This window comes from Pseudomonas sp. Marseille-Q8238 (genome assembly GCF_965111915.1).
This window is the reverse complement of sequence record NZ_CBCOPI010000001.1, coordinates 2048427-2161767: the sequence shown is the minus strand read 5'-3', so window position 1 is coordinate 2161767 and position 113341 is coordinate 2048427. Positions and strand designations below refer to the sequence as shown.

Annotated in this window: 116 protein-coding genes, 2 pseudogenes and 1 riboswitch (2 of these 119 only partly in view); of the genes and pseudogenes, 81 read left to right on the top strand and 37 right to left on the bottom strand. The window is 60.9% G+C overall.

Going from position 1 to position 113341, the window contains the following annotated elements; translation table 11 throughout:
- The 19 genes and pseudogenes from tssC to ACWPW0_RS09960 all read left to right on the top strand — a co-directional run.
- Positions 1 to 199: the final stretch of a type VI secretion system contractile sheath large subunit gene (tssC, locus tag ACWPW0_RS10050; RefSeq protein WP_447592141.1), read on the top strand. It extends 1277 nt beyond the left edge of the window; only the last 199 of its 1476 coding nucleotides appear in the window; the start codon falls outside the window, past its left edge; it ends in the stop codon at positions 197 to 199.
- Between the two features lie 6 nt (positions 200 to 205).
- On the top strand, positions 206 to 610 hold the full coding sequence (tssE, locus tag ACWPW0_RS10045; RefSeq protein ID WP_454255243.1) for a type VI secretion system baseplate subunit TssE: 405 nt from the start codon (positions 206 to 208) through the stop codon (positions 608 to 610).
- 13 nt (positions 611 to 623) lie between these two features.
- Positions 624 to 893: pseudogene (locus ACWPW0_RS10040) on the top strand (PAAR domain-containing protein); the annotation flags it as partial.
- A gap of 64 nt (positions 894 to 957) precedes the next feature.
- Positions 958 to 2748 (top strand): type VI secretion system baseplate subunit TssF, encoded by a 1791-nt coding sequence (gene tssF / locus ACWPW0_RS10035; protein ID WP_454255242.1) that lies wholly within the window; start codon positions 958 to 960, stop codon positions 2746 to 2748.
- Positions 2712 to 3719 (top strand): type VI secretion system baseplate subunit TssG, encoded by a 1008-nt coding sequence (gene tssG / locus ACWPW0_RS10030; protein ID WP_454255241.1) that lies wholly within the window; start codon positions 2712 to 2714, stop codon positions 3717 to 3719. Before tssF ends, tssG begins: the two co-directional genes overlap by 37 nt.
- A gap of 13 nt (positions 3720 to 3732) precedes the next feature.
- Positions 3733 to 6318: a type VI secretion system ATPase TssH gene (tssH, locus tag ACWPW0_RS10025; protein WP_454255240.1), complete on the top strand. Its 2586-nt coding sequence runs from the start codon at positions 3733 to 3735 to the stop codon at positions 6316 to 6318.
- A 10-nt stretch (positions 6319 to 6328) separates the two neighbouring features.
- A complete protein-coding gene (locus ACWPW0_RS10020; protein WP_454255239.1) occupies positions 6329 to 7837 on the top strand; it encodes a sigma-54 interaction domain-containing protein in 1509 nt (502 codons plus the stop codon).
- Between the two features lie 62 nt (positions 7838 to 7899).
- Positions 7900 to 8034 carry a type VI secretion protein gene (locus ACWPW0_RS10015; RefSeq protein ID WP_454255238.1) on the top strand — a complete coding sequence of 45 codons (135 nt, stop codon included), beginning with the start codon at positions 7900 to 7902 and terminating at the stop codon, positions 8032 to 8034.
- A 19-nt stretch (positions 8035 to 8053) separates the two neighbouring features.
- A complete protein-coding gene (gene tagH / locus ACWPW0_RS10010; RefSeq protein WP_454255237.1) occupies positions 8054 to 9250 on the top strand; it encodes a type VI secretion system-associated FHA domain protein TagH in 1197 nt (398 codons plus the stop codon).
- 5 nt (positions 9251 to 9255) lie between these two features.
- Positions 9256 to 9735, top strand: coding sequence for a type VI secretion system lipoprotein TssJ (tssJ, locus tag ACWPW0_RS10005; protein ID WP_454255236.1), 480 nt, complete (start codon positions 9256 to 9258; stop codon positions 9733 to 9735).
- Entirely contained in the window at positions 9732 to 11063 is a 1332-nt protein-coding gene (gene tssK, locus ACWPW0_RS10000) for a type VI secretion system baseplate subunit TssK (protein ID WP_447592159.1), read from the top strand. Before tssJ ends, tssK begins: the two co-directional genes overlap by 4 nt.
- A 2-nt stretch (positions 11064 to 11065) precedes the next feature.
- Positions 11066 to 11947, top strand: a complete 882-nt coding sequence (gene icmH / locus ACWPW0_RS09995; protein ID WP_454255235.1) for a type IVB secretion system protein IcmH/DotU — start codon at positions 11066 to 11068, stop codon at positions 11945 to 11947.
- Positions 11944 to 15483 carry a type VI secretion system membrane subunit TssM gene (tssM, locus tag ACWPW0_RS09990; RefSeq protein ID WP_454255234.1) on the top strand — a complete coding sequence of 1180 codons (3540 nt, stop codon included), beginning with the start codon at positions 11944 to 11946 and terminating at the stop codon, positions 15481 to 15483. The genes icmH and tssM overlap by 4 nt, the downstream gene beginning before the upstream one ends.
- The gene (locus tag ACWPW0_RS09985; RefSeq protein ID WP_454255233.1) at positions 15483 to 16211 is read left to right on the top strand and encodes a PP2C family protein-serine/threonine phosphatase; all 729 of its coding nucleotides are present in this window, start codon (positions 15483 to 15485) and stop codon (positions 16209 to 16211) included. Before tssM ends, ACWPW0_RS09985 begins: the two co-directional genes overlap by 1 nt.
- Positions 16212 to 16223: 12 nt before the next feature.
- Positions 16224 to 17237 carry a serine/threonine-protein kinase gene (locus tag ACWPW0_RS09980; protein WP_454255232.1) on the top strand — a complete coding sequence of 338 codons (1014 nt, stop codon included), beginning with the start codon at positions 16224 to 16226 and terminating at the stop codon, positions 17235 to 17237.
- A 21-nt stretch (positions 17238 to 17258) separates the two neighbouring features.
- Complete coding sequence (gene tssI / locus ACWPW0_RS09975; RefSeq protein WP_454255231.1) at positions 17259 to 19685, top strand: type VI secretion system tip protein TssI/VgrG; 2427 nt, start codon at positions 17259 to 17261, stop codon at positions 19683 to 19685.
- Positions 19686 to 19698: 13 nt separating this feature from the next.
- Positions 19699 to 21876 carry a hypothetical protein gene (locus tag ACWPW0_RS09970; RefSeq protein ID WP_454255230.1) on the top strand — a complete coding sequence of 726 codons (2178 nt, stop codon included), beginning with the start codon at positions 19699 to 19701 and terminating at the stop codon, positions 21874 to 21876.
- A 55-nt stretch (positions 21877 to 21931) separates the two neighbouring features.
- Positions 21932 to 22762: a tetratricopeptide repeat protein gene (locus tag ACWPW0_RS09965; protein ID WP_454255229.1), complete on the top strand. Its 831-nt coding sequence runs from the start codon at positions 21932 to 21934 to the stop codon at positions 22760 to 22762.
- 165 nt (positions 22763 to 22927) lie between these two features.
- Positions 22928 to 24089: pseudogene (locus ACWPW0_RS09960) on the top strand (IS3 family transposase).
- 162 nt (positions 24090 to 24251) lie between these two features.
- Here ACWPW0_RS09960 and ACWPW0_RS09955 read toward each other — a convergent pair.
- Genes ACWPW0_RS09955 through ACWPW0_RS09945 form a run of 3 tightly spaced genes read right to left on the bottom strand, consistent with a single transcriptional unit; the run spans position 24252 to position 26625 of the window.
- Positions 24252 to 24920, bottom strand: coding sequence for a response regulator transcription factor (locus tag ACWPW0_RS09955; RefSeq protein ID WP_454255228.1), 669 nt, complete (start codon positions 24918 to 24920; stop codon positions 24252 to 24254).
- Positions 24917 to 26179: a histidine kinase gene (locus ACWPW0_RS09950; RefSeq protein WP_454255227.1), complete on the bottom strand. Its 1263-nt coding sequence runs from the start codon at positions 26177 to 26179 to the stop codon at positions 24917 to 24919. The genes ACWPW0_RS09955 and ACWPW0_RS09950 overlap by 4 nt, the downstream gene beginning before the upstream one ends.
- An 8-nt stretch (positions 26180 to 26187) precedes the next feature.
- On the bottom strand, positions 26188 to 26625 hold the full coding sequence (locus ACWPW0_RS09945) for a copper-binding protein (protein WP_447591117.1): 438 nt from the start codon (positions 26623 to 26625) through the stop codon (positions 26188 to 26190).
- 165 nt (positions 26626 to 26790) lie between these two features.
- Here ACWPW0_RS09945 and ACWPW0_RS09940 point away from each other — a divergent pair, with 165 nt between their 5' ends.
- From ACWPW0_RS09940 to ACWPW0_RS09915, 6 genes are all read left to right on the top strand, one after another.
- On the top strand, positions 26791 to 27984 hold the full coding sequence (locus ACWPW0_RS09940) for an ABC transporter substrate-binding protein (RefSeq protein WP_454255226.1): 1194 nt from the start codon (positions 26791 to 26793) through the stop codon (positions 27982 to 27984).
- An 83-nt stretch (positions 27985 to 28067) separates the two neighbouring features.
- Positions 28068 to 29027 carry a YVTN family beta-propeller repeat protein gene (locus ACWPW0_RS09935; RefSeq protein WP_447591113.1) on the top strand — a complete coding sequence of 320 codons (960 nt, stop codon included), beginning with the start codon at positions 28068 to 28070 and terminating at the stop codon, positions 29025 to 29027.
- Entirely contained in the window at positions 29024 to 29758 is a 735-nt protein-coding gene (locus ACWPW0_RS09930; protein ID WP_454255225.1) for an ABC transporter ATP-binding protein, read from the top strand. The genes ACWPW0_RS09935 and ACWPW0_RS09930 overlap by 4 nt, the downstream gene beginning before the upstream one ends.
- 88 nt (positions 29759 to 29846) lie before the next feature.
- The gene (locus tag ACWPW0_RS09925) at positions 29847 to 30644 is read left to right on the top strand and encodes an ABC transporter permease (RefSeq protein WP_454256721.1); all 798 of its coding nucleotides are present in this window, start codon (positions 29847 to 29849) and stop codon (positions 30642 to 30644) included.
- Positions 30645 to 31051: 407 nt separating this feature from the next.
- A complete protein-coding gene (locus ACWPW0_RS09920; protein ID WP_454255224.1) occupies positions 31052 to 31498 on the top strand; it encodes a hypothetical protein in 447 nt (148 codons plus the stop codon).
- A gap of 158 nt (positions 31499 to 31656) precedes the next feature.
- Positions 31657 to 34155: a TonB-dependent receptor family protein gene (locus ACWPW0_RS09915; protein ID WP_454255223.1), complete on the top strand. Its 2499-nt coding sequence runs from the start codon at positions 31657 to 31659 to the stop codon at positions 34153 to 34155.
- Between the two features lie 158 nt (positions 34156 to 34313).
- On the opposite strand, the gene ACWPW0_RS09910 is transcribed toward ACWPW0_RS09915, so the two are convergent.
- From ACWPW0_RS09910 to ACWPW0_RS09895, 4 genes are all read right to left on the bottom strand, one after another.
- On the bottom strand, positions 34314 to 34673 hold the full coding sequence (locus ACWPW0_RS09910) for a hypothetical protein (RefSeq protein ID WP_447591105.1): 360 nt from the start codon (positions 34671 to 34673) through the stop codon (positions 34314 to 34316).
- A 67-nt stretch (positions 34674 to 34740) separates the two neighbouring features.
- Positions 34741 to 35127, bottom strand: a complete 387-nt coding sequence (locus tag ACWPW0_RS09905; RefSeq protein ID WP_454255222.1) for a roadblock/LC7 domain-containing protein — start codon at positions 35125 to 35127, stop codon at positions 34741 to 34743.
- Positions 35128 to 35158: 31 nt separating this feature from the next.
- Positions 35159 to 35686, bottom strand: a complete 528-nt coding sequence (locus ACWPW0_RS09900; RefSeq protein ID WP_447591101.1) for a GTP-binding protein — start codon at positions 35684 to 35686, stop codon at positions 35159 to 35161.
- On the bottom strand, positions 35683 to 36357 hold the full coding sequence (locus ACWPW0_RS09895) for a hypothetical protein (protein ID WP_454255221.1): 675 nt from the start codon (positions 36355 to 36357) through the stop codon (positions 35683 to 35685). Before ACWPW0_RS09895 ends, ACWPW0_RS09900 begins: the two co-directional genes overlap by 4 nt.
- A gap of 172 nt (positions 36358 to 36529) precedes the next feature.
- Positions 36530 to 36618, bottom strand: a riboswitch (cyclic di-GMP riboswitch).
- Positions 36619 to 36904: 286 nt separating this feature from the next.
- Here ACWPW0_RS09895 and osmE point away from each other — a divergent pair.
- Positions 36905 to 37240, top strand: a complete 336-nt coding sequence (gene osmE / locus ACWPW0_RS09890; protein WP_447591097.1) for an osmotically-inducible lipoprotein OsmE — start codon at positions 36905 to 36907, stop codon at positions 37238 to 37240.
- Between the two features lie 130 nt (positions 37241 to 37370).
- Here osmE and ACWPW0_RS09885 read toward each other — a convergent pair whose 3' ends face one another.
- Positions 37371 to 37673, bottom strand: a complete 303-nt coding sequence (locus ACWPW0_RS09885; protein WP_447591095.1) for a DUF1883 domain-containing protein — start codon at positions 37671 to 37673, stop codon at positions 37371 to 37373.
- 181 nt (positions 37674 to 37854) lie between these two features.
- On the bottom strand, positions 37855 to 38298 hold the full coding sequence (locus ACWPW0_RS09880; protein WP_447591094.1) for a hemerythrin domain-containing protein: 444 nt from the start codon (positions 38296 to 38298) through the stop codon (positions 37855 to 37857).
- Between the two features lie 149 nt (positions 38299 to 38447).
- On the opposite strand from ACWPW0_RS09880, the gene ACWPW0_RS09875 reads away from it, so the two are divergent.
- Positions 38448 to 39485 (top strand): RNA methyltransferase, encoded by a 1038-nt coding sequence (locus tag ACWPW0_RS09875; RefSeq protein WP_454255220.1) that lies wholly within the window; start codon positions 38448 to 38450, stop codon positions 39483 to 39485.
- A 29-nt stretch (positions 39486 to 39514) separates the two neighbouring features.
- On the opposite strand, the gene ACWPW0_RS09870 is transcribed toward ACWPW0_RS09875, so the two are convergent.
- From ACWPW0_RS09870 to ACWPW0_RS09845, 6 genes are all read right to left on the bottom strand, one after another.
- Positions 39515 to 40441, bottom strand: coding sequence for a ZIP family metal transporter (locus tag ACWPW0_RS09870; RefSeq protein WP_454255219.1), 927 nt, complete (start codon positions 40439 to 40441; stop codon positions 39515 to 39517).
- A gap of 310 nt (positions 40442 to 40751) precedes the next feature.
- On the bottom strand, positions 40752 to 41825 hold the full coding sequence (locus ACWPW0_RS09865) for a polyamine ABC transporter substrate-binding protein (RefSeq protein ID WP_447591088.1): 1074 nt from the start codon (positions 41823 to 41825) through the stop codon (positions 40752 to 40754).
- Positions 41826 to 41881: 56 nt separating this feature from the next.
- Positions 41882 to 42223 carry a cupin domain-containing protein gene (locus ACWPW0_RS09860; protein ID WP_447591086.1) on the bottom strand — a complete coding sequence of 114 codons (342 nt, stop codon included), beginning with the start codon at positions 42221 to 42223 and terminating at the stop codon, positions 41882 to 41884.
- Between the two features lie 33 nt (positions 42224 to 42256).
- The gene (locus ACWPW0_RS09855) at positions 42257 to 43663 is read right to left on the bottom strand and encodes an NAD(P)/FAD-dependent oxidoreductase (RefSeq protein WP_447591085.1); all 1407 of its coding nucleotides are present in this window, start codon (positions 43661 to 43663) and stop codon (positions 42257 to 42259) included.
- 44 nt (positions 43664 to 43707) lie between these two features.
- Positions 43708 to 44529 carry a helix-turn-helix domain-containing protein gene (locus ACWPW0_RS09850; RefSeq protein ID WP_447591083.1) on the bottom strand — a complete coding sequence of 274 codons (822 nt, stop codon included), beginning with the start codon at positions 44527 to 44529 and terminating at the stop codon, positions 43708 to 43710.
- A 63-nt stretch (positions 44530 to 44592) separates the two neighbouring features.
- Positions 44593 to 45378, bottom strand: coding sequence for a helix-turn-helix domain-containing protein (locus tag ACWPW0_RS09845; protein WP_454255218.1), 786 nt, complete (start codon positions 45376 to 45378; stop codon positions 44593 to 44595).
- 251 nt (positions 45379 to 45629) lie between these two features.
- Here ACWPW0_RS09845 and ACWPW0_RS09840 point away from each other — a divergent pair, with 251 nt between their 5' ends.
- From ACWPW0_RS09840 to ACWPW0_RS09830, 3 genes are all read left to right on the top strand, one after another.
- A complete protein-coding gene (locus tag ACWPW0_RS09840; RefSeq protein WP_447591080.1) occupies positions 45630 to 46568 on the top strand; it encodes an esterase/lipase family protein in 939 nt (312 codons plus the stop codon).
- Between the two features lie 58 nt (positions 46569 to 46626).
- On the top strand, positions 46627 to 47658 hold the full coding sequence (locus ACWPW0_RS09835; protein ID WP_454255217.1) for a lipase secretion chaperone: 1032 nt from the start codon (positions 46627 to 46629) through the stop codon (positions 47656 to 47658).
- A gap of 69 nt (positions 47659 to 47727) precedes the next feature.
- Positions 47728 to 47946: a DUF2970 domain-containing protein gene (locus tag ACWPW0_RS09830; RefSeq protein ID WP_454255216.1), complete on the top strand. Its 219-nt coding sequence runs from the start codon at positions 47728 to 47730 to the stop codon at positions 47944 to 47946.
- Positions 47947 to 47948: 2 nt separating this feature from the next.
- On the opposite strand, the gene ACWPW0_RS09825 is transcribed toward ACWPW0_RS09830, so the two are convergent.
- Complete coding sequence (locus ACWPW0_RS09825) at positions 47949 to 49010, bottom strand: ABC transporter substrate-binding protein (RefSeq protein WP_454255215.1); 1062 nt, start codon at positions 49008 to 49010, stop codon at positions 47949 to 47951.
- A gap of 478 nt (positions 49011 to 49488) precedes the next feature.
- Between ACWPW0_RS09825 and ACWPW0_RS09820 the strand changes: the two genes are divergently transcribed.
- Together ACWPW0_RS09820 and ACWPW0_RS09815 are read left to right on the top strand one after the other, a co-directional pair.
- Complete coding sequence (locus tag ACWPW0_RS09820; protein WP_447591073.1) at positions 49489 to 51147, top strand: nitrite/sulfite reductase; 1659 nt, start codon at positions 49489 to 49491, stop codon at positions 51145 to 51147.
- Positions 51131 to 51628, top strand: a complete 498-nt coding sequence (locus tag ACWPW0_RS09815; RefSeq protein WP_447591071.1) for a DUF934 domain-containing protein — start codon at positions 51131 to 51133, stop codon at positions 51626 to 51628. Before ACWPW0_RS09820 ends, ACWPW0_RS09815 begins: the two co-directional genes overlap by 17 nt.
- A 58-nt stretch (positions 51629 to 51686) precedes the next feature.
- Here the strand turns inward: ACWPW0_RS09815 and ACWPW0_RS09810 are convergent, their stop codons facing one another.
- Positions 51687 to 52268 carry a TetR/AcrR family transcriptional regulator gene (locus ACWPW0_RS09810; protein ID WP_454255214.1) on the bottom strand — a complete coding sequence of 194 codons (582 nt, stop codon included), beginning with the start codon at positions 52266 to 52268 and terminating at the stop codon, positions 51687 to 51689.
- 110 nt (positions 52269 to 52378) lie between these two features.
- Here ACWPW0_RS09810 and ACWPW0_RS09805 point away from each other — a divergent pair, with 110 nt between their 5' ends.
- Positions 52379 to 52816, top strand: a complete 438-nt coding sequence (locus ACWPW0_RS09805; protein WP_447591052.1) for a hotdog fold domain-containing protein — start codon at positions 52379 to 52381, stop codon at positions 52814 to 52816.
- Positions 52817 to 52869: 53 nt separating this feature from the next.
- Here the strand turns inward: ACWPW0_RS09805 and ACWPW0_RS09800 are convergent, their stop codons facing one another.
- Positions 52870 to 53859 carry a YhdH/YhfP family quinone oxidoreductase gene (locus ACWPW0_RS09800; RefSeq protein ID WP_447591051.1) on the bottom strand — a complete coding sequence of 330 codons (990 nt, stop codon included), beginning with the start codon at positions 53857 to 53859 and terminating at the stop codon, positions 52870 to 52872.
- Positions 53860 to 53870: 11 nt separating this feature from the next.
- Positions 53871 to 54893 carry a protease SohB gene (gene sohB, locus ACWPW0_RS09795; RefSeq protein WP_454255213.1) on the bottom strand — a complete coding sequence of 341 codons (1023 nt, stop codon included), beginning with the start codon at positions 54891 to 54893 and terminating at the stop codon, positions 53871 to 53873.
- A gap of 212 nt (positions 54894 to 55105) precedes the next feature.
- On the opposite strand from sohB, the gene ACWPW0_RS09790 reads away from it, so the two are divergent.
- From ACWPW0_RS09790 to ACWPW0_RS09775, 4 genes are all read left to right on the top strand, one after another.
- Positions 55106 to 55816, top strand: coding sequence for a histidine phosphatase family protein (locus tag ACWPW0_RS09790; RefSeq protein ID WP_454255212.1), 711 nt, complete (start codon positions 55106 to 55108; stop codon positions 55814 to 55816).
- Between the two features lie 60 nt (positions 55817 to 55876).
- Positions 55877 to 56191: an SCP2 sterol-binding domain-containing protein gene (locus ACWPW0_RS09785; protein WP_447591048.1), complete on the top strand. Its 315-nt coding sequence runs from the start codon at positions 55877 to 55879 to the stop codon at positions 56189 to 56191.
- Between the two features lie 212 nt (positions 56192 to 56403).
- The gene (locus ACWPW0_RS09780) at positions 56404 to 57471 is read left to right on the top strand and encodes a phosphotransferase family protein (protein WP_447591047.1); all 1068 of its coding nucleotides are present in this window, start codon (positions 56404 to 56406) and stop codon (positions 57469 to 57471) included.
- 24 nt (positions 57472 to 57495) lie between these two features.
- Complete coding sequence (locus tag ACWPW0_RS09775) at positions 57496 to 58263, top strand: SDR family oxidoreductase (RefSeq protein ID WP_447591046.1); 768 nt, start codon at positions 57496 to 57498, stop codon at positions 58261 to 58263.
- Between the two features lie 58 nt (positions 58264 to 58321).
- On the opposite strand, the gene ACWPW0_RS09770 is transcribed toward ACWPW0_RS09775, so the two are convergent.
- Positions 58322 to 58972, bottom strand: coding sequence for a hypothetical protein (locus tag ACWPW0_RS09770; RefSeq protein WP_447591045.1), 651 nt, complete (start codon positions 58970 to 58972; stop codon positions 58322 to 58324).
- 101 nt (positions 58973 to 59073) lie between these two features.
- Between ACWPW0_RS09770 and ACWPW0_RS09765 the strand changes: the two genes are divergently transcribed.
- Positions 59074 to 59859 (top strand): TSUP family transporter, encoded by a 786-nt coding sequence (locus ACWPW0_RS09765; protein ID WP_454255211.1) that lies wholly within the window; start codon positions 59074 to 59076, stop codon positions 59857 to 59859.
- Here the strand turns inward: ACWPW0_RS09765 and nudC are convergent.
- From nudC to ACWPW0_RS09730, 7 genes are all read right to left on the bottom strand, one after another.
- Positions 59827 to 60660 (bottom strand): NAD(+) diphosphatase, encoded by an 834-nt coding sequence (nudC, locus tag ACWPW0_RS09760; protein ID WP_454255210.1) that lies wholly within the window; start codon positions 60658 to 60660, stop codon positions 59827 to 59829. The two genes, ACWPW0_RS09765 and nudC, sit on opposite strands and share 33 nt — an antisense overlap.
- Entirely contained in the window at positions 60660 to 62333 is a 1674-nt protein-coding gene (locus ACWPW0_RS09755; RefSeq protein ID WP_454255209.1) for a ferrous iron transporter B, read from the bottom strand. The genes nudC and ACWPW0_RS09755 overlap by 1 nt, the downstream gene beginning before the upstream one ends.
- 33 nt (positions 62334 to 62366) lie before the next feature.
- Positions 62367 to 63179: a crotonase/enoyl-CoA hydratase family protein gene (locus ACWPW0_RS09750; protein ID WP_454255208.1), complete on the bottom strand. Its 813-nt coding sequence runs from the start codon at positions 63177 to 63179 to the stop codon at positions 62367 to 62369.
- 232 nt (positions 63180 to 63411) lie between these two features.
- A complete protein-coding gene (locus tag ACWPW0_RS09745; RefSeq protein WP_447591040.1) occupies positions 63412 to 65658 on the bottom strand; it encodes an Orn/Lys/Arg family decarboxylase in 2247 nt (748 codons plus the stop codon).
- A 123-nt stretch (positions 65659 to 65781) separates the two neighbouring features.
- Positions 65782 to 66516 carry a DNA polymerase III subunit epsilon gene (gene dnaQ, locus ACWPW0_RS09740; protein WP_447591039.1) on the bottom strand — a complete coding sequence of 245 codons (735 nt, stop codon included), beginning with the start codon at positions 66514 to 66516 and terminating at the stop codon, positions 65782 to 65784.
- Positions 66509 to 66964: a ribonuclease HI gene (rnhA, locus tag ACWPW0_RS09735; RefSeq protein ID WP_447591038.1), complete on the bottom strand. Its 456-nt coding sequence runs from the start codon at positions 66962 to 66964 to the stop codon at positions 66509 to 66511. Before rnhA ends, dnaQ begins: the two co-directional genes overlap by 8 nt.
- 15 nt (positions 66965 to 66979) lie before the next feature.
- Complete coding sequence (locus tag ACWPW0_RS09730; RefSeq protein ID WP_447591037.1) at positions 66980 to 67750, bottom strand: class I SAM-dependent methyltransferase; 771 nt, start codon at positions 67748 to 67750, stop codon at positions 66980 to 66982.
- A gap of 77 nt (positions 67751 to 67827) precedes the next feature.
- Here ACWPW0_RS09730 and gloB point away from each other — a divergent pair, with 77 nt between their 5' ends.
- The 7 genes from gloB (at position 67828) to ACWPW0_RS09695 (ending at position 77950) form a co-directional block, all read left to right on the top strand.
- Complete coding sequence (gloB, locus tag ACWPW0_RS09725; protein WP_447591036.1) at positions 67828 to 68616, top strand: hydroxyacylglutathione hydrolase; 789 nt, start codon at positions 67828 to 67830, stop codon at positions 68614 to 68616.
- A 91-nt stretch (positions 68617 to 68707) separates the two neighbouring features.
- Positions 68708 to 70300 carry a LysM peptidoglycan-binding domain-containing protein gene (locus ACWPW0_RS09720; RefSeq protein WP_447591035.1) on the top strand — a complete coding sequence of 531 codons (1593 nt, stop codon included), beginning with the start codon at positions 68708 to 68710 and terminating at the stop codon, positions 70298 to 70300.
- Positions 70301 to 70555: 255 nt separating this feature from the next.
- Entirely contained in the window at positions 70556 to 72385 is a 1830-nt protein-coding gene (locus tag ACWPW0_RS09715) for an extracellular solute-binding protein (protein WP_454255207.1), read from the top strand.
- Entirely contained in the window at positions 72382 to 74217 is a 1836-nt protein-coding gene (locus ACWPW0_RS09710) for an extracellular solute-binding protein (protein ID WP_454255206.1), read from the top strand. The genes ACWPW0_RS09715 and ACWPW0_RS09710 overlap by 4 nt, the downstream gene beginning before the upstream one ends.
- Positions 74218 to 75303 (top strand): microcin C ABC transporter permease YejB, encoded by a 1086-nt coding sequence (locus ACWPW0_RS09705; RefSeq protein WP_454255205.1) that lies wholly within the window; start codon positions 74218 to 74220, stop codon positions 75301 to 75303.
- A gap of 3 nt (positions 75304 to 75306) precedes the next feature.
- On the top strand, positions 75307 to 76326 hold the full coding sequence (locus ACWPW0_RS09700; RefSeq protein WP_447591031.1) for an ABC transporter permease: 1020 nt from the start codon (positions 75307 to 75309) through the stop codon (positions 76324 to 76326).
- A 1-nt stretch (position 76327) separates the two neighbouring features.
- Complete coding sequence (locus tag ACWPW0_RS09695) at positions 76328 to 77950, top strand: ABC transporter ATP-binding protein (protein ID WP_454255204.1); 1623 nt, start codon at positions 76328 to 76330, stop codon at positions 77948 to 77950.
- A 76-nt stretch (positions 77951 to 78026) separates the two neighbouring features.
- Here ACWPW0_RS09695 and ACWPW0_RS09690 read toward each other — a convergent pair whose 3' ends face one another.
- From ACWPW0_RS09690 to ACWPW0_RS09655, 8 genes are all read right to left on the bottom strand, one after another.
- Positions 78027 to 79901, bottom strand: coding sequence for a SurA N-terminal domain-containing protein (locus ACWPW0_RS09690; RefSeq protein ID WP_454255203.1), 1875 nt, complete (start codon positions 79899 to 79901; stop codon positions 78027 to 78029).
- Between the two features lie 183 nt (positions 79902 to 80084).
- Positions 80085 to 80357 carry an HU family DNA-binding protein gene (locus tag ACWPW0_RS09685; protein WP_192330637.1) on the bottom strand — a complete coding sequence of 91 codons (273 nt, stop codon included), beginning with the start codon at positions 80355 to 80357 and terminating at the stop codon, positions 80085 to 80087.
- A gap of 134 nt (positions 80358 to 80491) precedes the next feature.
- The gene (gene lon, locus ACWPW0_RS09680) at positions 80492 to 82888 is read right to left on the bottom strand and encodes an endopeptidase La (protein WP_447591028.1); all 2397 of its coding nucleotides are present in this window, start codon (positions 82886 to 82888) and stop codon (positions 80492 to 80494) included.
- Between the two features lie 132 nt (positions 82889 to 83020).
- A complete protein-coding gene (clpX, locus tag ACWPW0_RS09675) occupies positions 83021 to 84301 on the bottom strand; it encodes an ATP-dependent Clp protease ATP-binding subunit ClpX (RefSeq protein ID WP_447591027.1) in 1281 nt (426 codons plus the stop codon).
- 108 nt (positions 84302 to 84409) lie between these two features.
- Positions 84410 to 85051 carry an ATP-dependent Clp endopeptidase proteolytic subunit ClpP gene (gene clpP, locus ACWPW0_RS09670; protein WP_454255202.1) on the bottom strand — a complete coding sequence of 214 codons (642 nt, stop codon included), beginning with the start codon at positions 85049 to 85051 and terminating at the stop codon, positions 84410 to 84412.
- Between the two features lie 92 nt (positions 85052 to 85143).
- Positions 85144 to 86454: a trigger factor gene (tig, locus tag ACWPW0_RS09665; protein WP_454255201.1), complete on the bottom strand. Its 1311-nt coding sequence runs from the start codon at positions 86452 to 86454 to the stop codon at positions 85144 to 85146.
- 1045 nt (positions 86455 to 87499) lie between these two features.
- Positions 87500 to 88558, bottom strand: coding sequence for a phage portal protein (locus ACWPW0_RS09660; RefSeq protein ID WP_454255200.1), 1059 nt, complete (start codon positions 88556 to 88558; stop codon positions 87500 to 87502).
- Complete coding sequence (locus tag ACWPW0_RS09655; RefSeq protein ID WP_454255199.1) at positions 88559 to 90319, bottom strand: terminase ATPase subunit family protein; 1761 nt, start codon at positions 90317 to 90319, stop codon at positions 88559 to 88561. It lies immediately after the preceding gene.
- A gap of 143 nt (positions 90320 to 90462) precedes the next feature.
- Here ACWPW0_RS09655 and ACWPW0_RS09650 point away from each other — a divergent pair, with 143 nt between their 5' ends.
- From ACWPW0_RS09650 to ACWPW0_RS09500, 31 genes are all read left to right on the top strand, one after another.
- Entirely contained in the window at positions 90463 to 91314 is an 852-nt protein-coding gene (locus ACWPW0_RS09650) for a GPO family capsid scaffolding protein (RefSeq protein WP_454255198.1), read from the top strand.
- A gap of 28 nt (positions 91315 to 91342) precedes the next feature.
- The gene (locus ACWPW0_RS09645; protein WP_454255197.1) at positions 91343 to 92350 is read left to right on the top strand and encodes a phage major capsid protein, P2 family; all 1008 of its coding nucleotides are present in this window, start codon (positions 91343 to 91345) and stop codon (positions 92348 to 92350) included.
- Between the two features lie 4 nt (positions 92351 to 92354).
- Positions 92355 to 93068 (top strand): phage terminase small subunit, encoded by a 714-nt coding sequence (gpM, locus tag ACWPW0_RS09640; RefSeq protein ID WP_454255196.1) that lies wholly within the window; start codon positions 92355 to 92357, stop codon positions 93066 to 93068.
- A gap of 102 nt (positions 93069 to 93170) precedes the next feature.
- A complete protein-coding gene (locus ACWPW0_RS09635) occupies positions 93171 to 93458 on the top strand; it encodes a hypothetical protein (protein WP_454255195.1) in 288 nt (95 codons plus the stop codon).
- Complete coding sequence (locus ACWPW0_RS09630; RefSeq protein ID WP_454255194.1) at positions 93455 to 93919, top strand: head completion/stabilization protein; 465 nt, start codon at positions 93455 to 93457, stop codon at positions 93917 to 93919. Before ACWPW0_RS09635 ends, ACWPW0_RS09630 begins: the two co-directional genes overlap by 4 nt.
- Entirely contained in the window at positions 93919 to 94128 is a 210-nt protein-coding gene (locus ACWPW0_RS09625) for a tail protein X (RefSeq protein WP_454255193.1), read from the top strand. Before ACWPW0_RS09630 ends, ACWPW0_RS09625 begins: the two co-directional genes overlap by 1 nt.
- Positions 94119 to 94601 carry a hypothetical protein gene (locus tag ACWPW0_RS09620; protein WP_454255192.1) on the top strand — a complete coding sequence of 161 codons (483 nt, stop codon included), beginning with the start codon at positions 94119 to 94121 and terminating at the stop codon, positions 94599 to 94601. The genes ACWPW0_RS09625 and ACWPW0_RS09620 overlap by 10 nt, the downstream gene beginning before the upstream one ends.
- Positions 94594 to 94908 (top strand): phage holin, lambda family, encoded by a 315-nt coding sequence (locus ACWPW0_RS09615; protein ID WP_454255191.1) that lies wholly within the window; start codon positions 94594 to 94596, stop codon positions 94906 to 94908. Before ACWPW0_RS09620 ends, ACWPW0_RS09615 begins: the two co-directional genes overlap by 8 nt.
- Entirely contained in the window at positions 94905 to 95747 is an 843-nt protein-coding gene (locus ACWPW0_RS09610) for an N-acetylmuramidase domain-containing protein (protein WP_454255190.1), read from the top strand. The genes ACWPW0_RS09615 and ACWPW0_RS09610 overlap by 4 nt, the downstream gene beginning before the upstream one ends.
- Positions 95744 to 96220 carry a hypothetical protein gene (locus ACWPW0_RS09605; protein ID WP_454255189.1) on the top strand — a complete coding sequence of 159 codons (477 nt, stop codon included), beginning with the start codon at positions 95744 to 95746 and terminating at the stop codon, positions 96218 to 96220. Before ACWPW0_RS09610 ends, ACWPW0_RS09605 begins: the two co-directional genes overlap by 4 nt.
- Positions 96217 to 96660 carry a DUF2570 domain-containing protein gene (locus ACWPW0_RS09600; RefSeq protein ID WP_454255188.1) on the top strand — a complete coding sequence of 148 codons (444 nt, stop codon included), beginning with the start codon at positions 96217 to 96219 and terminating at the stop codon, positions 96658 to 96660. The genes ACWPW0_RS09605 and ACWPW0_RS09600 overlap by 4 nt, the downstream gene beginning before the upstream one ends.
- Entirely contained in the window at positions 96566 to 96772 is a 207-nt protein-coding gene (gene lysC / locus ACWPW0_RS09595; RefSeq protein ID WP_454255187.1) for an Rz1-like lysis system protein LysC, read from the top strand. Before ACWPW0_RS09600 ends, lysC begins: the two co-directional genes overlap by 95 nt.
- Entirely contained in the window at positions 96769 to 97233 is a 465-nt protein-coding gene (locus ACWPW0_RS09590) for a phage tail protein (protein WP_454255186.1), read from the top strand. Before lysC ends, ACWPW0_RS09590 begins: the two co-directional genes overlap by 4 nt.
- The gene (locus ACWPW0_RS09585; RefSeq protein ID WP_454255185.1) at positions 97226 to 97684 is read left to right on the top strand and encodes a phage virion morphogenesis protein; all 459 of its coding nucleotides are present in this window, start codon (positions 97226 to 97228) and stop codon (positions 97682 to 97684) included. The genes ACWPW0_RS09590 and ACWPW0_RS09585 overlap by 8 nt, the downstream gene beginning before the upstream one ends.
- A gap of 60 nt (positions 97685 to 97744) precedes the next feature.
- Complete coding sequence (locus tag ACWPW0_RS09580) at positions 97745 to 98221, top strand: phage baseplate assembly protein V (RefSeq protein WP_454255184.1); 477 nt, start codon at positions 97745 to 97747, stop codon at positions 98219 to 98221.
- Positions 98221 to 98514, top strand: a complete 294-nt coding sequence (locus ACWPW0_RS09575) for a PAAR domain-containing protein (protein WP_454255183.1) — start codon at positions 98221 to 98223, stop codon at positions 98512 to 98514. The genes ACWPW0_RS09580 and ACWPW0_RS09575 overlap by 1 nt, the downstream gene beginning before the upstream one ends.
- Positions 98515 to 98856, top strand: a complete 342-nt coding sequence (locus tag ACWPW0_RS09570) for a GPW/gp25 family protein (RefSeq protein ID WP_454255182.1) — start codon at positions 98515 to 98517, stop codon at positions 98854 to 98856.
- Positions 98853 to 99755, top strand: coding sequence for a baseplate J/gp47 family protein (locus tag ACWPW0_RS09565; RefSeq protein ID WP_454255181.1), 903 nt, complete (start codon positions 98853 to 98855; stop codon positions 99753 to 99755). Before ACWPW0_RS09570 ends, ACWPW0_RS09565 begins: the two co-directional genes overlap by 4 nt.
- A complete protein-coding gene (locus ACWPW0_RS09560; protein ID WP_454255180.1) occupies positions 99752 to 100369 on the top strand; it encodes a phage tail protein I in 618 nt (205 codons plus the stop codon). Before ACWPW0_RS09565 ends, ACWPW0_RS09560 begins: the two co-directional genes overlap by 4 nt.
- A complete protein-coding gene (locus ACWPW0_RS09555) occupies positions 100366 to 101424 on the top strand; it encodes a phage tail protein (protein WP_454255179.1) in 1059 nt (352 codons plus the stop codon). The genes ACWPW0_RS09560 and ACWPW0_RS09555 overlap by 4 nt, the downstream gene beginning before the upstream one ends.
- A complete protein-coding gene (locus ACWPW0_RS09550; protein WP_454255178.1) occupies positions 101424 to 101954 on the top strand; it encodes a hypothetical protein in 531 nt (176 codons plus the stop codon). The genes ACWPW0_RS09555 and ACWPW0_RS09550 overlap by 1 nt, the downstream gene beginning before the upstream one ends.
- A 153-nt stretch (positions 101955 to 102107) precedes the next feature.
- A complete protein-coding gene (locus ACWPW0_RS09545) occupies positions 102108 to 103298 on the top strand; it encodes a phage tail sheath protein (protein WP_454255177.1) in 1191 nt (396 codons plus the stop codon).
- 45 nt (positions 103299 to 103343) lie between these two features.
- Entirely contained in the window at positions 103344 to 103859 is a 516-nt protein-coding gene (locus ACWPW0_RS09540; RefSeq protein WP_454255176.1) for a phage major tail tube protein, read from the top strand.
- A gap of 75 nt (positions 103860 to 103934) precedes the next feature.
- Entirely contained in the window at positions 103935 to 104330 is a 396-nt protein-coding gene (locus ACWPW0_RS09535; protein ID WP_454255175.1) for a phage tail assembly protein, read from the top strand.
- Positions 104331 to 104338: 8 nt separating this feature from the next.
- Positions 104339 to 104458 carry a GpE family phage tail protein gene (locus tag ACWPW0_RS09530; protein WP_454255174.1) on the top strand — a complete coding sequence of 40 codons (120 nt, stop codon included), beginning with the start codon at positions 104339 to 104341 and terminating at the stop codon, positions 104456 to 104458.
- Complete coding sequence (locus ACWPW0_RS09525) at positions 104448 to 107060, top strand: phage tail tape measure protein (RefSeq protein WP_454255173.1); 2613 nt, start codon at positions 104448 to 104450, stop codon at positions 107058 to 107060. Before ACWPW0_RS09530 ends, ACWPW0_RS09525 begins: the two co-directional genes overlap by 11 nt.
- Positions 107061 to 107066: 6 nt before the next feature.
- Positions 107067 to 107507: a phage tail protein gene (locus ACWPW0_RS09520; protein ID WP_454255172.1), complete on the top strand. Its 441-nt coding sequence runs from the start codon at positions 107067 to 107069 to the stop codon at positions 107505 to 107507.
- A complete protein-coding gene (locus tag ACWPW0_RS09515; protein ID WP_454255171.1) occupies positions 107504 to 108823 on the top strand; it encodes a phage late control D family protein in 1320 nt (439 codons plus the stop codon). Before ACWPW0_RS09520 ends, ACWPW0_RS09515 begins: the two co-directional genes overlap by 4 nt.
- Before the next feature lie 251 nt (positions 108824 to 109074).
- Complete coding sequence (locus ACWPW0_RS09510; RefSeq protein WP_454255170.1) at positions 109075 to 109287, top strand: hypothetical protein; 213 nt, start codon at positions 109075 to 109077, stop codon at positions 109285 to 109287.
- Positions 109288 to 109336: 49 nt separating this feature from the next.
- Positions 109337 to 109732 carry a hypothetical protein gene (locus ACWPW0_RS09505; RefSeq protein WP_454255169.1) on the top strand — a complete coding sequence of 132 codons (396 nt, stop codon included), beginning with the start codon at positions 109337 to 109339 and terminating at the stop codon, positions 109730 to 109732.
- Complete coding sequence (locus ACWPW0_RS09500) at positions 109725 to 110507, top strand: hypothetical protein (RefSeq protein WP_454255168.1); 783 nt, start codon at positions 109725 to 109727, stop codon at positions 110505 to 110507. The genes ACWPW0_RS09505 and ACWPW0_RS09500 overlap by 8 nt, the downstream gene beginning before the upstream one ends.
- A gap of 285 nt (positions 110508 to 110792) precedes the next feature.
- Here ACWPW0_RS09500 and ACWPW0_RS09495 read toward each other — a convergent pair whose 3' ends face one another.
- Positions 110793 to 111278, bottom strand: a complete 486-nt coding sequence (locus ACWPW0_RS09495) for a hypothetical protein (protein WP_454255167.1) — start codon at positions 111276 to 111278, stop codon at positions 110793 to 110795.
- Between the two features lie 35 nt (positions 111279 to 111313).
- Positions 111314 to 111667, bottom strand: a complete 354-nt coding sequence (locus tag ACWPW0_RS09490; RefSeq protein WP_454255166.1) for a helix-turn-helix domain-containing protein — start codon at positions 111665 to 111667, stop codon at positions 111314 to 111316.
- 72 nt (positions 111668 to 111739) lie between these two features.
- Between ACWPW0_RS09490 and ACWPW0_RS09485 the strand changes: the two genes are divergently transcribed.
- The 5 genes in view from ACWPW0_RS09485 to ACWPW0_RS09465 are tightly spaced (at most 58 nt apart) and all read left to right on the top strand, a layout consistent with a single transcriptional unit that may run on beyond the window.
- Complete coding sequence (locus tag ACWPW0_RS09485; protein WP_454255165.1) at positions 111740 to 111952, top strand: DNA-binding protein; 213 nt, start codon at positions 111740 to 111742, stop codon at positions 111950 to 111952.
- Between the two features lie 29 nt (positions 111953 to 111981).
- Positions 111982 to 112452 carry a YmfL family putative regulatory protein gene (locus ACWPW0_RS09480; protein WP_454255164.1) on the top strand — a complete coding sequence of 157 codons (471 nt, stop codon included), beginning with the start codon at positions 111982 to 111984 and terminating at the stop codon, positions 112450 to 112452.
- The gene (locus ACWPW0_RS09475; protein ID WP_454255163.1) at positions 112449 to 112757 is read left to right on the top strand and encodes an ogr/Delta-like zinc finger family protein; all 309 of its coding nucleotides are present in this window, start codon (positions 112449 to 112451) and stop codon (positions 112755 to 112757) included. Before ACWPW0_RS09480 ends, ACWPW0_RS09475 begins: the two co-directional genes overlap by 4 nt.
- Entirely contained in the window at positions 112754 to 113095 is a 342-nt protein-coding gene (locus ACWPW0_RS09470) for a hypothetical protein (RefSeq protein ID WP_454255162.1), read from the top strand. The genes ACWPW0_RS09475 and ACWPW0_RS09470 overlap by 4 nt, the downstream gene beginning before the upstream one ends.
- A 58-nt stretch (positions 113096 to 113153) precedes the next feature.
- Positions 113154 to 113341, top strand: partial view of a hypothetical protein gene (locus ACWPW0_RS09465; RefSeq protein ID WP_454255161.1) — the 5' portion only. The gene runs 46 nt beyond the window's last position; only the first 188 of its 234 coding nucleotides appear in the window; its start codon is at positions 113154 to 113156; the stop codon falls past the right edge of the window.

The following is a 113341-nucleotide window of genomic DNA, read 5'->3' as shown; positions in this document are numbered from 1 at the left end:
CCGCCAGTTCGTCGCCGACCAGGAAAACCCCAGCTCCGAAGTCCGCAGCCGTCGCCCGCTGCGCGCCGCCCAGGTCATCGTCAGTGATGTCGAGGGCGAGCCAGGCTGGTACCGCGTCAGCCTCAACGTGCGTCCGCACTTCAAGTACATGGGCGCCGACTTCACCCTGTCGCTGGTCGGCAAGCTGGACAAGGAGTAACAACCCGTGAGCTACGGCAGCCTGTTCGAACGCCTCGGTGGTGACGCCAGCCAGCGCACTGGTTGGAGTTTTGAAGCCGCCGCCATGGCGTCGGTGGCTGCCCATCTGGCAAAAATGCTCAGCACCCGGGCGGGCAGCGTGCAAACGCTGCCCGACTACGGGTTGCCCGATTTGAACGATATGCGCCTGTCGCTGCACGACTCGTTGCAGCAGGCGCGTGTCGCCATCGAACGCTTTATCGAAGCGTACGAGCCTCGCTTGAGTCAGGTGAAAGTGATCTCCCTGCCCCGCGAACATAATACGCTCAGCCTGTCCTTCGCCATTGAAGGGCTGCTGGAGGTCGAGGGGTTCAAGCGCCAAGTGAGTTTCTCCGCAAGCCTGGATGGCAGCGGACAAGTGAACGTTCATTGAGGAGTGACAACGGATGTCCGGTAAACCCGCAGCCCGCCTCGGCGACCCCACCGCCTGCCCATTGCCCGGCCACGGCACCAACCCGCTCGCCGCCGGCTCGCCAGACGTACTGTTCGATGGCTTGCCCGCCGCACGCCAGGGTGATGCCTCCGGCTGCGGTGGCGCCATGGCCGGAGCGGTCATCCCCACGGTACTGATCAACGGCAAACCAGCGGCAGTGGTCGGCAGTGTGGGCAGTCATGGCAATACCGTGGTGTCTGGCTCGGGAACGGTTCTGATTGGTGGCTGACCAGACTTTCTGACAGCACTTGTGCCCTTTGCATTACGCCCATGGATGAGCGAACCACATGTCTTTCAATCACTACTACCAGAGCGAACTGACCGCCCTGCGCCACCTCGGCAAGCGCTTTGCCGAGCGTAGCCCGGCGCTGGCACCGTTCCTCGGGCAGGCCGGGCGTGACCCGGACGTCGAGCGGTTGCTGGAAGGGTTCGCCTTTCTCACCGGCCGACTGCGGCAGAAGCTAGATGACGAGCTGCCGGAGCTGACCCACTCGCTGATGCACCTGCTGTGGCCGAATTACATGCGCCCGCTACCGGCCTTCAGCATGCTGCAGTTCGACCCGCTGCAACGGCCTGGCCCTGCCTTGCGAGTGCCACGTAACACACCGGTGGAATCCAAGCCAATCCAGGGCGTTACCTGCCGCTTCCGTACAGCCTTCGCCACCGATGTACTACCGTTGGCACTCGATGGCCTGGACTACTCGGTGAAGGGTGATGGTGCCCTGCTGAGCCTGCGCCTGACCATGAGCGCCAATGGCCATCTCGGGGAGATTGACCTCAAGCAGTTACGCCTGCACCTGTCTGGCGAGCGCTATATCAGTCAACTGCTGTACCTGAGCCTGCTGCGTCATCTGGGCAGCATTCAGCTGGTGCTTCTGGACGACAGCGGCAAACCGCTACGTGACACGCAGGGCAACCTGTTGCCAGCATTGCAACTGCCCAGTAGCAAGGTGCAGCCGGTAGGCTTTGCCGAAGACGAAGCGCTGATCCCCTATCCGCTCAATACCTTTCGCGGCTATCGCTACCTGCAGGAGTACTTCGCCTTTCAGGACAAGTTCCTGTTCGTGGATATCCTCGGCCTGGATGCTCTGCACCGTATCCCGCAAGAACAACTCAGCCTGGCGCGTGGCCTGGAACTGCGCTTCGATATCCACAAGGCCGGGGTGCAACGTATCCGCCCGACTCTGGATAACGTGCGTTTGTATTGCACCCCGGTAGTCAATCTGTTCGAGCACGACGCCGTGCCCATTCGCCTGGACGGTAAACAGGATCACTATCTGCTGCTGCCCGCCGAATTCGATTCGCAGCACTGCGGCGTGTTCTCGGTGAATCGTGTCACCGGCTGGAAACCGGGTGGCCAAGGCTACGAAGAATACGTGCCGTTCGAATCCTTCGAGCATGACCCCAGCTTCGACGTGCCCCGCGCACGCCCGCATTACAGCGTACGCCAGCGTCCCTCGCTGATCGGAGATGGGCTGGAGACTTACCTGAGCTTCGGCCTGCGCAATCTTGACCAGCACGAGACCCTGTCTATCGAGCTGACCTGCACCAACCAGAATCTGCCACGACAACTCGGACTCGGCGATATCTGCATGCCCAGCGAAGACACCCCGGAGTTTCTCAGTTTCCGCAATATCAGTGCAGTCACGCCCAGCTATGCCCCACCGCTGCATCGCGATTTCCTGTGGAAGCTGATCAGCAACATGTCGCTGAACTACCTGTCGCTGGCCAACGTCGATGCGCTCAAGGTGATTCTGGAAACTTACGACTTGCCACGTCACTACGACCAGCATGCCGAGAAAGTCAGCCGCCGACTGCTCGATGGCCTGAAGAACATCGGCCACCAGCATGTCGACCGCCTGCACCGCGGCCTGCCGGTTCGTGGTGTGCGCACCGAGCTGACCATCAACCCGGAAGGTTATGTCGGCGAAGGCGACCTGTTTGTGTTCGCCTCGGTGCTCAATGAATTTTTCGCCCTGTATGCCAGCTTGAACTCGTATCACGAGCTGCGCGTACTCAGTACACAAGGAGAGGTGTACCAATGGACGCCACGTATGGGGCAACAGCCCCTGCTCTGAATCGGCTCAGCCGAGGCATCCGCGAGTACAGCCTGTTCCAGGGTGTACAGCTGGTGTTGGAACGTCTGCAGGCCGCCCATCCCGAGCTGGATGAGGAGGCGCTGTATCAGCGTCTGGAGCTGCAGGCCAACCCGAGCCTGGGTTTTCCCGGTAGTGATATCGACCGCGTGCAGTTCTTCGAGGAGCACGGGGAAACCCGCGCCAGCATGCGTATCAACCTGGTCAGTCTGTTCGGCGCCGGCTCGCCCCTGCCGGCCTTCTATGGGGAGCAAGCCCTGGGTGACAGTGAGGATGGCAACCCGACACGGGACTTCCTCGACCTGTTCAACAACCGCCTGCAACGCCTCCTGTTACCCACCTGGCAGAAGTATCGCTATCACGCACGGTTCTCCAGCGGGGCCAGTGACCCGTTTTCCGAGCAGTTGTTCGCCCTGATCGGCTTGGGCGGCAAGGCGATCCGTCAGGCCAAGGAGCTGAACTGGAAACGACTCCTTCCCTACCTCGGCCTGCTCAGCCTGCGAGCGCATTCGGCGGCACTGATCGAGTCGGTCCTGCGCTACTACTTCAAGCACGCTGATCTGCATATCGAGCAATGCATGGAGCGCCAGGTCGAGATTCTGGGCGAGCAGCGTAACCGCCTGGGCCTGGCGAACAGCCAGTTGGGCGAGAGCCTGGTTCTCGGTGAACGGGTGCGCGACCGCGGCGGCAAGTTCCGCATTCATGTACTGCAACTGGACTGGGCACGGTTTCATGAATTCCTGCCAATCGGCAGCGGTTACCAGCCGTTGTGTGCTCTGGTGCGATTCACCCTACGCGACCCACTGGATTACGACATCCGCCTGGAACTGCGCCAGGACGAGATTCGCCAACTGCGCCTGGGCGCTGAAAACCCCTGCCTGCTGGGATGGACGACCTGGCTCGGGCAGAACCATGCCGATGGCATTGTCACGCTGGGCAGCAAGACTCATTAAGGACTGATGAACGATGATCAATGTCGATCTGCAACAACTGGTACAGGCCCTCGACGCCACGACCAAGCAGGACCTGGAAAGCGCCGCCGAACGCTGCGTCGTGCGGGGTGGCAGCAAGATTCTGGTCGAGGATCTTTTGCTCGGCCTGCTGGAGCGCCGTGATGGGCTGCTGGCCCGCGCCCTGCAGGATGCCGAGGTGGACGCCGGCGAGCTAGCCCAAGCGTTACAGCCACGAGGGGAACACAGCGAATCGCGCAACCCGGTATTCGCCACCGAGCTGGTGCAGTGGCTGCAGGATGCCTTGCTGGTGGCCAACCTTGAGCTCGGCCAGAACCAGGTCGACCAGGCTGCACTGATCCTCGCCTTGCTGCGCAACCCGCTGCGCTACGCCGGCAGCCACTACCAACCACTGCTGGCCCGGCTGAACGCTGAGCGCTTGCGCGACTTCGCCATGGCTCGGCAACCCCAGGCGGCACCAGGCCAACCTGCCTCTGGTGGTGAGTCCAACCTCACGCGCTTCACCCATAACTTCACGCAACAGGCCCGCGACGGCAAACTCGACCCCGTACTGTGCCGCGATGCAGCGATCCGCCAGATGATCGACATCCTCGCCCGTCGGCGCAAAAGCAATCCGATCGTGGTAGGCGAAGCCGGTGTCGGCAAGACCGCTATCGTCGAAGGCCTGGCCCTGCGCATCGCCAGCGGTGAAGTGCCAGATGCCCTCAAGGGTGTAGAACTGCTCTGCCTCGATCTCGGACTGCTGCAGGCCGGCGCCAGTATCAAAGGTGAGTTCGAACGCCGCCTGCAGGGCGTGATCGATGAAGTCAAAGGCTCGCCAAAGCCCATCATCCTGTTCATCGACGAGGCGCACACGCTGATCGGTGCAGGTGGCCAGGCCGGCAGCGGCGATGCGGCCAATCTGCTCAAGCCAGCATTGGCCCGGGGCGAATTGCGCACCATCGCCGCAACCACCTGGAGCGAATACAAGAAGTACTTCGAGAAAGATCCCGCCCTGACTCGGCGTTTCCAGCCGGTGCAACTGCATGAACCGACTGTCGAAGAAGCCGTCACCATCTTACGCGGCCTCGCCCCGGTCTACGAAAAGAGCCATGGCATCTATCTGCGCGACGATGCGGTGGTCGCGGCCGCCGAACTCTCCGCCCGCTACCTGGCGGGCCGCCAACTGCCGGACAAGGCCGTGGATGTATTGGACACCGCTTGCGCCCGTGTCCGTATCAGCCTGGCTGCAGCGCCACAGGCACTGGAAGCCGTACGTGGTGAGATCGCCGAAGGTGAACGTCAGCACGCGGCCATGGAGCGCGATCGCGAAGCCGGTCTGGCCATCGACGAAAGCGCGCTGGAGCAACTGACCACCCGCCTCAGCCAGGCTCGCGCTGAATTGGAGCAGATCGAAACCCGCTGGCAGAAACAACGCCTGCTGGCCGAACGCCTGCTCGACCTGCGCAAACAATGCGCCACCGCACGACAAGCTGCTGACGCGCTCCCGGCAGATCTGCAACAACTGGAAAACGAGCTACGCAGCGTCCAAGCCGAACTGCTCGACTGCCAGGCTCAGGAACGCCTGGTCAGCTTTGAAGTTTGCCCGCGCCTGGTCGCCGAGGTCATCAGTCACTGGACTGGCGTGCCGCTGAGCCAACTGGCCCGCGAACACAACAGCAAGGTCCTGACCTTCGCCAACGACCTGCGCCAGCGCGTACGCGGCCAGGAGCAAGCGATCATCGCGCTGGACCGTGCCATGCGGGCTACCGCGGCTGGCCTTAACCGTAGCGATGCACCGGTCGGCGTATTCCTGCTGGTCGGCCCCAGCGGTGTCGGCAAGACCGAAACCGCCCTGGCCCTGGCCGACCTGCTGTACGGCGGCGAACGTTTTCTCACCACCATCAACATGTCTGAATTCCAGGAGAAGCACAGCGTCTCCCGCCTGATTGGTGCGCCGCCCGGCTATGTCGGCTATGGCGAGGGCGGCATGCTCACCGAGGCAGTCCGGCAAAAGCCCTATTCGGTCGTGCTGCTGGATGAAGTGGAAAAGGCCGACCCCGAGGTGATGAACGTCTTCTATCAGATCTTCGACAAAGGCGTGGCCAACGACGGTGAAGGCCGTGAGATCAACTTCCGCAACACCCTGATCCTGATGACCAGCAACCTCGCCAGCGAACGCATCGCTCATCTCTGCCTGGATGGTCAGCGCCCGGCTGCGGAGGATCTGGAGCAGGCCATTCGCCCAACCCTGGCCCAGCACTTCAAGCCGGCGCTCCTGGGGCGCATGCGAGTCGTACCCTACTACCCCATCGCCGGGAACATTCTCAGCGAACTGGTTGGCCTCAAGCTTGCGCGCTTCGGTGAACGCCTACAGCGCCGGCAGTTGCAATTCAGCCACTGCTCCGCACTGCTGAACGCGTTGGTGGAGCGCTGCACCCACAGTGACAGTGGTGCCCGCCTGATCGACCATCTGATCGACCAGCATCTGCAACCCCTGGTGGTTGATCGTCTGCTCGACGCCATGGCCAGTGGCGAACACCTGCAACGCGTACACGCCACGTTGAACGGCGAAGGGACGGTGTGCTGTGAGTTCGCTTAACGTGTCGCCCATGTTCAGCCAGGTACCGCAGCCCTTGCGCTATGCCGAAGCGCTCCTGCAACACTTCGCCACACTGGCACGCGCCGCCAATGGCAAAGTCTTGCTGGGCGGGTTGGTGAACAGCGCGGCAAACCTGTCAGGTTGCGAGCTGAGCCAACTGTACCTGCTGGACAGCACTCATACTCGTCTGACCCTCTCCGCCGAATGGCAAGGCGGCCTGCTGCAACCGCGAACGGAGTCCAGCTTGCCAAGTGACTATGACGGCGAGCAACTGTTGCAGTACTGCCTGTGCCAGAACCAGACGCTCAGCATCTGCGAGCTGGATACGACCCTGCATCAGACCAGCTTCCTGCCCGAGACTCGGCAAGCATGGCGCAGCCTGTTGTGCCAGCCCTTGCTCGACGAGCAGAAAAGCGTCAACGGCCTGTTACTGATCGCCAGCCATAAACCACGCGACCTCCAGGGTTTCGCCGGTTCACTGGGGCAACTGGGCAGCTTCGTCATCGCCCAGTTGCACCTCCTGCAACGCCTGCATTCCCCCCAAGCGGAGCAATCCCTCAACACAATCACACCCTGTGCCAGTGGCTATGGCCTGATTGGCGAAAGCCCGCCCATGCATGCCGTTTACCGGCTCATCGGCAAAGTGCTGCACAACCCGGTCAGCGTGCTGCTGGCAGGCGAAACAGGCACTGGCAAGGAACTGGTCGCGCGCGCCATTCACGACTGCGGTTTGCGCCGCAGCAAACCCTTCATCGTGCAGAACTGCGCCTCGCTACCGGAAAGCCTGCTGGAGAGTGAGCTGTTCGGTTACCGCAAAGGGGCCTTCAGCGGCGCCGACCGCGACCACCGAGGGCTGTTCGATGCGGCCCATGAAGGCACCCTGTTCCTCGATGAAATTGGCGATATGCCCCTGAGCCTGCAAGCCAAACTGCTGCGCGTACTGCAGGAAGGCGAAGTGCGGCCACTGGGCTCCACCGCAACGCACAAGGTCGATGTCCGCATCGTCGCAGCCACCCATCACAATCTGCGCAGCCTGGTAGAAGAAGGTCGTTTCCGCGAAGACCTGTTCTATCGCCTGGCCCAGTTCCCCATCGAACTACCCGCCCTGCGTGAGCGTGGTGAAGACATCCTCACCCTGGCCCGCTATTTCGCCGACAAAGCCAGTGTCTTCCTGCAGCGCAATCTGTGCCGCTGGGCCGATAGCACATTGGATCACCTGGCGTGCTACTCCTTCCCCGGCAACGTCCGCGAGCTCAAGGGCCTGGTCGAGCGTGCCGTCCTGCTCTGCGAAGGGGGCGAACTGCTGCCCGAACACTTCGACCTGCGTCACGGCCTCTCCCGCGACGACAACAGCATGAACCTGCGCGAACGCATGGAACGAGTCGAACGCAGCCTGCTGCTCGACTGCTTGCGCAAGAATCGTGGCAACCAGACCAGCGCTGCCAATGAGCTGGGCCTTCCCCGCCGCACCCTGCTGTATCGCATGCAGCGGCTGAGTATCAGCCCGGCTGACGTATGAATGAGCCCCCTGCACCTATGTCGTATGTACGCGTCAATACACCTTTCATGGAGGAAACCAGAATGCGCCAGCACTACAGCGCTATCGCCCTGCTCATCGCGCTCATTGCCCTTACCGGCTGTACCGGCAACTACAAGTTCAATGACGACCAATACCGCCCGCTGGGCGATCCACATGCGGTAAAGCGCGGCAACTGAGCACAAGGAGTTCACTACCATGGAATTGGTATTCGATATGGTCAGCGCTCAGCAGTTCGTCCCTGGGCTGCTGACCACAAAATCCTTCAAGCAGGCCGGCGGTGTGATTGGTCGCGCCGAAGAGTGTGACTGGGTCATTCCCGATCGCAAGCGCGTGTTGTCCGGCCGTCACGCCGAAGTGAGCTACCGCGACGGCTCGTTCTATCTCACCGACACCAGCAGCAATGGCATTCAGCTGAAAGACAGCGGCGCCAGCCTGCGCAAGGGCGAACCGCAACGCATCGAACACGGCAGCGTGTATTGCTTCGGTGAGTTCGAGGTACGTGCCCGACTGGTCCGCGACCCTGATCTGTTTGCCGACGATATCGGCCGTTCACTGCCGGCCGGTAGCATCATTCCGGACGATGCGTTTCTCGATCTCGACCCGCTGACAGCCATCGATCAGCAGGAGCGTGTGTATGCCGAAGTCGATGAGCTGGCGGCGATCCTGCGGCCTAGCAACGTGCAGACGCAACAGCGCGACTACGCCCAGATCGATGAAGAAAACCTGATGGTGCCACAGCTGGTCGCCCCGCCCATCCAGCCGCAACCCAAACCCGTGCCTGAACCGGTGCGCCTGCCACCCACCTTCTGGGAGCAGTTCGGTGACGCCCTTGGGGTGAAGCTCAACGACCTCGATGATGACGCCCGTGAAGCCATCGCGCTGCAGGCTGCCCGGCTGCTCAAGCACAGTGTCGGCTGCCTGCAGCAAGCCCTGCGCACCCGCAGTGAATTGAAGAATGAACTACGCCTAGCGTTGACCACGGTGCAGAGCGCCGGCAACAACCCGCTCAAGCACACCGCCGACAGCAATGACGCGATGACAGCCTTGCTGCGTGGCGGCAAAGCCGGTCAGTTGAGCGCCGAACAAGCCATCAACCGAGGCTTTCGCGATGTACAGGCACATCAGGTGGCGCTTCTCGCGGCCAGCAGGGCCGCCGTCAAAGGCATGTTCGAACAGCTTTCTCCGGAGCAACTGACCCTGCGATTCGAACGCGAAGGACGCCGCCCATTGATCGCTACAGCCGGCAGCCGCTGGCGTGCCTATCGGCGCCTGCATAGCGCCCTGGAGCGCAACGACGACTGGAACGAGCGCCTGTTCGCCCGTGATTTTGCCCATACCTACGAAGAACAGGTTCGCCTGATCGCCACGCTCACCACCGATACTCAAGGATGATTGTCATGTCTCGCCACGCCTCACTGGCCCTGCTGGCTGCGCTGTTGACGCTCGCCGGATGCTCCTCGCTGTCGCCCTACTCGACGATGACCAAGCTCGACCTGACCCTGAACGGCAGCGAACAGCTAAACCCCGACCTGCATGGCCGGCCCTCACCCATCGTGCTGCGCCTGATCGAGCTGAAGCACCCGGTAGCCTTCGAAAGCGCGGATTTCTTCTCCCTGTACCAGCGCCCCAAGGAAGCCCTGTCCCCAGACATGGTCACCTACGAAGAGCTGGAGTTGCGCCCCGGCGAACAACGTGAACTGAAACTCTCAGTTCAACCCGGCAGCCGTTACGTCGGTGTACTGGCCGCCTACCGCGACCTGCCGGAAAGCAACTGGCGCGTGGTGATTCCAATCCAGGAACAGGCCCGCAACACCAGCGTACTCACGCTTGGTGCCCTGGGCATCAGAAGCCTCGAGGAAACAGGGGGCAAGCCATGACCATGCACAAAGTGGTCTGGCAGGAAGGCATGCTGCTGCGCCCGCAGCATTTCCAGCAGAACGACCGTTATTACGACTACCAACTGAAGACCCGTACGCAAAAACTCGAAAGCTACGCCTGGGGTTTTTTCGAGTTGGAAATCGACCGCCAGTTTCTCAACATGGGCAAGCTGGTGGTGAGCCGGGCCAGTGGCATCCTGCCGGACGGCACTCTGTTCGACATCGGCGCAGAGCGCGAGCCATTGGCCCTGGATGTGCCACCGAATACCGGTAACACACCGGTCTATCTGGCCCTGCCACTGGTCACCGGCAACCATATCGAAAGCCGCCGGCCCGAACAGCAGGACGTACTGGCCCGCTACACCGTGCAGGACGAAGACGTTACCGATTCCAATGCCGGTGACAGCAGCAACAGCCAGGTGTGTTGCGGTCGCCCGGACTTTCGCCTGCTGCTCGGTGAGCAACAGAGCGACCAGGCCTACGTCAAACTGCAGTTGTGCGATGTGCTCGACACCACGCCCGACGGCGTGATCAGCCTCGCCCCGGAGTTCATCCCCACCTACGTCAACTTCCAGGCATCTGGCTACCTGCTGTCGTGTCTCAAGGAGGTCATCAGCATGCTCGCCCACCGTGGCGACATCCTGGCCGAACGCATCCGCTCAACTGGCAAGGTTGGCGGCGCCGAAGTGGGTGACTTCATGATGCTGCAGTTGATCAACCGCTTCGAGCCGATACTGCGCCACTACCTGGGTATCGAACAGGTCCATCCGGAACAGATCTACCGCGAGTTGCTGGGTCTGCTGGGCGAACTGGCGACCTTCTCCAGCGAGATCAAGCGTCCACGCCTGGAGGGACGCTACCTGCACAGCGACCAGGGCATGAGCTTCCGCAAACTGATGGATGCCATCCGCCAGGTGCTGTCGATGGTGCTGGAGCAACACGCCATCGAACTGCTGCTGCAACAGCGTCAGTACGGCATCCAGGTCGCACCGCTGCACGATCACAAACTGCTCACTACCTCCGCCTTCGTGCTTGCTGCAAGCGCCCAATGCGATTCCGAGGAACTGCGTAATCGTTTGCCGGCACACCTCAAGGTCGGCCCGGTGGAAGGCATTCGCCAATTGGTCAACCTGCACCTGCCGGGGATCAAGATCAAACCGCTGCCGGTTGCACCACGGCAGATCCCCTTCCACTCCGGCAAGACCTACTTCTCCCTGGAGTTGGGCAGCGAAGAACTCGCGCAACTGGAGCGCTCCGGCGGCTTCGCCTTCCATGTCTCCGGTGAGTTCTCCGGGCTTGAACTGAAATTCTGGGCGATCAGGAACTGATGATGACTACCAAGGAAATGGAATACAGTCAGGACGACAAGACCGTCATCCTCAACCGCAACGGTGATACCAGCGCACACAGTCCGCTGACCGACTTCGCCGCGCCGCCGCGGTTCGAGCAACTGGAAGAGCGGATGATCTATGCCGCGCGACTGCGCCCGGCGGAAACCTTCAACATCAGCCTCAACCCACTGGTTGCCGCCGCCGCCTCGCTGCTCTCGGAAGTGGTGCGCCTGAAACACAGTTTCGACAGCGAAAACATGCAGGCGCTGAACCAGCGCCTGTGCAGCGCCATCAAGCTGTTCGAACATCGTTCCCTGCATGAAGGAGCCGAAAGCAGCCAGGTCATGGCCGCACGCTACGTGCTCTGCACGGTGCTCGATGAGGCCGTCGTGACCACGCCCTGGGGCAATGAAAGTGAATGGTCGCAGATGAGCCTGCTATCGAGCTTTCACAACGAAACCTTCGGCGGCGAGAAGTTCTTCCAGTTGCTCGAGCGTCTGTCACGTAACCCGGTCAAGCACCTGCCGATGCTGGAGCTGATGTACCTGTGTCTGTCGCTCGGCTTCGAGGGCAAGTACCGCGTGCTGCCGCGCGGCATGCTCGAACTGGAGGCCGTGCGCGACAGTTTGTACCGGCAGATCCGCCAGTTGCGCGGCGATGTCCCTCGGGAAGTTTCACCCCACTGGCAGGGCCTCAAGGACACCCGCCGGCGCCTGATGCGCATCGTGCCGTGGTGGTTCGTGGCGCTGTTCACCCTGGCTTGCCTGGTGGTGATGTACAGCGGTTTTGCCTGGGTACTGGGCGAGCAGCGTGACACCGTTTTGCAGCCGTACGAGCAACTCGCCCCGTCTGCGGGTATGAACAGGGATGATCTGAAATGAAGAGTTTTTTCGGCAAACTGGCCGCATTCTTTCGCAAGACCTGGGTATGGAGCCTGTGTCTTGTCCTGCTTCTGGCAGTCCTTATCTGGTTCGTCGGTCCGCTCCTGGCGGTCAGCGATTATAAATTCTGGGAGTCCGCTGCCAGCCGCCTGCTGAGTATCAGCCTGCTGTTCCTCATCTGGGGCCTGGCCATGGTCTTTGCCAGCTGGAAGGCCAACGCTCGCAAGAAGGCCGAAGAAGATGACGCCGCCGCCCAGGAACGCCTGCGCCGCGAGGGCCTGATCAACGAAGAGCAGGTCGAGCTGCGCAATCGTTTCAAGCAAGCCCTGCACACCTTGAAGCGCTCCAGCCTGTACCGTGGCCGCAGCGAAAAATGGCGCAGCGAGCTGCCCTGGTACCTGCTGCTCGGTCCGCAAGGCAGCGGCAAGACCAGCCTGCTGGATTTCTCCGGTCTGGACTTCCCGCTCAACCGTAACGATCAGCAGCGCCTGACCAAGGATGTCTCCGGAACTCGCTATGCCGACTGGTACTTCGCCGACCATGCGGTGTTGATCGACACCGCAGGGCGTTACCTGACCCAACCCGATCCCGCCATCGACAGCCGTGCCTGGGACACCCTGCTCGGCCTGCTGCGCAAGCGCCGCGCACGTCCGTTGAACGGCGTACTGGTGAACATCCCGGTCGAACAGCTGCAAGGCGGTAGCGAGAGTGAACTGGAAAGCCTGGCACGCCAGACCCGCCAGCGCCTGCTGGATATTCACCAGCGCCTCGGAGCCGATGTACCGGTCTACCTGGTGCTGAGCAAGGCCGACAAGGTACTGGGCTTCGATGAGTTCTTCGACCAGCTTTCCCGTGAAGAAAGTGACCAGGTGCTAGGCGCCAGCTTCCGCAAAGAGCAGAACGCGACCGACGTGCAGGTAATCCGTCAGGAATTCGAGGAGCTGCTGCGACGCCTCAACAGCCAGGTGATTCTGCGCATGCACCAGGAGCGCGATACCCAGCGCCGCGGTCGCATCCTCGACTTCCCGCACCAACTCGGCCAGCTCGGCGAGCGCCTGTGCCTGTTCGCCGAACTGGCCTTCAGCGGCAACCGCTACCAGCGCGCCAGCCAGTTGCGCGGGTTCTACCTGACCAGCGCGCCGACGCTGAACGACCAACTCGACCCGATCACCAGTGGCATCGGCCGTAACCTGGGCCTCGCCAGCAGCGCTCTGCCAACATTCCGCAGTGGCCGCTCGCGCTTCATCAACCACCTGCTCAGCCGGGTCATCTTCCCCGAGTCGGAACTGGCCGGCCTGGATCAGAAAGAAGTCCGTCGTATCGATTGGGGCCAACGCGCCCTGTATGCCACCGGCCTGGCCTGTCTGGCCCTGTTCGGCCTGCTGTGGGCCACGAGTTTCTCCGGCAACCATTCGAGGTTGGAGAACCTGCGCGAGATCGCCCAGAAACTGAGCCGTGAACAATCCACCCTCAGCGTTCAGGACGATGCCCTGCGCGCACTCAAGACTCTGGATTACAGCTATGCCAGCACTCGGGTTTTCCCGGCAGTGGGCGACGTTTCCTACCTGCAACGTGGCGGGCTGTATCAAGGTGAGAAGGTCAACCCGACCCTGCACCGCGCCTACCGTGCCGAACTGGAAAGCCTGTTGCTGCCCCGTGTTGGCCGTCAGTTGGAAGCCCAGGTACGCGCCAATCTTAATGACCGCGAACGTCTGCTGGGCAGCCTGCGTGCCTACCTGATGCTCAACCTCGAAGCCCGCCGCGACAAGGCCTTCCTGCAGGACTGGTTGGCTGCGGACTGGTCACTGCGCTATGCCGGCAACAGCGTTGGCCAGCGGGGCCTCAATGAACACTTCGAACGCTTGCTGTCGGAGCCCTTCGCGCCCTACTCGCTCAATGCTTCGCTCGTGGCTCAGGCGCGTCAGGTTCTACGCAGCGAATCCCTGGCCAACGTCGTCTATCGCATGCTCCGCGATCAGGCGCGTAGCCTGCCCGACTATCGCCTGAGCCAGAAACTGGGGCCACAAGCGGGTCTGTTCAGCGGCGGCGACCACACCATTCCGGGGTTCTACACCCAGGTCGGCTACCAGAAGCTGTTCGTCGCCCAGGGCGCCGACCTGGTACGTGAGATCCTGCGTGACAACTGGGTACTGGGTGAAGGCGATACCCTCAGCACAGGCGACTTGAGCCGTCTGCTGGTAGAGATGGAGCAACTGTACTTCCGCGACTACGCCAACTACTGGGGCGAGGCGCTGGCGCAATTGAACCTGTCGCCCATCGGCAGCGCCAACCAGGGTGCCCAGCAACTGGCAGGCCTGACTGCTGCCAACTCGCCGCTGCTGCAGCTACTGGTCGAAGTGCGTGATAACACCCGCTTCAAAGGTCTGGCTGATGCCGCCGATAACGTTGGCGGTGCCGCTGAAGCCCTGGAAGGCAGCAAGGGCAAGCTGGGCAAGGCCGCCAAACTGGCCAGCGCCGCAGCCGAACAGGCTCAAGCGCTGCTGGTCAAGAACCTGCCGGATACTGCCCGCAAAACCCTCGAGCGACGCTTCGAACCTCTCCATCGCCTGCTCGATGAAAACGGCGGAGCTGGCGCGGAACTGGCCATCACCCTGCAAGCCCTAGACGCCCTGCAACTGCAGCTGACCAGCCTGGCCCATGCCAGCGCGCCGGAACAGGCGGCCTTCGAACTGGCCAAGGCGCGCATGGGTGGCCAACGGGATGCCATCAACCAGGTCCGTAGCAACGCCGCCCGCCTGCCGCAACCGATTGGCAACTGGCTTGGCCTGCTCGCTGAAGATACCTGGGTGCTGGTATTGGGCGATGCCCATCACTACCTCAACCAGCGCTACAAGAGCGAACTGTATGCGGCCTATAACGGCTCCCTGAAGCAGCGCTATCCATTCAGCGCCCACAGCGAAAGCGACGTGGCGATTGCCGATTTCCGTGAGTTCTTCAAGGCCCAAGGCATCGCCGAGCGCTTCTTCGACGGCTACCTCCGGCCCTTCGTCAGCGACAACTCCGGTCAGTACCAACTGCGTCGCGTTGATGGTCGCGGCCTGCCGCTATCCCGTGAGTTCCTTCAACAGATGAGTCACGCGCAGGTCATTCGCCGCAGCTTCTTCGCCGAAAACCCCAGCGAACCGAAAGTGCTGTTCAAACTGGAACCCTACTCGCTCGACTCCAGCCTGGGCCGAGCCGACTTCCGCTTCGGCAACCAGCAGATGGAATACCGTCATGGCCCCATCGTGCAGACCGCCTTCAGTTGGCCGGCTGAAGCCAACGAGGGCCGCACCAGCCTGGTCGTGGAAGAGCTGGGTGGACGCAAAGTCGGCATCGAGAAAAACACCGGTCCCTGGTCGCTGTTCCGATTGCTCGACCTGATGAACGTGGACTACCACAGTGGCCGCGACGTACTCATGCTCAAGGCGGATCTGGGCGGCCTACGCGCCAACTACTTGCTGCACAGCCAACGCTCGCCGAACCCGTTCGACATCGGCCAACTGCGCAGCTTCAAACTGCCGGCGACGCTCTGATGACAGCGCTCGCCTGTAGCTGGCGCAGCGCCGCGCGCACTGAGGCCGGCAAGGTCCGTGCGCGCAACGAAGACGCCTTGCTGGCGCTGCCTGAGCAGGGCCTGTGGGTAGTCGCCGATGGCATGGGTGGGCACCAGAACGGTGCCCTGGCCAGCCGCCTTATCATCGAGCAGTTGGCCGAACCCAGCGAGGGGGATTTGTCACAACGCCTGGACGATCTGCGCAAGCGTTTGCATGGCATCAACCATCATCTGGGCCAGGCGCTCACCGTGGTCGCCGGCCAGCCAGAGCCGATCATCGGCAGCACCGTGGTTGCCCTGCTGATCGAGGACAATCGCGCCGCCTGCGTCTGGGCAGGCGACAGCCGTTGCTACCTGTGGCGCAGCAGTCGTCTGTACCAACTCAGCCGTGATCACTCACTGTTTCAGCAACTGATCGACGAGCAGCAGCTAAGCCCGGCAGAAGCAGCCCGTCATCCAGCCGCTCATGCGCTGACCCGCGCCATTGGCGCGAGCGACGAACTGAAGCTGGAAATTCTCGAGCTGGATGTGCTCCCTGGTGATGCGTTTCTACTGTGTAGCGATGGCCTTTATCAGGCGTTGTCTGCCGATGAGCTGAGCGCCGCCCTGAACCTGCCCTCCCCGCTACTGGCCCTTAATCGCCTGTTCCAACAGGCCTTGGATGGCCCCGCTCGGGACAATATCAGCGCGGTGGTGATACGCCGATAAGGAGACTCAAGGATGAGTAACCCTCTTGATGACGCCGCTGTCGCCAGCCTGGACGAAGCGTCTCAACTGACCTACTTCGCCCTGGCCGCTACTGCTACCCAGACGGTGAAGAACGTCGTGCACACTGTGCCCGGCGAGTTGCCGGAGGTGCTCGGCGGACGCTACCGCATCGAGCGCCTGTTGGGCGTGGGCGGCATGGGCGCGGTGTATCGCGCCCGCGATCTGCTGCGCGAACAATTCGGAGACCCCGAGCCCTATGTCGCGGTGAAAACCCTCAGCGATGACTTCGCCGAATACCCGGATGCCAACTCGCTGCTGTACAGCGAGTTCGCCCTCACCGCGCGACTCAACCACCCCCACGTGGTGCGCCTGTTCGGGTTCGAGGTCGATCTGCCCAGCCAACGCGCCTTCCTCACCCTGGAACTGCTCAAGGGCCTCACGCTCGACCAACTGCTCGGCGAACGGCCTGATGGCCTGCCCTGGCCAGAGTTGCAGGACATCGCCACTGCCCTGCTCGACGCCCTGAATTACTCACACAACCTGGGCGTACTGCATGGCGACCTGAAACCCAGCAACGTGATGCTCGCCGCCGATGGCCTGCGCCTGTTCGACTACGGCCTCGGACAGCCCGTGGAAGGCGTGCTGCCAGGCCTGCCACGGCTGTGCCGTAACCGCTTCGCCGCCTGGACGCCGCGCTACGCCGCACTGGAGCTACTCGACGGCGCCCCACTCACGGCCAGCGCCGATATTTATGCCATCGCCTGCGTGCTGTATGAACTGGCCAGCGGCCGCCACCCCTTCCGTCGCCTCAGCGCCAAGCAAGCCAAAAGCATGGAGTTGGACAAGCAGTTGAAATGCCCGCCGCGACTCCCCCTGAACTGCTGGCTGGCCCTGCGTACTGCATTGGCCTTCGATGAGGCGCAGCGCAATATCGGCTGTGCCGAATTGCTGCAAGCCTTTCGCCGCCCGCCGCGCTCACGACTGCAACGCTGGCTGGGCAGAACCCACGAGGCCCTCAACGGATGACTTCGATACAAGGATACGATCATGTTCAACCCGGCCAATGAAAACCACTTCAGCCTGACCCTCGACGGGCTTGAGCATGACTTGCAGGTGCTCGAGTTCAGCGGGCGCGAGGCGGTCAGCCAGACCTACCGTTTCGATGTCGAATTGGTCAGCGAGAACCCCGAACTCGACCTTGCCGACCTGCTGCATCGCCGTGCCTTCCTGGCTTTCACCCCAGACGGCCTGGGCATCCATGGCCTGGTACACCGCGCCGAGCAAGGCGAGTCCGGCAAACGCCTGACCCGCTACCGCCTGACCATCGTGCCGCAATTGGCGTACCTCGCCCATCGCAGCAACCAGCGCATATTCCAGCATCTGACGGTGCCACAGATCGTCGGCCAGATACTGCAGGAGCACGGCATCGCCCTTGGTGACTACCAGTTTCTGCTCGGCCCGACGGTATATCCGACACGTGATTACTGTGTGCAGTACGACGAAAGCGATCTACATTTCGTCCAGCGTCTATGCGAGGAGGAAGGTATCCACTACCACTTCCAGCATGGCGCTGATGGCCATGTATTGACGTTCGGCGACGACCAGAGCGCCTTCGCCAAACTGGGCCGCCCCACCGCTTATGTCCAGGACAGCGGCATGACCGCTGACGATCCGGTGATCCGGCGCTTCGCGTTACGCCTGGCAACACGCACAGAACGCATCACCCGACGCGACTACGATTTCGAGCAGCCGCGCCTTTTATTGGAGGCTGCCTATCAGGGTTCCCAGGTACAGGACAGCACGACGCCACCAAGCCTGGAGGACTACGACTACCCAGGCAGCTACACCGACCGCAAACGTGGCAAGCACCTGGCCAAGCGTGCCCTGGAACGCCACCGTACCGACTACCAGCAGGCCGAAGGCCATAGCGATGAACCACGGCTAGCGACCGGCCACCTGCTGGAAATGTCCGAGCACCCACGCCAGGAATGGAACGACCTGTGGTTGCTCACCGAAGTGATTCACGAGGGCAAGCAGCCGCAGGTGCTTGAAGAATCGATAACCACGACTTCAGCGCTGAGCAAAGGTCTTTCCTCTTTGCTGCACGCTACCACTGGCAAGACTTCGACAGAGAGTAGCGACTTCCACCAGGGCTACCGCAATCGCTTTCTCGCCACGCCCTGGGAAACGCCCTTTCGGCCACCGCTAGAACACCTCAAGCCGAGAGTGCTGGGCAGCCAGACGGCAGTGGTCACCGGCCCGGCCGGCGAAGAAATTCACTGTGACAAATATGGTCGTATCAAGGTGCAGTTCTACTGGGATCGTGAAGGCCAGGCCGACGACAAAACCAGTTGCTGGCTACGCGTCAGCTCCAGTTGGGCCGGCGACCGTTACGGTGGTATCGCCATTCCTCGGATCGGTATGGAAGTGCTGGTCACCTTCCTCGAAGGGGACCCCGACCAACCCCTGGTCACCGGTTGCCTTTTCCATGCTGAACATGTGGTGCCCTACGACCTCCCAGCGAACAAGACCCGCAGTGTGTTCAAAACCCTGAGCAGCCCTGGCGGTGGTGGCTACAACGAACTGCGCATTGAAGATCGAAAAGGTGCCGAGCAGATCTACCTCCACGCCCAACGCGACTGGGACGAGAACATCGAGCACGACCAGAAGATCCGCGTCGGCAACGAACGTCACGAGACGGTTGAAGCCAACAGCTACACAGAGTTCAAAACCGAAGAACACCTGACGATCAAAGCCGAGCGCAAGGTCGAGGCCAAACTCGACGACCACGTCAGCGTCGGCCAGAACCAGCACATCAAGCTCGGTAACGCGCAACTGACCCAGGCCGGCCGCGAGATCCACCTCAAGGCCGGGCAGAAGATGGTCATCGAGGCCGGCATCGAACTGACCCTCAAGGCTGGCGGCAGCTTTATCAAGCTAGACCCAGGCGGCATTACCCTGGTCGGACCGCTGGCCAGAATCAACGCCGGGGGGGCACCCGGCAAGGGCTCGGGGAATCTCAGCATGTTGCCGGTGATTCCATTACCTGCGGCTATGGACAAAGCCGGCAAGGTGTTGAAACAAGCTGTATCTCAGCCCACTCCCGAAGTGATACCAACGTTACGGGTGCAGATCAGCCCAGTTCCCGGCATGCCAGGGTATGAACACGAACCTTATATTCTCTTTGCCGATGGCACCCAGATGGCACAAGGCTTGACCGGGCCAAAAGGCATTGTTGAGTTCGAACATCGTCCTGGCACTCTGCGCTATGCCATTGAGGTACTCAACGGACACCGTTTCGAGATCGATGCCCACGAATCATTCGAGCAGATAAGAGAAACTGATATCGAAACCCTCGCCCGGCAAGGACATCGGGATTATCAGGCCCAAATCGATCAAATCGAGCCCCTAGCGACAGCCGATGACTATCGGCGCCTCGCGCTAGCTCTGACCCCGAAGAAAACACGCCAGTAGGAGAAGGAAGCTCATGGCTAACCCTGAATACAGTGCCCAGACCCTCAGTTTACGGACTAAAACAGCCAAGCTCGCCAACCTAACCATGGATTGGTTCGCCAGCAAAGGCATCTATCCACCTCGTGCTGATGTAGAAGTCATCCCTCTGATCAATGGCGAGCGAGCCTTCGGCGCCATTTATGATGCGCTCGAAGCTGCACAAAAGAGCATTGAAATAATCAGTTGGGGATTCGATCCAGCGATGCGTTTCAAACCTGACGGCGACCGAATCGGCGAACTGCTCGATCTTTGCGGGCGTCGCGGAGTCAAAGTTCGGGTATTGATCTGGAAGAACTTGGTCGCCAACCTTAAGGAAAACACTGTAATCGGTGACGGAGCGATAGGTTCAGGAGGTACCGCCGCCGGCTCAGGAGTAAGACGAGGGCAGGCCGCCTCCGACAATGACCGTGAGCAATTACAGTTCCGCCTGCAAGTACACCGTAACGAGCTAGCCAAACTGCGAGCTGGTGAACTGCCCTACTACAACGATAGCCAGTTCCGCTATCGCCAGCGTGAAAAAGAACTGGAAACCACCATTCAGGAGTTGGAAGCCGAGCTGGCAGCACTCGATGGTTACAACATCATTCGTGGCTCTGGAGCCCCAAAGCAATCCCCAAATGAACAGGTCTTCACCCGCGACTGGTTTCGTAAAGTGCATAAAGGCTGGATGCAGAATGTCGAATTCCGCACCCGTGACTTTAACGACAACCTATTGCTGGCCCCTAGCTTGGACAGCGGCAAGGTAATATGGTCTGAGCGTCTGGACATTCTGAGCCGACTGATTGACAGCGAAGCTCCAGACGTAACCTGGAAGCAGATGCTGTTGCTAAGCCTGTTTCCCAGCCATCACCAGAAAATGATACTGATCGACTATCAGGACTCGCGCCTGGCTACCGGCTTCGTCATGGGCCACAACATGCATCGAAACTACTGGGATACTAATGCCCACCTATTCGATGACAAAGCAGCCAAACGCAGCCCCGGGTTCGGCCCATGGCAAGATCTATCCATGCAAGTCAATGGCTCGGTGCTGCACGACCTGAACCATAACTTCTGTCGGGCTTGGGATCGTGAAAGCCACTGGATCAAACGTTGGTTCACCGGCAGCCTGCTTAGCGAGCGCGAAGCTATCAAACCGCACGTCTTTGCTACGCCAGGACGCAGCCTCGTCCAGATCTGCCGCACCCAGCCACAGGAAGGTGCCGAAACTTCAATTCTGGAAATCTACCGTAAAGCCATCGGTAACGCCCGTAACTACCTGTATTTCGAAAATCAATACTTTCGCTATGCAGCCTTCGGTGAGCAATTGGCCACCTTAGCCGCCGCCTACAAGCAAAAGAAACGGCCTGACGACCTGTACCTGTTCGTGGTGACCAACACTCCAGATAGTGCCGATTTCTCCAGCTCCACGTACGAGATGATGCAGTCACTAGGCCAGGAGCAACTCATGCCCCAGACCCAGCGCGACCTGGCGCAAAAACTGATACGCAAGCGCAATCGCTTAGCCATGTTAGAGACCGATCATAGTGGGCGTAATGTGCAGCAAACACGGATACAGATGGCCTCTTTGCGGAGAGAAATCACTGAACTCGAAAACCAGGGGATCACACCCGACGTAGAGCAACGGGTGGGAGGCCTGAGCGAAGAAAAAGTCCGTGTATTGGCTCGTGACCAAGCTAATAAAAGCGATGATCAGAAGCCCTACGAACTGCGTGAGCTACCCGGCCTCAAGGTCGCCATTGCCACGCTGACCACCTGCTCCCCTGAGCCTGGCCGAGCACTCCAGCCTGGAGAAGCCACGCTCTACCGAAAAATCTACGTGCACTCAAAGCTGCTGGTAGTGGATGACGTGTTCAGCCTGCTTAGTTCCGCCAACATCAATCCCCGCAGCATGCATGTCGACTCAGAACTCGGACTGGCCAGCCCGGATCCAATACTTGCGAAGCATTGGCGCAAGGAGTTGTGGGAGTTGCATACAAGACAACCTTCTTTAGTGGCACCCAATGGTCGAGCGGACGCCCAGCTAAATTTCAAGAGATGGAATGATGTTATGGATAGGAACTGGGAGCACCAACGCTCAGACCAACCTCTAATAGCTCACCTGACCCGCTTTTGGGATGTGGAGACACCCTATGCTACTGCCCTCGATTAAGTTCACGCTGCTTGTCACCTTAATCTCTCTCTCTCTGTTGATCGGAGCTCCTGCCATGGCCGACTATCCGACTTTCATCTGTGCATACGAAAAAGACCACAACCCGCCGCTGGATGTCCAAGCTGAGCGATGGTTCCAGCAAGCGCGCCACCTGGAGCGCGCCATGGGACCTTGGCCAGAGGTGGAGCGACTGTACCAACAGGCCGTTACTAAGGATCACTGGAAGGCCATGCATAATTTGGCCAATCTTTACCGCACAGGGTTTCCCGGTGAGCCAGGTATCGAAAAAAACAAGCAGAAGATGCTCGACCTATATGAACGTATGGTCGAGTTAAAAGTACCATTAGGCTATTACAACTGGGCGGTAACGGCAGAGCGTGGTAATGGCGTACTCCAATCCGACAGGATGGCCAGCTCCCATATGTTCCAGGCAGCTCAACTCGGCAGCTCGTTAGCACAAGTGGCTATCGGCAGCTTCTTTGCCTTCGGCTTGCCAATGAAACAGCAGGATAATGAAATGGCGGAGCAGTACTACCGATGTGCAGGAGAGCAAGAAAATACGTATGCCCTTAGAAAGGTGGGCTCTTTCTATAGCGTTGCTAAAAATAACCATCCACGTGCGCTGTATTACTATCAACGGGCTGGGGCATTAGGAAGTAGCGATGCCTTTAACATATTGGCAATGGCATTTGACCCTGACGGTAATGGTTTTGGCTTTGGTTATACACCAGACAAAAACTTGAGCGATTTTTATTTAGAACTTTATTACAAAGCCGAAGCCGACCCTGACTGGCGCTACCCCAACCTGATCGAAGAACACCCTTTACCCAAGCACCCGAGCCAAGGTTACGACGCCGAACATCCAGAAAGACCATTTCGGTTATGAAAGCACTTGGGTATTTGATCGGCAGTTTCTGGTACTGGCATTGCTGGTCAGCGGAGCCAGTACTACAACGTGAAGGAAGCACCAGCTGAAGCTCTGATGTAGTGGTCTACTGACCCCGGACACCCATTTAGGGCGAGAATACTCGCCATAAAGTAGAGGTGTCTGATGACCAAGCAACGTCGTACGTTTACGCCCGAGTTCAAGCACGAGGCAGCCTGCCTGGTGCTCGACCAGGGCTACAGCCATATCGAAGCAGCCCGTTCGCTTGGGCTGGTTGAGTCGGCCCTGCGCCGATGGGTAGCCAGCTCCAAGAAGAGCGAAACGGTATTACCCCGGCCAGCAAAGCGCTGACGCCCGAGCAGCAAAAAATTCAGGAACTGGAAGCCCGGAGCAATCGCCTGGAACGGGAAAAGTCGATTCTAAAAAAGGCCACCGCGCTCTTGATGGCCGAGGAGCACGAGCGTTCGCGTTGATTGATCAACTCCGCGCCGAAGAGCCGGTGGATCTGTTGTGCTCGGTATTTGAAGTCCCCCGTTCCTGCTACTACGCACACTGCCGTAAGCGCCGATCTCCGGACGTTAAGCGGCTACTTCTGCGCAGCCGAGTGAACGAGTTATTTACCCAAAGCCGCAGCGCGGCGGGTAGCCGGAGCATCATGCTCATGATGCGTGAAGACGGGATCGAGATTGGGCGATTCAAAGTGCGCAAGCTGATGAGCGAGATGAAATTGATCAGCAAGCAGCCCGGTTCGCATGCTTACAAAAAGGCGACGGTGGAGCGACCGGATATCCCGAACGTGCTGGGTCGGGAGTTCACCGTATCGGCACCGAATGAGGTCTGGTGCGGTGACATCACGTACGTGTGGGCCCAAGGTCGTTGGCACTATGTGGCGGTGGTGATCGATCTGTTTGCTCGCCGCGTTGTGGGCTGGGCATTTTCGTCAAAGCCTGATGCCGACTTGGTGATCAAAGCGTTGGACGTGGCCTACGAACAACGTGGCCGCCCTCAAAATGTGCTGTTCCACAGTGATCAGGGCAGCCAATACGGCAGCAGAAGTTTCCGTCAGCGACTGTGGCTTTACCGGTTCAAACAGAGCATGAGCCGACGCGGAAACTGCCCCGACAATGCGCCAATGGAACGGCTATTTCGCAGCTTGAAAACGGAATGGCTGCCGAGCGTGGGTTACATGAGCGCTTCGCTGGCACAGCAGGATATCGGCCGATTTCTGATGCAGCGGTACAACTGGCAAAGGCCACATCAATTCAACGGCGGGCTACCGCCCGCCGTGGCCGAGGAAAAACTTAACGCAGTGTCCGGGATCAGTTGACCACTACAGAAGACGAAGCTGCCTTGGTTTTTACGTAGCAACGTCCAAATCGAGCGAATTTTGCTACTTCGAGCAGCAGCTTTGGGGGATACTGACTTTTCCAACAGGGGAGGCTGAAAGCAGCCCCACATCAACACCCACATTTAATCGAAGAAAAACTCCTCACGCACTCATCCGCTCCCGCCCACCCTGCTCGCCAATCCTTAACACCCCCGTATCAATCGCCAAGTGCACCAGCTCGGCCTGCGAGCTGACCTGCAACTTGTGCTTGAGCAGGGTCTGGTGGTTGGAGACGGTCTTGGCGCTGATGCAGAGTTTTTCGGCGATCTGCTTCAAGGGCAGGCCGCGGGCGAGCATGACGAAGATTTCGAATTCGCGTTGGGTCATGTCGCGCAAGCGTGGGTCGCCCTCGTCGCTTTTGTGCGGGTGGCAGGCCAATTGGGTGGCCAGTTGCTGTTCGATATAGATGTGCCCACTGAGGATGCGGCGTACCGCTTCCACCAGCACGTCGGGCGATGAATTTTTGGTCAGGTAGCCCGATGCACCGGCCTCCAGGGCCTGGCGTACCAGGGGCAGTTCGTCGTGCATGCTGAAGAACAGCACGCGCAATTGCGGCAGGCGCTGACGCAGCCGGCGGGTGGTTTCCAGGCCGCTGATGCCGGGCAGGCCGATGTCCATCACCACCAGGCTGGGGATGTTCTCCTGCACGCGCTGCAGGGCCTCTTCTCCGCTGCTGGCCTCACACACGTCCAGCTCTGGCAACAGCGCGCGCAACAGGCCGGCGTAGCCCTGACGGACCACGGCGTGATCGTCTACCAGAAGGATCTTCATGCGTGTATCTCCTGTAGCGGAATATCCAGATAGAGCGCCCATCCCGCACCGGGGCGATTGAGGATGCGCAGTTGCCCGCCCAGACAGCGGGCGCGCTCGCGCATGGATTGCAGGCCGATGCCGGTGTGCCTGGCCATCTCGCCGCAACCGTCGTCGCGCACGAGGATGCGCATGCGCCGGCCGTAGGCGCTGAGGCGAATGCGCACTTCCTGCGCCTTGGCGTGGCGGGCGACATTGGTCAGCGCTTCTTGCAACAGGCGGTAGAGCTGGGCCTTTTCGGCTAGGGGTAGTTGCGGCAGGTCGCGGCCCAATAGCACGCGGCATTGCACACCCTGGCTCTGCTGCCATTGTTCACCCAGTTGCTGCACGGCCTGGGGCAGTTCGAGGTGTTCGAGCATCACCGGATAAAGGTCGCGCACCAGGTGACGGAAGCCCGCTTGCAGGTGTTCGCAGTTGGCTTCCAGGCGCTTTACGGTTTCCTGCAGTTCCGGCGCATCGCCGGGCAGTACACGCAGCAGGCAGATCTGCGCACGCATGCCGGTGAGGTATTGGCCGAGGTCGTCGTGCAGGGTCTGAGCCAGGCGCGTGCGCTCGCGCTCCTGCAGGTCCATCAGGGCGCGGGTCAGCTCGCTGTTCTGCGCCTCGGCCTGTTCCAGCGCGCGGGTCATGTGGTTGAACTGTTCGGCAAGCTGGCGTGACTCGGGCAGACCATGGGCTGGCAGGCGAATCGACAGGCGCCCTTCAGAGACCTGATCGAATGCCCCGATCAGCTCCGCCAGAACGCGCAGACCACGGCGTACGGCCCAGCGGATCACCAGTAGCGAGAGCAGCAGCGACAGGCTGAACAGGCCGAGCAGTTGCCACAGCGACTCGCGTACCTCGTCGATCTCGTCGCGCGGGTCTACAGCGAGGAACAGGCGGCGGCCATCTTCCAGGCGCAGTTCGCGGCCATCATGCCCGGCCTGGGGATAGAGACGCCGCGCCAGCCAACCGGATAGCCCGTTCAGTTCCAGCGAGGCCTGCTGCCCCGGCTCCAGCCATTCGACATAGACGTGCCGCAGGTTGCTGGTAAGTCGGTGCTCCAGAGTCACGGGGTTGTTGTCGGCCTCATCGAGCAGGTAGTCGATGACCGTTTGCGCCGCCTCCAGCTCGCGGCGTACATCTTCCTCGGCCTGGTGCAGCAGCAATGCCGTGCACAGCAGCCCCACCACGCCGAAGAACAGGCTGACCAGCAGGTTGATACGCCACAGGGCCGACATGCCGGGCATCACTTGACGATAAACCAGCCTTCCATGCCCTTACCTTCCAGACCCTTGGCATAGAAGCGGAACTTGCCAGGCTTGATCGGCACGAAGAAGATCTCGGCCTGGCCGGCTTCCTCGAACTCCAGCTCGGTCAGGGTCACGGCCTTGATCTCGACGCCGCCGGCCTCGACCTTGCGCAGGTAGATGCTGGTGGCAAACTCGGGGGCCTGGAAGGCATATTCCTTCTGCCCGTTGGAAATCACCTTGAGCTGGTAGGCCTTGCCGGTCTCCAGTTGGTATTCCTTGTGGGTCATGCTGTAGTCGCTTTCTTCGGAGCCCATTACCAGGTCCGGCAGCTTCTCGGTGCGACGGGTCAGGTCACCGGCGGCAAATACCTTGTCGAAACCGATCAGACTGGTGATCAGCAGGACGTTGAGCATCAAGGCCTTGAATGCGCGCATGCGGCATCTCCCATTCTTTTTATTAGTTAGAGAGCCCCATGCTAGTGGCCTCGGCCGGCCAGCCATCTACTACCTTGGTACAGGCTCACTGGTACTTTCTGCATATTCCCCGCAGCCCGGGGGCTTCCTATGCTGGCGCACACCCCACCCAGGATGCCTCGTGCCATGCAGTTCCCTGCGGCTTCTCTCCGGCGTTATCTGCTTGCCCTGGCCTGCGGCCTGGTAGCGGCCACCCTGCAGGCTGCCGAAGGCGAGCTGCAGATTCGCATCGGTTACCTCGACTTCCAGCCCGAGCGTGGGCCGATCCTCTCCAACGTCATTCCCGAACCGGAAGACGCCGGCCTGCGCGGCGCGGAGCTGGCCATTGTCGACAGCAACAGCACCGGACGCTTTCTCAAGCAGCAGTTCGAGCTGGTGGTCGGGCGCAGCCACAGCCACGAGGCCTTGCTCGCCGCCGCCGCCAAGCAGCATGAGCAAGGCATTCGCCTGTTCGTCGTCAATGCGCCGGCCGACAGCCTGCGCGCACTGAGCCAGGCCCTGCCGGACAGCCTGCTGTTCAATGCCGGCAGCCCCGACGACAACCTGCGCACGGCCAACTGCCCCGGCAATGTGCTGCACACCCTGCCCAGCCGCGCCATGCTCGCCGACGGCCTGGCGCAGTTTCTCGCCGTGCGCCGCTGGAGCCGCTGGCTGCTGATCGTCGGCCAGACCGAGGACGACAAGGCTTACGCTGACGCCCTGCGTCGCTCGGCCAAGCGCTTCGGCATGAAGATCGTCGCGGAAAAGCCCTGGAGCTTCGACAACGACCAACGCCGCAGCGCCAGCGCCGACATGCCACTGTTCACCCAGACCGCCGAATACGACGTGGTGCTGGTGGCCGACGAGCGCGGCGACTTCGGCGAATACATCCCCTACAACACCTGGTACCCGCGCCCGGTGGCCGGCACCCAGGGCCTGACCCCAGTCGGCTGGCACAAGACCGTGGAAACCTTCGGCGCCGCCCAGTTGCAGAAGCGCTTCGAAGCCCATGCCGGGCGCTGGATGAACAGCGTCGACTTCGCCGCCTGGATGGGCGTGCGCAGCGTCGCCGCCGCCGTTACTCGCCTGCGCAACGATGATCCCGCACAGATCCGCCAACTGGCCTTGAGCGATCAGTTGCCGCTGGATGGCTTCAAGGGCCGCAAGCTCAACTTCCGTCCATGGAACGGTGAACTGCGCCAACCCATCGAGCTGGTGCACCCACGGGCACTGGTCAGCACCTCGCCGCAGGAAGGCTTCCTGCACCCCAGCAATGAAATGGACAGCCTGGGCTTCGACGCACCGGAAGTGCGCTGCAACCTGGCAGGCAGCGCGCCATGAACGGCTTCGCCCGCCTGCTGAACGAGCACCGAGGCGCGCAGCCGGCAACGGCCGCGCACGCCCACCGACAACAAGGAATTCCCATGCGCCGCACCCTGCTCTGTTCCGCCCTGCTGCTCGCCAGCGCCCAAGCCCTGGCGGCCACGGCCTACGTCTCCAACGAGAAAGATGACAGCATCAGCGTCATCGACCTGGACAGCATGAGCGTCACCGAGACCCTGGAGGTCGGCAAGCGCCCACGCGGCCTGCTGCTGTCCCACGACAACACGCTGATGTACATCTGTGCCAGCGACTCCGACACCGTGCAGGTGATGGACCTGGCCACGCGCAAGATCATCAAGGAGCTGCCGTCCGGCGCCGACCCCGAGCAGTTCGCCCTGCACCCCAACGACAAGTGGCTGTATATCTCCAACGAGGACGATGCCCTGGTCACCGTGGTCGACACCGAGACCAGCCAGGTGCTGGCGCAGATCGACGTCGGCGTGGAGCCCGAGGGCATGGCCGTCAGCCCGGATGGCAAGTGGGCGGTCAATACCAGTGAAACCACCAACATGCTGCACTGGATCGACACCAGCACCCACACCCTGGTGGACAACACCCTGGTCGACCAGCGCCCGCGCCACGTGGAGTTCAGCGAGGACGGCAAGCAACTCTGGGCCTCGGCGGAAATCGGCGGCACGGTGAGCATCATCGATGTCGACAGCCGCACGATCACCAAGGTGCTGAACTTCAAGATCAAGGGCGTTCACCCGGACAAGGTGCAGCCAGTCGGCGTGCGCCTGAGCCACGATGGCAAGTACGCCTTCGTCGCCCTCGGCCCGGCCAACCATGTGGCGGTGGTCGACGCCAAGACCTTCGAGGTGCTCGACTATCTGCTGGTGGGCAAGCGTGTGTGGCACATGGCGTTCACCCCCGACCAGAAGCACTTGCTGACCACCAATGGCATCAGCGGTGACGTCTCGGTGATCGACGTGGACAAGCTGAAGGTGACCAAATCGATCAAGGTCGGCCGCTATCCGTGGGGCGTGGTGGTCACACCGTGAACAGCCTGGAAGTCGAAGGCCTGGGCTTCGCCTACGGTACGCGCCAGGCTCTGCAGGATGTCAGCTTCGCCTGCGCGCCCGGCCACTTCAGTGCCCTGCTCGGCCCCAACGGCGCGGGCAAATCGACGCTGATCGCCCTGCTCACCCGCCTCTACGGCCTGCAACAGGGCCAGGTGCGCATCGGCGGACACGACCTGCGCCGCGCACCACGGCCTGCCCTGGCCCAGCTCGGCGTGGTGTTTCAGCAAAGCACGCTGGACCTGGACCTCTCCGTACGGCAAAACCTGAACTACCACGCGGCCCTGCATGGCATGCCGCGTTCGCTGGCCAATCTGCGCATCGACGCCGAACTGGAGCGCCAGCAACTGGGCGAGCGCCAGCACGAGAAGGTGCGCCTGCTCAATGGCGGTCACCGGCGCCGGGTGGAGATCGCCCGTGCGCTGCTGCACAAACCGCGCCTGCTGCTGCTCGACGAAGCCAGCGTGGGCCTTGACCCGGCCTCGCGCCAGGCGCTCAACCAACATGTGCGCCAGCTGTGCCGCGATGAACTACTGGCGGTGCTGTGGACCACCCACCTGCTGGACGAAGTGCAGGACGGCGATGCATTGCTGATCCTCAACCGTGGCCGGCTGGTGGCCCAAGGGCGTGCCGATGAGGTCAGTGCCAGCCATGGGCTGAACAGCCTGGCGGAAACCTTCGAGCGCCTGACCCATGGCGAGGCGGCGAAATGAGCCGGTGTGAAAGGGTTCTGGTGTGCGCCGCGCACCCTATGGCGTGCACGGCACAACCCCTGTTCTGGATTGCGGAGCGTCGAGCATGATCACCGCCTACTGGTCCTGCCTGCGTGGCATCGTGGTGCGCGAATGGCTGCGCTTCGTGCAGCAGCGTTCGCGCTTTCTCAGCGCATTGGTGCGGCCGCTGCTGTGGCTGCTGGTGTTCGCCGCAGGCTTTCGCGCGGCGCTGGGTATCTCGATCATCGAGCCATACGACACCTACGTGACCTACGAGACCTACATCGTGCCGGGCCTGGCCTGCATGATCTTGCTGTTCAACGGCATGCAGGGCTCGCTGTCGATGGTTTACGACCGCGAGATGGGCAGCATGCGCGTGCTGCTCACCAGCCCCCTGCCCCGCGCCTTCCTGCTGGCCGGCAAGCTGCTGGCGACCTCGCTGGTTTCGCTGCTGCAGGTCTACGCCTTTCTCGCCATCGCCTGGCTCTACGGCGTACAACCGCCGCCGCTGGGCCTGCTCGCGGCGATGCCTGCACTGCTGCTGGCCGCACTGCTGCTCAGCGCCCTGGGTCTGTTGCTGTCCAACGGCATCCGTCAGTTGGAGAACTTCGCCGGGGTGATGAATTTCGTGATCTTCCCGCTGTTCTTCCTGTCCTCGGCGCTCTACCCGTTGTGGAAGATGCAGGAGGCCAGCGAATGGCTGTACTGGCTGTGTGCGGCCAACCCGTTCAGCCATGCCGTGGAACTGGTGCGCTACGCCCTGTACGAGCGCTTCAACCTGCTGGCCTTCGCCGTCTGCCTTGGCGTGACGTTGTTGTGCTCGGTGCTCGCGGTGCTCACTTTCAACCCGCAGCACGCGGCCATACGGCGCAGCGCTGGCAGTTAGGGCCTGCTCTCGTTGGCCCTTAACTCATTGGTCCTGTTGAAAATATATATACATCCCGGCCCTCGAATGAGCCTCTTTGAGGAAATTGCGGACCTTCGACCCTGCGTTTAATGACGCGTCGATGGGTGGGCTAAAGCGCAGCGCCGCCCGCCAATCTCCACACGACGTTCAGACTCTGTAGGGTGGGCTTTAGCCCACCAGTAGCGGCGCCCGCAATGGCCTCGACCCGGCCATGCATGCCGAAAGGCAGCGCCCCCAATACCTCCAGCCAGTACCAGCCAGTACTTTGGTAGGTCTCCCAAGGGAGAATTTCCCGGCCTCACGCCTACGGCTCTAATAGGCGGCAGCCCGTCACTCGCCTTATCGGCAGCGACAGTCACTCCAATAAAATCGACCCGGAGCCGTAAATGCGGAAGTCGATCACACGTGCCCTGCTCGCATTCTGCCTGCTGTCCGCTCTCGGCTTTGCCGAGCTGCATGTGCTCGCTCTCGGAGAGGCGCACCGTGACAACCTGCAGCGCCTGCTCGCACATCAAGCTGCCCTCGCCCCAGAGGAAGCCGATCGCCCGCTGCACTGGCTTGATGACTGTTTCGCGCCCCAACCGCCTTCTTACGCCCTCACGCAAAACAACCTGTGGCTGGTCAACAAAGACCATGGCCATCTCGTGCCCCGCTGGAAATCTCAGACCGGGATCGAGCTGCCGAACCTGGGGGTCACCACTTCGGCACTCCCAGACCAGCCTCTTCCGTCTGCCAGCCTACTGTCGCCAAGAGCCCTGAGGCAGTCCCGTAGCCTGGCCACTTCGCGGTACTGGTACCGCAACGGCATAGACGCCTGGCGGCAAGCCGGCTGACTCGCCTCACGCGCGTGCATCCCACGCGCCATCACGCCTCCTTCGCACCTCCGCCCCGCTCTCGCCAAGCGCCCTATGACGCTTACGCAGTAACCGGCTGAGCTGCCTGCACCGAATACAGACACGACACACAAACATAACAATCAGGAAGTAGTCCCATGCCTACACCCAAGCACTTCAGACTGAGCGCGCTTGCCCTGCTCGTCGCCAATGTCTGCGCCCTGTCGCTCACCGCCCAGGCAGATACCGGCAAGACCCTGACCATCGACCAGACCGAGGTGATCGGCACCCTGCCGCTGCCTTCGCTGGGCGTACCGCGCGACAGTATCGCCGCCCCGGTACAGTCGTTCACCGCCGATGACCTGAGCCGCACCCAGTCGCTGGGCCTGGCCGACTACCTCAACCGCCAGGTGGCCGGTATCTACATCAACGAGATCCAGAACAACCCGCTGCAGCCGGACATCAACTACCGCGGCTTCACCGCCTCGCCACTGCTGGGCACCCCGCAGGGCCTGTCGCTGTACGTTGACGGCGTGCGCATGAACCAGCCCTTCGGTGACGTGGTCAGCTGGGACCTGATCCCCACCAATGCCATCGCCTCCACCCAACTGATGCCAGGCACCAACCCGGTGTTCGGCCTCAACACCCTGGGCGGCGCGCTGTCGGTACAGACCAAGAACGGCCGCGACAACCCGGGCGGTGCCGTGCAGACCACCCTCGGCTCCTACGGCCGCAAGATCGGTGAGGCCGAATACGGCGGCAGCCAGGGCCAGTGGGACTGGTTCGTCGCCGGCACCTATTTCGAAGAAGACGGCTGGCGCGACCATTCCGACTCCGACGCGCAGAACCTGTTCGGCAAGCTCGGCTGGCGCGGTGAGTCCACCGACCTGAAGCTGACCTACAGCTTCGCCGACACCGACCTCAACGGTAACGGAATGGTGCCCAAGAGCTTCCTGCGCCGGGATTACGACAGCGTCTACACCCACCCGGACAACACGCAGAACACCTCGAACTTCGTCAACCTGCAGTGGGACCACGACTTCAGCGACAACGTGACCTTCTCGGGCAACACCTACTACCGCCACATCAAGACCGACACCTTCAACGGCGACATCAACGATGAGTCGATGCCTGAAGGTATCGGCAATCCGGGGCAGAACATCCTGCTCACAGGAGGCCCCTACACCACCGCCGCCAACCTGGCAGCCTGTATTGCCCAGTTCAGCCCAGGCGGCGAGCCGGGTGAAAAATGTACCGGGATGATCAACCGCACCAATACCGTCCAGAGCAACGCCGGTGTGTTCAGCCAGGTCTCCGTGCGCAACGAGCTGTTCGGCAAGGACAACACCTTCGCCGTGGGCGGTGGCTTCGACTACAGCCAAGTGCGCTTCCGTCAATCCGCCGAATACGGCGCGCTGACCGCAGACCGCGGCATCGTCGGCACCGGTGTATTCGCCGAAGCGGGCAATGCCTTCAACCTCGATGGCGACCTGGACGACCGCGCCGTAAAGCTCAAGGGCAACACCCGCACCTGGAGCCTGTACGGCAGCGACACGCTGACCCTGAGCGAAGGCCTGAACCTGACCCTGGCAGGGCGCTACAACCATGTGTCGGTGCGCAATACCGACCAACTGACCCACTACGAGCTCAACGGCAACGCCCTGAGCAACGTCATCGATGAGAACGCCTCGCTCAGCGGCAACCACAGTTTCAGCCGCTTCAACCCGGCCATTGGCCTGACCTTCAGCCCGACCCAGAGCCTGACCACCTACGTGGGCTACAGCGAAGGCAGCCGCGCGCCAACTACCATCGAACTGGGCTGCGCCAACCCGGAATCGCCCTGCCGGCTGCCTAACTCCATGGCTGGTGATCCGCCCCTCGATCAGGTGGTTACCAAGACTTGGGAAGCCGGCCTGCGTGGCGTGATCGGCACTAACGTGCAGTGGAATGCCGGGGTATTCAGCTCGCGCAATATCGACGACATCATGTTCGTCTCCTCCAGCACCAGCGGCAGCGGTTACTTCGACAACTTCGGCGAAACCCGCCGTCGCGGTATCGAAACCGGGATTGCCGGGGTCTGGGGTGACTGGGCACTGGGCGCCAACTACACCTTCATCGACGCCACCTACCAGTCCGACAAAACCTTCCTGGGTGAGGCCAACAGCAGCGCGGATAACGGCAACATCAGCGTGAAATCCGGTGATCGTATCCCGATGATTCCACGCAATATCCTCAAGCTGTCGGCCAACTACTCGGTCACCGAGCAATTCAACATCGGTGCCGACGCCATCAGCGTGTCCGGCTCCTACGCCCGTGGCAACGAGAACAACGACCACCAGAGTGGCGGTCTGTACTACGGCAGCGGCAAGATCGGTGGCTACACCGTGTTCAACCTGAACACCGCCTACCAGATCACCCCGGACTGGCGCGTGTTCGCTCGGGTCAACAACCTGTTCGACCGCGAATACGCCACTGCCGGCATGCTTGGTGCCAACCCGTTCGATGCCAGCGGCGTGATGCGTACCGACGGCGCAGCCGGCAACGGCACGGTCAACGGCCGTCGCAGCAATGCCGTAGGTGAAACCTTCGTCGCCCCAGGCGCACCGCGCACCGCATGGATCGGCGTACGCTACGAGTTCGGCGGTCCCAACCGCTAAGTTCGCAGTTTCTTGTCGGAAATACGGGGCCATTCAGGCCCCGTTTTTCTGTGTCAACAACGGCGATTCGCTACAGCGAACCCTACACAAGCCAGGTAGCACCAACTGAAAATACGGCCATGAAAAAGGGCCCGTAAGGGCCCTTTTTCACAGGCGAGTTACAGGCTCAGGCCTGCCTCGACTTCCTGCAGCTTGCGTCGGGCCAGAGCCAGGTTGGAGCGGCCCTTGTCGAGTACGTAATACAGGAAGGTACCTTCGGCTTTTACCATCGGGCGAATGATGTGGTACTGCTTGCCCAGGGTGATGAGGATGTCCTCGATCACATCGTTGAGCTGCAGCGATTTCATGGTTTTGAGCTTGGCCCGCACCACTTCCGTATTGCCTGCAGCAGCAAGTTCAAGGTCTACCCCCGCCCCTGCGTGCCCGAGAATCATCCCGCTGTTGGCATCCACCAGTGCCGATACCAAAGCCCCGTCGAGACTCAACAGTTCATCCAGAGATTGTTGGATTGAAGCCATGATCAGTACTCCTGCGTGCATGAATAAAAGGCGCTCGCGACCGCACATGTCGGCAAGCGCTTGTCGATCAATTCGCTAGTGCCAGGTCAGCCGCCGCACGTTTGGCGTGGTAAAGCACCTGGCCAAGAATCTCGCTCGTTGGCGCAACCAGATTCATGATCATCGGGAAGCCCGCGTGGGAAACTTCGATGATCACGATGTAGCCTTCGTCCGCCTCGATCGTGACGCTCTGACAGCGCCCGATTCCGCTCTCGATACCCGCCATGGCGCCGAGCGCGGAGATCGAGCAGGACATCGCGGCCAGCTTGGCCACTTCGGCCTCGTCACGGGCACGCGCGGCCACCTCGAAGCCGTCGCTGGAAGCCAGTACGGCGGCACTCAGGCCGGGCAAACGCCGCATCAACTCATCAAGCAGGTACTCACTGCGCCGTTGCAGTGCTTCCGGGATTGTCATCAGCAAAACTTCCTTTCCAATCGTTCTGTGTTCACGCCTGGGTTTCCAGTTGAACCATCAGCAAGTCGAGCAGCATCACGACCTGCTGACGCTCTCGCACATCGGTAGCGATCACCGGGCACATCACCCCGTGCTCGTGCAGACACTGCGAGTAGGCTTCCAGGTCGGGTTGTGCATGGCTGTCCATCCGCCCCACGCCGACCACGCAGGCGGTATCGCGGATCAGATGGGCGAAGTTCTCCAGGTAAATCGCCAGGTCAGCCAGCGGCTGAGGGCGTGAGTTATCGATCAGGATGACCAGCCCCAACGCACCTTTGGCGAGGATCTGCCACATGAAGGAAAAGCGCTGCTGACCCGGCGTCCCGTAGAGGCGCAGGCGATCACCGTCAGGCAATGCGAGTTCGCCGTAATCGAAGCCCACGGTGGTGGTTTCCTTGGACAGGCTTTCGTCCGTATTGAGGACGTCCGTGGTGACGGGCGGAACATCGCTGATCGCCGCGATGGCCGTGGTCTTGCCGGCCCCCATGGTGCCGGTGAAGAGGATCTTGTATTCCTTCAATGCGGTACCTCCGAGCGCGGCGTGGCGATGCCCAGGTGTGCCCGGATACGTGCGAACAATCCCTTGGGCGCCTCATTGACGGGTGCAACCGGCGTCACAACCGCAACGGATTCACCATTGGCCACGCCAGCATCGATGAGGGCCTGGGCAAAGGCACGGCAGGCATCCAGTGGCAGGTGCCCAAGCTCTGAAAGCTGGGCAATCGTCAGTGGGCGGGAGCTGAGCAACGCCGCCAGGCGCATGAGCCTGGGGTCATGCTGCAGCAGCGCGCTCGGCGGCCAGCGCAGCAGTTGCACACGCAGGGTGGCCGGCAGCTCTTGTGCAGTAGCCGCAGCATGGGAGACCAGGATGAAAGCCTGTTCGAGGCGCTCGAATACTTCACTGGCGCGCAGGGGCAGGCTCAGGGAAAGCGTTCTCGGATTGGCTGGCACCACGTTGGAGCCAATCGTCAGTACCACCTTGGCGCCATGCTCGCCGCGTGCCGCTATCTGTCCGTCATTGGCGCAGCCTTGCACCAGCAAGTCGGTATCACCGGCCTCCACGTGACGCCACAGGCCATGGGTACGCCCATCGAGCAAGCCGACAATCGACTTGAACACGAGCGCGTCGCGTGCAGCCAATTGATGAAAACTGTAGGTATAAAAATCGCGCTGAGCGCTGGCCGAGGTCATAGCGCACCCCATACCCAAATGGATATCGAGGCCGATGTGGCTGGCATTGGAATTGAACCTGTCATGGCTCCTGCCCTTAGTCCGAAATGCATCACACGAACTGGGGTAGCCATGACTGGAGAGCACAAGATTTTGCGCTCGCGCAGACGGAAACGACTCGGATCGAATCGTTTGGGGCGACCCCGCCATCATGGCCCGCAGAGGGCTTTAGATCGGTGGTTTTGCGTCCCTGACTTTCGTACAGGTTTGCTCTTCTCACCCTTGAAGCTATACGCCACCTCCCAAGCTCGCAAGTCGAGACCCGGAAGCAGGCCGCATAACGTGACAGGCGTCACAACATCACCTCAAAAGGCACATTCATTACGTGGTCTATCTATCTGAAAAGCCTGAGTTAGAGCCTTTCAATAGCGATCCGCGATAAGACTGGCGCTGACATGAAGCATGGCGACACCCACATCGGCGCCCATCAATAAACATCGAACTCCCGCGATGATCGGTCGTTCCAAATGAAACAGGGCCGCTTCGGCTCACTCATGGGAGTAGCTCCATGTACAAGCAAACCTTGGCAGTTCTCTGCGTCACGGCGTCCATCGCCGGCTGTGCGATCACCCCGGAGAATCCGGTGGACTTCGTTACCTATCGCAACGAGCCTCTGGTCAAAGACGTCAAAGACGACATGACCCGTGAGCAGGTGCTGAACATTGGCGGGCCACCCTCTTCTACCGTCGACCGGCCGAACAAGGCCGGCCGTTGCAACAACTACGTGCTCAACCGAGACGGCAAGGAGCAGACCTATTACGTGAGCTTCAACAGCGCGGATCGCGTCGACAGCAAGGGCTTCATGACCTGCGCCCAGCACCAGACCAACCAGAAAACGCTGTAGCGCCTGAGCGGGCACAAAAACTCCGGGACGTCGTGCCACAGCGGTTCGGAGAGTGAGCGCCATGGCACAAGCCATAAAAAAACCGCTGCATCAGGCAGCGGTTTTTTATACCTAGCACATCCATATGGAGTCAGCTCAGGCGAGAGCCCGAACGGCGGATGATCTTGATCGAATGGGTCAGCGCGGGCTTGCGGGTGACACTGATCGCCCGGCGCGTGACGGTGTCGATGGTGATGTTCCAGAAACCGGTACTGGGCACCGTGATCTTGGCCGGAAACGTGTCGAAAGCGCCGCCATGATAGGTGTGCCGGCCGCCGTTCTTGAAGCTACGAAAGTTCGCATCGTTCATCAGACGGATATTGCAGGTCTGCGAACACTGGATGACGACAATGTCGTCTTCGTTGAGGTGTTCACGCTGGTGTATGTATTTCATCTACAGCTCCACACGGCTTCTCAGCCAAATCAGGGCGACAGTATGAGTACAACGCCAGCCCTCCGCCAGCATCCCATACGGGAAGCCTGACGTTCGGAGCGCGATATCGAGTGGCAGGCAACCGCACACGCTGCAGCTTCTGATGTGTACGGCGCCTATTCATCTCACCACGTTGACCCGCTCAGGCCCCTGCAAAGGCCGCCTCGTAGTCGCTGAAATACGCCTTCGCCAACTGGGTTTTCTGTTTCTCGCTGAGCAACTTGCCGGCCATCTGGAAGAACTTCTTCTCTTCCTCCTTGAGGTGATGGAAGACCTTCTCCTGCAGTTTTTTCGCAAGCGGCAGCCAGGCTGGGCTGGAACGCTCCAGCTCATCGAGCTCCTCAATCATCTCGTCCATTTCATGGTGTTCGGCAATTGCGTGCCGGGACAGGTCCACGCCGCCGTCCTGCTCCATCAGCGGAATGTAGAAATGCCGCTCCTCGGCCCGTTCATGGGCCTGCAGCTCCGCTTTGAGCAGCGAATAGGCCTCATCGCGCTCCGGGCTGTCGCCAGAAGTCTTGATCAGGGCGCGTGCATAACTGCGCTGTTTTTCATGGCTCTCACGCAAGGCTTCGAAGATGTTCATCGGGGGCTCACCATCAGGCTGATTATTATCGAGAGGGGAACGCTTCCGTGCCCCTGGAGAGAAGACCTCCGGCCCATCACCACGGTTCAGACAAAACACAGGGGCTCCGGGTGCTAATCCCGATGGCGCAGTGATAGGATTCGCGCCCCATGCGTATTCACGACATTCATCAACACCTCGCCACCCTGGGCGCCAAACCTCTGCATATCGGGCGGGTCAGTCGTGCCTGGCTGCAAGGCCTGCCCTTAGACACCGGCACACGCCATCAACAGGCCGAGAACTTCCTGCCACTCAGCGTGCGCAATGGCTTGCCCGAGCTGAGCCAGCGCCTGGACGGCCTGGCACGGCTGCGCTCCGAACACCCGGCAGCGGATGGCTCGGCCCGGCTGCTGGTCGAGCTGGGTGATGGGCAGATGGTGGAAAGCGTGCTGCTGCCACGCGGCGGACTCTGTGTCTCGAGCCAGGTCGGCTGCGCGGTGGGTTGCGTGTTCTGCATGACCGGCAAGAGTGGCCTGCTACGCCAACTCGGCAGCGCCGAAATCGTCGCCCAGGTCGCCCTCGCCCGCCGCTTCAGACCCGTGAAGAAAGTCGTGTTCATGGGCATGGGCGAACCGGCACACAACCTCGACAACGTGCTCGAGGCCATCGACATACTGGGCAGTGAAGGCGGTATCGGCCACAAGAACCTGGTGTTCTCCACCGTTGGCGACCCTCGCGTGTTCGAGCGCCTGCCGCAACAACGGATCAAGCCGGCGCTGGCTCTGTCACTGCACACTACCGATGCCGAACTGCGCCAGCAATTGCTGCCCCGCGCACCGCGCATTGATCCCGAAGAGCTGGTCGCCCTCGGCGAAGACTACGCCCGGCGCTTCGACTACCCGATTCAGTATCAGTGGACCCTGCTGGCCGGGATCAACGACAGCCAGGAAGAAATGGACGGCATCCTGCGCCTGCTCACCGGCAAATATGCCGTGCTCAACCTGATCCCCTACAACAGCCTGGAAGACGACGAATTCCAGCGTCCACAGGGTGAGCGCATCGTCCAGATCGTGCGCTACCTGCACAGCCGCGGCATTCTCACCAAAGTACGCAACTCAGCCGGTCAGGACATTGACGGCGGCTGCGGCCAGTTGCGTGCCCGGGCCGTGGAACTGGTCAATACCAAGCGACTGCACCTCGCGCGCTGAACAGTACGGCAAGCCCTGCTGCCACTCGCTCAGGCCAACGCCGTATCGAGAAACATCATGACTGCGAAACCGCCCATCAACCCTAGGGTGGCGGCAGTCTGGTGGCCGTTGCGGTGGGTTTCCGGAATGATCTCGTGGGACACCACGAACAACATGGCGCCAGCCGCCAGACCGAGGCTGATCGGGTACGCCATCGCGTAACCGCTGGACATACCCAGGCCGACCAAGGCGCCCAGTGGCTCCATCAAGCCTGTCGCCACGGCAACCAGCGTCGCCTTGAGCGCCGACAACCCGGTCGTGCGCAGCGCCATGGCCACAGCCAGCCCCTCGGGAATGTCCTGAATCGAAATGGCGCTGGCCAATGGAATCCCGACGCTCAGGTCACCACCGGCAAAGCCGACACCTATCGCCATGCCTTCCGGCAGGTTATGCAGGGTAATGGCGAAGACGAACAGCCAGACGCGGTTGATTCGCTCGCTGTCCGGACCACAAGGGCCGGTACTCTCGTGTTCATGCGGGGTGAAACGATCCAGGCCGAGCATCAGCACCGCTCCCAGAGCAAGCCCCAGAACCACGGTAGCGGCGGCGACGATGGCATTGCCGCTGATCTCTCGAGCGGCCTCCAGTGCCGGCAGAATCAAGGAGAAGGAACTGGCGGCCAGCATCATGCCGGCGGCAAAGCCAAGCATGATGTCCTGGGTGCGCGGCCTGATCGTGGTCAACCCGAGCGCCAGCAACGCCCCGAATGCCGTGGCCGCAAAACCTGCCCCACCGCCATACAGGGCGTAGCGCAAGCGATCCGCGTTAACGCCATCGAAGGCATTCATCCCGCTGCTCAGCACCAGCCAGGAAACCGCCAGCAGCGATACCGCCAGGCCAAGCGTTACCCAGGGATTGGCCTGAGCCTGGGCCAGCCAGGCAGCGCGAAAGCTATGGGACGGAGCGGTAACGGACATGAGGGGCCTCGCATCGACTGCAATGGGGTGACTATCCCCTCCTCACCCTGCGCGAGACAAGCGGGTAGAGCCCAAGCAATTTCAATCGACCCGATAGTTCCGCACCCGCAACGATGTCGATGAGCATCGGTCGGAGCCAATCCCTGCCCTGACCGAATCGCATTGCCATGGCTCAGAATCTGTTTGCGACCCTGTGAGTCAGAGCCAGACAAGGCAAAACTAGCCGCGGAGTTTACGTGTTGTGCATGAGCAGTCCGAGGCTGGTTTTATGCGGTATGGCTGGCAGCCAGCAGATCGCAAGCAGGTTTTCTCAGATACCGCTCTTGACCTTGCTCCATATCCGCGTGCGCAGGCGGTCGATTTTCGCCGGCATGGCCTCCAGCGCGTACAAGCTGCTCATTACCGACTCCTCCGGGTACACCGTGTTATCGCCCTTCAAGGCCGGATCGACCAGCCCATCAGCCTGGGCGTTGCCATTGGCGTAATGCACATAGTTGCTGATATCAGCCATGACCTTGGGCTCAAGCAGGTAGTTCATGAAGGCATAGCCGGCTTTTTCGTCACGGGCATCGACAGGCATCGACACCATGTCGAACCACATCGGCGCACCCTCTTTGGGAATGACATAGGCGATGTTCACACCATTGTTGGCTTCCTTGGCCCGATTGGCGGCCTGCATGATGTCGCCGGAAAAGCCCACGGCCACGCAGATATCGCCATTGGCCAGATCGCCAACGTACTTGGAGGAATGGAAATAGCGCACGTTACTGCGCATCTGCAGCAGCAAGGCCTCGGCCTTCTTGTAGTCCTCGGGGTTCTGGCTGTGGTGCGGCAGGCCTAACTGATGCAGGGCAATCGGCAGCATTTCCGGGCCATTGTCGAGGATCGCCACGCCGCACTGGCTCAGCTTGGCCATGTTCTCGGGCTTGAAGATCACATCCCATGAATCCACCGGGACATCGCCAAGTACAGCCTTGACCTTCGCCACGTTGTAGCCGATGCCAGTGGTGCCCCACAGATACGGGAAGCCATGCTGGTTGCCTGGATCATTGGTCTCCAGGGCTTTGAGGAGTGTCGGATTGAGGTTCTTCCAGTTTGGCAACTGGCTCTTGTCGAGTTGCTTCAGCGCGCCACCCTGAATCTGCCGGGCCATGAAGTGGTTGGAGGGGAACACCACGTCGTAACCGGAGCGCCCCGCCATCAACTTGGCATCGAGGGTCTCATTGCTGTCGTACACGTCATACTGGGTCTTGATGCCGCTGCTCTTCTCGAACGCCTTGAGCGTGTCGGGAGCGATGTAATCGGTCCAGTTGTATATCCGCACGCTATCAGCGGCGTGTCCGACCGAGGCGACGAGCATCAGCGGGATGAGTTTCTTCAACATGGTTACACCTCTACGTTTTTTGTCAGAGTTATCGAAGTGGCAGTTCAGCAATCAGCTCAGAAAATCAGTACGTACGTCTTGCGTACGGTTTCTTGTATGTCCCAGACACCGGTGGTGTTGGCGGCGAACATCAGCGCGTCGCCAGCCTGGATAACGATGGGCTCACCGCCATCCGGGGTGAACGTGCAGCGACCCTGAATGAAATGGCAGAACTCCTGATGCACGATCTGCCGCCGCCAGCGACCTGGGGAACACTCCCAGACTCCTGCCTCGACCGCGTCATCGCGCTCCACGCTGGTTGTCGAGGTAATCGCCGCTGGCTGGCTGAGTGGCACACCAACCGGGTTGGACTCATCCAGCACCAGGCTGGCGGTATTCTTGAAATGGGTAATGGTCATTACGGCTGCTATCCTCTTCGGTGCCTATCTTCTTCAGTGCATGAAACCTTCCATGAACCCCGCCACGCCTTGAGCCAGACGCCTGCGCCAGGGCGCGCTGCGTGGATCGGCGAGAACCCGGTCTTCATGGACAAAACTGCGAATGATCGCGTTGTAGCCCAGCCAGCGGCAGGGCTCCGGCTCCCAGCCGCGCAGGCGGCCGAGAGAGCCCTCACGCATCACCCAGGGTTGGCGGGTCAGCTCGTTGTCCTGGCCGAGAATCAGCGCGGCCAGGGTGCGACCGCCCAGGTTGCTGGCGCCGACGCCCTCACCACCGTAGCCACCCGCCAGGGCCATCTGCTGCCCGGGGTCGATCAGCATGTGGGGATGAAAACGACGGGCCATGCCCAGGTTGCCACCCCAGGCGTGGCTCAGGCGTACGTTACGCAGCTGTGGAAACAGCTCGCCGAACAGGTAGCGACGCAACTCGCGCTCATCGCTGTCGAGGTTGAAATTGGTCCGCAGGCGCCCACCGAAGCGGTAGCCGCCACGCGCGCCGAAGACCAGACGATCATCGGCAGTGCGTTGGCCATAAGTGACTTGCCGACTGGCTTCACTGAAGGCCTGGCCGCGTTCCAGACCGATTCCGGCCCAGGTATCCGCGGACAATGGCTCCGTGGCAACCAGCAGGCTCTGTACCGGTAATTGATAACGACCCAATGGCGGCAAGCTGGCGGCATAGCCTTCCACTGCTGGCACGACCCAGTCGGCGCGAACCTCACCGTGTTCGGTGGACACCCGACCGACCTGCCAGTCCGTTACCCGGCTCTGTTCGAAGATGGTCACGCCCATGCGCTCGACACAACGGGCCAGCCCCCGGACCAACCGAGCCGGATGAATGGTGGCGCAGTGCGGGCTGAACAAGGCGCCATAGGGTGTGGCGATACGCAGTTGTTCGTTCAGCTCACTCGTGTCCAGCCAGCGGTAGTCGGCCTCGCCGTGCCCTTCGCCACGCAATGCCTGCAATTGGGCCTGCAGGCGCACCCGCTGTTCGGGGTAGCGCGCCGCACAATAGAGCACGCCGGCCTTGCGGTAATCACAGGCGATCTGCTCACGCTGCAGCACGTCGCCGACCTCGTCGGGGATCGCATGCAACAACGCATAGGCGTCATGTCGCTGCGTCGGGGTCAACCCGGCCAGCAGGCGATCCTCCCCCAGCAAGTTGCCCATCAACCAGCCGCCGTTGCGCCCGGACGCCCCAAAACCGGCGGTCTGCGCCTCGAGAATGACAATGCGCAACGAGGGCGACTGTTGCTTGAGGTAATAAGCGGTCCACAGCCCGGTGTAGCCGGCGCCGACGATGACCACATCAGCCTGCAAGTCACCGCTCAAGGCCGCACGGGGTATCAGGGGTTCGTCCAGCTGATCCATCCACAGGCTGATGTTGCGCCAGTCACTCATCGCACACTCCGAATACGGGAATGCCTGCAGACTAGTGACTCGTTTCAGCCTTTGTCTTGTGTGCGTGCCCGCAAGGAAATCTGCTTGAGGTAGGCCTTGGGTGACAGCCCGGTATGTCGCCGGAAGCAACTGTAGAACGCCGACAGTGAATTGAAACCCGCCTCGAAGGCCATTTCGTCCACCCGTCGCAAGTCGCTACCCGCTTCGAGGCCGCTCAACAGGTATTCCAGGCGTGCCTGATTGACGTAGCGGTAGAAGCTCTGCCCGAGTACCTGGTTGAGCAGATACGACATCTGGTTCCGACTGTAGCCGGTGGCCGCGGCGACCTGTTGCAGGTCGAGCTCAGCATCGAGAAAGGGTTTGACCCGCTGAAAGTAGTCCTGCAGGTCCTGCGCCATGAACCCCAATTGCCGGGTCGACAGACCCAGCCGGCTGATCGCGCTGCGCGTCCCACCGGCCTGATGGCGAGTCGTGCCACCCTGCACTAACGAGGCGTATTCATTGACGCGCCAGATCAAACCGTCGCGTACGGTGATCGCCTCGCTGGTGCGGAAAGCCACCAGGCCCTCACCACCGTGCAGCGTGGTGCAGTACTGGATAAACGCCGTATGCCCGTCAATACGAATGCGGTCGGTATGCTCCAGCGCTTCATCCGGTCGGCGCGGCATGGTGCTCAGCACGTAGGCGCGCAACTCACTCAGCCCCATGCTGCGATTGAGGAAGAAGTCGTTGTATTCGATATCCGGGTGATACAGCGCCATTACTGCTTCCAGATCGCGGTACTTCCAGCTGACGTGGTAGCGCAGCACCACGTCGCGGGTCAGCGCCGTCTGTTCGGGGCCGTCGGGGATATCAAGATCGGACATGCAAGGCTCACCTGAAGAGAGGTGCAGCTTGCCGCAGTCGCCGGACCGACTCAATCCCATCCATCAGGCAGCGAACAGGCGAATACGCTGCGCCTGGGCATGCGCCAGAACGGCTGAGGGCTTGAGGCCCATGATGCTGCGGAAGGTATGGGTGAGGTGTGCTGAATCAGTAAAACCGGCCACCATGGCCGCATCGGTCAGGGTCATCCCCCGCGCCACGCCTACGGTCGTGACGAACAACCGATGCCATTGGCGGTAGCGCCGAATGGGAATACCGATCTTCTGGCGAAACAACTGACTCAAGCGCGGTACTGACAGGCCCACTTGTTCGGCCAGATATGCGATGGACTGATTGCAAGCCACATCTGCCTTGATCAACTCCACCACCCGTACGATTCGCGAGTCGAGTGCAAAGCCCGCAGGCGCACACTGGTGAGGATTGATCAGTTCCTCCATCCACGCCTGGATCTGCTCCGGGTCGGCACACTGGCGATGCAACTGATCGAAGCGCTCGATGCTCGCGGTCTCGCTGTCCAACCCATGCAGCACCCCGCCCTGAATATGGGCCATGCGCGGAGCCAACAGTGCGAAGTCCTCTCCGAACACATCCAGATAACAGATCGCTACCCGCGAGTTTTGGCTATCCACCTCCAGCTCGAGGCCGGCTGGAAGCAACGCGCTATGGCTACAGATGGCTGCTCCTGCGCTCTGCAATTGCAAAGGTCCATCGAGGCCGACCAAGAGCATGGCCGCTGCTTGAGAGAGACGGATAGGGCCGGCGAATCGGCTGATACAGAACGTACGTTTATCCCATAGATACAACAGGATAGGGGCATCGCTGGAGAGCATGTGGCAGTTCCTGCTTGGCAACCTGCACAGGGCGGCTGCTCGATTTATTTTTGTAAGCGTCGAGGTAACACAAGCTAGAAAGCGCTACCTAATCGGCACCCATTCAATGTGACGCAAATCACATTAACAACACCTGCCTCATCAGTTCTTACAAGCGCCCCCTTTACCCCGGGTGTTCATATAACGGTCATCTCCGCGGCTGTGTGCGGGGGCTACAACAAAAACAAAAATCAGCAACGCAGGTGCTCATCATGAAAAAACTGCTCGCATCGGCACTCGTCGCCTTCGGCCTGTGCACTGCCCTCCCCAGCTACGCCAACACGCAGTCGCAAACCAAAAACCCCATCGTGCTCGTCCCTGGCATTTTCGCCTTCGACACCATCGCCAACATCGATTACTGGTACCAGATCCCCAGCGCCCTGCAGAGTCAGGGCGCCAAGGTCTATGTGCCGAAGATCAATGCCTTCGACAGCTCGGCCAAGCGCGGTGAAGCGCTGATTCGCCAACTGGAGGAAATCCGTACCAGCTCCAAGGGCAGCATCAAGAAATTCAACCTCGTCGGTCACAGCCAGGGCGGCATCACCGTGCGTTATGTGATGAACACCCGGCCTGATCTGGTCGCATCGGTCACCACCCTCAACTCGCCACACAAAGGCTCACCGCTGGCCGATATCGTGACCGGCGTGGCGCCGGCCAGCAGCCTGCAAGGTGTTGCCTTCGATGTGCTGGCCAATACCGTGGGCAACCTGGTCAACCTGCTGTCGAACAATCGCCAGAGCCCGGCCAACGTCCGCGCCATGCTCGCCGAGTTCAACAAGAACGGCGCCGCCGCCAACAACCGCACCTTCCCGCTGGGCGTTCCCACCAGCGCCTGCGGCAATGGTCCTGACAGCGTCACCATCAACGGCAACAGCATTCGCCTGTACTCGTGGAGCGGCACCTCGAAGCTGACCAATGCCCTGGACGTATCCGATCCTCTGTTCGCCGTAACCTCGCTGGCAATCGGCGAAGCCAACGATGGTGTAACGGGTCGCTGCTCCAGCCACTTCGGCAACGTAATCAAGGATAACTACACGATGAACCACCTGGACGTGACCAATCAGGTGCTGGGGTTGGTATCGCTGTTCGAAAGCAACCCAAAAACCCTGCTGCAGAATCAGGCCAACCGCCTGAAGAACCTGGGTCTGTAATCACAGCATCGGCCGGGTCGGCTCATGCAGCCGGCCCGGGCGCTGTCTGGAGAGACATATGGCTGACAAGCTCATGCTTGGCGCTGTCGCCCTCGCCGTGATCTGCGGCGCTGGCATTGGCGCGACTTCATTGCTGGATCATGGAACATCATCCGCAACCTTCACCCCGCTGAAACCACCACCTGCCGCCCGTCCGACCGATGCGCGCACTCAAGAGGCACTCGCCCTCAACGAGAACCTCAGCCATACGCCGATAGCCGAACTTCCCGATCCTGGCCCACTCCCTGCTTCATTGAAGGGAGCACGGCATGATGTGCAACTCAGCACGGACGCCCAGGGCAATCTGCAGATCGATGAAGGACTTGTGCATCTGTTCGACTTTTACCTGAGCGGCCTGGAAGAAGAAGGTGTCGACAAGGTTCTGGCGCGCATCCACCGCGACTTGGCCGCCCAGTTGCAAGGAGCCGCTCTGGCTCAGGCACGAGAGCTACTACGCCGGTATATCGACTACCGTATTGCCCTGCAGGACCTGCCCAAGAACTCACCGTCCCTGAACGCAATCGATCTGCGCAACCGGCTCGATGCCATCAACGCACTGCGTGCCCAGTACTTCTCCGCGCAGGAAAACGAGGCGTTCTTCAGCCGGCAAAATGCCGAAGACAATTACATGCTGCAGCGCCTGGCCATCGGCCAACAGGAAGGACTGAGCCCTGCCCAGCAGCAACAGGCTATCAATGAGCTGGAGCACCAACTCCCTGCCGAACTGCGCGAAGCACGTGCCCAGGCGGGCCAACATGCAGACGTTTATGGCGCCGCACAGGCGTTGCGCGCACAAGGCGCCAGCGCTGAACAGATCCATCAGCTTCGCGAACAGGCCCTGGGCAAAGAAGCGGCCGAGCAACTGGCAGAACTGGATCAGCAGTATGCGGTCTGGGAGCAACGGCTGGCTGACTATGCCAGCGAGCGCAACAGGCTGCGCCAATCAGGCTTGAATGAGGCCGATCTGCAAAACGCCATTCACAACCTGCAAACCAGTCGTTTCGACGAGTTGGAGCAACGCCGCGTGCAGGCACTGGATGCCGATCTGTAGTGCGGTGGCGGACAAACAGGCGAAAAGGGGCTATAGCTATCCAGACAGATAGCGGAAGGTAGTCAGTCGATGAGTGAGCAAGACGACAACAAGCCCCTGACATTCCTCGAAATGCTGCACAGCGTGTTGGCGGCGGCCATTGGAGTGCAAAGCGGGAAGCGCCGTGAACGTGATTTCAGTCGCGGCAAACCCAGTCACTTCATCATCCTGGGCATACTGTTCACCGCACTCTTCGTGCTGGTGATCTTCTCCATCGTTAAACTGGTGCTGCATTTCGCCGGAGTCTGACGTCAGCGCAGCAGGGCCTCGATAGAGAAGTCGTAGCGCTTCATATCCGGTTTCCCTACTGCGCTGAAACTACGGAAATCCAGCCCAGTGCTCGAACCGCGCAGATTGCGCATCAGATGCAAGGCATCGGACTTGCTGAGCAAGCGGAACAGCCTTGCAGTCTGGTCCTTCCCGCCCCGCTCAGCGAAATCCAGACCGGCCTCGTAGTCATTAAGCATTACCAGAGCGCAGCCGCCCAGGATGAAATGCCCGGCAGCCAGTACATCGATACGTCCATCGACATGTTGCCTGAGCGCCTTTTCGGAGTTGTTCAGCGCGCTATAGCGTAATTGCCGCCCCTGCTCCCGGGCAGCCTGCTGGACGCCAAAGGTCATCTCGTCATTCGCAGACCAGACAAGGCTGACCTTCGGGTAGCGTGGTAGCAGTGACTTGGCCTGCTCGTATGCACGCCTCTCCGACCACTCCCCGTATACCACCTGGCGTAAGCGCACATAGGGATGCTCCCCCAGCGCGCGCTGCATGCCGAGTTCACGCAAGGTCGAAGATGGTGTCTGCTTGGCACCGGAAAACGCCAGCATCTCGGCAATCCCACCTGGCGAATGGGAAATCAGCGCCTGAGCCATCAGGTAGCCGGCCTCTTCGTCATTGGGTACCAGGCTACCGATCCAGTTGCTGTAGCGCTGACGCGTAGTGCCGACAATTGCCTGCTGCTCAGTTGTCAGGGTGCTGTGCACGGAAAACAGCTTGATATCGCTGCCCGAGAATATGCGCAGGATCTCCGGACCGCTGTATTGCTCGTTCACGAACAGCACATAGTCCGGCTTCTGTGCCGACGCCATCACCTCGCGCGCCTGCTGCAGCGTGGTATGCACATCACGCTCCCCGTAAAGCACCTGCAACTGCATGCCCAGGTCCTGGGCAGCTTTCTCCATGAAGGATGCATAGACGGTCCAGAACGCTTCGTCGGCATGGCCAGGGTTGAGAAACACCACAGAAGCGGCACGCGCCGGTAGGCACACCAGCAGCGCCAGGTAGAAGAGGAAAAAAATTCGCAGGAAAATCATCGGCGCACAATCAAAAAACGTGCGCCGTAGTATACAAGCCACTCCATAGCCATATGCCACCACCGGTCCGGCAGGTGTTAAAACCGCGCGATCAGCTCGCGACTACGGGTCTATTGGTGGCTAACCCAGAACACGGCCGTTGCTACGGCCAGCATGATCAGGGCAAAAATGGCCCAGGCATCGACCACGCTATCGTTGTTGTCCGACTCGGAATGTTCGCTCATGGTGTCCCCTCTTTATTGTGATTATGGGTACTCGCGCTTCCAGTTAAGACCAGCCCTGCCCAGCGCTCAAGTCCAAGCGAATATTTGCGCCTTTCTTAGTACCTAAAGTTCACTCCTTATGCTTAAACATCACTTTTGCGCATAAGTCTTAACTGGTATCTTGCCCGGCTCCGCTAGGAGTGCGCAGCCGTGTGCGCAAATTAGTCGCCAGCACAGCTGCCCGATGAAGCAGTGGCCTGAACCACAGGATATATATGTACGTATACGACGAGTACGATCAACGGATCGTCGAGGACCGCGTCAAGCAGTTCCGCGATCAGACCCGCCGCTACCTGGCTGGCGAACTCTCCGGTGAGGAATTCCGCCCACTGCGCCTGCAGAACGGCCTGTATATCCAGCGTTATGCGCCGATGCTGCGCGTAGCCGTTCCTTATGGCCTGCTGTCGTCCAAGCAGGTACGCATGCTGGCCAAGATCGCGCGTGACTACGACAAGGGCTACGCCCACATCAGCACGCGCCAGAACGTTCAGTTCAACTGGCCAGAGCTGGAAGACGTACCAGAAATTCTCGCCGAGCTGGCCACCGTGCAGATGCACGCCATCCAGACCAGCGGCAACTGCATCCGCAACACCACTAGCGACCAATTCGCTGGCGTGGCCAAGGACGAGTTGATCGATCCTCGCCCGTGGTGCGAAATCATCCGCCAGTGGTCGACCTTCCACCCCGAGTTCTCGCACCTGCCACGCAAGTTCAAGATCGCCGTCAATGGCGCCGTGAGCGACCGTGCCGCCATTGAAGTGCACGATATCGGCCTGGAAGCGGTGCACAACGCCGCGGGTGAACTGGGCTTCCGCGTCTCCGTGGGCGGCGGTTTGGGCCGTACTCCGATCGTTGGCAGCTTCATCAACGAATTCCTGCCCTGGCATCACCTGCTGAGCTACCTCGACGCCATCCTGCGGGTGTACAACCGCTATGGCCGTCGCGATAACAAGTACAAGGCGCGCATCAAGATCCTGGTCAAGGCACTGACGCCGGAAGTGTTCGCCGAGCGCGTAGAGGCAGAATGGGCACACCTGAAAGATGGCCCGACCACCCTGACCGAAGCTGAAGTGCAGCGCGTCTCCAAGCACTTCGTCGAACCCGCCTACCTGGCCCTGGACGATCAGGACGCAGCCCTGGCACAGCTCGACACCGAGCACGCGGGCTTCGCTCGCTGGCGCCAGCGCAATACCTTCGCCCACAAGAAGCCCGGCTACGTTGCCGTGACCCTGTCGCTCAAACCTACCGGGGTAGCGCCAGGCGACGTCACTGACAAACAACTGGATGCCATCGCCGATCTGGCCGATCGCTACAGCTTCGGTGAAATACGCAACAGCCATAACCAGAACATCATCCTTGCCGACGTCGAGCAGTCCAAGCTGTTCACCCTGTGGGGCGAGCTGCGTGAACAAGGTTTCGCTACGCCGAACGTAGGTCTGCTCACCGACATCATCTGCTGCCCGGGCGGCGACTACTGCTCGCTGGCCAACGCCAAGTCGATTCCGATTGCCGAAGCCATCCAGCGTCGCTTCAGCGACCTCGACTACCTGTTCGACATTGGCGAGATCGACCTGAACATTTCCGGCTGCATGAACGCCTGTGGTCACCACCACGTCGGCCATATCGGCATTCTTGGCGTGGACAAGAAAGGCCAGGAGTTCTACCAGGTCTCCCTGGGCGGTCACGCCGGACGCGAGGCCAGCCTGGCACAGATACTCGGCCCATCCTTCGCCGAAGCAGACATGGCAGACGTGATCGACAAGATCATCAAGGTCTACGTCGAGCAACGTAATGAAGAAGAGAGCTTTATCGATACCTACCGCCGCGTTGGCATCGACCCGTTCAAGGAGCGCGTATATGCAGCGAATCATTAAGAACGGCCAGGTCATCGATGAATCCTGGCACCTGTTGCCCAAGGAAACGACCCTCGACGACCTGTCCAACTGCGACGACCTGATCGTGCCACTGGCCCTCTGGGTCGAGCACGGCCATGCCCTGAAGGCCCGTGATGGCGGTCTCGGCGTATGGCTGGATGCAGGCGAGGAAATCGAAGAAATCGCCGATCAACTGGATAACTTCAAGGTCATCGCGCTGAACTTCCCGGCATTCACTGACGGCCGCCACTCCTCCACCGCTTACCTGCTGCGCCAGCGCTATGGGTATACCGGTGAAGTACGCGCCATCGGCGACATCCTGCGCGACCAGTTGTTCGCCCTGAAACGCTGCGGCTTCGACGCCTTCGCCCTACGCGAAGACAAGGATCCGTACGATGCCATCAAGGCTTTCGAGGACTACTCCGAGGTCTACCAGGCATCCAGCGACCAGACGCTACCGCTATTCCGTCGGCGCGCATGACGTCTGACGCTGCATAAAAAAGCCCCGCACTGCGGGGCTTTTTTATCGCTGCCTTACCCTATCGAGCCCGCACGCTGTCCCAAGCCACTTGTGCCAACAGGTCACGGCAATCAGCCAACGGGGTCTGGGTGCGTCCGGCCAACCAGTTACGCGCAAAATCATGGCTCGGCCCGATAACCACCGAAGCGAAGCAATCTGCCGGCATGACGCAGAGCTGGCCCAGCTCCCGATAGTCGGCAAGCGCAGCGAAAATCCGTTGGTAGTGCACACGATTGGCCTCTCGCAGTTGCTCACCCAACTCACTGGCCTCGACCCGGCCACGACTGTGCAGGACGAAGCGCGCCCAATCGGGGTTGGCCACCACCCAGTCGACATAGCTGGTCACCAGCAGCTTGACGCAGTCTTCGGCACTGCGAACGCTGGCGAAGCCCTGCTCGAGCAGGGCCGCATACTCACCCGTGCCCGCCAGATAGAGCGCCGCGATGATGCGCTCCTTGTTGCCGAAGTGATGGTACAGACTACCGATACTGGCCCCTGAACGGTCACGGATCATCTCGATCGTGGTGGCATCCACACCCGACTCGGTGAAACAGGCCAAGGCAGCCTGAAGTATTTCGTCTTTACGGGAAGAGCGCGCCATGAAACCTCTTTCATACAAACTAGAATATTTTTCTAGAATTAATTTCCAATAGTCTTATACTGCCTCGGCGCGCGCTTCCCTTCAATGCTTTGCCATTTCAGGAGCACCCCATGAGTCAGATGATGCAGATGTATCAGCAAGCGGGCCCAGCCCAGTTCAGCGCCATGATCGGCCAGGTCGCCCCCTACTTCGCCAGCATCACCCCGCAATTTGTCGAACTGCGCCCCAGCTATGCCGAGGTCACCTTTCCCAAGCGCCGCGAGGTGCTCAACCATATCGGCACCGTACACGCCATTGCCCTGTGTAACGCCGCCGAACTCGCTGCCGGGACCATGACCGATGTCTCGATCCCGGAGGGCTGCCGCTGGATTCCACGCGGCATGACGGTGGAATACCTGGCCAAAGCCACGGGTGACGTCCGCGCCGTGGCGGATGGCAGCGCTATCGACTGGAGTCAACTGGGCAATGTGGTCGTACCGGTGACAGCCTATGTCGATGACAAGCCGGTATTCCGTGCCGATATCACCATGTATGTCAGTCAGGCCTGACCGCCAGACAGGCAAAGGCCCGGCATGACCGGGCCTTTGCCTTGCAAATGGCATCAGCCGAGATTGACCAATACCCGGCCGACTTGCTTACCTTGCAGGATCTGCTGAATTTCCTGTGGCAGCGCATCCAGCCCGACTTCGCGAGCCAGGCCCTCCAGGCCGCCCAACTTCCACTGGACGGACAGCCTGTCCCACATCGAAGCCTTGACCACCAGCGGCAACTCCACCGAGTCCACCCCCAGTAGATTGGCACCCCGCAGGATGAAAGGCATGACATTGGCCTTGAAGCCGACACCAGCGGTCAGGCCGCAGCACGCCACACTAGCGCCATAGCGCAATGACTTGACCACATTGAACAGGATGTCGCCGCCCACCGTATCCACGGCACCGGCCCAGCGCTCCTTGAGCATCGGCTTGTCGACGCCTTCCTGCAACTCACTGCGTGGCACGATCTGCTGAGCCCCGAGCTGTCGCAGAAACTCGCCCTGCTCGACCTTGCCGCTGGAGGCAGCCACGCTATAACCGAGGCGTGCCAGCAAAGCCACGGCTACGCTGCCGACTCCACCCGTAGCACCAGTCACCAACACCGGGCCGGCATCAGGCGTCAGTCCGGCCTGCTCCAGCTTGTCTACGCACAGTGCCGCAGTGAGCCCGGCAGTACCGAGCAGCATGGCCTCACGCAGGCTCAACCCGACCGGACGCTTGATGACCCAGGCCGCAGGTACGCGAATGTACTGACCAAAGCCGCCCGCGGTATTCATGCCGAGGTCGTAACCCGTGACGATCACTTCATCGCCCACCGCAAACTCGGGCACGCGAGACTCGGCCACCACGCCGGCAGCGTCGATGCCCGGTGTATGTGGATAGCTCCGCGTTACCCCACGGTTGCCACTGGCAGACAGCGCATCCTTGTAGTTGAGCGACGAATACTGCACGCGGATCAACACATCACCGACGGGAAGTTCTGCCGTATCACGCGTCACGACACGCGGAAGAAACTCACCATTCTCCTCGCTGACCAACAGTGCCTTGAACTGAGTCATGCCGCTTCCCCTTACCAGAAACGTTGTTGGTTGAGCCGGTTCCACCAGTTCAGCAGAACACGATCGAGTGCCACACTCGCCGCCAGGCCGAATCGCTCGGGCAGGCTTTTCTTCTCGGCATAGTGCAATTGGAAAAGATCGGCTTCGCGGGCGCGCTCAGCGAGGTATTCATCGCTGGTCTTGAGCTCGTCGACCAGCAGCTTCCCTTGCGCGGCCAACCCCAGCCAGACTTCGCCGGTAGCGATTTCATCTATCTCCAGTTGCGGCCGGTAGCGTGCCACAAAATCCTTGAACAGCTCATGAGTGATCTCCAGATCCTCCTGGAACTTCTCCCGGCCCTTCTCGGTGTTCTCGCCAAACACGGTCAACGTCCGCTTGTACTCGCCGGCGGTGAGTACCTCAAAGTCGATGTCATGCTTTTTCAGCAGGCGATGCACGTTAGGCAACTGCGCCACTACGCCAATGGAGCCGAGAATGGCAAAAGGAGCCGAGAGGATACGATTGCCGATGCAGGCCATCATGTAACCACCACTAGCCGCGACCTTGTCCACGCAGACCGTCAGCGGAACACCCGCCTGACGGATACGCGCCAGCTGCGACGCTGCCAGGCCGTAGCCATGAACCATGCCGCCACCGCTTTCCAGGCGCAGCACCACTTCATCCTCAGCGGTAGCCAGAGTCAGCAACGCGGTCACTTCATGGCGCAGGTTGTCGGTGGCAGACGCCTTGATATCCCCGTCGAAATCGAGCACGAAAACCCGCGACCGACTTTCGCCGGCCTTCTTCTCTGCCTTGGCCGTTTTTGCCTCGAGCTTGCGCCGTGCCTTCAACTGCGCCTTGTCCAGCAGTGAATGTTCGAGGCGCTCGCGCAAGGCCTTGTAGAAATCGTTAAGCTTGTTGACTTCGAGATGACCGCTGCCCTTGCTACGGCCTTTGCTGCGCAGCGCGGCGATAGCGGCCAGCACCACGATCAAGGCAATCACCAGGGTTACCGTCCGGAGCAGAAACTCCGCATAATCCACCAGAAACTCCACAGCACCTCCTCATATACCCCGTTGCAGAGCCGCCGCCAGCAGACGCTCCAAATCGCCCAAGCATACCGAGGCGACTGGTCAGCGACCAGCTATGCGCAACCACAGGACATTGCCGCGAACGAATTCAAACAAGCGTATGTTTTTTCGTTGACAGCGAACCGGCTCTGCCCATAACCTCGCGAAACTTCAACCTGCCGGGATCAACTGCGCACGTGGGCAGCATCTATCTGATTCGACATGGCCAAGCTTCGTTTGGCGCCGATGATTACGACGTACTTTCTCCCACCGGCATCCGCCAGGCGGAAGTCCTCGGCGACCATCTGGCAACGCTGGGCGTTACCTTTGATCGCTGCCTCAGCGGCACCCTTCGTCGTCAACAGCATACCGCTACTTCTGCTCTGCAGCGCTGTGTCGCCGCCGGACTGCCAGCCCCCGAGTTGGAAACCGATGCCGGCTTCAATGAATTCGACGCCGAGGCTGTGATTCGCGGCCTGCTGCCCGCCATGCTCACCGACGAGCCCGACGCCCTGCACATCATGCGTAACCCCAAAGAGAACCGCGCCGCATTTCAGCACGTGTTCTCACGCATCATTCAGCGCTGGGTCACCGGCGCATACGACCAGCCCGGCCATGAAACCTGGCAAGGCTTCGTCGCTGGCGTTCAAGCCGGCCTGGAGCGCATCCTCGAGCAAGCCGACAACCGTCAGAAGATTGCCGTGTTCACCTCCGGCGGCACTATTACCGCCGTATTGCATCTACTGACGGGCGTACCCGCTGCCAAGGCTTTTGAACTCAACTGGCAAATCGTCAACACTTCGCTCAGTCGCCTGCAGTTCCGCGACCGCGAAGTGACCCTGGCTTCCTTCAACAGCCGTGTGCATCTGGAGCTGTTGAAGGCGCCGGAACTCATCACCTATCGCTGAGAACCGGCCCACTGCGGTCCGCAAGGATCGCCAGAAACCCTCGATAAAAAGGACATAACCATGAGCTCCGTTGCTGACATCGTGAAAACCATGCAATCCAAGTTCAACGCCAGCGCTGCTGCCGGCCTGGACCTGGTGTTTCAGTTCAACATCGAAGACGGTGAAAACTACGCGCTGATCGTCAAGGACGGTACTTGTGACGTTCAGCAAGGCGACAACCCCAACGCCAACGTCACCCTGATCATGGACAGCGAAACCCTCAAAGGCATCGCCACTGGCGAAACCGACGGCATGCAAGCCTTCATGGGCGGCAAACTGCGCGCCGAAGGCGACATGATGCTGGCCATGAAACTGGCCGAACTGTTCCCGGTCTGATTCAAGCATCTGCGCTGTATCGCAGTACCAGAAACCGGAGTCTTGAGACTCCGGTTTTTTTTGCTCTATTGTCTCGCTCACAAAGCGATCAAGGCCTTTGATCGCATAGCAACACCCACATCTATAACGGTGTACCGAGCTTGTCGGCGCTCCGCAGCAACATTAGATTAGCCAATAATTGGTGCCACCTATCATAAGCAGAAGGGATAAGCATGACGCTTACTGACCAGTCCACCGGAATTCGTGATGGTGAAGAACTCGATGCCAACATCATCGATCCATACCTCAAGGCACATATCCCTGGCCTGACCGGTGAACCGCGTATCAGCCAGTTCCCTGGTGGCGCCTCGAACCTCACCTATCTGCTGGAATACCCGAATCAGGAATTCGTGCTGCGCCGTCCGCCGTTCGGGCACAAGGCAAAATCCGCCCATGACATGGGCCGCGAATACCGCATTCTCAACCAGCTCAACAGCGGCTTCCCCTATTGCCCGAAGGCGTACGTGCACTGCACCGATGAGTCGGTGATCGGGGCCGAGTTCTATGTCATGGAACGGGTCAAGGGCATCATCCTCCGTTCGGACATGCCAGCCGAACTGAACTTCAGCGCGGAACAGACCCAGGCGCTGTGCAAAAGCTTCATCGACAAGCTGGTCGACCTGCACAACGTCGACTATCAGGCCTGCGGCCTGGCTGATCTGGGCAAGCCGGAAGGCTATGTGCAACGCCAGATCAGTGGCTGGAGCGATCGCTACGAGAAAGCCCTGACCCCGGACGCTCCGACCTGGGAACCGGTCAAGGCCTGGCTCAAGGACAAGATGCCCGCCGACCACCACAAGTCGAGCATCGTGCATAACGACTACCGCTTCGATAACGTCATTCTTGATCCCAACAACCCGATGCAGATCATCGGCGTGCTGGACTGGGAGCTGACCACCATCGGCGATCCGCTGATGGACCTGGGCAACACCCTCGCCTACTGGATCGAAGCCTCCGACTCGGCGCCGATACAACTGATGCGCCGTCAGCCCAGCAACGCCCCCGGCATGCTGACCCGCCAGGAGTTCGTCGACTACTACGCCGAGCGCTCGGGCATTCAGATCGACAATTTCGACTTCTACTACACCTACGGCCTGTTCCGCCTGGCCGGCATCGTGCAGCAGATCTATTACCGCTTCTTCCACGGCCAGACCAAGGACAAACGCTTCGCGCAGTTCGTCATGATGAACAAACTGCTGGAGCAGATGAGTCTGCAGGTCATCGGCAAATCCACTCTGTAACCCGGCTCAGACAAGGTACTAGCAATGTCCAAGACCAACCTGTTCGACCTCGACGGCAAGATCGCTTTCGTTTCCGGCGCCAGCCGCGGTATCGGCGAAGCCATTGCCAAACTGCTGGCTCAGCAAGGTGCCCATGTAATCGTCTCGAGCCGCAAGATCGACGACTGCCAGAAAGTCGCCGACGCGATCATCGCCGACGGCGGCAAAGCGACTGCCATTGCCTGCCACATCGGCGAGATGGAGCAGATCAGCAATGTCTTCGCCTTCATTCGCGAGCAGTTCGGTCGCCTCGACATCCTGGTCAACAACGCTGCTACCAATCCGCAGTTCTGCAACGTCCTGGACACCGACCTCAGCGCCTTCCAGAAGACCGTCGATGTCAACATCCGTGGCTACTACTTCATGTCCATCGAAGGCGGCAAGCTGATGAAGGCTAACGGTGGTGGCAGCATCATCAACGTTGCGTCGATCAACGGCGTATCCCCAGGCGAATTCCAGGGTATCTACTCGGTAACCAAAGCTGCCGTAATCAGCATGACCAAGGTCTTCGCCAAGGAATGCGCGCAGTTCGGCATTCGCTGCAACGCCCTTCTGCCAGGCCTAACCGACACCAAGTTCGCCTCGGCACTGGTCAAGAACGACTCCATTCTCAATGTCGCCCTGCAGCGTATCCCGCTCAAGCGCGTTGCCGCCCCGAGCGAAATGGCTGGCACCGTGCTGTACCTCGCCAGCGATGCATCCAGCTACACCACTGGCGTGGCACTGAACGTGGACGGCGGCTTCCTCTCCTGAGCCCTTGCTCACTGAGGCCGCAACAAAAAAGGGACCTTCGGGTCCCTTTTTCATTTTGCTACTGCCAGTCCTTCAAGGCCTGGTCGGCGGCCTGGTTCATTGGCTGGGCCAACAACCCGGTTGGGCTGAGACTGATGCTGAACATCGCCCCATCGGCGATAGGCAAGTAGGTCACTCGCGCTGCCTCGGGATCGAACAGGAACAGGTCATGCTGCCCCAGGCGCAGCCAGCGCCACAAGTCGATGCCATAAGGGCTGTGCGCCAGGGTGACCTGGGCATGGCGTGCCGTTTCCTGCTGCTCGATGGCCAGAAAACGCCCGGAGAGCTTCTCCAGCCGATAACCCGGCTGCAGACCGATGAGCGAGGCCAGCCCTTTCCAGCGCAACAGACGGGCATCCAATTGCCACATATCGCCCTCCAGCAGCACCTCGCGCTCATCACCGCCCTCAAGCATGTTGACCCGATAACGCTGCGGCCCGTCCGCCGCAAAACTCAAGGTCAACAGCGGCTTGCCTTCAGGAAGCGGGTCATAGCTGAGCAGGTCATAGGCAATCACGCCAACCAACCCGGCAGCCGCCAGAAAAGCCAGCCCGCACGTGCCACGCAACCAGCCGAGAAACCAGCTGCGTGACAGCAGGATACGCGCCGCGATAAACAAGGCCAGCAATGCCAGGAGGCCAACGAACCAGGCGAGGCCGTCATACTGCATGGGTGTCATTCCTTATCCATGAAATTGCCGGCATTATGCGCAGCAGCCAGGTGAACCAGCCAGCCGCAACCCGGCACAATTGAATCCACGTCGAGTTTTTTATGTCGTTTCCATTCGAACTTGGCGTCGAGCCCATCACGTTGCTCGTCCTGGCCATAGTCGCCTTCACTGCTGGTTTCATTGATGCTATCGCCGGTGGTGGCGGTCTGCTGACCATCCCCGCCCTGCTAACTGCTGGACTACCACCGCACCTGGTGCTGGGCACCAACAAACTCTGTGCAACCTTCGGTTCGGCGACCGCTGGCTATACCTTCTTTCGGCGCAAGCTATTTGCACCGCGCCAATGGCGCAATGCCCTGATCGCCACCGCTATTGGCTCCGCTCTGGGTGCTGTCATTGCCCACTGGCTGCCAGCGGCCTGGCTGAACCAGATGTTACCGGTGGTGGTATTCAGCTGTGGTCTTTACATGCTGTTCGGCCGCATGCCGGAAGCCCCCTCCCTGGCGGATGCGCCAATCGCGCAAGGTCGCCAGTGGCCACAAGGCCTTGGTCTGGGCTTTTATGACGGCATCGCCGGGCCGGGTACTGGCGCGTTCTGGACAGTCAGCACCCTGCTGCTCTACCCACTGGATCTGCTGCGGGCCAGCGGCGTAGCACGCTGCATGAACTTCGTCAGCAACGCCATGGCCCTGAGCATCTTCATCATTACCGGGCAGGTTGCCTGGCTGTTGGGCATCTGCATGGGTATCGCACTGATGGCAGGAGCGTTTCTCGGGGCACGCACCGCCATCAGCGGCGGCTCCAGGTTCATCCGTCCGGTCTTCATCCTGGTGGTCCTGGCGTTGACGGTGCGCTTAGCCTGGCAGCACTGGTTCGGGCAAGCCTAGACGACGCGCCACATAGAGGTCGATCAGATAGCGCGCGATCGAGCGGCCCATCGGCAATGGTGGTAACTGCTCGATATGGAACCAGCCAGCGTCTTCGATTTCATCGGGCTGCGGGACGATTTCACCGCCCGCATATTCTGCGTGGAAACCAAGCATCAGCGAGTGCGGAAACGGCCAGCTCTGGCTACCGAGGTATTGCAGGTTACGCACCTCGACACCCACTTCTTCGCGTACCTCGCGCGCCACGCAATCCTCGGCTGACTCTCCCGGCTCGACGAACCCGGCCAGCGTGCTGTACATGCCTTGAACAAAGCGTGGCGAGCGCGCCAGCAGGATTTCATCGCCACGGGTGACCAGTACGATCATGCTGGGGGAAATACGCGCATAGCTGTCCAGGCCACACTCCGGGCAGCGCAGGCAACGCTCTCCCGCTACCTGCTGGTTGCGTGTACCACAACGCCCACAGAAGCGATGCTGGCTGAACCAAGTGCCCACCTGCTCGGCCAGCGACAACATGCGAAAGGTCGGATGATCGACCTGCATCATGAACTGACGCAGCCCCTGCCAATGGCAACCTTCCAGCTCCGCCGGTTGGCTCAGTTCGAGCAACCAGACCGGTTCGCCGTCGAAGCAGCCCAGGCCATGCTCGGCCACCACAGGCAACTCCTGGCGCTTGAGCCATTCACGGGGAAACAGCACGCCATTGGCGTCGACGAGAAAGCCCTGCTGGCTGCGCGCCAGCGCCCAACCACCAACGGTTCGATTATCCTGAGGGGGGGTCGTTTGCCAACCTTGCATCATCAAGCAGCCACCGGTAAGCCCAATGCACGCACGCTTTCTTCGGCAAGATCGAGCACGCTGGGCTGAGTTTCGGCGCGCAGGACGGCGCCACCTTCCAGGAAATATTCCAGGCTGCTAAGCGCATCAGCCAGGGTTTCCAGCATTTGTTCAGACGGCATCTGCCGGGCCTCGATCATCTGCAACTGGATGTAATCACCACATGCACCAATCAAGCGTGCCGCACGCTCTTGACCGAGGAACCACAAGCCACCGCGTACCGCCTGCAAACTGAACGGCACATTCGCCAGGTGCAGCTTCTCGCCGTCTGACTCCAGGTACGCCGTAATCGCCCGCTTGGCCAAGGCCAACCCCGCCTGGGCTTCATCGACCACGACAATACGCGCCTCGGCCAATTGATGAATGGCAAAAGCTTCACCTTCCTGTCCCGCCTGCACTGCAGTCGTTCGTGGCTCACGACGCTCGCCACGCTCCAGGCTGGCTACCATGCTTTCCACATACAGCACGGCTTCAGCCAGTTTGTGCAGGTCACTCGCCTGCGCCGGAGTTTCCTCACTCCAGCCTCCCACCACAGGAAGCTGCAGGTGCAGCACATTGGCTGCCGAAATCAATCCGACCATCCCCAATGTCTTGGCCAGCTTGCCCAGCAGGACATGCAGGTTTGCCAGGCTGTCAGGCTGCGCGGTGCCGCGCTCGATGAGATCGAGCAGATCCTTGACGCTGGCCAGCTCTTCGCGAATGGCCGACGACAATGAGCGCATCACGCCTTGACCAGGCCCCGAAAGGCGCTGGTATTCCTCATCCAGAAGGTGATCGGTGAAAGGCAGCGGGTTCAGGCCAAACACCTCACGCACGGCATTCGCCTGGTCGCCATTACTATCAGCCAAGGCCACCAGGTACAGCAATTCCTTGAGCAGGTTGCGGGGTGCCTCGTAAGCCGAATTCCCCAGTGCCTGGCGCAACTCGCGATCCAGGCGCGAGAACAGCTGCTTGCGTGCCTTGCGCGGCAACAGCTGGCCATCGAGCTGAGCCTCTACGGCCGCAGCACCCACCCAGCACAGGCGTGCCCGGGCCTCTTCAGTGAACAGGTTGTCCAGGCGCGCCAGCGCACGCAGCATCAACTTCAGGCCAGCCTGGGGATTGTCCTCACGAATGAAGCCCAGCAACCCCACCTGATACATCTGACGCAGCCTGCGGGTATCTGCCACACGCGGCTCATCGCCTGTCGCGATGCGTTCTGGACGCTGCTGGTCCAGGCGCACACTGAAGAAGAAACTCTCGGGAAGTGGTGGCTGACCGCCTGCCTGACGCAGGTCATTGATTGCCGGCAGCAGCAGTTCAGGCATTTCCTGGCGATTGGCGTCGACGTTTTCCAAGTAACGGCGCAGCACATAAAGCGCATTGCTCAGCGCCGACAACTGGACGTCCCGCTCCTCGCCGGCACTAACCGGGATATCGGTGGCCTGTTGCAGAACTTCCTGAGCCAACAGCTCGGCCCCCGTCAGCTCGATCAGATTGAGGGTGCCGCGTATCTGGTGCAGGTTCTCCACAGCCTGTTGCAACAGGCTACCGTTATGCCGCTCGGCAATGAAATGCTCGAGGCTCTGCTCGGTTTCTTCCATGGTGGTGAACAACTCGTCACGCACCAGGCTCAGGGATGTCGCTCCAGTGACCATGGGCCTACTGCACCTCTCTAGGTGAATACCGCATCAATCGGCAAATTCTGCTTTCTGCTTGCTCATGTGCGCGGCAATGGCCACACGCAAATCAGCAGACTGCAACATGGCGGCATTCCAGTTCGCCACGTAATCCAGGCCGTCATCGACCCGGTGATCACGCATGTAACGGATCATGTGCTTGGTGCCGCGAACGGCAATCGGGGACTTGTCGGCGATCTCGCGGGCAATGCCGAACACGCCGTCCAGCAGGGATACCTGATCGTCGAAGGTTCTGTTGACCAGCGCAATTCGCTGCGCCTCGGCACCATCGATGGTCCGACCGGTATAGGCCAGTTCGCGCATCATGCCGTCGCCTATGATGCGTGGCAGGCGCTGCAGGGTACCGACATCGGCAGCCATGCCCATGTCGATTTCCTTGATCGAGAATTGTGCATCGACAGTCGAATAGCGCATGTCGCAGGCGGAGATCAGGTCTATGGCGCCACCCAGGCAGTAACCCTGGATCGCCGCCAGTACTGGCTTGCGGCAGTTGTCGACGGCATTGAAGGAGGCTTGCAGTTGCAGAATCTTGCGGCGCAGGGCATCGGCATTACGACCGACGTCATTGCCAAGACGGCTACCGGCCTGGGCCAGCAGTTGCAGATCGATACCCGAGGAAAAGTGCTTTCCAGCACCGGACAACACCACGACACGGACAGTGTCGTTGTCATCGATCCAATTGAAGATATCGATAATTTCGGTCCAGAAGTCCGCGTTCATCGCGTTGATCTTTTCTGGGCGGTTGATTTGCACGTGGGCAATCTTGTCGCTCAGTTCGACGCGAAAGGCTTTGTAGTCGGACACGGCGATCATCCTCGAAGGCAGCGCAATTGGGGTCTATATAGACACTATTGTTATGGCTTTAGCCGCCCAACTATAACAAGCGTGACATAAAAGTCGATGCTGGCCACCGTGACGCGAAGCACGCATCACAGTTAAGTCGGATTCTGGCTATTACCGTTAACCAGTTGATCTTTTTATAAGTGGTGTTCGAGACAGCTCGCCAGGTACGCGCCGCGCAGCGGCGCACAAGCCCTCAGACCTTGAGGCAATCCGCCGTGTACTGCCCGCCTTCCTTCTGTAATCCATGGACATCGGCATCGAAGCCAGGAAAGCGCTCATCGAAGGCACGCGCGAACAGCAAGTAGTCGATAATGGAGCGTGTTGCAGCGGTAAAGCGCTCTCCTGGCATGATCAGCGGGATACCTGGCGGATATGGCACCAGCATCACCGCGGCAATGCGCCCTTCGAGTTGTTCGACAGGCACCGCCTCGACGTCGCCCCGAACCAATTGGTCATAGGCTTCAGAGGGTTTCAACGCCACCTCCGGCAATACCGTGTACATGCGCTTGAGCGCCTTGGCAGTGGCATTCTCGCGATAGCACCCATGCAGCTCGTCGCACAGATCGCGCAGGCCCATACCGGCGTAGCGCGCGGCATCCTCTCGCGCCACCGATGGCAGGGCCTGTCCAAGCGCCACGTTGGCGTCATAGTGGCGCTTGAACTCCAGCAGCTCGGTGAGCAACGTGCTCCACTTGCCCTTGGTAATACCCATGGAGAACAACACCAGGAAGGAGTACAGCCCGGTTTTCTCCACCACCAGACCACGTTCCCAGAGGAACTTGCTGACCACCGCCGCAGGAATTCCGGTATCAGCCAGCGTGCCATCTGCACTGAGCCCCGGCATGACCAGCGTTACCTTGATCGGGTCGAGCAGCACATAGTCCTCGGCGACCTCGCCGAAACCATGCCAGTCGGCGTTGGGCTGCAACAGCCAGTCGCCGGTACTCTGTACGCCCTCTTCGCCTTCGGCCTGCGGCGGCTGCCAGATACTGAACCACCAGTCGTTAGGCGCCAGGTTCTGTCGCAGATTGGCCAGTGCACGGCGAAAGCTCAGGGCTTCATCGAAGGTCTCCTGGATCAGTGAGCGGCCGGCCGGGCCTTCCATCATCGCCGACGCCACATCGAGCGAAGCGATGATGCCGTACTGCGGCGAGGTGGAGATGTGCATCATGAAGGCTTCGTTGAAGCGATCGCGATCCAGCTGGCGCTGGCCGCCGTCCTGCACATGGATCATCGAGGCCTGGCTGAAGGCCGCCAGCAACTTGTGCGTTGAATGGGTGGTGAACACCAGCGGGTTCTTCTCGCCCTGCCGGGTGCCCATGCCATAACGCCCGGCATAGAACTCGTGAAACGCAGCATAGGCGTACCAGGCCTCATCGAAGTGCAACACCTCCACCGAGTCGCCCAGCGTCTGCTTGATCAGCTCGGCGTTATAGCAGAGCCCGTCATAGGTGGAGTTGGTGACCACCGCCAGCTTCACCTTCGGTGCGCGGCCTCGCGCAAGGGGGCTGGCATCGATTTTGGCCTGGATCGATTCGCGGCTGAACTCGCTCAGCGGAATAGGCCCGATGATGCCCAGCTCATTGCGCTCCGGGCACAAATACAGCGGGATCGCGCCGGTCATGATGATCGAGTGCAGGATCGACTTATGGCAGTTGCGATCCACCAGCACCAGATCGTCGCGCGCGACCATCGAATGCCAGACGATCTTGTTCGCCGTCGAGGTGCCATTGATCACGAAGAAGGTATGGTCAGCGCCGAAGTTACGCGCGGCTCGCGCCTCGGCCTCGGCCAACGGGCCGGTATGGTCGAGCAGCGAACCGAGCTCGGGTACCGAGACCGACAGGTCGGAGCGCAGCGTGTTCTCGCCGAAAAACTGGTGGAAAGCCTGTCCTACCGGGCTCTTGCGATAAGCGACACCGCCACCGTGCCCCGGCGTATGCCAGGAATAATTGGACTGCTCGGTGTGCTGCACCAAGGCCCGGAAGAATGGCGGCAACAGACCATCCAGGTAGCTGTGTGCGGCCCGCGCCACCTGCCGGGCAAGGAAGGACACGGTGTCTTCGTAAAGGTAGAGAATGCCGCGCAGATTATTGAGATCGGCCATGGCTTCGGCCGGCGCATTCTCGATGGTGACCTGCTCACCCAGGGCGAAGATCGGCAACTGCGGCGCACGAACGCGGGCAATACGGATCAACTCGACCATGTCCTGCAACAGCCGCTGGTTTTCTCCCGCCCCTTCGGCAGCCACCAGGATGCAGGCCAGCCCGTGGTGAGTAGAGGCCACAATGCGCCCCTCAGCCGAGGTTGCCGTGGACAGAATGGTGAAACCATCCTGGCTGAGCTCCTGGGCAATCGCCCGGACACGCTCGCCCGCCACCGTATCGGCCTTGATATCGCGGTGAACGATAAGGACAGGAAACTTCAGGTCTTTGTACATGCGTGTATTCCCGAGGGGCCGGCGCGGCCTATCCCCTCAGGGTAGAAGGTCGCCCGAACGGGCGGAACCCCCTATGCGGCAAGCTATAAGAAAAGGTCGCCTGGGCAACCTTTGCCCCGCAAGTCACGCCTCGGCCGGCGTCTCCAACTGCACCCACAAGGAGGGTGCACCGGCTGACTTCTCGATAACTGCCAAACGCGCAGCATGTGCCGCGAGGTCTTCGTCGCTGGCGCGGATCACACGGGTCAACGCGCGATCGGCCGGCAACCGACGAATCGGACTGGCCACTTGCCGCCCGCTGCCATCACCACCCTCTCCCGCCAGAGACAGGTGCGTCTGCCCCCCTGTCATGGTCAGGTAGACATCGGCCAGGATCTCGGCATCGAGCAAGGCGCCGTGCAGGTCACGCCCGGAGTTATCGACGCCATAGCGCTTGCACAAGGCATCGAGGTTGTTGCGCTGCCCCGGATGGCGCTCACGCGCCATCAACAGGGTATCGAGCACCGAGCAGTAATCGTTGACCTCGGCCCGTTCGCTCTGCCCGAGCAGGGCAAACTCGTTATTGATGAAGCCGATGTCGAACGCCGCGTTATGGATGATCAGTTGGGCGTCCTTGATGAACTCGTAGAACTCATCCGCCACATCCTTGAAGCGCGGCTTGTCGGCAAGAAACTCGCTGCTGATGCCGTGAACGGCCAGCGCGCCTTCATCGATTTCGCGGTCTGGCTGCAGATAGACGTGGAAATGACGCCCCGTCAGGCGCCGGCCTATCACCTCGACACAGCCGATCTCGATGATACGGTGGCCATCGGTTACCGGCATGCCGGTCGTTTCGGTATCGAGCACCACACTACGCACGTTGCGAACTCCTCACTTCATCGACGCCACGGTTGGCCAGTTGGTCGGCCTTTTCATTGCCAGGGTGGCCGGTATGCCCGCGCACCCATTGCCACGTTACATTGTGTCGATTGACCTGTTCGTCCAGGGCCTGCCAGAGATCGGCATTCTTCACAGGCTCCTTTGCCGCGGTCTTCCAGCCACGCTTCTTCCAGTTCGGCATCCACTCCTGGATACCCTTCATCACATACTGGGAGTCAGTGACCAGACGAACGGAGCACGGACGGGTCAGCGCGATCAGGGCGCAGATCGCCGCCATCAGTTCCATGCGGTTATTAGTGGTATTGGGCTCGCCGCCCCAGAGTTCTTTTTCCGCCCCCTTGAACACCAGCAGGGCCCCCCAGCCGCCGGGGCCAGGATTGCCCTTGCAAGCGCCATCGGTGTAGATCTCGACTATTTCTTCGCTCATGGAATACTTAATTTATTACTCGAAATCGCGGCGGCTGATCTTGGCCACCGGCATTGGCAACAGCTTGCCCATCGTGGCGCGCTGCACGGGGCGCAGTGGTCGCAGGCCGACCACCAGTTTGCGCGCCACCAATAGATAGAAGCCCGCACCTGGCGTCTGCCAGGCATCACCCCACACCTCAAGCCGGGCCAGGCGTGACTGCCAGGCCGACGAGGCAAGCGGCGGACGATAACACCCGAAGCGCCGTTTCTCCAGCGCGAAGCCCAGCAGGCTGAGCCAGTCAGTCAGGCGATTCGGTGCAATACAGCGGGCATTTCGAAAACCGTCACGGGCGAAGTAATGGCGCAGCCCCCAGGCACTCCAGGGATTGACCCCGACGATCAGCAGGTGCCCTCCCGGACGCACACTCTGCGCGGCCTCACGCAGCAACCCGTGAGGCGACAGGCAGAAATCCAGGCCATGTTGCAGCACCACGACATCGGCTGCATGTTCCCCTAATGGCCAGGCCTGTTCCTCACAGGCGATATCCACACCCGCCAATGGCGCGCCCAGACGGACGTTGCAGCGTACCTGTTCGGCCCGTGGGGGCGGTGCCTCGGCCGGCCCGTAATGCACCAGATAACCGCCAAAGTAGCGCGCCAGCTCACTATCCAGAGCGCGGCGTTCCTCCTCTAGCAGCAGTTGGCCGAGTGGTGATGCCAACCACTCCCGTGCGTCCTGGGTCAGCTTCAACCAGCTTGCATCGGCCTGAGCGAAAGGTTGTTCGCGGCTTGCTTCATCGCCCATTGGCAGCTCCCGCATGGTCAATCAATGCTGTTGCCGCCTAAGATGCGCCATTGTTCCTTGCTTGGCGACCCCGAAAAATGTTTCAGATCGACGCACTCCCCGCCTTCAGCGACAACTATATATGGCTGTTGCAGGACCCTGTCCGCCAGCGCTGCGCGGTCGTCGACCCCGGCGATGCCGCCCCGGTGCTGGCCTGGCTCGAAGCAAATCCCGGCTGGCAACTCAGCGACATTCTGATTACTCACCACCATCCCGACCACGTTGGCGGTGTTACCCAGCTCAAGCAGGCTACCGGTGCCCAGGTTTACGGGCCGGCGAAGGAAAACATCCCGTCACGGGATGTTGCACTGAGCGAAGGCCAGCAAATCAACGTGCTCGGCCTGGTCTTCGACATCCAGGAAGTACCCGGGCATACCCTGGGCCATATCGCCTACTACCACGCCGATGCGACACAACCCTGGTTGTTCTGTGGTGACACCCTGTTCGCCGCTGGCTGCGGCCGCCTGTTCGAAGGTACGCCGCAGCAGATGCATGACTCCCTGCAACGCCTAAGCAGCTTGCCGGACACCACGCTGGTGTATTGCACCCACGAATACACATTGAGCAACCTGCACTTCGCTCGTGCCGTCGAACCCGGCAACCCGCAGGTCGCCGCACGCCTCGCTGAAGTCAGTGCCTGGCGGGCAAACAATCGCATCAGCCTGCCCTCCAACCTGGCGCTGGAAAAAGCCACCAATCCATTTCTGCGCTGCGAAGAAACATCCATTAAAGAAAAAATCGATGAGCGTGACGGTCCTCTGCAGCGCTCGGCCGATCAGGTTTTTGCCTGCCTGCGGGCCTGGAAAGATGTGTTTCGCACCCCCTGACGCCACAGGGAGGAACTGGTGAAAACTTGACCACCCCGGGTGCCGTTCCTAGAATCGCTCGAATTTTTCGCCCGGGAAACACCAGTAGCCAATGCCTTCACTCCTTCGTGAAACCCTTGAAAACAGCGCATTGGCGCGGGTGTCAAAAGCACTTGCAGCGGTGCTGTGTCTTGCCCTGGCAGGCTGCCAAGGCATGGGCAGCAGCCAGCCGGCAAGCCCGGTCCGGGACACCGATCGCGCCATCAGCCTGCAGCAAGAAACCGAGTGGCTGACGGAAGAACCCGTGGACGAAGCCCCCAAGGATATCTGGGAACGCATGCGCGACGGCTTCAAGCTGCAGGAAACCATCGGCATCAACCCCCGCATCGAAAACCAGCGCCTGTGGTTTGTCAGCAACCCCTCCTTTCTCGAAAACGCCAGTGAGCGCGGCAGCCTGTACATCCACTATGTCGTCGAGCGCCTGGAAGAGCGCGACATGCCGATGGAGTTGGCACTGCTGCCTGTGATCGAGAGCGCCTACAACCCGTTCGCCTATTCGCGCAGCCACGCTGTCGGCCTGTGGCAGTTCATCCCGACCACCGGTCGCCACTTCAACCTGCGCCAGACCAACTGGTACGACGGACGCCGGGACATTACCGCCTCGACCAATGCGGCCATGAACTACCTGAGCCGCCTGCACGACATGTTCAACGGTGACTGGCTACTGGCACTGGCTGCCTATAACGCCGGGGAAGGCACTGTCAGCCGCGCCATAGAGCGCAACCAGAAGCTCGGCCTGCCAACCGATTACTGGAACCTGCCGCTGCCCAAGGAAACCCAGGACTACGTGCCCAAGCTGCTGGCTCTGTCGCAGATCGTCATGTCGCCCGATGCCTATGGCGTGGCGCTCAACCCGATTGCCAATGAGCCCTATTTCGAGCAGGTCGCGATCACCCAGCGGCTCGATCTGTCCCGCGTAGCGCAAATGGCCGATATCGACGAAGACGAGCTGTACAACCTCAACCCAGCCTTCAAGAAACGCATCACCATGGATGGCCCGCTGCACTTGCTGGTCCCTGCCAATAAAGCCGAGCAACTGAGCGCCAACCTGGCGACGATGAAACCCCAGACACTGGTCAGTTGGCAGGAACATAAGGTGCGCGCCGGTGACAACCTGCACAGCATTGCCAACCGCTATCGCCTGACCGTCGCAACCCTGAAGGACGTCAACAACCTGACCAGCAACCACCTGCGAGTCGGACAACTGCTCAGCATCCCGACCGACGGTGAAAGCAAATCGGGCCAGCCGCTACACCAGTTGACGGCCCAGGCAACTGCCACCCCAGCACCTGCTGTTCGCCGTTACAAAGTGCGCAGCGGCGATACGCTGTGGCAGATTGCCAACGCCAACAAGGTGTCACTCAAGGACCTTCAGCGCTGGAACAAGCTCAACGCCAGCAGCAAACTCAGCCTCGGCCAGGAACTGCTGATCCAAGGTGGCAGCGCCCAGCCACGCACTATCGCCACAACGACCAAGGAGCGCCAGGCGGTCACCTACTACCGGGTCAAGCAGGGTGATTCGATGTACCTGATCGCCCGACGCTTCAATGTAGACATGGACAATCTGCAACGCTGGAACCCGCGCAGCACCAGCGCCCTGAAACCCGGTCAAACCCTGACGCTCTACCTCAGCACCAACAATTGAAGGTTCAGGCTCAGCCTTCTGACGCCTGAACCCTGCACGATAAAAGCACACGTTTCCGGTTGAGATTTCAGGCAAACATTCCAGACGCAGCGCCTGTACGAACTGAACGCCTGATGTGTGCCCTCGGGGAGCATTTCCGGTCAGCAAAAACTGCTGACGAATGCCGCTAAGGGGCACTCTTTTTCCAGCGGATACAAGCTGTTACTGTACCTGCCAAGAAGCCGAAAAGCCGCCACGGACTGGACCTTGCGCCTGATGCGTTCCCTGCTCCCGCTGATACTTGGCCTGGCCATGAGCTTTCCCGCCTTCGCAATGCTCAGCGAAAGTCATGGCTACGCACAGTTTGGCACCCTCAAGTACCCCGCCAGCTTCACTCATTTCGACTGGGTGAATGCAGACGCACCCAAAGGCGGCACCCTGCGGGTCATGGCCTATGGCACCTTCGATACCCTGAATCCCTACAGCTTCAAAGGCAGCAGTCCTTCCGCCGCCCCCAACTTCATGCAGTATGGGGTGACCGAGCTGAATGAAACGTTGATGGCAGGTACCGGCGCCTACGACCCCTCGGGCGATGAGCCGGCATCCAGCTACGGCCTGATCGCCAAAACAGTGGAGTACAGTGAAGATCGCAGCTGGGTAGTCTTCAACCTGCGCGAAGAAGCGCGCTTCCATGACGGCCAGCCGATCACCGCCTATGACGTGGCGTTCTCCTACCGCTTGTTGCTCAAGCAGGGCCACCCGCAATACCGCACCAACCTGCAGGAAGTGCAGCGCGTCGACATCCTCAATCGTCACCGTATCCGCTTCGTGTTCAAACGCGCCGGAAATCCCCTGCTGATCCTGCGTCTTGGCGAGCTGCCGGTGTTGCCGCAGCACTACTGGAAAGGCCGTGATTTCAAAGCCACCAGCTTCGAACCGCCATTAGGCAGCGGCCCGTATCGGATCACCCGGGTCAATCCCGGACGTAGCCTGGTATTCGAACGGGTCAAGAACTGGTGGGGCGAGAACCTGCCGGTGAACCGCGGCAAGTACAACTTCGACCGGGTCGAAGTGGAGTTCTACCGCGACAGCGATGTCGCGTTCGAAGCGTTCAAGGCCGGTGAGTTCGACTTCTATATCGAGCACCAGGCAAAGAACTGGGCCAGCGGCTACCGCTTCCCGGCCGTTGCCCGCGGCGATGTGATCCGCGCGGAAATTCCGCACCAGATCCCGACACAGACCCAGGCCCTGTTCATGAACAGCCGGCGTCCCGTGTTTGCCGAGCGCGAGATCCGCGAAGCCATGGCCCTGATGTTCGACTTCGAATGGACCAACCGCGCGTTATTCAACGACGCCTACAAACGCGCCAGCAGCTACTACCCCAACAGCGAATTCTCCGCCACCGGCAAGCCCGAAGGCGCTGAATGGCTGCTGCTATCGCCCTACCGCAAGCAACTGCAACCACGCGTGTTCAGCGAGGCCTTCAGCGTGCCGGTCACTGAAGGGCGAGGCATTCCGCGGGAAACCCTGCGCCGCGCACTCAGTCTATTGGCCGACGCCGGCTTCAAACCGACTGCCCGCGGCCTGCTGAATGGCAAGGGCGAGCCCTTGAAGTTCGAGATACTGCTGGTCAACCCGAACCTCGAACGTATTCTGCAGCCCTACACCGCCAATCTTTCCAGCCTGGGTATCAAGGTGAATCTGCGTACCGTCGACCGCGCCCAGTACAAACAGCGCCTCGATCACTTCGATTACGACATGGTGCTCATGACCCTACCCCAAACACTCAGCCCCGGCCTGGAACAATGGCAGTACTTCCACTCCAGCCAGGTGAATGTCAAAGGCAGCAAGAACTATGCTGGCGTCACCCATCCAGTGGTGGACCACCTGCTGGAAAAACTGCTCTCCGCGCAAACCCGTGACGAACAGGTCGCCGCGGCCCGCGCCATTGACCGCATCCTGCTCTGGCAGCACTACAGTATTCCCAATTGGTACATCAACTATCACCGCCTGGCCTACCGCAACCGGTTCGCCTTCGTCACCACCCCGCCCTACACCCTCGGTTTGAGGGCCTGGTGGCTGAAGCCCACGGAGACCACACGATGACGTTCACCTTGCGCACCTTTGTCCAGCATGGCGCCGGCCTGTTGCTGCTCGGCCTGGCTAGCCTGAGCCAGGCAACCCCCCAGCACGCCCTGACCTTGTATGGCGAAGCGCCCAAGTACCCGGCCGACTTCAAGCACTTCGACTACGTCAACCCGGATGCGCCCAAGGGCGGCTTGCTGCGTCTACCCGCCTTCAATGGCTTCGACAGCTTCAACCCGTTCATCCCCAAGGGCAACTCCGCCAGCCAGCTTGGCTTGCTCTACGACAGCCTCACCTATCATTCGCCGGACGAGCCCTTCACCGAGTACGGCCTGCTCGCCGAGAAGATCGAAAAAGCCGCGGACGATAGCTATGTGCGCTTCTATCTGAACCCGAAGGCCCACTTCAACGACGGAACCCCGGTGACGGCAGAGGATGTGATCTTCACGTTCCACATCCTGCTCGAGAAAGGTGACCCGATGTATCGCCACTACTACGCCGATGTGGCAGAGGTGGTGGCCGAGGACAAACTGAAAGTTCGCTTCGACTTCAAACACCCCGGCAACCGGGAACTGCCTCTGATTCTGGGACAGTTGCAGATCCTGCCCAAGCACTGGTGGGCCGAGCGCGACTTCAGCAAGTCCAACCTTGAAATACCACTGGGCAGCGGCCCCTATCGCATCACCAAGGTCTCCCCCGGAAGCTCCGTGCGCTTCGAACGGGTCAAGGACTGGTGGGCCAAGGACTTGCCGGTCGCCCGTGGGCAGTACAACTTCGAAACGATTCGCGTCGACTACTACCGCGACATGTCGGTCGCCCTGGAAGCCTTCAAGGCCGGGCAGTTCGACACCAACCTCGAGTACTCCGCCAAGGACTGGGCGACCGGCTATGACTCCCCCGCCCTGCGCGCTGGCGACTTCGTTCAGGAAGCTATCCCCAACCACAACCCGGTAGGCATGCAGGGTTATGTCTTCAATACCCGCCGCCCGATGTTCCAGGACCCGCGTGTGCGTGAGGCCATCGCCCAGCTCTTCGATTTCGAATGGGCCAGCAGGCAGCTGTTCTACGGTGCCTACAAGCGCACCCACAGTTACTTCGAGAACTCGGAAATGGCTGCCACCGGCCTGCCTGATGCCGACGAACTCAAACTGCTCGAACCACTGCGCGGACAAATACCCGATCGTGTCTTCAGTGAAGCCTTCGCCCCGCCGGTTACCGACGGCAGCGGCATCATTCGCGAACAGAGCCGCCGCGCCTACCAACTGCTCACCGAAGCCGGCTACCGCATCGAGAACGACAAGATGATCGATGCCCAAGGCAAGCAACTCAGCTTCGAGTTCCTCAATACCCAGGCCAACCTGGAACGGGTGATCCTGCCCTTCAAGCGCAACCTCGCCGAGCTCGGCATCGACCTGCAGATCCGCCGCGTGGACGCCTCGCAATACATCAATCGCCTGCGCTCGCGCGACTTCGACATGACCTCGGCGATCTGGCCGCAATCCAACTCGCCAGGCAACGAGCAACGTGAGTTTTGGCACTCCAGCAGCGCCGACAACCCCGGCAGCCGCAATCTCATCGGCCTGCGCGACCCGGCTATCGATACCCTGGTCGACGGCCTGATCCGCGCCGATTCGCGCCAGTCACTGATCACCCATGCCCGCGCCCTCGACCGGGTGCTGCTGTGGGGCAACTACGTGGTGCCCAACTACTACGTCGACACCTGGCGCGTGGCGTACTGGAAGCGCTTTGGTCGCCCAGCTGTCACGCCGCTGTACGACTACGGCCTGATGACCTGGTGGGAAGAGCGCCCGGTGGGCGCCATCAAAGTGCCGAAAGCGCAGGAAGCCGACTGAATGCTCGCCTACATCCTGCGCCGCCTGCTGCTGATACTGCCGACGCTGTTCGGCATCCTGCTGATCAACTTCATCATCATCCAGGCCGCGCCCGGCGGTCCGGTCGAGCAGATGATCGCCAAGCTGGAAGGCTTCGACGCCGCCTCCGGGGGCGCCACCGGACGCATCTCCGGTGGCGGTGGCGAAGTCGCCGTCGCTGGCTCCAGCTACCGCGGCGCCCAGGGGCTAGACCCTGACCTGGTGGCCGAAATCGAGAAAATGTACGGTTTCGACAAGCCCGCCCCAGAGCGTTTCTGGCTGATGATCAAGAACTACGCCCAGTTGGACTTCGGCAACAGTTTCTTTCGCGATGCCAGTGTGATCGACCTGATCATCGAGAAGATGCCGGTGTCCATCTCGCTCGGACTCTGGAGCACCCTGATCATGTACCTGGTCTCCATCCCACTGGGCATCGCCAAGGCTACGCGCCACGGCAGCCCCTTCGATGTCTGGACCAGCACCGCGATCATCATCGGTTATGCAATCCCGGCGTTTCTTTTCGCCATCCTGCTGATCGTGTTGTTCGCCGGTGGCAGCTACTGGGACTGGTTCCCCCTACGTGGACTGACCTCAAGCAACTTCGACGAACTCAGCACCAGCGGCAAGATCCTCGACTACTTCTGGCACCTGGTGCTGCCGGTAACCGCACTGGTGATCGGCAACTTCGCCACCCTCACCCTGCTGACCAAGAACAGTTTTCTCGACGAGATCAACAAGCAGTACGTGGTCACCGCTCGCGCCAAGGGGCTGAGCAACAACCGCGTGCTCTACGGCCATGTGTTTCGCAACGCCATGCTGCTGATCATCGCCGGCTTCCCGGCGGCCTTCATCGGTATCTTCTTCACCGGCTCGCTATTGGTCGAGGTGATCTTCTCCCTCGATGGACTCGGCCTGATGAGCTTCGAAGCCGCCATCAACCGTGACTACCCGGTGGTGTTCGGCACCCTCTTCATCTTCACCCTGCTAGGACTGGTCGTGAAACTCATCGGCGATATCGCCTACACCCTGGTCGATCCACGAATCGACTTCGAAAGCCGGGAGAACTGACAGATGAAGCTCTCTCCGCTCAATCAACGCCGTTTCGCCCGTTTCAAGGCGCACAAGCGCGGCTGGTGGTCACTGTGGCTGTTTCTCGTATTGTTCGTCCTCAGCCTGGGCGCCGAGTTGATCGCCAACGACAAGCCGCTTGCAGTGCGTTATGACGGCGACTGGTATTTCCCGGTGGTCAAGCGCTACCCCGAAACCACCTTCGGCGGAGAATTCCCGCTGCAGGCGAACTACAAGAGCCCGTACATTCGCGACCTGATCGAACAGAAAGACGGCTGGATACTCTGGCCACCGATTCCCTTCAGCTACTCCAGCATCAACTACGAGCTGCAAGTGCCCGCTCCTGCGCCGCCCTCGGCGCAGAACTGGTTCGGCACCGACGATCAGGGCCGCGATGTGCTGGCCCGTGTGATCTACGGTTTCCGGGTCTCGGTGCTGTTCGCCTTGGCCCTGACCATCCTCAGCTCGATTATCGGCGTGGTCGCCGGTGCCCTGCAGGGCTTCTATGGAGGCTGGGTAGACCTTGTAGGCCAGCGCTTCCTGGAGGTCTGGTCCGGCCTGCCAGTGCTCTACCTGCTGATCATCCTGGCCAGCTTCGTGCAACCGAACTTCTGGTGGCTGTTGGGCATCATGCTGCTGTTTTCCTGGATGAGCCTGGTTGATGTGGTTCGTGCCGAGTTCCTAAGGGGGCGCAACCTGGAATACGTGCGCGCCGCACGCGCCCTGGGCATGCAGAATGGCGCGATCATGTTCCGCCATATCCTGCCCAACGCCATGGTCTCGACCATGACCTTCATGCCGTTCATCCTCACGGGCGCCATCGGCACCCTCACCGCCCTGGACTTCCTCGGCTTCGGCCTGCCACCCGGCGCGCCCTCGCTGGGTGAATTGGTTGCCCAGGGCAAATCCAACCTGCAGGCGCCCTGGCTGGGTATCAGCGCCTTTGCCGTACTCGCCATCATGCTCAGCCTGCTTGTGTTCATCGGCGAAGCCGCCCGCGACGCGTTCGACCCGAGGAAATGAGATGAGCACCGTCGTCCAAGACAACTTGATTGAAGTACGCGATCTCGCCGTCGAATTCGTCAATGGTGATCAGGTCCAGCGCGTGGTCGAAGGCATCAGCTTCGACATCCGCAAAGGCGAAACCCTGGCGCTGGTCGGTGAAAGTGGCTCCGGCAAATCGGTCACCGCCCACTCCATCCTGCGCCTGCTGCCCTACCCGCAGGCCCGCCATCCTGCCGGCAGCATCACCTATGCAGGGCAGAACCTGCTGACGCTCAGTGAACCAAAGCTGCGCGCGATCCGTGGCAACCGCATCGCCATGGTCTTCCAAGAGCCAATGACCTCGCTGAACCCGCTGCACAGCATCGGCAAGCAGATAGCCGAGGTACTCGCCCTGCACAAGGGCCTGACCGGCAAAGCCGCCACCGCGCGCACACTGGAGCTTCTGGAGCTGGTCGGCATCAACGAGCCGCAAAAACGCCTCAAGGCTTATCCCCACGAGCTGTCCGGCGGCCAGCGCCAACGGGTGATGATCGCCATGGCCCTGGCCAACGAGCCGGAGCTGCTGATTGCCGACGAGCCGACCACAGCACTGGACGTCACCGTGCAGTTGAAGATCCTCGAATTGCTCAAGGAGCTACAGGCCCGCCTCGGCATGGCCCTTCTGCTGATCAGCCATGACCTCAATTTGGTGCGCCGCATCGCGCACCGCGTCTGTGTCATGCAGCGTGGCCATATCGTCGAGCAGGCGTCCTGCGAAGAACTGTTCCGCGCGCCCCAGCATCCCTACACGCAAGAGCTGCTCGGCGCCGAACCCAGCGGAGAACCCGTCTCGAATCCAGCCGGGCCAACCTTGCTGGAAGTGGAAGACCTGCGCGTCTGGTTCCCGATCAAGAAAGGCCTGCTACGGCGCACGGTCGACCATGTAAAGGCAGTAGACGGCATCAACTTCAGCCTGCCACAGGGCCAGACCCTGGGCATCGTCGGTGAAAGTGGCTCCGGCAAGTCCACGCTTGGCCTGGCCATTCTGCGCCTGCTCGGCAGCCAGGGGGCCATACGCTTTCAGGGCCAGTCTCTGGATGGCTTGCCGCAAAACGCCGTGAGGCCACTGCGACGGCAGATGCAGGTGGTTTTCCAAGACCCTTTCGGCAGCCTCAGCCCACGCATGTCCATCGCCCAGATCGTTGGCGAAGGCTTGCACATTCACCGCATGGGCAGTGAGGAGGAGCAGGAACAGGCCGTCATCGAGGCACTCGAAGAGGTTGGCCTCGACCCACTGAGCCGCCATCGTTACCCACACGAATTCTCGGGTGGGCAACGCCAACGTATCGCCATTGCCCGGGCGCTGGTGCTGAAACCGGCGCTGATCCTGCTCGACGAACCCACCTCAGCCCTGGACCGCACCGTGCAACGCCAGGTGGTGGAACTGCTGCGCGCCCTGCAGGCCAAGTACAACCTGACCTATCTGTTCATCAGCCATGACCTGGCGGTGGTTAGGGCACTGAGCCATCAGTTGATGGTGGTCAAACAAGGCAAGGTTGTGGAACAAGGGCCGGCATCTGCGATTTTCGAAACACCACAACACCCATATACCCAACAGTTGCTGGAGGCGGCCTTTCTCACTCCTCACCCTGGCAAGGCGTGATCCCCATCAGCAGCACATTACTCCGCCCATGAAAAAGGCCGCTCAAGAGCGGCCTTTTTCATGGTGCAACTGACGATCAGAAACGCTCGATCTTGGCCTTGTCTTTCAACTCTGCCCGGAAGGCGTTGAAGTCCTGTTGACCAACACGCGAAGCAAGGAAGCGACGGTACATATTGCGCTCCTCCTCGCTCAGCGTAGCGTTTTGCTGGCTGACACCATTGAGGCGCAGCAACACATAGTCACCGTTATTCAGGCTAACGCCGGAGAAGGTCGGCTTGCCATCGGCAGAGGGCTTGGGCATACGGAAGAGCGCCTGCAGCACGACAGGCTCGACGCCTTCCTGGCTGCGATTGGCGGCCTCAACCACTTTCCAGTCCCGCTCCTGTGCTTGCTCGACCGGTGTCTTGCCTTCACGCAGGCTACTCAGCAGCTCAGCACCTTTGGCCTTAACAGCGGCATTGGCCTGTTGCAGAGTAAGTGTTTCGCGAATACCTGCCACCACCTGCTCGAACGGCATCAGCTCGGGCTTCTTGTGCTCCTTGACCCGGATAACCACGACGGTGTCAGGATCCAGCTCGATAGCGCCGCTGTTGGACGCGGACTCCAGCACTTCATTGCTGAATGCCGTCTGTACGACCTGACGGTTGGCAGTGATGCCCTCGCTACCACCCTCACGACCAAATGCTGGAGTGACTTTGACCGTCAGCCCCTGCTCCTGGGCAGGTTGCGCCAAGTCAGACGCTTCGAACGCAGCATCCTCCAACTCCTTGGTCGCCTCGACGAAGCGCTGCTCGACGCGTGGAGCCTTGAGCTCACGCACCAGCTTTTCCTTCATGCTGTCGAAACTCGGCACATCAGCAGCCTGAACGCCCAGCAACTTGATCAGATGCCAGCCGAACTCGCTGCGTACCGGGGCAGAAACCTCGCCATCCTTCAGCGCATAAAGCGCCTGCTCGAACGCAGGGTCATAGACACCCTGGCCGGCATAACCCAGATCGCCGCCGCTGGCAGCCGAACCCGGGTCCTGGGAGACTTCCTTGGCCAGCTTGGCAAAGTCCTCGCCGCTATCGAGACGTTTCTTGACCTCTTCCAGCTGGGCCTTGGCTTCGTCATCACTGAGCTTGTCGTTTACCTCAAGCAGGATGTGCGCCGCATGGCGTTGCTCGCTGAGCCCGGCGATTTCTTTCTGGTACAGCGCCTGCAGCTCATCATCCTTGACCTCGACGCGATCGAAGAAAGCATCTTTCTTTAGCTCAACGTACTCAAGCACCACTTGCTCCGGAGTCATGAAGCGGTCGGTATGCTCATCGTAGTAAGCCTTCACATCCTCGTCCGTCAGTTTCACAGCCTTGGTGTCGGCGTGCAGCGTCAAGGTCGCGAAATCACGGGTTTGTTTTTCCAAACCAACGAAGGCATCCACTTCAGCATCCGTCAGGAAGCTGCTCCCAACCAGGCCTGCCTGCAGTTGGCTGATCAGCACGTCCTGCTGGAGGCGCTCACGGAACTCCATGCGGCCATAGCCTTGCTGGCGAATGACCATATCGAAGACTGCTGCGTTGAACTGGCCATCCTGCTGGAACACCGGCATCTGCAGAATGATCTGATCCAGAGCCGCCTGGGAGAATGCCAAACCGGCGTCCTCAGCGCCCTGCAGCAGCAGATTGCGCTCGATCAGCGAGTTGAGCGCGGAGTCGCGCAGCATTTTTTCGTCCAGCTGGGAAGCATCGAAGTCCTTGCCGAACTGCTGGATGAACTGACGGCGCTGCATCTCGACGGCGCGATTCAGTGTGTCCAGGGTAATTTTTTCACCATTGACGTCAGCAGCATTGCGGCTGTTACTGGTGGAGTTGACGATAGCGTCGAATCCGGTGAAAGCCATCAATGCGACGATAACGCCGATGATGGTCTTGGCAATCCACCCCTGTGAATTGTCCCTGATGTTCTGCAGCATGCATCCCCCGAAACGGCTGTACTGAACGAGCAGCCATGGAGCGTGGGTGAAATCTGGATAAAAGAAAGGCGCATCCTAGGATGCGCCTTCTCGTAACTGATGGAGCGGCTTAGGTTCCTGGGAACCACCGCTCCGACCAGATCGGAACCAGCCCGACCTGGAAGGGCAAGGCCAGAGAGACGCTTAGTTGACGGCGTCTTTCAGGGCTTTACCAGCTTTGAAACCTGGGATCTTGGCAGCAGCGATCTTGATCGGGTTGCCAGTCTGCGGGTTACGGCCGGTGCGAGCAGCGCGCTCTTTAACAGCGAAGGTGCCGAAACCAACCAGCACTACGGAATCACCAGCCTTGAGGGCGCCAGTGACGGATTCGATCACTGCATCCAGCGCGCGGCCAGCAACAGCTTTCGGGATATCAGCAGATGCGGCGATGGCATCGATCAGTTCCGACTTGTTCACTCTAAGTCCCCTTATTTCTGTTGAGTTGTTTCTTAATTTTTGGTGTAAGCAAAGCGGGCGCTGGATCGCCTGGTTGACACATAAGAGCCGCTTTATAACAAGGGCTCGAAAAATGTGTCAAGGAGGCATTCCGGCTAATGCGTGCTGATTCGCTCCTTGGAATCAGACTCGCGCTTGTCATCCTTTGCAACCATCTCGGGAGCCGCATCGGGCAAGGGCTCCGGGGCGTATTGCAGCGCAATTTGCAGGACCTCGTCAATCCATTTAACCGGCTTAATGGTCAGGTCCTGCTTAATATTCTCCGGAATTTCCTTCAGATCCCGAACATTTTCCTCCGGAATGATCACCGTCTTGATTCCGCCTCGGTGAGCCGCGAGCAATTTCTCCTTCAAACCACCGATGGCCAATACCTGACCACGCAGGGTGATTTCACCCGTCATGGCCACATCCGCACGCACCGGAATCTGCGTCAGCGCAGACACAAGCGCTGTGCATAGGCCAATGCCAGCACTCGGGCCATCTTTCGGTGTAGCCCCCTCCGGCATGTGGATATGCACGTCGCGCTTCTCATGGAAGTCGACCGGAATACCCAGGCTCTTGGCGCGACTACGCACCACTGTAAGCGCCGCCGTCATGGACTCTGCCATCACATCGCCAAGGGAGCCGGTCTTGATCAGTTGCCCTTTACCGGGCACCACAGCCGTCTCGATGGTGAGCAACTCCCCGCCGACTTGAGTCCAGGCAAGCCCGGTAACCTGCCCGATCTGATCCTGCTGCTCTGCGAGGCCATAGCGATAACGACGTACGCCCAGGAAATGCTCAAGGGTGTCGGCCGTTACCAGCACCTTGAAGCGCTTCTCCTTGGCATGCTCCTTGACGGCCTTACGGCACACCTTGGCGAGCTGACGCTCAAGGCTGCGCACACCAGCCTCACGCGTGTAGTAACGAATAATGTCGCGGATCGCCGGCTCATCGAATTCGATTTCACCTTTTTTCAGACCATTGGCGCTCACCTGCTTGGGTGCCAGGTACTTGACCGCAATATTGACCTTCTCATCCTCGGTATAACCGGGCAGACGAATCACTTCCATCCGGTCGAGCAGCGGCCCCGGAATATTCATCGAGTTGGCGGTGCAGATGAACATGACATCGGAAAGGTCGTAATCGACCTCTAGGTAGTGGTCATTGAAATTGTGGTTCTGCTCGGGATCCAGCACCTCCAGCAACGCCGAAGCAGGATCCCCGCGCATATCGCTACCCATCTTGTCGATTTCATCGAGCAGGAACAGCGGGTTACGCACACCTACCTTGGTCATTTTCTGAATCAAACGACCCGGCATCGAACCGATATAGGTACGGCGATGGCCACGAATCTCGGCTTCATCCCGCACGCCACCCAATGCCATGCGTACGAATTTGCGATTGGTAGCACGCGCAATGGACTCGGCCAGAGACGTCTTACCCACACCGGGAGGACCGACCAGACACAGCACCGGCCCCTTGAGCTTCTTCACACGCTTCTGCACGGCGAGGTACTCAAGAATGCGTTCCTTGACCTCCTCCAGACCGTAGTGATCGGTATCGAGAATGTCCTCTGCTTTGGTCAGGTCCAGACGGACCTTGCTTTCAGCCTTCCACGGGACATTCACCAGCCAGTCGATATACGAACGTACGACAGTAGCTTCGGCCGACATCGGTGACATCTGCTTGAGCTTGTTCAGCTCGGCATTCGCCTTGGTCAACGCTTCAGCGGTCAACCCGGCATTATCAATGCGTTTCTTCAGCTCATCGACTTCGTTATGCCCTTCGTCTATATCGCCAAGCTCTTTCTGAATGGCTTTCATCTGCTCATTCAGGTAGTACTCGCGCTGGCTGCGCTCCATCTGCTTCTTGACGCGCCCACGGATGCGTTTCTCAACCTGCAACAGGTCTATTTCAGCATCGAGCAACGCCAAGACATGCTCGACGCGCGCAGACAGTTCGGTAATTTCGAGGATTTCCTGCTTCTGCTCGATTTTCAGCACCATGTGCGCTGCCATGGTATCGACCAGACGACTGGGTTCATCAATGCTGTTTAGAGACGACAGCACCTCAGCCGGCACCTTCTTGCCCAACTGTACATATTGCTCGAATTGAGCAAGCAGGCTGCGCGAGAAGACTTCAGACTCGCGCTCCGGCACGTCCTGCTCGTCGATCAGTTGAACCTGGGCCCGGCAATAGCCATCCACCTCGATAAACTGCTCGATGGTGCCGCGCTGCTCGCCTTCGACCAAGACCTTGACCGTGCCGTCAGGCAGCTTGAGCAGTTGCAGGACAGTGGCAACGGTGCCCACGCGATAGAGCGCGTCCTCACCGGGATCATCATCAGCAGGGTTACGCTGCGCCAACAACAGAATCTGCTTGTCGCCTGTCATCGCCGCCTCAAGGGCCTCAATGGACTTCTCACGACCGACAAACAGCGGGATGACCATGTGTGGATACACCACCACATCACGCAGCGGCAGGAGGGGCAATTCGATGGTTGTCTTCATGATTTCAGCTCTACGGCGGCCATTTGGCCGTAAACGGACGGGAGACCCTTGAAACTAAGATGGGGCCAGCCCCATGAAAAAACAAGCAAGATGCTTGGAAAAAGAAAGGGCCCCGAAGGGCCCCTTGTTTCATCATGCGTCAGGCGCTGCCTTGGCTGGCGGCTCGCTGTTTTCATAGATGAGCAGAGGTTTGGACGTACCCTCGATGACGCTTTCGTCGATCACCACCTTGCTCACTTCGCTTTGCGAAGGGATGTCATACATGGTGTCGAGCAGAACGCCCTCAAGGATGGAACGCAGACCACGTGCACCGGTTTTGCGCTCAAGCGCTCGGTGAGCCACAGCCTTAAGCGCATCTGGACGAAACTCCAGATCCACTCCCTCCATCTCAAAGAGCTTGCCGTACTGCTTGGTCAGCGCATTTTTCGGCTCAGTGAGAATCTGCACCAGAGCAGCCTCATCAAGCTCATCCAACGTAGCGAGAACCGGCAGACGTCCAACAAACTCCGGTATGAGTCCGAACTTCACCAGATCATCCGGCTCGACCTCACGCAAGGCTTCGCCAACCTTCTTGCCCAGTTCCTGACTGCGAACTTCGGCACTGAAACCGATACCACCTTTGGTCGAGCGACCTTGGATGACCTTTTCCAGGCCAGAGAAGGCGCCACCACAGATGAACAGGATGTTGCGCGTATCAACCTGCAGAAACTCCTGCTGGGGATGCTTGCGACCACCTTGCGGCGGCACGGATGCAACCGTGCCTTCGATCAGTTTCAACAAGGCCTGTTGCACGCCCTCGCCCGACACGTCGCGGGTGATGGAAGGGTTATCAGACTTACGCGAAATCTTGTCGATTTCATCGATGTAGACGATACCCATCTGGGCCTTCTCGACATCGTAATCGCACTTCTGCAGCAGTTTCTGAATGATGTTTTCAACATCCTCGCCCACGTAACCGGCTTCGGTCAGCGTGGTCGCGTCGGCGATGGTGAACGGTACGTTGAGCAGACGAGCCAGCGTTTCGGCCAACAGCGTCTTGCCTGAACCGGTCGGACCGATCAGCAGAATATTGCTTTTGCCCAACTCGACATCATCTTTCTTGTCGCGCTGGTTCAAACGCTTGTAATGGTTGTAAACCGCGACAGAAAGCACCTTCTTGGCGCGTTCCTGCCCAATAACGTACTGATCCAGAATGCCGCTGATTTCTTTGGGCGCAGGCAATTTGTGAGCACTGCTTTCGGCCTGGGCTTCCTGCACCTCCTCGCGGATGATGTCATTGCACAGGTCGACGCACTCGTCGCAGATAAAGACCGAGGGACCGGCAATCAATTTGCGCACTTCATGCTGGCTTTTGCCGCAGAAGGAGCAATAAAGCAGTTTGCCGTTGTCCTCGCCATTGCGGGTGTCAGTCATTCGATCGATCCAATCCGGTAGGCATGAAACACAAGATGAAGGCAATTGCAGGTGTTTTCAACCCTGCAAACCTGCCAGATAAGTCTGGCAGTCTCGTTGTAGCGCGTTTTAGGCAGTTACCGGACGCTTGCTCATCACCTGATCAATAAGTCCGTACTTCACCGCCTCTTCACCGCTCATGAAATTATCACGGTCGGTATCGCGGGCAATCACGTCGATCGGCTGACCACAATGATCAGCCAGGATCTTGTTCAGACGCTCACGGATGGTGAGGATTTCCCGGGCATGGATCTCGATATCCGAAGCCTGCCCCTGGAAGCCGCCCAGCGGCTGGTGAATCATCATCCGCGAATGCGGCAGGCAAGAACGCTTACCGGCCGCACCACCTGCCAGCAACAATGCGCCCATGCTGCAGGCCTGACCAATGCAATAAGTCGCCACATCCGGCTTGATGAACTGCATGGTGTCATAGATCGACATCCCGGCAGTTACCGAACCGCCAGGCGAATTGATGTACAGATGGATGTCCTTGTCCGGGTTCTCAGCTTCGAGGAACAGCAACTGAGCCACCACCAGGTTGGCCATGTAATCCTCGACTTGGCCGACCAGGAAAATCACTCGCTCCTTCAGCAGGCGCGAATAGATGTCATAGGAACGTTCGCCCCGGGCGGATTGCTCGACAACCATGGGCACAAGGCCACCAGCTGCTTGGATATCAGGCATTTGCTGCATAAATTGATTACGCGACATGTCCAGCGATCTCTCCTAATGAATCCTGTCTCAAAGACGCATAAGCCAGCACGGAGGCTGGCTTATGGTACGTGCTCTAACGAAGGTGTGGATCAGGCCGCTTGCGGAGCTTCCGCTGGCTTGACCGCTTCCTCGTAGGAGACCGCTGTATCGGTCACTTTGGCCTTCTGCAGAACAGTATCTACAACTTGTTCTTCCAGTACAACCGAACGCACTTCGTTCAGTTGCTGGTCGTTCTTGTAGTACCAGGCAATGACTTGCTCAGGCTCCTGATAGGCAGACGCCATCTCTTCGATGACTTCGCGGACGCGGGCGTCATCCGGCTTGAGCTCGAACTGCTTGACCACTTCAGCCACGATCAGGCCCAGCACCACACGACGCTTGGCTTGCTCTTCGAACAGCTCAGCCGGCAGTTGATCAGCCTTGATGTTGCCGCCGAACTGCTGAACAGCCTGAACGCGCAGACGATCCACTTCGTTGCTGAGCAGCGCTTTCGGCACGTCGACCGGGTTGGCAGCCAGCAACCCTTCCATCACCTGGTTCTTGACCTTGGATTTGATGGCCTGACGCAGCTCGCGCTCCATGTTCTTGCGAACTTCGGTGCGGAAGCCTTCAAGACCGCCGTCCTTGATACCGAACTGAGTGAAGAACTCTTCATTCAGCTCTGGCAGGACAGGAGCGGAAACGCTGTTGACAGTGATGGTGAACTCGGCAGTTTTGCCGGCCAGATCAAGGTTCTGGTAGTCGGCCGGGAATGTCGGGGTGATGACACGCTCTTCACCAGCCTTGACGCCCACCAGCGCCTCTTCGAAGCCCGGGATCATGCGGCCGGAGCCCAGCACCAACTGAGTGCCCTTGGCCGAACCACCAGCAAAGACTTCACCGTCAACCTTGCCGACGAAGTCAATATTCAGTTGATCACCATTTTCAGCGGCACGATCAGCAGCTTCGAAACGGGTATTCTGCTTGCGCAGGATTTCCAGCATGTTGTCGAGGTCGGCGTCGGCCACTTCAGCCTGCAGGCGCTCGATGGCAATATCTTCCAGACCAACCACTTTGAATTCCGGGAAGACTTCAAAAGTGGCGATGTATTCCAGATCCCTGCCTTTCTCGAACACTTTCGGCTCGACGGCAGGAGCACCAGCCGGATTCAGCTTCTGCTCAACGATAGCTTCGTAGAAAGTGGCCTGGATGAGGTCACCCAGCGCCTCTTGGCGAGCAGCATCTTCGTAACGCTGGCGAATCACGCTCATCGGCACTTTGCCTGGGCGGAAACCTGGGACCTTGGCACGCTTGGCAGTCTGCTGCAGACGCTTGTTCACTTCGGTCTCGATGCGCTCGGCCGGGACACCGATGGTCATGCGGCGCTCAAGAGCGGAGGTGCTTTCAACAGAAACTTGCATGGATATTCCTCGTTGCACAGACATAAGCCGGGCGTTCCGGCCCAGAATCAAGGGCATGCATTCTAGTGGGTGAAATGACAGAAGTCACCCAGCAGAAACAGCCCGTATAGATACGCTAGGGAAAGCCTTAAAAATATGCGCCAGCTACAGACTGACGCGACCCCAGAAACGACAAAAGGCAGCCCTTGCGGAGCTGCCTTTTGCCTACTGCCTCCAAAAATATCAGAAACAGCTCAAACATGGTGCGGACGGAGAGACTCGAACTCACGCACCACAACAGCCAGCCCCCCGCAGCCCAGTAAAATCAACAGCGCACCTATATGAGCCGGGTCATGTTTGTTCCCAGCGCGTTCCCAGCTTCTTCAACGCAGAAGCCAGGTGTGCGCTCTGGAGGCCATTTTACACGATTTATACTGACCCACGGGAAAAGGGTAATAAAGGTAATTCAGCTCAAGCATTCATGCCGGGAGTCGTCTAGGTCAGTGCTTTGAGACGATTCCAACAGGTAATAATTCAGTAACTCAAGGTTATTTTATTACCTAATCGAACAGTTAGAGCCTTTAAAATAAAACCCTTTAATATCAAAGACTTATAAATCAATTACCTCGACCATTACCAAAAATCACCATCACAGGTAATCGCTGCAGCCCTGAAAAATCGCAGCCTGTAGCCGTTTTCCATGTGCGCATTACTGAAATTACCTATTTCCCGTACCACCTTGCCGTTTGCAGCCATAGCAAGGCGCCAAGGGAGTCCACAGAATCACGCGCCGCGCAGGGTTTCGCAGGGATTTACGCGGTGGAAAATAGCTTCCCAGCGCCCAGCCTGGGCCGGCTGGCACCCTTTGCAGAAGTGTCGAAAAATTAACCTCTTTAGGCCGCAGGCGTGGCGGGGGGACGACTGCGCGCGCCGGGTGCTGGCAGGCCCCCTCGGCCGCCTGGCGCACCACCTTGGGGCGCGCCACTTCCTCGGCATGCTTGCGCCGTTTCCTGGGCCCCAGACACAAAAAAGCCGCCCGTAGGCGGCTGGTTAGAGGGTATGCGACTCAAGCGCGTGTAGCGGGTAACTCAAATGGCTTAAACCGGATCACCTCCTCCCCCAGCCATTCGTTCACCTGCAGCAGCCTTGCCTGTATAGGCTCCAGTTCGTTCATGGCCCACACGGCAGCGGCATCACTGATCGAGCCGAAGCCCCCCGCGTTCTGCGGCACGATGCCCATCAGTTGCGGCGGCACCCGCAACGCCGCGAGCAGATCGTCACGGCTGATGTTCTTGATCGCGGCGAAATCATCCTTCGCCGCCACCTCACTGATCGGGATCAACTGCATGCCGTCCTTTTTCCCACCCGGTGCGTACATGAACAGGTTGCGGAAATTTCCGGGACCTTTGCTGTTCTTCATCGCACCGCGCAGATCGTTGACGAACGTCTCGTCCTGCACCGAGTCGGTCATGTACAGGATGAAACCTGCATGGCTGCCGTTGTTGTAATACTTGCGCCGGAACAGCGTGGCACTTTCGTTGAGCAACGCGCTTTGCAGAGCCGCCAACCAATCAGGCAGGCCGTACACCTCCTGATTGATATCTGCCTCTCGAACATGGCAAACGGTCCCCGCCTTGAATTCGTGCTCATCCTTCCAGCCCCGCACCTGGTAATAGGTCTCGAGATCCACACCGCGCCGCATGTACTTCGCCAGCAGCGGCCGCAGCTCCAGAACCTGGCCGAGCACATTCATACGTGTTTCCAGGTAGGCATTACCGCACCACAGCCAATCCATGGCGAACTGCTCAAACGTCGCCCGACTCATCAGCCGATGCGGTACAAACGTCCGCGCCAACGCGTTGCGCTTGAAGGTCAACCCAGATTGCAGATACACGCTTGCCCTGGTCGACTTCGCCAACCCATCAAGCGAAACCGGCGGTTCATACCAACGCCCATTCGCCCAGCACTCCAGATAATCGAGAATCTCCCGCCCATCCAGCACCGGCACTGGCTCGCCGAATGTGAACGCCTCAGCGCGTCCACGGCCCTGAGCAGTCAATACCTCACCCTCAATAGGCGCCTTAGCAACTGCAACCTGCTGGCCACGATTCCGTTTTCTGCTCATTTAGCAAATCTCCATGATGGCCGTGTTCTGGACCGTGCGGCCCTCAAGCGGCTCATTGATCAGAGCGTGGAACAGCGCCCAGGCGAGGTCGGCATGCCCCGTCGCCTCACTGCGCCCCGCCGTATACGTGAATGCGCGCCCGCTGGGCGTCATCGTTTTGCGAATAGCCATCAGTGCCTGCGCGATGTCCGTGGCGCCCGCGTCAAACTCCAGCCGCCCCTTACGGATCACATCCCACGCCTTCATCACCAATTGGGTTTTAACCTCCGGGCTGTAGCTGAACGTCCGCAAGCCCGGGAAAAACGCCCGCACCAACTGCGCAACCCCCGAGCCCATGCCCGTGGTGTCGATGCCGATATAGGTCACCCAGTAGCGCTGGGTTATCTGCTGGATCGTCCTAGCCTGCGCCTCGAAATCCATGCCACGGAACTGATGTTTCTCAACCACGCGGAACTTGCCGCCCGGCACCGCCGGTGGCGCCACCACAATCAACCCAGCGCTATCACCGTTCTCAGCAGGGTCATACCCCACCCACACCTGGCGATCAGCCAACGGGCGCGGCGCCAACGGCTTGTAATCGGCCCACACCTCCCAACTGTCCACCATGCACGGCTGCAACATGGCGAGAGGGAAAATGGAATCGCCATCGTCGACGAACTGGCACATCAGCAGGTTTTGGAACGCCGGGCCGTCGTACTCCATCCGCAGCTCTTCAAGGTCGAACAGATCACACCCACGCGCCTCAGCGTCGAGAATTGTCACGATCTGCCGCCAGATACGGTCCTCACACAACCGCCCCTGCTGCAGGGCGTCGTGGCTCACATCCAGCTTGAGGTGCTGCGCGGTAGGTTTGCCCTTGTTGAACCGCTCACCCGTCCAATACACATAGGCCGGGTGCGCCATGCTGCTCGGTGTCGAGAAATAGGTTTTGCGCCAACGCTTTTGCAGCGCCATACCAGACGCCACTTTGTTGATCTCGGCGAAACCATGCACCCAGAAGAATTCGTCGAAGTAGAAATTCCCGCTGCGCCCCTGGGCTGTGCGGAAATTGGTGCCCAGAAAATGCAGCTCCGCGTTGTTCCACAACACAATCGGGTCGCCGGTCAACTTGATGCCCAGCACCTCGTTAACGAAACCCTGCATGTACGTCTTGAACTGGTGCGCCTGCGCCTTGCTGGCTGACAGGAAAATCTGGTTACGCCCGGTGGTGATCGCATCAATCAACGCCTCCCGAGCAAAGTAGTACGTCGCCCCGATTTGGCGGCTTTTGAGGATCATCCGCGTGCGCTGGTCGCCAGCTCGGTACCAATCGAGCTGATAGTCAAAACACCCATCACGGAATGCCTCGACCAACGTCTCGATCTGCGCCTCACTCAGCTCATTGCGCACCGCCTGCTTTTTAGGCCCCGCATTGCGCCGCTCGATATTCGGATTGAGATCACCCTCGGTACCGCCGTCCTGGTACCGCTGTATCCGCGCCTGCCGCTCCAACTGGCGGTGCAGCAGATCAATTTCCTTGAAATCACCACTGGTCTTGCCGTCCTTGAGAATCAGCTGCACCAGGCGCGCTTCCAACGCCCCGCCAATCCGCTCAACGTTATCCGCCCGGTCCCATTCGTCGCGGGCCTTCCAGCTGTGGACGGTCTTTTCCTTCTCGCCCAGGTAATCGGCGATATCTGTGATGCGCCACCCCGTCCAGTACAAAAACTTGGCCTGGCGGCGAGCGTCGGTGGTTAGGGCAGGCTGGGCTATAGCATTCATGGCGCCGATGCTGACGGTCGCGCGCGTGACGCCCTATCGCCGCGCGCTGTAACCGAGCGCGCTACACCCTCAACACGTTGCTGCACTCCCGCCAGGTGCCGACCATGCCCTCAACGCGAAACCCGCACCGAGGATTACCCCGCATGGCCGCTTCCACCGCACCCGCCAAGAAATACCGCTCCAAGTGGACTCGAATCGCCGTCGAAGGCGCCACCACCGATGGCCGCAACATCGAGCGCAGCTGGATCGAGGACATGGCGGCTCAGTACAGCCAGAACACCTACGGCGCCCGTATCAACTGCGAGCACATCAAGGGTTATTGGCCGGGCGGTGAATTTGGCGCCTATGGCGACGTGGTTGCACTCAAAGCCGAAGAGGTCGAGATCAACGGCCAGAATAAACTGGCCCTGTTCGGCCAGCTCGAACCCAACGAAGCGCTGATCGCGCTGAACAAAAAAGGCCAGAAGGTCTACACCTCGATCGAGGTTCACCCCAAGTTTGCCGACACCGGCAAGGCCTACCTGATCGGCCTGGCCGTCACTGATTCGCCTGCCAGCCTGGGCACCGAAGCCCTGAGCTTCAGCGCCAAGAACGGCACGCTTGCCAACCGCAAGCAGGACAAAGACAACCTCTTCACCGCCGCCGAAGAAACGGTCATTGACTTCGAAGAGGTCGACAACACCCCCAGCATGTTCGCCTCCCTCAAGAGCCGTATGGGCGAGCTGCTGAAACTGAGCAAGGACAAAGAAGGCAAGGACGCCGCCCACTTCGCCGAGCTGGGCGAAATGATCGAAGACCTGGCCGAACACGGCGCCAAGCAGGCCGAGGCCTTTGCCAACGCGACCGCAGCCCACCAGCAACTCCAGACCGCTCACACCAAGTTGGCCAGCGACTTCGCTGACCTGCTCAAGCGCCTGGAAGAAACCCCCGACCACCAGCACCAGCAGCGCCCGGTAGTTCCGGGGGGCGACGGCAAGCACCTGGCCGCGTTCTGACCCACCACCCCAGCTTCGGAGCAACACAATGCGTAATGAAACCCGCCTCGCCTACAACGGATACCTGGGCCACGTCGCCAAAATGAACGGCGTCGAAAGCGCAGCCGTGAAATTCAACGTCGAGCCCAGCATCCAGCAGAAACTGGAAACCGCCATCCAGGAAGCCACCACCCTACTGGGCCGCATCAACATCATCGGCGTTACCGAACAGTCTGGCGAAGCCCTGCTGCTCGGCGTTAATGGTCCGATTGCCAGCCGCACCGACACCGCCAACGGCAACCGCCGCAACCCTGGCCGTCGCGAAAAGCTGAGCAAAGACGCCTACACCTGTAAACAAACCAACTTCGACAGCGCCTTCCCATACGCGCTGCTCGACGCATGGGCCAAGTTCCCTGATTTTCAGGTGCGCCTGACTGGTGCCATCGCACAGCGTCAAGGTCTCGACCGCATCATGATTGGCTTCCACGGTATCAGCGCTGCTGCTGCCACCGACCCAGCCACCAATCCACTGCGCCAGGACGTCAACATCGGCTGGCTGCAGAAGATCCGCACCGGTGCCGCCGACCGTGTCGTCGACGAAGGCAATACCGCTGGCAAAGTCACCATTGGTGCAGGTGGCGACTACAAAACCCTAGACGGTCTGGTCTATGACAACGTGCAGTTGCTCGACCCGTGGCACCGCAACAACCCCAACCTGATTGTCATGGTTTCCCGTGATCTGCTGCATGACAAACTGCTCAACGCAGTCGAGAAAGGCGCGGCCAGCAACGTCGAAGAGAACGCCGCCGGCGAAATCGTCAACCGTGCCCGCCTCGGCGGCCTGCCTATCGTCGATGCACCGTACTTCCCAGATGGCACCGTACTCATCACCACCCTGAGCAACCTGTCCATCTACTGGCAGGAAGGAGCCCGTCGTCGCCACCTCAAGGACGAACCGGAATACGACCGCATCGCCGACTACCAGTCGAGCAACGATGCCTACGTGATCGAAGACTTCGGCCTTGTGGCTCTGGTCGAGAACATCGAAGAGGCATAAGCACATGGCCCTCTCCCTCGCCCAACGCACCCAGCAGCGCAAGCGCGCTGCTACGGCTGCCGCTGCTGCCAGCGGCCCCGCCCTCACCATGGAAGGCGCCACCGCCTACGAGCTGCAACTCGCCCAGTTGCAGCAGGACCGCCTGCGCCTCAAACAGATCCAGTCCGGCGAAGGCAAGGCCGAACTCAAGCGCACCCTTCTGCCCAACTACGCCCCCTATGTCGACGGCGTACTCTCCGCCGGCAAGGGCGCCCACGACGAAGTGCTCACCACCCTCATGGTTTGGCGCATCGACGCCGGGGACTATGCCGGCGCCCTGCAGGTCGCGCGCTATGTGCTCCAGCACAAGCTGCCCCTGCCCGACAAGTTCGAACGAACCCCCGGCACCCTCATCGCCGAAGAAATCGCAGAGGCCGCGCTCAAGGCCCAGAAAGCCGGCGGCACCTTCGACCTGCTCACCCTCGTCGAAGTCGGCAACCTGACAAAAGACGAAGACATGCCCGACCAGGCCCGCGCCAAGCTCTACCTTGCAGTTGGCCGTGCATTCCTACCAGGCATCAACAAAGAAGCACCAACCCCCGAAGACCTGAGCAACCTTGAAGCGGCCCGGAACAACCTCGCCCGCGCCATTGAGCTGCACAGTACCTGCGGCGGGAAAAAGGATCTGGAAGGCGTCGAACGTCTCCTGAAAAAACACGCTGTGCCACCCGCCAGCTAACCGAGCCGTCCCCGGCACCCGAGCGGCTCGGGGCTGATCAGCAGGTTTGCTCCTTTCCTCGCTGTGACGCCCCGACCACCGCTCACTATTCAAGGGCAGACCATGCGCAACTTTAACGCCTGGTACACCGGCACTTTCGAGAGGAACTACTGCGAAATTGCACTCCAGCAGGCTGCCGAACGCTATGTCAGCGAATCTGAGGCATATGACCGCACGGTTTGTACCGGCCCAATCATCAACGGCGCCATCATGCCCGCCACCGGCCGGGAGCGAGCACAGATCAACCGCGCCGCGGTTCAACTCTTCAAGCGCTTGGTTGCCACCAGCAATGGGCAATTCACAAGCGACGATCTGCGCCGCGAAATCCAACGTGTAGAACGCCGCTCATGAGCGCATTCATCGCCAACGGCGGCGCCCCCAGCACCACCGATATCGACAACGGCCCATTCTGGCCAGCGATAAAGCTGGACGCCCTGCGCGCCGCCCTACGCATCGACGCATCCGTCACCGACCCACGTCTCGAAACAGCCGTCGTCGCCGCAATGATCACCGTCAACCGCGAACTCGCCACCTGGCGCACCGCCCAGGAAGCTGCCGGCCACACGACCCTGGCCGACGTACCAGGCGAGCAGGTCGGCACCCTCACCGACCACCAGCACCTGTACCAGCGCGCCATTCAAGCCGCCACGGGCGCAGAGGTCTGCGAGCGCTACCGCAGCTACGACACAACCGGCACTGGCGACCGCAAAGCCGAAGACCTGCAATTCAACATCGACGAATACCGCCGCGACCAACGCTGGGCCATCCGTGACCTGCTCGGCGTCAGCCGCACCACCGTGGAACTCATCTGATGGCCACCACCCTGCACGCCATCCAGGGCGACACCGTCGACGCCATCTGCTGGCGACACTACGGCCGCACCGCCGGAGTAACCGAGGCCGTGCTCGACGCAAACCCTGGCCTGGCCGACCACGGTCCACAGCTGCCGCAAGGCACCGCCGTCGTCATGCCCGACGAAGCCCCACAGCCCCAACTGCAAACGGTGAATTTATGGGACTGATCCACCTCGCGATGTACAAGGGCAAAGGCCGACTGTTCAACCGCCTCATCCGTATCTGGACGGGCTCGATCTACAGCCACTGCGAGCTGGTCATGCCAGACGGCCGCTGGCTCTCCGCCAGCGCAATGGACGGCGGCGTCCGCGCGAAGCGCATCGAACAGACGCCAGGGCACTGGGATCTGATCCCACTGCCCTGGGCCAATGCCGACCACATCGAGTCCGTTTTCGCTCGCCACCAGGGCCAGGGTTACGACTGGGCCGGCATCTTCCTCAGCCAGCTGCTGTCCACCGGCCTGCACAGCGAACGCCGCATGTTTTGCAGCGAGTTCTGTGCCGCCGCCCTCGGCTACACCGGCGCCCAGCGGTTCAGCCCCGTATTGCTCGCCGAAGTGGTGCGCCGCACCAACCGCCTGCCATTCGTGCAACTTGCCCACTCCCTCACCGAGGGCCAACGGAATGCCCCCAATGCCTGACCGCCCCGAAACCTGGGCCATGCTGCTCGCCTGGCTCGAACACCACCACCCACTGGTTTATGCCGCCGTGCTCTCGGCCACCATTGCCGCCGCCCGCCTGATCTACAGCGGCGGCAGCATCCGCCGCAGCCTGGGCGAGGGTTTTATCTGCGGCCTCATCACCCTTGCCCTGAGCAACGGCCTGCCCCTGTTCGGCGTACCGATCGAGGTCGCGCCCTTCTTCGGTGGCGTCGTCGGTCTAATCGGCGCCGATGGCATCCGCGCCGGCCTCAAACAACTCGCCAAACGCAAGGTAGACACCCTATGACCCAGCCCCAAACCCTACGCCATGGCGACAAAGGCCAGGCCGTGCAGCAGCTGCAAAAATCCCTCAACGCCCGTGGCGCCAAGCTGCGCGTCGACGGTGACTTCGGCGACGAAACCGAAAAGGCCGTGCGCGCCTACCAGCGCAGCGCCGGCCTGGTAGACGACGGCGTAGCGGGCGAGAAAACCCAGGCCGCCCTGGCCGGTACTGACCTCTCCCGCCTGCTCAAACTCGCCGACCTGCAGGCCGCTGCCAAACGCCTGGGTGTAGACCTCCCCAGTGTGCTGGCAGTCAACGAAGTGGAAAGCGCCGGCGCTGGCTTCCTGCCCAACGGCAAACCCAAAATCCTCTTCGAGCGCCACGTTATGCACGCCCGCCTGAGCCTGGTGCGCAACGAAGGCGACGACAGCGCCGCACTGATCGCCCGTGCCGACCAGTTCGCCGCCCAGCAACCCAACCTGGTCAACCGCGCCCAAGGCGGCTACGCCGGCGGCACCGCCGAACACCAGCGTCTGAGTAATGCCCGCTACATCGACGCCCTCGCCGCGAATGAGTCGGCATCGTGGGGCGCATTCCAGATCATGGGCTACCACGCCACCCGCCTCGGCTATGCCAGCGTCGACGAATTCGTCACACTCATGAGCCGCAGCGAGGCCGACCAGCTCGACGCATTCGTGCGTTTCATCGAAGCGGACCCGGCCCTGCATAAGGCCCTCAAGGGTAAGAAGTGGGCCGACTTCGCCAAGCGCTACAACGGCCCCGCCTACGCCCGCAACCTCTACGACGTGAAGCTCGAACGCGCCTACGAGCGCCACGCAGCCGCGCAGAAGGTGGCGGCGTGAGCATAATCGCCTACCTCGAAATCAGCCCCCGCCAGACTGGCAAAACCAGTCGACTGATTGAGACAGCGCGCCGGCTGCTTGCTGCCGGCACCGCCGTTCGCTTTGTGTGCCTTAAAGGCATGAAGGCAGATATACAGCGCCAGTTGCCAGGCGCACTTGTCATGGAGGATGGCGAGCCCTTTCCACTCGACCACGAACCGGATACCGGCGCGTGGTTCTACGACGAATTCGACTGGCTGAAATCGACCCAGGTCCGCAAAGGCGGCTACTACGCCACCACGGCCCGCTTCGTTCGCCAGCTCGGCGAAGCGTCCGCTGACAACGACGTGCTGCTGCAACTGATCCAGGCAGCGGGCGGCCGATTTGAAAGATTCTACTGGCCCTTCAACATGGGAAAGGTCCTTGTCGAAGCCCGCAAGCTGCATACCCCCAAAGAGTTCCGCTTGCTGTATCTCGGGGAGTTCTTCGCATGACCACCCTCCGCCAATCCCTCTACGGCCTGGCCCTGCTCGGCGCCCTCGCCCTGCTGCTATGGGGCACCTACCAGCAGCACCAGGCAGCCGATGCCAAGGCAGAGCACGCCGCAACCCGCATCACCACCCTCGAACAACGCAACGCCCGCCAGGCCACCACCATCGTCAACATGGGCAGCGAGCTTGCCCGCCAGCGCGCAGCCCAGCAGAGCCTGCAAACCACCCAGGCGGACGTACGGCAACAGCACGCCGCCAGCCAGATCCATAAACAGGAGACCCGCCGCAATGACCCGAGTTTTAGTGATTGGGGGGCTCAGCCTCTCCCTGGCGCTGCTCGCCGGCTGCATGAGCGCCCCGCCCTCAGCGGAGCCGACGGTTACCGTCAGTGGCTGTCCCGTCGTAACGCCCTGCCAGCTGCTGCCAGCAGCCCCACAGAATAACGGCGCACTCAGCGACGACACCGACTACCTGCTCAGCGCCTGGGCCGAATGCGCCGCCCAGGTCGACACCGTATTTCAGTACAACCAGCAGCAACCGAGGGCAGACCCATGAACAAACCCGAAAGCCTGCGCGCACACCTGCTCGCCACAGTGCCCGAGCTCAAGCACAACGCAGACCGCCTGCTGATATTCATCAACGACGGCAACGTGCGCTGCACCTCGGCCAAGTCGTTCTCGTTTGAATACGTCTACACCCTGGAAGTCATCCTCACCGACTACCCCGGCCACCCCGACACAGTCATGCTGCCCCTGCTCGGCTGGCTCAGCGTCAACCAGCTGGAGCTGCTGCAAAACCTCGAAAAGGTCGGCGAAGGCCTGGGCTTCGAGGCGGACATAATCGACGCCGGCAAAGTCGACCTCAGCATCAAACTGCCGCTCACTGAACGCGCCATCGTCACCACCGACGCCGAAGGCAAAACCACCATCACCCACCCGCCGGAGCCGCTGCCGATCGAGCGCATCCTCGACCCGACCTTGCCTGCACCCACCGAATGGTTCATCCCCCATGGCTGACACCCTCGACGACCTGGCCGACTGGCTCACCCCGCTCATCAGCCGGCTGGAGCCAGGCGAGCGCACCCGCCTGGCCCGCACCCTCGCCCAGCAGCTGCGCCGGCGCCAACAGCAACGCATCATCGCCCAGCGCAACCCCGACGGCACCGCATACGCCCCGCGCAAAAAACGCGACCTACGCGGCAAGGTCGGGCGCATCAAACGCCGCGTAAAAATGTTCACCAAGCTGCGCGCCGTTCGCTACATCAAAGCCAAAGGCAACGCCGCCGAAGCCGCCGTAGGCTTTGCCGGGCGCATCACCCGCATCGCCCGCGTGCACCAGTACGGCCTGCGCGACCGGGCCGAACGCGGCGCCCCCGACGTGCAATACGCCCGCCGCGAGCTCATCGGCCTCACCGATGCAGACCGCGAATTCATCCGCGACGAACTCCTGCGCCATCTCGCCCTGTAACGCCCCCCGCTACCACGCCAGACGGCTGCGCCCCTCGCGCGAGGGCGCGACCATCGCGGCATGAACGATCTAGCCACCCTCACCCGCCTGCTTGAAAACCTAATCCGCTTCGGCACCATCCATGCCGTGCAGATGAAGCCGCCGCGCGTGCAGGTAAAAACCGGCAACCTCACCACCGGCTGGCTGCCCTGGCTCGCAGTCCGCGCCGGTACCTCCAAAGAGTGGTGCCCGCCCACCGTGGGCGAGCAGGTCATCCTGCTCAGCCCCTCCGGGCAAACCGCCAACGGCATCGCCCTAACCGGCATATACAGCGACGCCAACCCGGCCAACGGCGACCGCGCCGACCTGCACCGCCACACCTACCCGGACGGCGCCGTCATCGAGTACGACAGCGCCGCCAATGTGCTCCGCGCCACCCTCCCAGGGGCTGCTGAAATCAGCGCCCAGGGCGACATAACCCTGCACAGCGCGGGCAATATCACCCTCTCGGCCGCCGGCAATGTCGTCATCACCGGCGCCCGCGTGGACCTCAACTGATGGCCGCCGTAACGCGCCTGGGTGACACCTGCACCGGCCACGGCTGCTGGCCGCCGCGCCCATCCAGCAGCGCAAGCCCCGACGTATTCGTGAATGGCCGCGCCGCGCACCGCCAGGGCGATGAATGGGCCGCCCACACCTGCCCGAGCATCCCTGAAACGCACGCCAGCACCCTGGCCGCTGGCTCGTCAACGGTGCGCGTCAACGGCCTGCCGCTCGGCCGCACAGGTGACCCAGTTGCCTGCGGCTCCCGCGTGGCCGAGGGGTCCCCCAATGTTTTTGCAGGGGGCTGAATGAACCGGCAAACCGGCGGCACCATCAGCAATCTGGCGCACATCCGCCAGTCAATTGCGGACATCCTCACCACCCGCCTGGGCACCCGCGTCATGCGCCGCGACTACGGCAGCCAGCTGGTGGACCTCATCGACCAGCCCGGCAACCCGGCCACCCGCCTGCTCTGTTATGCCGCCATCGCCATCGCCCTCATGCGCTGGGAGCCCCGTATTCACATCACCCGCGTGCAGCTCACTGAAGCCAACATGGCCGGGCAATTCGAGCTCACGCTCGACGCGACTGTCATCGACACCAACGAACAACACAGCCTCAGCATCCCGCTGAGCCTGGGGGCGGCATGAACGTCTGGACGCCCATCGACCTCGCCGCCCTGCCAGACCCGCAAGTCATAGAGCTGCTCGACTACGAGCAGATCCTCGCCGAGCGCAAGGCATCCCTGATCGCCGCATTCCCGCCCGAAGAGCGCCCCGCCATCGCTGCGCGCCTGGCCCTGGAGTCCGAGCCGCTCACCAAGCTGCTGCAAGAAAATGCCTACCGCGAAACCCTGCTACGCCAGCGCGTGAACGAAGCGGCCCTGGCCACCCTGCTCGCCAAGGCCAAGGGCAAAGACCTCGAACAGGTCGCCGCCAACTTCAACGTGCAACGCCTCGTCATCACCCCCGCCACCGATACCGACGAAGCGGTCATGGAAGGCGACGACGCCCTGCGCGAGCGCACGCAAATGGCGTTCGAAGGCCTCAGCACCGCCGGCCCGCGCAACAGCTACATATTCCACGCCCGCAGCGCCGATGGCCGCGTGGCCGATGCCACAGCAGAAAGCCCAAGCCCTGCCGTCGTTGTCGTCACCGTCCAGGGCGCCACCGGCGACGGCACAGCCGCCCCCGAGCTGATCACCCTGGTGCAGGCCTACCTGTCCGACGACGACCGCCGCCCAGTCGCCGACCGCCTCGACGTGCAGAGCGCCGAGGTCATCCTCTACAGCGTCACCGCCGTGCTGCACCTGGCCACTACCGGTCCCGAGGCCGAGCCCATCCGCGCCGCCGCCGAAGCCCGGCTCGACGCCCTGGTCAACGCTCGCCGGCGCCTAGGCGTCGAGGTATCCGCCTCGGCCATCTACGCCGCCCTGCACGTCGAGGGCGTGCGCCGGGTAGAGCTGCAGGGCTGGGCCGATATCACCCCAACCCCAGCCCAGGCTGCGTACTGCACCGCCACCACCATCACCCTGGCCAGCACGCCATGAGCCGCGCCCTACTCCCCTCAAATGCCACCCAGCTGGAGCGCCTAGCCGCCGAGGTACTGGCCCAGATCGAGCGCGTGCCGGTGCCCATCCGCGACCTCATCAGCCCCACCCGCTGCCCGGTCGCGCTGCTGCCCTACCTCGCCTGGGCGTTCTCGGTAGACCGCTGGGAACAGGGCTGGAGCGAGGCCACAAAACGCCAGGTCATCGCCTCCGCGTACTACGTCCACGCCCACAAAGGCACCATCGGCGCCCTGCGCCGCGTGGTCGAGCCCCTGGGTTATCTAATCCGCGTGACAGAGTGGTGGCAGGAAGCCCCCACCGGCGTGCCGGGCACCTTCCGGCTCGATATCGGCGTGCTGGAATCCGGCATCACCGAAGAAATGTTCGAGTCCCTCACCCTGCTGATCGACGACGCAAAACCCGTAAGCCGCCACCTCGTCGGCCTGGCCATCAGCCTTGAGGCTAGAGGCCGTATCTACATTGGCGCCGCCATGCTCGATGGCGAAATTCTCACCGTTCACCCCTACGCCCCTGGCCCGATTGAAGTGCGCAGCCCCGCCCTTCAAATAGGCGGCGCGCCACACATCATCGACACCATGAGCGTCTACCCATGACCCAGACCTATTTCGCCATTCTCACAAAGGTCGGTGAGGCCAAAATGGCCAACGCCATCGCCCTGAAAGTTCCAATGGAAATCAGTCGTATGGCTGTAGGTGATGGCAACGGCAACCTGCCAATACCCGACCGCCTGCAAGACAAACTGATCAGAGAAAACCACCGGGCCGACCTCAACAGCCTCACGCCGGACCCAGCCAACACCAGCCAAATCATTGCTGAAATGGTCATCCCAGAAACCGTCGGCGGCTGGTGGTTGCGTGAGATGGGGCTTTACGATCCGGCAGGCGACCTGGTGGCTGTAAGCAACTGCCCGCCCAGCTACAAACCCCAAATGGCAGAGGGCTCAGGCCGCACCCAGGTGCTGCGCATGGTGCTCATCGTCAGCAGCACCGCAGCCGTACAACTCAAGATCGACCCGTCCGTGGTGCTGGCCACCCGCGCTTATGTAGACACAGCCAAGGCCGCCGCCATCGCCGCCGCCGCACAAATGATCGTCGTGCATATGGAGGACCCTGACCCACACCCGCAGTACAAAACCGTACCGGCCTCGAAGGAAGAAGCCGAGGCTGGCACCGAAAACACCAAAACCATGACGCCGCTGCGTGTGTTCCAAGCGCTGCGCTCTGCTGCGGCGAACGCCACATCTGTATTACGCGGGGTAATGCGTTTCGGTACACAGGCGGAGGTGGATGCCGGAGCTCTGGGTGACGTAGCAGTGTCACCGGCAACCCTTCGCGCCCTTCGTAGCCTGGGCATTGGCCAGACATACCAAGATGTCACTGGAACCCGAGCGTATGACACCACCTACACCAACCCGGCCGGCCGGCCGATGTTGCTGCTCGTCAGTCTTTACAAGCAGGGTCCGGCCGGCGCGGAGCTATTCATCAATGGGCTCAAGGTGGCACACATGAGCGCAGTCAACGGTGGAGGGGCATTCCCGAACCTGTCCGCAACGCTGCTCGGCATCGTCCCGCCTGGCGGCACATACCGCCTGCAGGAACGGCCAACTTACGTGAAATCTGACATTATCAACTGGGTGGAGATGAGCTGATGAAGTACCTGAAAGATCCTGATAATGGAGAGGTATTCGCCTTCGCGGCCGATGGGACACAAGACGAATTCATTGCTAAGCATCTGATCCTGCTCACCCCGGCCGAAGTGGCCCAGCACCTCAGCCCAACCGCTGTGACATCGGCACTTTCACTCTGTGCAAGCATCGACAGCGCCGCCGACATCGCCCGCCTCACCGTCGCCGGTGACCCGCTGCGCGCCGTGGAATACGACCGCGCCCGCATCGCCGCCGAAGCGTTCGCCGCCGCAGGCTACCAGGGCGTCGTACCACCTATGGTCGCCGCGTGGGTCACCCCCGAGCGCAACGCCCAGCAAGCGGCTGATAGCATCCTCACCGAGGCCGCCCAGTACACCGCCGCCCTGGAGCTGCTGCGCACCACCCGCCTGCAAGCCAAAGAGCAGATCCGTGCACTCATGGCAGCCGAGCAAGTCGAGCAGGCCGAGCAGCTCGCCGCGCAAACCATCGCAGCGATCGAGGCCGCCGTCGCCGGCATCGGCAACAACGCCTGACCCATCCGCCTGCTGCACCCATTGCCCCGCCCCGTGTGGGGCTTTTTCTACCTGCACGCTGTAACCCCGCCCGCTACACCGTCCGCCGCTCGCCCCAACGCCGCGCGCGCGTCAGCCTGTGCCCTGTCATTCATTCACGCGCAGGCACACCCCATGGCCGACTACCTCCACGGCGTCCGCGTCCTCGAAATCAACGAGGGCATCCGCCCCAATCGCACTATATCCACCGCCGTTGTCGGCATGGTCTGCACCGGCTCGGATGCCGACGCGCTGGCGTTCCCGCTCGACACCCCGGTGCTAATCACCAACGTACAAACCGCCCTCGGCAAGGCCGGCACACTCGGTACCCTGCGCGCCAGCCTGCAAGCCATCGCCGACCAGACCAAGCCGTTCACCATCGTTGTGCGTGTAGCAGACGGCGCCGGCGAAACCGAGGCCGAGAAAGAGGCCGCCACCGTCTCCAACCTCATCGGCACCACCACCGCCGAAGGCAAATACACCGGCATGAAAGCCCTGCTCGCCGCCAAGGGCCGCCTGGGCATCGTGCCGCGCATCCTCGGCGTGCCAGGGCTCGACAGCCTGCCCGTGGCCACCGCCCTGGTCAGCATCGCCCAAGACCTGCGCGCCTTCGCCTACATCAGCGCCTGGGGCTGTAAAACCAAAGAAGAGGCCGTCGCGTACCGCGAGAGCTTTGGCGCCCGTGAGGTCATGCCCATCTGGCCATCGTTCGAGAAGTGGGACACCACCGCCAACGCCACCAAGGTCGCCCCCGCTGTGGCCGTTGCCCTCGGCCTGCGCGCCAAGATCGACCAGGAAATCGGCTGGCACAAAACCCTGTCCAACGTCGCCGTGAACGGCGTCACCGGCATCAGCGCAGACGTATGGTGGGACCTGCAAAACCCCGCCACCGACGCCAACTACCTCAACGCCAACGAAGTCACCACGCTCATCAATGAGGCCGGCTTCCGCTTCTGGGGCTCGCGTACCTGCTCCGAAGATCCGCTCTTTGCCTTCGAGAACTACACCCGCACCGCCCAGGTGCTGGCCGACACCATGGCCGAGGCCCACTTCTGGGCCGTAGACAAGCCCATGACCCCCGGTCTTGTGAAAGACATCATCAACGGCATCAACGCCAAGTTCCGCGAGCTGAAAACCGCCGGCTACATCATCGACGGCCAGTGCTGGTACGACGACACCGCCAACGACGAGACCACCCTCAAGGCCGGCAAGCTGTTCATCGACTACGACTACACCCCCGTGCCGCCGCTTGAAGACCTCACCTTCAAACAGCGCATCACCGACCGCTACCTGCTCGACTTCGCCGCGCAGATCAACGCCGCCTAACCCATTGCCCGCGCGGCACACGCCGCGCCGTAGGAGACAGCCGTCATGGCCCTGCCCCGCAAACTCAAGAACATGATGTTTTTCAACGACGGCACCTCTTACGGTGGTGTCGCCAAGTCCATCACCCTGCCCAAGCTGGGCCGCAAGCTGGAAAGCTACCGGGGCGGCGGCATGCCTGGCCCGGCCAAGGCCGACCTTGGTCAATCCGACGATGGCATTCAACTGGAATGGACACTCGGCGGGCTCGACCTCATCGTGCTCAAACAATACGGCTCGGTAAAGGCAGACGGCGTGCCGCTCCGTTTCGCCGGCGCCTACCAGCAAGACGACACCGGCGAAGTATTCGCGGTCGAAATCGCCGTGCGCGGTCGGCACGAAGAAATCGACATGGGCGACGCCGCCCCCGGTGAAGACACCGAGCACAAAGTCACCACCACCTGCACCTACTACAAGCTCACCGTAGACGGCGAAGAAATCATCGAAATCGACGTGCTCAACTTCATCGAGAAAGTGGGCGGCGTCGACATGCTCGAAGCCCAGCGCCAGGCCCTCGGCATCTAACCCCATAACCCCCAAAGCCCGGCGGGCCTGCGGTACCGCAGCGCCCGCCGGCATACCGCTAAAGGAGCACACCCCATGGGCAGCATCATCGACAACGCGCACGACCAGCAGCAAGACGCCACCCGCGAGGCCGCAGCCAAGCCGTTGGCCACCGCCACCCCTGCACCGCCGCAAAACCCCAACCAGGCCACAGTCACCCTCGACGAGCCCATCGTCCGCGCCAACCAAACCATCAGCGAACTCACCCTGCGCAAACCCATGTCGGGCGAGCTGCGCGGCGTAGCCCTGGTCGACCTGCTCAACCTCGAAGTAAACGCCCTGCGCAAAGTCCTGCCGCGCATCACCACGCCGCTCATCACCGATGTCGAAGTGGGCCGCCTGGACCCTGCCGACCTGGTGGAACTGGGCAGCACGGTGGCCGGTTTTTTGGTGCGGAAGTCGGTGAAGGCGGAAGCATTCCTCACCGCGTAGAAGACGCCATGGCGGACCTCGCCATAGTGTTCCACTGGGCACCACAGGCCATGGACGGCCTCACTCTCACAGAACTGATGGAATGGCGCGAGCGCGCCCGCGTACGGAGTCAACCGGATGGCCGCTGATCGTCTGCAACTCAAGGTCATCCTGTCTACGCTCGACAAGGCCACCGGCCCGCTGCGCAAAATCCAGGGCGGCGGCGTCGGTGCCGCCCGCGCACTGAAAGAAACCCGCGACCGCCTCAAAGAGCTCAACGCCCAGCAGCGCGATGTCAGCGCCTGGCGCACCCAGCGTGCGGCCGCCGAGCAGTCGCAAAAATCCCTGGAGGCAGCCCGCCAACGTGTGGCCGCCCTCAGTCGGCAAATCACCGCCAGCGGGGCACCTACTCGACAGATGACGCGCGATATGCGCAGCGCCATCCGCGAGGCCACCCAGCTCAAGCAGCAGCACGCCCAGCAGCAACAGCAGCTCCAGGGGCTGCGCAACCGCCTCACCGCCGCCGGCATCAGCACCCGCAACCTGGGTGCCGGCGAACGCGCCTTGCGCGAGCAGATCGGTGCCGCCAATGCTGCCCTGCAACAGCAGGAAAACCGCCTCAAGCGCATCACTTTGCAGCAGCAGCGGCTGGCCAAGGCCAAACAGCAATTCGCCCGCACCCAGCAGCTCGGCGCCAGCATGGCGGGTACAGGTGCAGGCTCCCTGGCCACCGCCTACGGTATGGGCCGCCCGTTGCTGGCCACCCTCGGCAAGGGCGTCGAGTTTGATACCACCATGGCCCGCGTGCAGGCGCTCACCCGCCTCGACAAAGGGGCGGACGAACTCGCCATGCTGCGCAAACAGGCCCGCGAGCTGGGCGCCACCACCCTGTTCACCAGCACCCAGGTGGCAGAGGGGCAAGCATTCCTCGGCATGGCCGGCTTTGACCCGGAGAAGATCAAGGCCGCCATGCCCGGCATTCTGGACATGGCCAAGGCCGGCAACATGGACCTGGGGGAAACCGCCGATATCGGCTCCAACATTCTCACCGGCATGAACCTCAAGGCCGACCAGATGGCCAGGGTGGCCGACGTAATCACAGCCGCATTTACCCGCTCAAACACCAGCATCAGTACCCTGGGCGAAACGATGAAGTACGCCGCCCCGGGCGCGGCACAGTTTGGCGTTGACCTGGAAACCACTGCCGCTATGGCCGCGAAGCTGGGCGATGCAGGCATTCAGGGAAGCATGGGCGGTACCGGTATCCGCCGCATAATCGGCCGCCTCGCTGCGCCCAACAAAGCAGCACGGGAAGCGCTACTGAAGCTTGGCGCTACAGATGACGAACTATCAGAGCTCGGCGCTGCCAACAAAGCAGTCAAGAAACTCGGCATCAATGTCATGGACGCCAAAGGCAACATGCGCGATATGCCGACCATCCTGAAAGAGATTTACGACCGCTCCCGCAAGATGGGCGACATCGAGCGCGGCAGCCTCTGGAAGGCCATCGCCGGCGAAACCGGCTCCAACGCCATGGGCATCCTCGTCGACCAGGCCGGTGAAGGTAAGCTGCAAGAGCTGATCGAGACGCTGCGCAACAGCCAGGGCGAAGCGCGCCAGGTAGCCGCCACCATGGCCGACAACTTCGCCGGCGACTGGGACCAACTCACATCCGCCTGGGCAGACGTGGGTATCTCCCTGTTCGAAGGGCAGAACACTGCCCTGCGCGACCTGACGCAGAGCATCACAGGCGTTATTCGCACCATTGGCGAATGGATCAATGAAAACCCCGTGCTGGCCGGGCAAATCATAAAAACCATCGCCGGCATCACCCTGCTCATCGCCACCATGGGCGGCATCACCCTGGCCATCGCCAGCGTGCTCGGCCCCTTCGCCATGGTCCGCTACGGCATGATGCTGTTCGGCCTCAAAAGCCTGGGCCTGATCACCTCGCTCAAGGGCGTTGGCGCTGCCCTGCTCTGGGTCGGCAAAGCCGTGCTGTGGATCGGCCGTGCGCTCATGATGAACCCCATCGGCCTGGCCATCACCGCCATCGCCCTGGCGGCCTACCTCATCTACCAGAACTGGGAGCCCATCAAGGCGTTTTTCGTCGGCCTGTGGGCCGAGATAACCGAAAACCTCAACGGCGGCATAGGGGGCTGGACGCGCCTGATTCTGGACTTCTCCCCCCTCGGCCTGTTCTACCGCGCCTTCGCCGGCGTCATGAACTACTTCGGCTTCGAGATGCCCGGCAAATTCTCCGAATTCGGCAGCATGCTCATGCAGGGCCTGGTAACCGGCATCACCAACGGCCTGGGCGCGGTGAAAGAAGCCATCACCGGCGCCGGCGGCCAGGCCATCGACTGGTTTAAAGAGAAACTCGGCATCCACAGCCCGTCCCGCGTGTTCGCCAGCCTCGGCGGCTTCACCATGGCGGGCCTCACCCAGGGCCTGGCCGGCGGCGAAGGGGACGTGCTCACCCAGCTCGCCAGCACCGTCAAGCGCGTGACCGATGCCGGCGCCGACATGCTCGGCCTGGGCGGCAACGGCATCAGCTTTGACGGGCGCCCGCCGCTGGCCGCTGGCGGCATGGGCGGCAGCGCTATGCCCCCCGCCCCCATCACCATTCACGTTTACGCGGCGCCGGGCATGGACGCCGCCGCCATCGCGGCAGAAGTGCAACGCCAACTCGCCGCCGCCCAACGCCAGCAGCAGGCGCGCAACCGTGGCCGCCTGGCCGACTCGGAGTAATTCAGCATGATGATGGCCCTCGGCATGTTCGTGTTCAGCCTGCCCACCCTCGCCTACCAAGAGCTGCAACGCTCGACAACCTGGCGCCACGCCAGCAGCAGCCGCGTGGGCACCAACCCGGCGCGCCAGTTCGTGGGCCGGGGCGACGACAGCCTCACCCTACCTGGCATCATCCTGCCCGAGCTGGCCGGCAGCGCCCTCAGCCTGGACGCCTTGCGCTTCATGGCAGACACCGGCAAGGCCTGGCCGCTGATCGAGGGCACCGGGCGCATCATGGGCATCTGGGTAATCGAAGACATCAGCGAAACCCGTACGCTGTTTTTCCCTGACGGCGCAGCGCGGCGCATCGAATTCACCATCCGCCTCACCCGTATCGACGACGGCAAGCTCGACATGCTCGGCGCCGCCATCGGTGCAGCCGGCAACATCCTGCGGAGGCTGTTTTGATCACCGAGGCCCTGTCCGCCGTAACCGGCACGCTCACCAAAATCGGCAAAAGCCTGCTTGGCGACAACGACTACCCCGCGCCGATATTCCGGCTCATCGTCGATGGCAAAGACATCGCGCAGATCATCAGCCCGCTGGAAATCAAACCGCCGCTACAAGTGCCGCGCCTCATCAGCCTCAGCCTCACCGACAATCGCGGCATCGAGGCCGACACCCTGGAGGTGGAACTGAGCGACCACGACGGCCTGCTCAACATCCCGCCCAGGGGCGCCGAGCTGGAGCTATGGCTAGGCTGGAGTGACACCGGCCTGGTGGAAAAAGGCACGTTCACCGTCGACGAAACCGAGCACGCCGGCGCGCCCGACGTGCTCAGCATCCGCGCCCGCAGCGCGGACATGCGCAGCAAGCTCAAAACCAAGCGCGAATCGAGCTGGAGCAACACCACCATCAACGCGCTCATCTTCCACATCGCCGTGCGCAACGGCCTGGAGCCCGTTACCTCACCCAAATTCCATAACGTGCCCGTGCTGCAGCTCGATCAGGCCAACGAATCAGACGCCAACCTGCTAACGCGCCTGGGCGAAGAGTTCGACGCCGTGGCCACCGTCAAGGCCGGCAAGCTGCTGTTCATGCCCGTTGCAGGCGGCAAAACCGCAAGTGGCGCCCCCCTGCCCCATATCACCCTTACCAGAGCAGACGGCGACAGCCACCGCTACCTGCAGGCCGACCGCGACAGCTACGACGGCGTGCGCGCCTACTTCTACGACATCAACAGCGCCAAAAAGCAGGAAGCCATTGCCGGCGGTGGGGACAACCTCAAGGACCTGCGCCACACTTACAGCGACCAGGCCAGCGCCCTGCGCGCCGCCCGTGCCGAGTGGAACCGCCTGCAACGCGGCAGCGCCACCCTCAGCTACCAACTGGCCAAGGGCAGGCCAGACCTGATACCTGAGCTCACTTACACCCTGGCCGGAGTCAAAACGGAGATAGACGCCATCATCTGGCACGGCGGCAACGTGCAACACAGCCTCACCGCAGACGGCGGCTACACCACCAGCCTGGAGCTGGAAAGCCAGCTGCCCGAAGACACCGTCGACGAACTGTACGAAGACAACGGCGGCAACTACACCGGCATCATTGCCTACTACCGCGATAAGCAGTCCGGTACCGAAAAAACCCTCACCGCCGGCGACCAGACCAAACCCCGCCGCTTGCGCTTTCTCTACAGCGACAAGGCCAGCGCCAAGCGGGCCGTGGACCGGGAATGGGCGAAGATGCAGGCGCCCCAAATTACAGGTTCGAGGTTCGCTGGCTAAACGCGGTTTGATTTGAAGCGCAATAAAAAGCCCCGCACTAGCGGGGCTTCTTTTTTGGCCGTATCGCAACAGGTGGCCATCGCCTCGATCGCTCTTCCTATAAGTACATGATGACCGTTCGTCGGGTATGATCATGCCGCCATTGACGGTGCACCATAGGTGCACCTATTATTCACATCAACGGGACGCGCAAAGCGAACCGCCACTGAAGAAGCCGGCACTACCGCACGGCACGCACAGAGGGAAACACCATGAACAACGACATTACCTACACCATCGTTCTCGCCTTCGACGCCGCCGGCACTGACGAAGCAACCGCAGAATACTGCGCATGGTTGAACGAACAAGGTCATGAAGCCCGCGTTGGCAACACCACCGTAACCACCATCGACGGTGTATCCACCAGCGGCGAAGCCAATGAATTGGGCAACCAACTCTGGGACGACTTCTGCAACAGCTACTAATCACCCAGCCCTGGCCAAGCGCCGGGGCTTCTTATTTCTGGAGAACACCATGGCCAAGAAAGCCGGCATTCACATCGGCCCACAGCTCGAAGCCGCCATCGGCGCCACGGGCGACGAAACGGGCATCACCACCAGCAAGCGCGTAAACGTAATCGGCGACCGCTACGCCGAGATCCTGCGCCGTGAGCGCGTAGAAAAACTATTCAGCGATGCAGAGTGGAACGCCCTGCGCGACATGCTCAACGGCACCCTCAGCGAGCCCGCTGAGGTCATCCGTGGCAGCCTGAACATGGGCTGGGAGGACAGCATCGAGGACGGCATCGCCGAAAAATGGGACGTAGACCCCCGCGCCATGCAGCAGAAGCTGGCGGCGCTGAACTACGTGCAAGAGGTGGCCATCATCGAGGCCGTCGAAACCTGGTGGCGGGGGCAGGCGCGTGGCTGATCCCAGCGTGCTGCCGCGCTGGCTCAACCTGGCCCAGCTCACTACTGACCCCGAGCAACTGGCCGGTATTGATCAGTTTGCCCTGCTCAACGGCCTCAGGGAGTGGTCACAGCTCTACCTCGGCCAGCACCTCACAAACGATATCGTGGCTGAACTAGCCCTGGTACCACGCAACACCGTAGAGGCCTGGCGCACCCGCCCAGACGGTGGCTCTCACCGGGAAATGCCCGTGCATCGCCGCCTGTTGCTCGTCTATCGCTTGCGTGAGCAATTCACAGTCCGGCGTAAAAAATGGACTCCCGAGGAGAAGGCCTACATACGCAACAACTACCCCGCCACATCCATCGAGCAACTGGCCTGCGAACTCGGCAGAACAGCCCTGGCAGTCCTCATGCAACTGAGTGCACTGGGTGCAACGAATGACAAGCGCATACCGTTTTCAGACGACGAACTGGCTTACATCCGTACCCACGCCGCCACACAAACGGCTGCGCAAATTGCCGAGCATTTGCAGCGCCACCCTTACTCGATACGGGCCAAAATAAGAAAGCTCGGCATTGACACGAAGGGCCACAAGCGAAGCCGATTCACCAGCGCCGAGGTCGAGTTCATCCGCAGCAATGCCAGCACGATGACAGCCCGCGAAATCGCCACAAGCCTACGGCGTGATCCCTCAACAATCAGGCATAAAGTGCTTGAACTGGGACTAGAGTTGAAACGCAAAAACAAGCGCCGACAGCGGCTAGAGACGCCGAACGAAAAAGCCCCGCACTAGCGGGGCTTCTTTTTCAGGCTGTATCGCAACAGGTGGCCATCGCCTCGATCGCTCGGCCTATGAATGCCTGGTCATCAGCGCCAAGGCGCCGGTAGAACATCAACAGCCGCCGTTCGGCTGGGGTTATCGACTCTATCGAGGGCTTTACAACCGGCTCCGCAGGTTGATTGCTGGCAGGCCCAAGAACATCAGTTTTCATCTGCATACTCCGTTAATGGCAGTGAACTGCCAGCATCTGCAAGATGCCGGCCTCGCTGCCACTCAACGTGGTGCAGTTACTCTCTGCTACCGCAGAGCCGGAATCGTCCAGTACATAGACGATAATCTCTGGAGCGAATCATCCTTGATAATCAGTGCCTCCCAGCGCACTCCGGCTACATCGGCCCGGTCAAACTGGATCTTCAAGAACTGTTTCTCGTCTTTGGCCCAAGCGAGGAAAAATCGATCGATACCCGGATAGCGCTCCAAAAGTACGGGCATAAGACGCTTTGTAGTCAGCAGGTGGTAATCACGGGTGACATTGGTGGTCTCAAATACAACAGCAAGGTACTTGGTGCTATCAACCGTATAGGCGCTGGCTGGTGCTGTTCTAGCGACAACCTCAACAACCTCGCCTAGTGTGTTTGCACGCGCCAGCTTATCCGCCTGGCTCTCTCCCTCAGTGCAACCGGACATTGCGCCGACCAACGCTATGACGAAGAGCAGCCCGCCGACTAAAATTCCTTTGCGTGCCGCCCAAAAATTCCCTGCAAAACCTTCCATCGTGAGCATCCCCTGCTAATCCATTCAATTCGCAACTGCGCGACTTACTTCTTTACCTCATAACGCCCAGCCATTTCGGCTAGGGCAGTAATCATCCTCGCCGCACCTGCCCGATCTTCATCAGGCAACCGGCGGTAGCGCTCAACAAGTTCAACCTCTCCGCCACTGAAACTATTGCTTGGTTCCGGCGTGCGCCGGCCAGTCACGACATACAACACATCTACACCCATCACATCAGCTGCAGCCAGGTACGTGGCATCTGGGCTTCGCTCGCCCTTCTCGTAGTTGTACTGGGTGTTTTTCGACGCCCCAGCTTGGGCCGCGAACTCTGTCTGGTTCAGCCCTAGCCGCTCACGTTCCTCTTTCAGGCGCTCGCCTATTCCCACAAATGTCTCCATATAGCGTTGACATTCCCACGAATGAGGGAAATACTTCGCCTGTATTCACGCTAAATCACACGAATTTGAACTATGGCCGACACCTACGCCCCCGAGCAAGCCTGCCAAGCCGCACGTGAACGCCTGGAACGCCAAGGCATCACTGTCCGCGCATTCGCCGCGCAGCACGAAATCCATGAGTCCACCGTCTACGCCGTCCTCAACGGCCAGAAGAAGTGCCTACGCGGTGAAGCCCACCGCGCCGCCGTACTTCTCGGCATCAAGGAAGGCACGGTCGCACAGTAGTGCGCCTGGTCCAGGGGAGAAACGAGAAGATGAAGCGCCCAATTCTAGAAACCCGCCGCCAGGTCATGAGTGCCGTGGTATCCGCCTTTCCCGGGGGCCGGGAATGCGCCGCCGCCCGCCTCGGCCTGCCAGTGAAGAAGCTGGATAACCACCTCTACGAAAACGCCGGCAGCCAGCCCCTGAGCGATGCCCAGTTGCAGCAGCTGGAACACCAGGCCGGCACCACCCACCTACCCGATTACATTTGCGCGCTGTACGGCGGTGTTTTCGTCCAACTGCCCGACGCGGGCGAGCTGGACAACATCGACCTGTTCGAACGCAGCCTCCATACCGCCACCAAGCGCGGCAAGGTCGATTCGCTGCTGGTCCGCTTCCTTGAGGACGGCCAGCTCGACGACAAGGAAATCAAGCGCATCCTCGCCGCCCACCGCAAGCACATTGCGGCCCGCCATGCCGAGGTGTTCGCCGTTATCACCCTGCACAGGAGGCCTACCGAATGAGCGCCAGTGCCGGCGGCGGTTACCGCTGCATTTGCCCGGCCTGCGGCGCTGCCATGCGCATCCGCAACAGCCAGGCGCAAACCCCGGTGTTCAAAACCATGTACGCGCAGTGCATGAACGTGGCCTGCGGCGCGACGTATGTCGGCAGCCTGGGCTGGGAATACGCCCTGAGCCCATCCGGCCTGGACGCCCCCCGCGTGGTACTGCCCCTGGCGCCCTCGGCCCAGCGCATGCAGGCCCTGCGCGATAACCGCAAACCCACCGCCCAGCTCGACATGCTCGACCCCGTGGAGGCCAACGCATGAACACCCAGCCCGCTCCCCTCGCTACTGATGAGTACCGCGCCAGCATGCAAGCCGCCGCTCTGGGCTTTTTGCAGCGCCACCAGGCCGAACACCTGGCCGACGACGGCGCCCTGTTCGACCGCGCCGTTAACTACCTGGTGCAGGCCATGGACGTGCCCCTGTTTATGGCGCCGCGCCTGGTGCACTTGGCCATGACCGAGCTGGTACCGGTGGTGATCGGCATAGACCGCGCCACCGGGCCAGACGCCACCGTTATCACCCATGTTCACCAGGGCATGCCCTGCAAGGCGTTCGCGGTGCCGCGCCGCATTTTGCCGACTCGCTTCCAACCCCACTAACCCAACCCCACGCCCTGCCCATGCCGTGGGTTTGGGGAAGTTGCGCCCGGAGGATGCCATGCCCAACGCCATCACCTTCCAGCTCGAAATGCCAACGCCCGTTGCACAGGCCTGGCTGGCAGACCTGCGTAGCGAGCTGCGACGGGGGCTGACAGAGCACTGGTACGACGACGCCTACCGCACCGTGCCCGCCGGCCTGCGCAGCGCTCGCATTCTCGACGATTACCCGGCCCTCGCCGGCCACAA

Bases quoted from the DNA above. Each gene is read 5' to 3' on its own strand.
- tssF (WP_454255242.1), top strand. From the start codon at position 958: ATGTCTTTCAATCACTACTACCAGAGCGAACTGACCGCCCTGCGCCAC.
- tssG (WP_454255241.1), top strand. From the start codon at position 2,712: ATGGACGCCACGTATGGGGCAACAGCCCCTGCTCTGAATCGGCTCAGC.
- tssH (WP_454255240.1), top strand. From the start codon at position 3,733: ATGATCAATGTCGATCTGCAACAACTGGTACAGGCCCTCGACGCCACG.
- ACWPW0_RS10020 (WP_454255239.1), top strand. From the start codon at position 6,329: ATGTTCAGCCAGGTACCGCAGCCCTTGCGCTATGCCGAAGCGCTCCTG.
- ACWPW0_RS10015 (WP_454255238.1), top strand. From the start codon at position 7,900: ATGCGCCAGCACTACAGCGCTATCGCCCTGCTCATCGCGCTCATTGCC.
- tagH (WP_454255237.1), top strand. From the start codon at position 8,054: ATGGAATTGGTATTCGATATGGTCAGCGCTCAGCAGTTCGTCCCTGGG.
- tssJ (WP_454255236.1), top strand. From the start codon at position 9,256: ATGTCTCGCCACGCCTCACTGGCCCTGCTGGCTGCGCTGTTGACGCTC.
- tssK (WP_447592159.1), top strand. From the start codon at position 9,732: ATGACCATGCACAAAGTGGTCTGGCAGGAAGGCATGCTGCTGCGCCCG.
- icmH (WP_454255235.1), top strand. From the start codon at position 11,066: ATGACTACCAAGGAAATGGAATACAGTCAGGACGACAAGACCGTCATC.
- tssM (WP_454255234.1), top strand. From the start codon at position 11,944: ATGAAGAGTTTTTTCGGCAAACTGGCCGCATTCTTTCGCAAGACCTGG.
- ACWPW0_RS09985 (WP_454255233.1), top strand. From the start codon at position 15,483: ATGACAGCGCTCGCCTGTAGCTGGCGCAGCGCCGCGCGCACTGAGGCC.
- ACWPW0_RS09980 (WP_454255232.1), top strand. From the start codon at position 16,224: ATGAGTAACCCTCTTGATGACGCCGCTGTCGCCAGCCTGGACGAAGCG.
- tssI (WP_454255231.1), top strand. From the start codon at position 17,259: ATGTTCAACCCGGCCAATGAAAACCACTTCAGCCTGACCCTCGACGGG.
- ACWPW0_RS09970 (WP_454255230.1), top strand. From the start codon at position 19,699: ATGGCTAACCCTGAATACAGTGCCCAGACCCTCAGTTTACGGACTAAA.
- ACWPW0_RS09965 (WP_454255229.1), top strand. From the start codon at position 21,932: ATGGCCGACTATCCGACTTTCATCTGTGCATACGAAAAAGACCACAAC.
- ACWPW0_RS09955 (WP_454255228.1), bottom strand. From the start codon at position 24,920: ATGAAGATCCTTCTGGTAGACGATCACGCCGTGGTCCGTCAGGGCTAC.
- ACWPW0_RS09950 (WP_454255227.1), bottom strand. From the start codon at position 26,179: ATGTCGGCCCTGTGGCGTATCAACCTGCTGGTCAGCCTGTTCTTCGGC.
- ACWPW0_RS09945 (WP_447591117.1), bottom strand. From the start codon at position 26,625: ATGCGCGCATTCAAGGCCTTGATGCTCAACGTCCTGCTGATCACCAGT.
- ACWPW0_RS09940 (WP_454255226.1), top strand. From the start codon at position 26,791: ATGCAGTTCCCTGCGGCTTCTCTCCGGCGTTATCTGCTTGCCCTGGCC.
- ACWPW0_RS09935 (WP_447591113.1), top strand. From the start codon at position 28,068: ATGCGCCGCACCCTGCTCTGTTCCGCCCTGCTGCTCGCCAGCGCCCAA.
- ACWPW0_RS09920 (WP_454255224.1), top strand. From the start codon at position 31,052: ATGCGGAAGTCGATCACACGTGCCCTGCTCGCATTCTGCCTGCTGTCC.
- ACWPW0_RS09915 (WP_454255223.1), top strand. From the start codon at position 31,657: ATGCCTACACCCAAGCACTTCAGACTGAGCGCGCTTGCCCTGCTCGTC.
- ACWPW0_RS09910 (WP_447591105.1), bottom strand. From the start codon at position 34,673: ATGGCTTCAATCCAACAATCTCTGGATGAACTGTTGAGTCTCGACGGG.
- ACWPW0_RS09905 (WP_454255222.1), bottom strand. From the start codon at position 35,127: ATGACAATCCCGGAAGCACTGCAACGGCGCAGTGAGTACCTGCTTGAT.
- ACWPW0_RS09895 (WP_454255221.1), bottom strand. From the start codon at position 36,357: ATGACCTCGGCCAGCGCTCAGCGCGATTTTTATACCTACAGTTTTCAT.
- osmE (WP_447591097.1), top strand. From the start codon at position 36,905: ATGTACAAGCAAACCTTGGCAGTTCTCTGCGTCACGGCGTCCATCGCC.
- ACWPW0_RS09885 (WP_447591095.1), bottom strand. From the start codon at position 37,673: ATGAAATACATACACCAGCGTGAACACCTCAACGAAGACGACATTGTC.
- ACWPW0_RS09880 (WP_447591094.1), bottom strand. From the start codon at position 38,298: ATGAACATCTTCGAAGCCTTGCGTGAGAGCCATGAAAAACAGCGCAGT.
- ACWPW0_RS09875 (WP_454255220.1), top strand. From the start codon at position 38,448: ATGCGTATTCACGACATTCATCAACACCTCGCCACCCTGGGCGCCAAA.
- ACWPW0_RS09870 (WP_454255219.1), bottom strand. From the start codon at position 40,441: ATGTCCGTTACCGCTCCGTCCCATAGCTTTCGCGCTGCCTGGCTGGCC.
- ACWPW0_RS09865 (WP_447591088.1), bottom strand. From the start codon at position 41,825: ATGTTGAAGAAACTCATCCCGCTGATGCTCGTCGCCTCGGTCGGACAC.
- ACWPW0_RS09860 (WP_447591086.1), bottom strand. From the start codon at position 42,223: ATGACCATTACCCATTTCAAGAATACCGCCAGCCTGGTGCTGGATGAG.
- ACWPW0_RS09855 (WP_447591085.1), bottom strand. From the start codon at position 43,663: ATGAGTGACTGGCGCAACATCAGCCTGTGGATGGATCAGCTGGACGAA.
- ACWPW0_RS09850 (WP_447591083.1), bottom strand. From the start codon at position 44,529: ATGTCCGATCTTGATATCCCCGACGGCCCCGAACAGACGGCGCTGACC.
- ACWPW0_RS09845 (WP_454255218.1), bottom strand. From the start codon at position 45,378: ATGCTCTCCAGCGATGCCCCTATCCTGTTGTATCTATGGGATAAACGT.
- ACWPW0_RS09840 (WP_447591080.1), top strand. From the start codon at position 45,630: ATGAAAAAACTGCTCGCATCGGCACTCGTCGCCTTCGGCCTGTGCACT.
- ACWPW0_RS09835 (WP_454255217.1), top strand. From the start codon at position 46,627: ATGGCTGACAAGCTCATGCTTGGCGCTGTCGCCCTCGCCGTGATCTGC.
- ACWPW0_RS09830 (WP_454255216.1), top strand. From the start codon at position 47,728: ATGAGTGAGCAAGACGACAACAAGCCCCTGACATTCCTCGAAATGCTG.
- ACWPW0_RS09825 (WP_454255215.1), bottom strand. From the start codon at position 49,010: ATGATTTTCCTGCGAATTTTTTTCCTCTTCTACCTGGCGCTGCTGGTG.
- ACWPW0_RS09820 (WP_447591073.1), top strand. From the start codon at position 49,489: ATGTACGTATACGACGAGTACGATCAACGGATCGTCGAGGACCGCGTC.
- ACWPW0_RS09815 (WP_447591071.1), top strand. From the start codon at position 51,131: ATGCAGCGAATCATTAAGAACGGCCAGGTCATCGATGAATCCTGGCAC.
- ACWPW0_RS09810 (WP_454255214.1), bottom strand. From the start codon at position 52,268: ATGGCGCGCTCTTCCCGTAAAGACGAAATACTTCAGGCTGCCTTGGCC.
- ACWPW0_RS09805 (WP_447591052.1), top strand. From the start codon at position 52,379: ATGAGTCAGATGATGCAGATGTATCAGCAAGCGGGCCCAGCCCAGTTC.
- ACWPW0_RS09800 (WP_447591051.1), bottom strand. From the start codon at position 53,859: ATGACTCAGTTCAAGGCACTGTTGGTCAGCGAGGAGAATGGTGAGTTT.
- ACWPW0_RS09785 (WP_447591048.1), top strand. From the start codon at position 55,877: ATGAGCTCCGTTGCTGACATCGTGAAAACCATGCAATCCAAGTTCAAC.
- ACWPW0_RS09780 (WP_447591047.1), top strand. From the start codon at position 56,404: ATGACGCTTACTGACCAGTCCACCGGAATTCGTGATGGTGAAGAACTC.
- ACWPW0_RS09775 (WP_447591046.1), top strand. From the start codon at position 57,496: ATGTCCAAGACCAACCTGTTCGACCTCGACGGCAAGATCGCTTTCGTT.
- ACWPW0_RS09770 (WP_447591045.1), bottom strand. From the start codon at position 58,972: ATGCAGTATGACGGCCTCGCCTGGTTCGTTGGCCTCCTGGCATTGCTG.
- ACWPW0_RS09765 (WP_454255211.1), top strand. From the start codon at position 59,074: ATGTCGTTTCCATTCGAACTTGGCGTCGAGCCCATCACGTTGCTCGTC.
- nudC (WP_454255210.1), bottom strand. From the start codon at position 60,660: ATGATGCAAGGTTGGCAAACGACCCCCCCTCAGGATAATCGAACCGTT.
- ACWPW0_RS09755 (WP_454255209.1), bottom strand. From the start codon at position 62,333: ATGGTCACTGGAGCGACATCCCTGAGCCTGGTGCGTGACGAGTTGTTC.
- ACWPW0_RS09745 (WP_447591040.1), bottom strand. From the start codon at position 65,658: ATGTACAAAGACCTGAAGTTTCCTGTCCTTATCGTTCACCGCGATATC.
- rnhA (WP_447591038.1), bottom strand. From the start codon at position 66,964: ATGAGCGAAGAAATAGTCGAGATCTACACCGATGGCGCTTGCAAGGGC.
- ACWPW0_RS09730 (WP_447591037.1), bottom strand. From the start codon at position 67,750: ATGGGCGATGAAGCAAGCCGCGAACAACCTTTCGCTCAGGCCGATGCA.
- gloB (WP_447591036.1), top strand. From the start codon at position 67,828: ATGTTTCAGATCGACGCACTCCCCGCCTTCAGCGACAACTATATATGG.
- ACWPW0_RS09720 (WP_447591035.1), top strand. From the start codon at position 68,708: ATGCCTTCACTCCTTCGTGAAACCCTTGAAAACAGCGCATTGGCGCGG.
- ACWPW0_RS09715 (WP_454255207.1), top strand. From the start codon at position 70,556: ATGCGTTCCCTGCTCCCGCTGATACTTGGCCTGGCCATGAGCTTTCCC.
- ACWPW0_RS09710 (WP_454255206.1), top strand. From the start codon at position 72,382: ATGACGTTCACCTTGCGCACCTTTGTCCAGCATGGCGCCGGCCTGTTG.
- ACWPW0_RS09705 (WP_454255205.1), top strand. From the start codon at position 74,218: ATGCTCGCCTACATCCTGCGCCGCCTGCTGCTGATACTGCCGACGCTG.
- ACWPW0_RS09700 (WP_447591031.1), top strand. From the start codon at position 75,307: ATGAAGCTCTCTCCGCTCAATCAACGCCGTTTCGCCCGTTTCAAGGCG.
- ACWPW0_RS09695 (WP_454255204.1), top strand. From the start codon at position 76,328: ATGAGCACCGTCGTCCAAGACAACTTGATTGAAGTACGCGATCTCGCC.
- ACWPW0_RS09690 (WP_454255203.1), bottom strand. From the start codon at position 79,901: ATGCTGCAGAACATCAGGGACAATTCACAGGGGTGGATTGCCAAGACC.
- lon (WP_447591028.1), bottom strand. From the start codon at position 82,888: ATGAAGACAACCATCGAATTGCCCCTCCTGCCGCTGCGTGATGTGGTG.
- clpX (WP_447591027.1), bottom strand. From the start codon at position 84,301: ATGACTGACACCCGCAATGGCGAGGACAACGGCAAACTGCTTTATTGC.
- clpP (WP_454255202.1), bottom strand. From the start codon at position 85,051: ATGTCGCGTAATCAATTTATGCAGCAAATGCCTGATATCCAAGCAGCT.
- tig (WP_454255201.1), bottom strand. From the start codon at position 86,454: ATGCAAGTTTCTGTTGAAAGCACCTCCGCTCTTGAGCGCCGCATGACC.
- ACWPW0_RS09660 (WP_454255200.1), bottom strand. From the start codon at position 88,558: ATGAGCAGAAAACGGAATCGTGGCCAGCAGGTTGCAGTTGCTAAGGCG.
- ACWPW0_RS09655 (WP_454255199.1), bottom strand. From the start codon at position 90,319: ATGAATGCTATAGCCCAGCCTGCCCTAACCACCGACGCTCGCCGCCAG.
- ACWPW0_RS09650 (WP_454255198.1), top strand. From the start codon at position 90,463: ATGGCCGCTTCCACCGCACCCGCCAAGAAATACCGCTCCAAGTGGACT.
- ACWPW0_RS09645 (WP_454255197.1), top strand. From the start codon at position 91,343: ATGCGTAATGAAACCCGCCTCGCCTACAACGGATACCTGGGCCACGTC.
- gpM (WP_454255196.1), top strand. From the start codon at position 92,355: ATGGCCCTCTCCCTCGCCCAACGCACCCAGCAGCGCAAGCGCGCTGCT.
- ACWPW0_RS09635 (WP_454255195.1), top strand. From the start codon at position 93,171: ATGCGCAACTTTAACGCCTGGTACACCGGCACTTTCGAGAGGAACTAC.
- ACWPW0_RS09630 (WP_454255194.1), top strand. From the start codon at position 93,455: ATGAGCGCATTCATCGCCAACGGCGGCGCCCCCAGCACCACCGATATC.
- ACWPW0_RS09625 (WP_454255193.1), top strand. From the start codon at position 93,919: ATGGCCACCACCCTGCACGCCATCCAGGGCGACACCGTCGACGCCATC.
- ACWPW0_RS09620 (WP_454255192.1), top strand. From the start codon at position 94,119: ATGGGACTGATCCACCTCGCGATGTACAAGGGCAAAGGCCGACTGTTC.
- ACWPW0_RS09615 (WP_454255191.1), top strand. From the start codon at position 94,594: ATGCCTGACCGCCCCGAAACCTGGGCCATGCTGCTCGCCTGGCTCGAA.
- ACWPW0_RS09610 (WP_454255190.1), top strand. From the start codon at position 94,905: ATGACCCAGCCCCAAACCCTACGCCATGGCGACAAAGGCCAGGCCGTG.
- ACWPW0_RS09600 (WP_454255188.1), top strand. From the start codon at position 96,217: ATGACCACCCTCCGCCAATCCCTCTACGGCCTGGCCCTGCTCGGCGCC.
- lysC (WP_454255187.1), top strand. From the start codon at position 96,566: ATGAGCGCCCCGCCCTCAGCGGAGCCGACGGTTACCGTCAGTGGCTGT.
- ACWPW0_RS09590 (WP_454255186.1), top strand. From the start codon at position 96,769: ATGAACAAACCCGAAAGCCTGCGCGCACACCTGCTCGCCACAGTGCCC.
- ACWPW0_RS09585 (WP_454255185.1), top strand. From the start codon at position 97,226: ATGGCTGACACCCTCGACGACCTGGCCGACTGGCTCACCCCGCTCATC.
- ACWPW0_RS09580 (WP_454255184.1), top strand. From the start codon at position 97,745: ATGAACGATCTAGCCACCCTCACCCGCCTGCTTGAAAACCTAATCCGC.
- ACWPW0_RS09575 (WP_454255183.1), top strand. From the start codon at position 98,221: ATGGCCGCCGTAACGCGCCTGGGTGACACCTGCACCGGCCACGGCTGC.
- ACWPW0_RS09570 (WP_454255182.1), top strand. From the start codon at position 98,515: ATGAACCGGCAAACCGGCGGCACCATCAGCAATCTGGCGCACATCCGC.
- ACWPW0_RS09565 (WP_454255181.1), top strand. From the start codon at position 98,853: ATGAACGTCTGGACGCCCATCGACCTCGCCGCCCTGCCAGACCCGCAA.
- ACWPW0_RS09560 (WP_454255180.1), top strand. From the start codon at position 99,752: ATGAGCCGCGCCCTACTCCCCTCAAATGCCACCCAGCTGGAGCGCCTA.
- ACWPW0_RS09555 (WP_454255179.1), top strand. From the start codon at position 100,366: ATGACCCAGACCTATTTCGCCATTCTCACAAAGGTCGGTGAGGCCAAA.
- ACWPW0_RS09550 (WP_454255178.1), top strand. From the start codon at position 101,424: ATGAAGTACCTGAAAGATCCTGATAATGGAGAGGTATTCGCCTTCGCG.
- ACWPW0_RS09545 (WP_454255177.1), top strand. From the start codon at position 102,108: ATGGCCGACTACCTCCACGGCGTCCGCGTCCTCGAAATCAACGAGGGC.
- ACWPW0_RS09540 (WP_454255176.1), top strand. From the start codon at position 103,344: ATGGCCCTGCCCCGCAAACTCAAGAACATGATGTTTTTCAACGACGGC.
- ACWPW0_RS09535 (WP_454255175.1), top strand. From the start codon at position 103,935: ATGGGCAGCATCATCGACAACGCGCACGACCAGCAGCAAGACGCCACC.
- ACWPW0_RS09530 (WP_454255174.1), top strand. From the start codon at position 104,339: ATGGCGGACCTCGCCATAGTGTTCCACTGGGCACCACAGGCCATGGAC.
- ACWPW0_RS09525 (WP_454255173.1), top strand. From the start codon at position 104,448: ATGGCCGCTGATCGTCTGCAACTCAAGGTCATCCTGTCTACGCTCGAC.
- ACWPW0_RS09520 (WP_454255172.1), top strand. From the start codon at position 107,067: ATGATGATGGCCCTCGGCATGTTCGTGTTCAGCCTGCCCACCCTCGCC.
- ACWPW0_RS09510 (WP_454255170.1), top strand. From the start codon at position 109,075: ATGAACAACGACATTACCTACACCATCGTTCTCGCCTTCGACGCCGCC.
- ACWPW0_RS09505 (WP_454255169.1), top strand. From the start codon at position 109,337: ATGGCCAAGAAAGCCGGCATTCACATCGGCCCACAGCTCGAAGCCGCC.
- ACWPW0_RS09495 (WP_454255167.1), bottom strand. From the start codon at position 111,278: ATGCTCACGATGGAAGGTTTTGCAGGGAATTTTTGGGCGGCACGCAAA.
- ACWPW0_RS09490 (WP_454255166.1), bottom strand. From the start codon at position 111,667: ATGGAGACATTTGTGGGAATAGGCGAGCGCCTGAAAGAGGAACGTGAG.
- ACWPW0_RS09485 (WP_454255165.1), top strand. From the start codon at position 111,740: ATGGCCGACACCTACGCCCCCGAGCAAGCCTGCCAAGCCGCACGTGAA.
- ACWPW0_RS09480 (WP_454255164.1), top strand. From the start codon at position 111,982: ATGAAGCGCCCAATTCTAGAAACCCGCCGCCAGGTCATGAGTGCCGTG.
- ACWPW0_RS09475 (WP_454255163.1), top strand. From the start codon at position 112,449: ATGAGCGCCAGTGCCGGCGGCGGTTACCGCTGCATTTGCCCGGCCTGC.
- ACWPW0_RS09470 (WP_454255162.1), top strand. From the start codon at position 112,754: ATGAACACCCAGCCCGCTCCCCTCGCTACTGATGAGTACCGCGCCAGC.